Source organism: Pseudomonas taiwanensis (assembly GCF_013393345.1).
In the GTDB taxonomy this organism is placed as follows: Bacteria; Pseudomonadota; Gammaproteobacteria; order Pseudomonadales; family Pseudomonadaceae; genus Metapseudomonas; species Metapseudomonas resinovorans_C.
On record NZ_QJRF01000028.1, the window covers coordinates 56,555 to 150,244 of the forward strand.

The following is a 93,690-nucleotide window of genomic DNA, read 5'->3' on the forward strand; positions in this document are numbered from 1 at the left end:
GGCCTGGCACCCCACCGCCTGGCGCTGAGCAACACCCAGAACATGTACTGGACCGTGGCGCAGATGGTCGCCCACCACAGCGTCGGCGGGTGCAAGCTGCAAGCCGGCGACCTGTTCGGCTCCGGCACCCTCTCCGGCCCGGAGCCCGAGGCCTTCGGCAGCCTGCTGGAGAGCACCTTCGGCGGTAAGCAGGCGATCAGCCTGCCGAGCGGCGAGCAGCGCACCTTCCTGGAAGATGGGGATGAAGTGATTCTGCGTGCGCGTTGCCAGCGGGAGGGATACCCCGCCATCGGCTTCGGCGAATGTCGCGGAGTGCTGCTGGCGGCACGCTGAGATGAAGAAGGGGCAACCGATTGGTTGCCCCTTTCATTTCTAGCGATTGCTCTTGTCTAGCGATGGCTCTTGCCGTCGTTCTTGCTGGAAGACGCCTCAGCCCGATCGCGGCCGTGGGCGTTGTGATCGCCCGGCGTAGTCTCGGACACGGCACGTGCGTTGGCCAGGCCGCGGCTGTCCTTGTCCCGGGCCACCGCGGATGTGGCATAGCCATGGCCATTGTCATCGTTGCGCAGACTGCCGTAGCGGTTGCCCTTGTCCTCGCCATTGCGGGTGGCCTTGCCCGTGTGGTCGGCACTCTTGCCGTAGCCGTTACCCTTGCCGTCGTGGCTGCCGGCATGACCACCGCCAACGCCGCCACCAAAACCGCCGCCATGGCCACCACCGTGTCCACCGCCATTGCCGCCCCCATTGCCGCCGCCATTGCCACGGGCATAGGCGGAGTCGATCAGGGATGCGCCGCCGGGCAGCACGATACCCACCGCAAGGACCATCGCACAGGTCGCCGCGGCCAACAGGGTTTTCTTATTGATCAATTTGGAGCCTCCACGGGCTTTCTTTCACGGTATGCCGTGAGACTTCGAACGTGCGCGCCGGTTCAACGCCAGACGACAAGTGGAGCCGCCCATGGGGCAAAGGGTTTCTGCGCTTTGAACCGGTTCATGTTTCGGCAGCTCGCAGAAGCGGATTTTCTGCAATAGTTGCGGCACTCACCCCTGCTTTCGCAGTCCATCGTCACAGGGAAATGTCCTTCATGGAGGCCACGGAAATGACCAGAACCCGCACACTCATCGCCACGCTGACCAGCCTTGCGCTGATCACCGGCTCACCTGCCTTGCTCGCGGACCCCGGCAAAAGCAAGGGGCACGACAAGGGCCACTCGAGCTCTTCGCAAGGCAGCAATTGGTCCGGCGGCCCACAGGTGGATATCGGTGGCATCCGCATCATCCTCGATGACAACCGTGAGTACTGGGGCCCGACCCAAGCGCTGCCCCCGGGCATCCAGAAGAACCTGGCACGTGGCAAGCCGCTCCCGCCGGGCATAGCCAAGAAGCTCGACGGCCGCCTGGTCAACCGCCTGCCCCACTACGACGGCTACGACTGGGTCCGCGCTGGCGCCGACCTGATCCTGGTCGCGGTAGCTACCGGGATCATCTACGAAGTACTGCAGGACGTGATGGATTGAGAATCCACCCCTCTCCCGCAATGGGAGAGGGGAAATCCTGCCCAATCTGTGGGAGCGAATTCATTCGCGAATGCCCCCTCGTAGGTTGGTCCGAGCAGAGCGAGGCCCAACGAAGCATCGCTCGACCCCGCCCCGTTGGGCTTCGTTCCTCTGCCCAACCTACAAAAGCGCGTTGGGTTTCCGGATGGGCGTGGCCTACGCCCGCTTGTTCAACAATCGCGCCAGACGATCCCCGCCGAACTGGATCAGGGTCACCAGCACCACCAGCAGGATGATCACAGTCAGCATGATCTGCGTATCGAAGCGCTGGTAACCGTAGCGGTAGGCCAGATCGCCCAGCCCGCCGGCCCCAATGGCGCCGGCCATGGCAGACGAGTTGATCATGGTCACCAGGGTGATGGTGAAGCCGCCGACGATGCCCGGCCGCGCTTCCGGCAACAGCACGTTCCAGATGATGTGGCGCCGCTGACAGCCCATGGCCTGGGCCGCCTCCACCAGGCCGAAATCCACCTCCCGCAGGCTGACTTCGGCAATGCGCGCGAAAAACGGCGTGGCGGCGATCGTCAGCGGCACCACCGCCGCCCACACGCCATAGCTGGTGCCCACGATCAAGCGAGTGAAGGGAATCAGCGCCACCATCAGGATCAGGAACGGGATCGAACGCAGCACGTTCACCACGCTGCCCAGCGTTCGGTTCAGCGTGCGGGCTTCGAAGATGCCGCCGGGGCCGGTGGTCACCAGCACCAAGGCCAGGGGAATCCCCACCAGGAACACGATCAGCGAAGAAGCGCCGATCATCAGCAAGGTGTCGAGAATGCCCTGCAGCAGCCGGTCAAGCATGGGCGACATAGCCGAGCACCTCCGCCTTGTCCGCCAGCGGCCGCGCCCGCTCCAGCACCTCCAGCCCGCCCTGTCCCGCCAGCATCGCGCTGAGCAGCAGATGCCCCTGGGCGCGTCCCTGGATGCGGTCGATGCCGCCATGCACCAGGCTCACCCGCGTGCCGAGGGCCTGGGCGATGGCCAGCAGGTCCGGCTCGCGGCCGCTGGCGCCGGTGAAGTGCAGGTCCAGCAACAGTTCGTTGGCGCCTTCGGCCGGCTGGCTGACCAGCCGTGCCAGCAGGTCGTCCGGCAGGTCGTGGCGCAGGGTACCCAGCAGGGTCCGGGTGACCTCGTGCTGCGGATCGCCGAACACACGCCAGACCTCTCCGTACTCCACCACCTGGCCACGCTCCAGCACTACCACGCGGTCGCAGATTTCGCGGATTACCGCCATCTCGTGGGTGATCAACACGATGGTCAGCCCCAGGCGCTTGTTGATATCGCGTAGCAGGGCAAGGATGGCCTGGGTGCTTTCCGGGTCCAGCGCCGAGGTGGCTTCGTCGCAGAGCAGGATTTCCGGCTGATGCACGAGCGCACGGGCAATGCCAACGCGCTGCTTCTGCCCCCCCGAGAGCTGCGCCGGGTAGGCATCGCGCTTGTCCGCCAACCCCACCAATTGCAGCAGCTCGCTGACCTTGCGCTCGATATCGGCCTTGGGGACACCGGCGACTTTCAGCGGCAGCGCGACGTTCTGCCAGACAGTCTTGGCCGACATCAGGTTGAAGTGCTGGAAGATCATGCCGACGCGGCGGCGCAGGAGCACAAGCTGCTTCTCGTCGAACTGGCCGATGTCTTCTTCGTCGATCACCACCTGGCCGCTGGTGGGCTTTTCCAGGCGATTGAGGGTGCGGATCAGCGACGACTTGCCCGCGCCGCTGCGGCCGATGATGCCGAACACTTCACCCCGACGGACTTCCAGGTCGATGCCTTGCAGCGCCTGCACCGGCCCCTTGCTGCCCTGATAGGCCTTGCCCAGTGCCTGCAGGCGAATATGCGGCAGGTCCAGGCTGATGTTGCGGTTGAAACTGACCATGTAGGGCCTCTCTGTTCCGTATAGATGGGGAGCCGTATTGCTCTTCTGTGGGGGCGAATTCATTCGCGATGGGCTGTGCAGCAGCCCCCGGGCGAACCTGCGGTTCGCTTAGCGATTGAAATCGCCCCCACAAAGGGCGGGCTCCGCCCGCTTATTCCCAGCCCGGCTGATAGAGCTTGCCGTGAGCCTTATCCAGCGCGGCGCGCACCTGCGGCGAGTGCTGGTAGATGTCCACGAACTCGCCCAGGCGGCCGTCGTCCTGGTAATCGGCGCGGGTGACGAACTGGATGATGTATTCCTTGTTCTCGATGCCGTCGAACAGCAGGGCGCTGTTGGCATCGAGGGTGCCGGCTAGGCGGATGTAATGCGGGTAGCCCTGGGCCAGGTCGACGTCATCCAGGGCGCGCACCAGTTGCACGGCCTCCAGCTCGATGATGTCGATCTTTTTCGGGTTCTCGACGATGTCGTCCAGGGTCGCCTTGTAACCGACGCCATCCTTGAGCTTGAGCAGTCCGGCCTTCTGCAGCAGTTGCAGACCGCGACCACCGTTGATGGGGTCGTTGGCGATGGCCACTTTGGCGCCTTCCGGCAAGTCGGCGATCGCCTTGTACTTCTTCGAGTAGAGGCCGACGTTGTTGATCACGCCGGGCGCGAAGGGCTTGAGGGCAAAGCCCCCTTCCTTCTTGGCGTTCTCCAGGAAAGGCGTGTGCTGGAAATAGTTCACGTCGATGTCGCCTGCAGCCAGGGTGATATTCGGCGAGTTCCAGTCGGTGAATTCCACCAGTTCCACTTTCAGGCCTTTCTTCGCAGCCTCTTCCACCGCCACTTCAAGCGGCGGGGCGAAGGCAGCGGTGGTGCCGACCTTGAGGACCTTGGAATCGGCGGCATGGGCGATACCGGAGGCCAGGAGCAGGCCGAGGGTGAGGGATTTGAGGAGGTGTTTGGGCATGTCTTTAGTCCTTGAGTAACGGGGGAATGGGTTGGCAATTACCTTGTGGGGGCGAATTCATTCGCTGAGGAGCGCGTAGCGCTCCCTGAATTGCTGAGGGGCAAGCCTTCGGCCTGCATAGCGAATGAATTCGCCCCCACAGAAAAGGCAGCGCCCTTGTGGTCGGCCGGCAGCCGGTCGCCCGCGCCAAACAACTTCCGCCGCAAGGTGCCCTCGGCATACGCCGTCTTGTACGCGCCGCGCGCCTGAAGCTCCGGCACCACCAGGTCGATGAAGTCCGCGTAGCTTTCCGGGGTGACGATGCGGGTGAGGTTGAAACCGTCCAGACCGGTCTCGTCGATCCAGGCCAGCAGCTCGTCCGCTACTTGGGTGGGCGAGCCCACCAGCAGGATGTAGCGCCCGCCCAGGGCGTGCTGTTCCAGCAATTGGCGGCGGGTCAGGCTGTTGTCTTTGAGCTTGCTGGCGGCCGATTCGATGGCGTTGGTCTTCACATACGGAATCGGCTCATCCAGCCCGAAGCGGGAGAAGTCGATGCCCGTGGAGCTGGCGAAGTGCGCCACGCCTGCCTCGGCGCTGGCGTGGGCCAGGTACTCGGCGTGCTTGGCGCGGGCCTCGGCTTCTGTCGGCGCGACGATCACGCTGATGCCCATGAACACCTTCACCGCGTGGGGATCACGGCCGGCGGCCTGGGCCGCCGCGCGCACCTTGTCTACCTGGGCGCGGGTGGCGGCCTTGTTGTTGCCGCTGATGAACACGCACTCGGCATGCTCGCCGGCGAAACGCAGCCCGCGCGCCGAGGAACCGGCCTGGAACAGTACCGGCGTGCGTTGCGGCGAGGGTTCGCAGAGGTGGTAGCCCTCGACGTTGAAGAACTCACCCTGGTGACGGACCTTGTGCACCTTGTCCGGCCGGGCGTAGATGCGTCGCTGCCGGTCATTGACCACGGCGCCCTCCTCCCAGCTGCCCTGCCAGAGCTTGTAGAGCACCTCCAGGTACTCATCGGCCTGGTCGTAGCGGCGGTCGTGCTCCACCTGCTGCGTCAGCCCCATGGCGCGGGCGGCGCTATCCAGGTAGCCGGTGACGATGTTCCAGCCCACCCGACCATCAGTCAGGTGATCCAGCGTCGACAGGCGTCGGGCGAACAGGTACGGCGCGTCGTAGCTCAGGTTGGCGGTCAGACCGAAACCCAGGTGGCGCGTCACGCCCGCCATGGCCGAGACCAGCAACAGCGGGTCGTTGACCGGAAGCTGGATGCTTTCCTTCAAGGTCAGGTCGACGTTGCCCTGGTAGACGTCGTAGACGCCGACGATGTCCGCCAGGAACAGGCCGTCGAACAACCCCCGCTCCAGCAACTGCGCCAGCTCGGTCCAGTAGGACAGCTTGCGGTAGTCGGCCGAACGGTCGCGCGGGTGGGTCCAGAGCCCGTGGTTGATGTGCCCCACGCAGTTCATGTTGAAGGCGTTGAGGAGGATCTGCTTGCGCGCCATCAGATCGTCCCCCGGCGCGGTGGCAGTTTGTCGTTGAGGTAGAAGTTGCCCACGGCGTGGTACTTCCAGCGCACCGGGTCGTGCAGCGTGTGCACGCGGGCGTTGCGCCAGTGACGGTCGAGGTTGTGTTCGGCCAGGCTGGCGCGGGTGCCGGACAGCTCGAACAGCTTGCTGCCGGCGGTCAGCGACACCTCGGTGGTCAGGGCACGGGCCTCGGCCACGCCGATGGACGCAGCGGCCACGCTGTCGGCGTTGGGTTGGGCGGTGGCGGCATCCAGCAGGCGGCCGGCGCGGTCGAGGATGGCCTCGGCGGCATGCAGACGGATGGCCAGGCGGCCGAACTCCTGGATGGTCAGTGGATCGTCGCTGGCCTTGTCCACGCCGGAGTCGATCCACGGCCGCGAGCGGGTACGCACGAACTCCAGTGCATCTTCATAGGCGGCGCGGGCGATGCCAGCATCGATGGCGGCATGGAGAATCTGCGCGAAGGGGCCAACGGTGGTCGGACGGTCGAAGGCATCCTGGAAGGACACCAGGTCCTCGGTGCGCACCGGCACGTTCTCGAACACCACCGAGCCGCTGCCGGTGGTGCGCTGGCCGAAGCCGGACCAGTCATCGATGACCGTCAGCCCGGGGGCATTGCGCGGCACGAAGGCGAGGTACTGGTGCCCATCCTCGGCCACCACCAGGGTCGGCACCCGGTCGGCATAGAGGGCGCCGGTGCAATAGAACTTGCGGCCATTGATGCGGAAGCCCGCGCCTTCGCGGATCAGCCGGGTATTGCGGTCATTGGCGGTGCGGGTGCCGATTTCCGCCAAGGCGTTTCCAAAGCGCTGGCCGGCCAGGGCGGCGGCGAACAGGCGTCGTTGCTGGGCCTTGCTGCCATTCACCCGGAGAACTTCCAGTGCGTAGAAATGGTTCTGCGGAATCTGTCCAAGGGAGGCGTCGGCGGCGCTGATGATGGCGATGACCCGGGCCAAGGTCACCCGCGATACGCCAGCGCCCCCAAATTCGCGCGGCACGCTGATACCCCAGAGACCGGAACGGCTGAAAGCCTCGAGCTCCTCATGGGGCAAGCGCCGGTCGCGGTCACGCTCGGCGGCGCCGGGCTTGAACTCGGCGGCGATGCGGTGAGCCACCTCAATGGCTTCGGCGTCGTCGCGAATGATGGCGACGCTGAGAGCCGGTGCGGGTTGCGGCAATGTCATGGTGAACTCCTCAAATCCAGGAATGACGGGCCGGCTTGGCGCCGTTGAGGTGATAAGCGCCAACGGCCTGGACCTTCCAGCGCACCGGGTCGTGCAGGGTGTGGACGCGGGCGTTGCGCCAGTGGCGGTCGAGGTTGAACTCGGCGAGGCTGGCGCGGCTGCCGGCCAGCTCGAAGAGCTTTTCGCTGGCGAGCAGGCTGATTTCCGTCGTCAGCACCTTGGCCTCGGCCACGGCGATGGAGGCACGGGCAGCGGACTCGCCATCGATGGGCGCAGCGGCCACTTCGTCCAGCACCTGGCCGGCGCGTTCCAGCAACGCGTTGGCGGCATTCAGCTCGGTCTTCAGGCGGCCGATCTCGGCGATGGTGTAGAGCTCCTCGCTGGCGCGTTCGACGCCGGCATCCACCCAGGGCCGCGAGCGTTCGCGGATGAAGGCGATGGCGTCGTCGATGGCCGCCTCGGCGATACCGGCATCGATGGCGGCCTGGATCAGTTGCGACACCGCGCCCTGGATGCTCGGCACCTCGGCCAGCCGGCTATTGTGGAAAACCAGGTCGTCGGCGGCCGGCGCCTGGTCCAGCAGCACGGTGCCGCTGGCGGTGGTGCGCTGGCCGAAACCGGACCAGTCGTCGACGATCCGCAGCCCCGGTACACCGCGCTCAACGAGGCCAAGCACGCCGACGCCGTTGTCGTCGATGGCCTTGACCGCCACCCAGTGGGCGAACAGCGCGCCGGTGGAATAGAACTTCTCGCCGCTGACCTTCAGCCCCTCGTCGGTACGAGTGATGCGCGCCTTGATCTCCAGGGTGTGCTTCGTGTTGCGCTCGGGGCCGGCATTGGCCAGCCGGCGACCGGCGAGGATGCCGCCGAACACCTTGCGCTTCTGCGCTTCGCTGCCGACGTTCTCGACCACGTTGAGCAGGCCGAACTGGTTCTGCGGAATCTGCCCCAGTGCCGGGTCGGCGGCGCAGATGATGCGGAACACTTCAGCCAGGGTGATGTGGGAGACCTCGGCCCCGCCGTATTGGCGCGGGATGCGGATGCCGCCCAATCCCAGGCGGGTGAAGTGTTCCAGCTCGCGCCAGGGCAGCAGGCGGTCGCGGTCGCGTTGTGCGGCCTGTTCCCTGGCCAGCCTCGCCACCTCATGAGCGGCTTGCAGGGCCTGTGCATCGTTTTCGATCAGCGCCGCCGGGAGTAGTGGCGGGGCTTCATCACGAAATGCGTGGTGGGCGGTTTCGTTTGTCATGGGGTGTGGCCTTCAGCAATGGAGCAAGTCGGGCTTCCCTCACCCCAGCCCTCTCCCAGAGGGAGAGGGAGTTTTTTCCGATCGAGGGGAGGCAAGCGGAGCGAGGCTGGAGAATCAGAACGCCGGGGCGATCTGGCCCTTGTAGCGGGTGACGATGAACTGGCGGACTTCCGGCGAGTTCAGGGCCTTGGCCAGTTTTTGCAGGCCCGGGTCCTGGAGGTTGTCCGGACGGGCGACGAGGAATTCGGCGTAGAGGTCCTTGCCCTTCTCGACGATCAGCGCGCTGTTGGTGTCGATACCGGCTTCCAGCGCGTAGTTGGCGAAGACGAACGCCAGGTCCACCTGGCTCACGGAGCGGGCCAGCAGCGCACCTTCCAGTTCACGGATTTTCAGCTTCTTCGGGTTCTCGGCGATGTCGCGCTGGGTCGCCAGGGTGTTGCTCGGGTCCTTGAGCTTGATCAGCCCCGCCTCGTGCAGCAGCACCAGGGCGCGGCCGGTGTTCACCGGGTCGTTGGGGATGGCGACGGAAGCGCCGTCCTTCAGTTCGTCGAGTTTCTTGATCTTCGTGGAGTAGGCGCCGAAGGGCTCGATATGGATGCCCACCACCGGCACCAGGTTGGTGTGGCGGCTCTTGTTGAACTCATCGAGGAACGGCCGGTACTGGTAGTAGTTGGCGTCGAGGTTCTTCTCCGCCAGTTGCACGTTGGGCTGGATGAAGTCGGTGAAGACCTTGATGTCCAGGTCCACGCCTTCCTTGGCCAGGGTGGGTTTGATGAACTCAAGAATTTCCGCGTGGGGAACCGGAGTGGCGCCGACTACGAGCTTCTCGCCAGCTTGGGCGGAGAAGGCGACGACGGCGGCCAGAATGGCGAGTGCCTTTTTCATTGCAAGTGCTCCTGGGCAGTATTGGGTTGGCCGTCGTGGGGTGAACGTGAGGCCTTGGGTGGGCAGCGATAGCCGGCTGCCCTGCGGCGAGATTTCAACGGCGGCTGTAGCGGATCACGAGGCGGTCGCCGCTCATTTGCAGGGCCTGCACCAGCAGGATCAGCAGGGCCACGGTGACCACCATCACGTCAGTCTGGAAACGCTGGTAGCCGAAGCGGATGGCGAGGTCACCGAGGCCCCCGCCGCCGATCACGCCGGCCATCGCGGTGTAATCCACCAGCACGATGGCGGTGACGGTCACGGCGGCGATCAGCCCGGTGCGGGCTTCCGGCAGAAGGGTGTGCCAGATGATCTGCCAGGTACTGGCACCCATGGACTGGGTAGCCTCCACCAGTCCGCGGTCCACCTCGCGCAGCGCGGTTTCCACCAGCCGTGCGAAGAACGGGGTGCAGCCGGCCACCAGCGGCGGGATCGCCCCGGCGACGCCAAGCGACGTGCCGGTGAGCAGCGTGGTCAGCGGGATCATCACGATCAGCAGGATGATGAAAGGCAGCGAACGCAGCATGTTCACCACGGCCGAAGCGAAGCGGTAGAAACCGGGCTTCTCATGCATCTGCTTCTTGCCAGTCAGGTAGAGCAGCACACCCAGCGGCAGGCCGAGCAGGACGGTAAAGCCGAGCGCCAGGGCGAGCATGGTCAGGGTGTCGATGCAGGCCTGGCCGATTTCCACCCAGTCGAGGTTGGCAAGCAGTTCGTTCATGGCCTCACCTTCCTGCGCAACCGCGCGGCCGGGTGCGGTTCAGCAAGACGGTCGCCCTCGCCGAACAGCTTGTGGCGCAGGCTGCCGTCTTCGTACTCGCGCTTGAACAAGCCGCGCGCCTGCAACTCGGGCACCAGCAGGTCGACGATATCCACGAAGGTTTCCGGCGCGACGATGCTGGACAGGTTGAAGCCGTCCACGTCGGTCTCGTCCACCCAGGCCTGCAACTCGTCGGCCACGCTTTTCGGCGAACCGACCAGCAGCGGGCCGTCGCCACCCAGGGCGCAGTAGTCGGCGATCTCGGCGGTGGTCCAGGTACGGCTCGGGTCCGCCGCGGTGAAGGCATCCACCGCCGACTGGATCGCGTTGCTCTCGACCTGGCGCAACACCTGATCCGGCGCGTACTGACCGAAGTCGATGCCGGTCCAGCCGGACATCAGCGTCAAGGCGCCGTCATGGCTGGCGAACTCGCGGTACTCGCGCCATTTCGCCTGGGCCTCGGCATCAGTGGGCGCGACGATGACCGTAAGTTGATTGAACACCTTGATGTCGCTGCCCTTGCGCCCGGCCAACTCGGCCTGATGACGCAGGTCGGCCACCTGATTGCGCAGGATGTGGCGGGTGGGCGCGGCGACGAACACGCACTCGGCGTTGGCGGCGGCGAAGGCCTTGCCCCGGCTGGAGGCGCCGGCCTGGTAGAGCACCGGAGTGCGCTGCGGCGATGGCTCGCTGAGGTGGAAGCCGGGCACCAGGAAGTGCGCACCCTCGTGGTCGATGGGGTGCACCTTCGCCGGATCGGCATAGACGCCGCTTTCCACGTCGGCGACCACTGCGTCCTCGTCCCAGCTCGCTTCCCAGAGCTTGTAGCAGACCTCCAGGTATTCCCCGGCCAGGGCATAGCGCTGCTCATGGTTGAGCTGCTGCTTGAGGCCGATGTTGCGCGCGCCGCTCTCCAGGTAAGAGGTGACGATGTTCCAGCCGGCGCGGCCACCGGTGAGGTGGTCCAGCGTGCTCATGCGCCGGGCGAATGGGAACGGGTGTTCGAAGGACACCGAAGCGGTGACGCCGAAGCCCAGGTGCCGGGTGGCGGCGGCCATGGCCGGCACCAGCAGCAGCGGGTCGTTCACCGGCACTTGCGCGGCATTGCGCAGGGCCTGCTCCGGGCCGCCCTGATAGACGTCGTAGACGCCCAGCACGTCGGCGAGGAACAGGCCGTCGATCTTGCCGCGCTCCAGGGTTTGCGCCAGTTCGATCCAGTAGTGGATATCGGTGTAGCGCCGCGCCTGGTCGCGCGGATGGCGCCAGAGGCCGGGGGACAGGTGACCCACGGCGTTCATGGCAAAGGCGTTGAGGCGGATCTGCTTGCTCATGTCGCGCGCCTCAGGACCAGTCGTGACGCGGCGGCTTCACGCCGTTGAGCAGCCAGTTGCCAACCACGTGGTACTTCCAGCGCACCGGGTCGTGCAGGGTGTGCACGCGGGCATTGCGCCAGTGACGATCGTGGTTGTGGCGCGCCAGCGTGGAGCGGGTGCCGCCCAGTTCGAACAGCTTGTTGGAGGCTTCGATGGCAATTTCGGTGGTCAGCACCTTGGCCTTGGCCACGGCGACCGAAGCGGCGGCCACATTGTCCTCGTCCGGCGCCGGGCGGGCGGCGTCCATCACCTTGCCGGCACGCTCCAGCAGCGCTTCGGCGGCCTCCAGGCGAATGCCCAGGTTGCCCACCTGGATGATGGTCAGCGGGTCCTCGCTGGCCTTCTCCACCCCGGCATCGATCCAGGGGCGGGCGTGGTCACGGACGAAGGCGATGGTGTCGCGCAGGGCCGCACGGGCGATCCCGGCATCGATGGCAGCGGTGGTGATCTGGGCGAACGGGCCGGCCAGGGTCGGGCACTCGTAGGAGCGGTAGGTGGGGAACAGGTTCGCCGACGGCACGCGCAGATCCTCGGCCAGCACCGTGCCGCTGGAGGTGTTGCGCTGGCCAATGCTGGACCAGTCGTCGACGATCACCAGCCCTTCGCTACCGCGCGGGACGAAGGCCAGCTGGGCCTTGTCGTCCTCGTCCACGGCCAGCACCGCCAGCCAGTGGGCGTAGAGCGAGCCGGTGCAGTAGCCCTTGCGACCGTTGATGACATGGGCGTCGCCGTCGCGGCGGATGCGGGTCTGGATGTCCTGCACGTTCTTGCCGCCGGTTTCCGACAGCGCATTGGCAAAGCGGTTGCCCTTCAGCGCCAGGCCGAAGAAGAAGCGCTTCTGGTCATAGGTGCCTTGCAGGCGGATGTCTTCCAGCAGGCAGTAGTGGTTCTGCGGAATCTGTCCGAGGGAAGCGTCGGCGGCCGAGATGATGGCGATCACTTCGGCCAGGGTGGCGTAGCTCACCTCGGCGCCGCCGAACACCTTGGGCACGGTGATGCCCCAGAGGCCACTGTTGGAAAACACGTCCACCACTTCCGAGGGGACCTGGCGGGTGCGATCGCGCTCGGCATCACCCTCCAACAGGAAGGCTGCGACGCGGTGGGCCACTTCTATGGCCTGGGCATCGCTACGGATGATCTGGGCGTCGGGGATACCGATGGGGTACTGGGCGGAAATCGGGGTTTGCGACATGGGGCTCTCTGCACTGCTGTTTCGCCGCGAACAGTCGCGACCTTGCTTGCAGAGGGATAAAGCAGTACCCGTGCCAGTTTTGTTTTTCCTTATAAATCAATAACTTGATAATTTTTATCAACAGCCAGGCCTGAATTAAGCAGGCAACTTGCTGGTCAGGTGTTGCTGGAGCAACACCTGACGCAGGAAAAGACAGGCTGATCAGCCCAGCGCTTTAGTGCAATTTTCTTGCACTGTGCGAGCAATAACATTCATTAGCCTTCTATTTTTTCGCCCCTTAGCATGCCCCCATCCCCGACGCCCGGCCCGGACCGGCCTGCCCACGCAGGCTCCCGAGGAACCGTGCGCGAGAGAAAAATTTTCCATATCCAAGGATGGTGCTCCCGCCCCGGTGGGATTGAGAGGACCAGGGGCCTGTACGAAAAGCCGTCCGGTATCGGCACTTTCCGTACAGCGCCTCCGGCCTCTCCGTTTATTAACTGCCCAGTGTCATACCCATGCCCCAGAACCCTCTGCGTCTCTGGCTGCGGCGCCTGCTGCCAGACGCCAGCAACGCCCCCCCACGGGAATGGCTGCGCGCTGCCATTGGCGGCTGCATCGCCGTTTTCCTCGCCGCGCTGGTGTGCAGCCAGCTATACGGTACCGACCTGGCCTTGCGCCTGATCGCGCCGTTCTCCGCCTCCGCGTTGCTGCTGTTCGCTGTTACCTCCAGCCCAGTTGCCCAGCCCTGGCCGGTGATCGCCGGCAACGTGCTGGCGGCGGCCATCGGTTTGCTGGTCAGCCACTGGGGCCTACCCCCGTTGGCCACCGCCGCAACCGCGTTCGGCCTGGCCCTGGTGGGCATGCAAGCCCTGCGTTGCCTGCACCCGCCCAGCTGCGCCATCGCCCTGGGGGCTGCGCTCGGTGGACCGGTCTTCTCTGCGCTCGGTTGGCATCTGCTGTTGCCGGTGCTGCTGGGTTCAGTGGTACTGGTGAACACCGCACTGCTGTTCAACAACCTCAGTGGCGTCCCCTATCCGCGCAAAGTCGCACACCCTGCCAGCGGCCCGCACCTGACCGCCGATCCGCTGCCCGGTGAACGCAACGGCATCGCTGAGATTGACCTGGACCACGCACTGGCCGAGTTCGGCAGCTTCGTCGACGTGACCCGCGATGACCTCCAGCGCCTGCTCCAGCTCACCGAAAAGCATGCGCTGCGCCGCACCATGGGCGACCTGCGGGCGGCGCGGATCATGTCCCGCGACCTGCGCACCATTGCCCCGGACGCCCCGGTGAGCGAAGCCTGGCGACTGCTCGACCAGCATCATCTGAAAGCCCTTCCGGTGCTGGACGACAAGCAGCAGCTGGTGGGCATCCTGACCCTCTCCGACCTGCTCGGCCATGCGGCCAGTGCGGCGCCCCGCAGCCTCGCCGAGCGCTTCCGCGCCCGTCGCGAAGCACCGGTGTCGAGGCTGATGAGCCGCCCGGTACGTTGCGTGACTGTGGATACGCCGGTGGTGGAACTGGTGTCGCTGCTGTCCGATCAGGGCCTGCACTGCCTGCCGGTGCTGGACGACGGTGGCCGCGTGGTGGGAATCGTCAGCCAGAGCGACCTGATCGCCGCGCTCTACCGCAACTGGCTGCAGGACCTGCAGCAGCCGGAGCTGCAATTGGCGAGTTGAGCCCGGCAGGACTCCTCGCGATCGGTCGCCGAACGTGTAGGAGCGAGACCTGAACGCAGCATGATGGGTTTCGTCCCTCTACCCATCCTACGATTCGCTCTCAGATCGGGTCCCAGCGCCGGGACCAGTCGATGTCCTCGCTCACCACCTCGCGCAGCAGGTCGATGGCCTGGCGCAGGGCTGGGGAATCCTTCTCACGGGAATACACCAGGTAGGTGGGATAGGTGAATTCCGGAGCCTTCTCCACCCGTTCCAGCTCGCCGTTTTCCAGGTGGCCCTGTACCACGCGGGCTCGGAAGTAGCCGGAGCCGCCGCACTGGAGGATGTAGTGCAGCGCCAGCGGCCCCAGGTTGGTGGACAGCACAGCGCTGGCCTTTTCGGGCATCGCGGCATCGTGGCGCTGACGGAATTCCGGGCCCCAGTCGTTGTAGATGTAGGGCTCGGGATTGGTCGCCGAACGCACCTGGACCAGCTTCTCCTCCAGCAATAACTCCACCTGCAGGCCTGGCCAGTAATCCGGGCGATAGACTAGCGCGGCGTCCAGCAAACCGCGCTGCAATTGCTGCTGCAGATGACCCGCTTCGCCGACTTCCGCACGTACCGCGTGGGACGGCATGCGCTCGCGCAGGCGGATCACCCAACTGAGCACCAGCGGGCTGCACAGGCTCACTTCGCCGCCCAGGTTGAGCACGTCGCGATAGCCTTCGGGCAGCGGTAGGTCGCGTCGGGCAGCTTCCCACGTCTGCACCAACTGGTTGGCGTAGGCGACGAACACCTCGCCGTCTGCGGTCAGCCGCGCGCCCGCGCGATTGCGCACGAAGAGCCGGCAATCCAGCTGTTGTTCGAGGTTATGCACCCGCGCGGTGATGGTGGTCTGGGTGACGTGCAGGCGCTCGGCCGCCGCGACGAAGCTGCCGGTACGGACGATCTCGAGGAAGGTGCGCGCCAGGTCGATATCCATGGGCTTGCTCAGGTGCTGAAAGGTTGGCCGAGTTTACCGGCTGAAGTGGCGTGTGTAGGAGCGAGCTTGCTCGCGAACAATCCGTGCACGATCTTTTCGCGAGCAAGCTCGCTCCTACAAAAGCGTGGCCCGGTCGTCCGTGGCTGGCGCCACCAGCCTCAACAGTCGCGCCGCGCTGTTGCGGATTTCCTCCCGCAGCGCTTCCGGTTCGCGCACCTCGAAGTCGAAGGGCAGCTTCACCAACTGGCGGGCGAACCAGCTCATGCTGTCGGTGCGGGTGCGCAACAGCACGCCCTCCTCCACCGGTTCCAGCAGGCCCATGCCGCTGCTCAGTTCTTCCGCGGCACGGGCCAGGTCGCATTTGAGCAGCACTTCCACCGCCGTCGAGCGGGGCAGTTGGGCGATGCTTCCGGTGAGGAACGCGGCGGCATCGAAGTCTTGCGGGCGTTCGAAATGGGCGTCCAGGAGCAGCAGCGTCTGCATCCGGTCCAGGCGAAAGCTGCGCAGGTCCCGGCGCAAATGGCAGTAGCCACTCATGTACCAGCGACCGGCGCGGTAGACCAGGCCGTAAGGGTCAGCCTCGCGCTCGCTGCTCTCGCCATCGCCCGAGCTGTAGGTGAACCGCACCCGCTGCCGTGTCTGGGCGGCGGCCGCCAGGTCCAGCAGCCAGCGCTCGCGGGTGCTGGACCTGGCATCCGGCAAGTCCAGGGTGGCGGCTTCGCCGAGGGCGCGCAGGCGCGGTTTGAGATTGGCCGGCATCACCCGCTCCAGCTTGGCGCGGGCGCTGGCCACTGCCGGTGCGGCCTGCTCCAGGCCGAGGTTCTGTACCGCCAGCAGGCCGAGCGACAGGGCCAGGGTTTCCTCGTTGGTGAACATCATCGGCGGTAGCTTGAAGCCGGCCACCAGACGGTAACCCCCGTGGCGACCTCGCTCGGCGGTCAGCGGAATGCCGATGTCTTCCAGGGTCGCGATGTAGCGCCGCAGTGTGCGGCCATCCACCTCCAGCCGCTGGGCCAACTCACTGCCACTGAGCTGGCCGTGGGTCTGCAACAGCTCGAGTACGGCGAGCACACGGGTGGTGGGATTGGGCATGGCCGGGCTCCGCGAAAAATATTCTCAGGCGCGAAAATAATTAGGGCGGAATATAGCCTGATTGACTCCTAAGGTGCTCCCACGGCCGCTCAGCATGGCCTTTCAACCTCACTTCAAGGAGCAAGACTATGGAACCCGTTCTTTTCTATGGCGTACCGCAAGGCTGTTCGTTCGGCTCGATCGTGGCCCTCGAATGGCTCGGCCTGCCTTACCGGCTATGCCGCGTAGAGATGCTCGAACAGCCCTGGGACCCGCTGTTCGCCCGGATCAATCCACTGAACAAGACGCCCGCCCTCCTCACCGAAAGCGGCCAGCCAGTCAGCGAAAGCCTGGCCATCCTGCTCAGCCTTGCCGGCCGCAATCCCGGCGGCGAGCTGTGCCCGGTCCAGGGCAGCCCGGAATACGACCGTCTGAGCCAGATGCTGGCCTACCTGGTCACCGACTTTTTCGGCGCCTTCGCACCGCTCTGGGCGGCTTACGAGATGGCCGATGGCGATGACACCACCAAGGCCGTGTTGCGCAAGACAGGCACTGCCGACGTGCGCGTGCAATGCGCCTACCTGGATGGTCTGCTGCGGGATCGACACTGGCTGTTGGGCGAACGTCGCAGCCTGGCGGACGCTTACTTCGCGGGGGTCAGCCGTTGGGTGGAATACATGAAGCTGTTCGACCTGGGCCGGGAATTCCCTCACCTGCAGCGCTACCTGCTGAAGCTGAAGGCCGATCCAGCCATCACCTTCGCCCGCGCCATCGAAGACGGCGTGCCGGCCAACAGCCGTGGCGGTTTCAAGGGGCATGTGACGCTGGCAGAGCTGGTACCGCGACTAGCGGCCTGAGCCTTCCCCACAGGAGCGAGCTTTCGCGAGCAGAGCTCGCTCCTACAGGGGATGGCACCTGCGCTGAGTTGTCAGGGCTGCAGATCGAACAGGGCGTTGCCGCTTTCCATGTCGAAGGGCGCGGAGAAATGCTCGTGGACGATCTTCCACTGCCCGCCGCGCTTGACGTAGCACTGGGTGCCGCGCATCCAGCTGGTCTTCACCTCGCCATCCTGCTCGCCGCCGCAACGTACGAGGCAGTGCAGGAAGGCGACGTTGGTGTCGGCCTGGATAGTCGGCTCGGCGGGTTCGAAGATGCCATCGCCGGCGCACATTTCCATGCAGAAGCGCCAATGCTGGCCGTAGGCATCCAGGCCCTTGAACTGCAATTTGAGGATCGCGTCATAGGCGATCACATCGTCCGCATAGCAGGCCAGGATGGCGTCGACATTCTTGGCGCGGGCGGCCTTCAGCCACTGGTTGAAGACTTCGTGGACTTCCAGTTCTGCGGTTGCCTTGAGGGTTTCACTGCTCATGGTGTGTCTCCTGGGTTCCGGAAGGGGTTCCGTCGGCGGCATGCCGTGGGTTCACCCTTAGTCGTGGGCCGCTGTCCGGCTTCGACACCGCCTTCGCCGGGGTCGACGAACGGTGGCGTCACTCCTCCAATTCACGCAGGCGCCCCTCGATGAAGCGCCGCTCGGGTTCCTGGCGTACCAGCGCCAGTGCGCTCTGGTACGCCGCACGTGCCTCGGCCTTGCGCCCGAGACGACGGCAGAAATCGGCGCGGGTGGTATGCGCCAGGTGGTAATCGCCGAGTTCGCCGGCATCCAGCAGGGCGTCCACTTCCGCCAGTCCCGCTTCGGGGCCATCGCGCATGGCGATGGCCACGGCGCGATTGAGAGCCACCACCGGCGACTGGACCAGCCGTTGCAGCACATCGTAGAGGCCGACGATCTGCCCCCAGTCCGTCTGCTCGGCACTCGCCGCCTGGGCATGCACGGCGCTGATCGCGGCCTGCAGCACATAGACGCCGACGCGCCGGCTGGCCAGGGCCTGCGTCACCAGGGCGAGGCCTTCCGCTATCTGCGCCCGATCCCACCGGGAGCGGTCCTGCTGATCCAGCAGGATCAGGTCGCCAGCCTCGGTGGTGCGTGCGGTGCGGCGCGAGTCGTGCAGCAGCATCAGCGCCAGCAGCCCCATCACTTCCGGGTCCGGCAGCAGCTCCAGCAGCAGTCGCGCCAGGCGAATGGCTTCGGCCGATAGATCGGTACGGGTCAGGGAGTCGCCGGAGGACGCCGAATAACCCTCGTTGAATACCAGGTAGATGACCCGCAGGACGTTATCCAGCCGCTCCGGCAATTCGGCGAGCGACGGCACCTGATAAGGAATGCGCGCGTCGCGGATCTTCGCCTTGGCGCGGACGATGCGCTGGGCGATGGTGGACGGCGTACTCAGGAAGGCATGGGCGATTTCTTCGGTCTTCAGGTCGCAGACTTCGCGCAGGGTCAATGGCACCTGGGCGTCGGCGGGCAATGCTGGGTGGCAGCAGGTGAAGATCAGCCGCAGGCGGTCGTCCTCCACATCCTCGCCCTCCTCGAACTCGCTGGCGGCTTCTTCCAGTTCGGCCAGCAGATGGCGCTTGGACGCGTCGAAACGGACGCGCCGGCGCAGTCCGTCGATGGCCTTGAAGCGGCCGGCCGACACCAGCCAGGCGCGCGGATTGGCCGGGATGCCGTCCCGCGGCCACTGCTGCACGGCGGCGATGAAGGCGTCGTGCAGGGCTTCCTCAGCCAGATCGAAGTCCCCCAGCAGGCGGATCAGCGTGGCGAGGACGCGGCGCGAGTCGCTGCGATAGATCGCCTCGACCCGCTGGCGCAGTTCGGCCTCGTCCATCAGGCCCCCCGCTGCATCAGGAGACCGCACCCAGGGTCGGCCGAACCTCGGGTTCGCGCACCGGCCGCACCTCGATGCAGCCCAGGCGTGCCGGCGGGATCTTCGCGGCGATCTGCAGCGCTTCGTTGAGGTCGCGCGCCTCGATCAGGTAAAAGCCGCCGAGCTGTTCCTTGGTTTCCGCGAAGGGGCCGTCGGTCATCGACACGCGACCGCCCTGCAGGCGCAATGTGGTGGCGGTACGCACCGACTCCAGCGCGTTGGACGCCAGGTAATGGCCGCTGGCGGCGAGCTGCTCGGTGTATTCCACGCACTCGCCGGCGATGGCCTGGTAGTCGGCATCGGTCAGGGTGGCCAGCTTGGCTTCTTCGATATAGATCAGGCACAGGTATTTCATGATGGGTTCCTCGGGTGGCTGCGGGGTACTGACACCCATTGGTCGTTTGGCCGCGACGGGAATCGACAGGGCCTATGGAAAATTCCGTTCTTCGTCAGGATTGACCATGCCTTGTGGGAGCGAACTCATTCGCGAATGAATTCGCTCCCACAAGGAGAGAATCAGGATAGCGTTCCCTGCTCGCTCGACCCGCCCAGGGGCCGAGCGGTCCGTTTCAGGTTATTTCTCGGCGGCGGCCTTGAGGTTCACCAGGCCCTGGTCGAACTTGCTGCCGACCATGTCGTCCATGTCGAAAAACACCTGCATCAAGCGGTGGGTATAGGGGGACGGCCCGTACATGGCCCAGGTGACCTGGGTGCTGCCGCCATTCTGCGGCTGGAGGTTGAATTCGGCGGTGTTGTGGGCTTCGAAGGGCATCTGGAAGTCCAGCTTGATCTCCACCTTCGAGGCCGGCTCGCTCTGGGTGATCTCCATGCGTCCGGTGCCCACTTCGTTGTTGCCCTGCCAGGCATAGGCGGCGCCGACGCCTTCTTTCGGCCCGCTGTAGCTGCGCTTGAGTGCCGGATCGAGCTTTTCCCAGGGCGACCAGGCCTTCCATTGGTGCAGGTCGTTGATCAGCGGGAAGACCTTTTCCGGGGGCGCCGCGATGGTGGTCGTGCGTTCGATGCGGAAATGATCCGGGCTGATCGCGGCGTACCCCAGCACGCCGAGTATCGCAATGACGATGATGGCGATTATGGCTTTGAACATGGCGCCCTCCCGGGGCTTGCAGGCAGGTGGACTGGCACTTGGGCAGCATTGCCAGAACAAGGTTAGCCGCTCTGCGCCGCGGTGCCCGGAAGCCGGATGTGACGCCCCAATTCCTCGAACAGGGTGATCACCGAACGCAGCGCGCGGCAGTCCGGCCGGGTCAGCAGCCAGAGCGCACTGGTGCAGCCGGGCAGGTCGCCCTCGAGGATCTGTAACCCCGCTTCGCCACGCACCAGGTATTCCGGCAGCGCCGCCACACCGAGGCCGGCGCGCACCAGTTGCGCCACCGACAGCATGCTGTTGCAGCGATGCATCGGCTGCACGTCGGGATAGTGCTGGCGGCGCCAGACTAGGCTGGGATGATTGGGCAGGAAATCGTCGGGGGCGATCCAGGCCATGCGCGCCGGATCGCGCTCGGGCGTGCGCGCTAGGTAACCCTCAGCCGCGCAGAGCACGTAGGGCACTGGTCCCAGGCAGCGACCCACGAGGTGGCCGGGCGGCGTAGTGGTCAGGCGCAGGGCAATGTCGGCGTCGCGGCGGCTTAGGTTGGCGAAGTCGTTGGAGGTGGTCAGCTCCAGTTCCAGCGCCGGATAAGCCGGCATGAAGTGGACCAGGGCGGGCAACAACAGGCCATGGAGGACGGCATCGGTGCAGGTCAGCCGCAAGGTCCCGCTGACAGCCTCGCGGCCCTGCTCCAGGCCCACACGCGCCGCTTCCAGAGCCTTCTCCGCCAGCTCGGCCTGCTGTGCCAGCAGTTGCGCCGTCGTGTTCGGCAGGTAACCGGCGCGGCTTTTCTCGAACAGGACGCTACCCAGTGCCTGCTCCAGGCGCCGCAGCGAGCGGAATACCGTGGAGACATCCACCTTGAGCTGCTCGGCGGCCCGCGCCAGGGTCCCGCCACGGACCAATGCGAGGACCAGGGCCAAGTCGGCGTGGTCGATCCTGTATTGCGTCACTGCAATTCCACCTTGCCAAATCGCCAATATTGATTGCCTTTTCGCAACTATATAGTCGGCCGGTGCGGGCGCAAACCGCGCCCGGAAAAGGAGGACAGAGATGAAGCAACTGCGCATCGGCCTGATCGGTGACAGGGACGACAGCATCACCGCACACCGAGCCAATCCTCACGCCCTGGAACTCGCCGCCCGGGCCACCGGCCGCGCCGTGGAAGGCATCTGGCTGGCGACCGAGCGCCTCGGTGAACACAACCTCGATGATTTCGACGGCCTCTGGTGCGTACCCGGCAGTCCATACCGCGACACCGACGCGGTGCTGACGGCCATTGCCCACGCGCGATGCAATGCCCTGCCCTTTCTCGGCACCTGCGGCGGCTTCCAGTACGCACTACTGGAGCATGCGCGCAACGTCCTCGGCTGGGCCGACGCCGAGCATGCCGAAACCCATCCGGATGCCGCCCGCACAGTCATCAGTCCCCTGCCCTGTGCCATGCGGGAAACCCTGGAGCGGGTGGAGCTGCGTGCCGATTCGCGTCTGGCGGCGGCCTACGGCGTCCAGGAAACTTTCGAAGGCTATTTCTGCGGCTACGGCCTGAACCCCGCCTTTGGCGAGCAACTGACCCAGGGCCCCCTGAAGGTCGCGGCCACCGACGCTGCCGGCGCGGTACGAGCCATGGAGCTGGACGGCCATCCCTTCTTCATCGCCACCCTGTTCCAGCCGGAACGCGCCGCGCTGATCGGCCGCCTGCCACCGCTGGTGCACGCCTTCGTCAATGCCTGCCAGGAGAACGCCCGATGATTGCCCCGACGCCGGAACCGCCCTACTACGCGGTGATATTCACCTCGCTTCGCAGTGAGACCGAACAGGACTATGCCGCCACCGCCGAGCGCATGCTGGAGCTGGCGCGCGAGCAGCCCGGTTTCCTCGGCGTGGAGTCCGCACGCGGCGCCGACGGGCTGGGGATAACGGTGTCCTACTGGCGCAGCGAGGACGACATCCGCAACTGGCGCATCCAGGCGGAGCACCGGGAAGCCCAGCGACGCGGGCGCGAAGAGTGGTACCGCGCGTTCCGTACCCGCGTTGCCCACGTCGAACGGGCGTACGGCAAGGCCTGAGTGCCTCAGGCTGCGCGCGGCGCCTCCAGCACCAGTTCCTGAGCGGCATCGCGCTTGAGCAGCGCGTAAAGCACGCCGGTCAGCAAGCTGCCGGCGACTATTGCCAGCAGATAGAGCAGTGCGTGGTTGATGGCATTGGGGATCAGCAGCACGAACAGGCCACCGTGAGGCGCCATCAGCTTGCAGCCGAAATACATGGACAGCGCGCCGGTCAGTGCACCGCCGATGATGCTGGCCGGGATCACCCGCAGCGGGTCCTTGGCGGCGAACGGAATGGCGCCTTCGGAGATGAAGCACAGACCGAGCACCAGCGCCGCCTTGCCGGCTTCGCGTTCCCCTTGGGCGAACTTGCGGCGCATCAGCAGGGTGGCGATGCCCATACCGATGGGCGGTACCATCCCGGCGGCCATGGTGGCGGCCATTGGCGCGTAGCTCTGCGAGGCCAGCAACCCCACGGAGAACGCGTAGGCGGCTTTGTTGATTGGGCCGCCGAGGTCGACGCACATCATCCCGCCCAGCAGCAGGCCGAGGAGGATGGCGTTGGACGTGCCCATGTTGTCGAGGAAGTGAGTGAGGCTGGCGAGCATGCCCGCCACCGGCTTGCCCACCACGTAGATCATCACCAGGCCGGTGAACAGGCTGGAGAGCAGCGGGATGATCAGGATCGGCTTCAACGCTTCGACGCTCGCTGGCAGGTTCAGGTGGCGGTTGATCGCCCGTGCCGAATAGCCGGCGAGAAAGCCCGCGACTATGCCGCCGATAAAGCCGGCGCCGAGGGTACTGGCGAGCAGGCCGCCGATCATGCCCGGCGCCAGACCCGGACGGTCGGCGATGGAATAGGCGATGTAGCCGGCCAGGAGCGGCACCATCAGCTTGAAGGCCGCCTCGCCGCCAATCTGCATCAGGGCAGCGGCTAGTGTTCCCTGTTCCTTGAATGCCTCGATGCCGAAGACGAAGGACAGGGCGATCAGCAGGCCGCCCGCCACCACCATCGGCAGCATGTAGGAGACGCCGGTGAGCAAGTGCTTGTAGGCCCCCTTGGGTTCGGCCTTGGCCTTGCCCGGCTGGGCGTCTGCCTTGGTGTCCAGCAGTTGGCCTTCGCTCAGGGCGCGCTTGAGCGTGGCTTCGGATTGCTTGAGGGCAACCCCGGTGCCGCAGCGGAAGACCTTCTTGCCGGCGAAGCGCGCCGTGTCCACTTCGATATCGGTGGCCAGCAGTACCGCGTCCGCAGCCGCGATGGCCTCGGGGCTCAGCGGATCGCGAGCGCCCACCGAGCCCTGGGTTTCCACCTGGAGATCGATGCCGAGGCGCTGGGCCGCCTGCTTCAACGCCTCGGCCGCCATGAAGGTGTGGGCCACGCCGGTCGGGCAGGCGGTGACGGCGACGATGCGCGGTCGGGAAGCGACGGGGGCGACAGATGCTTCGGGTTGCTGTTCCCGGGCATCGACGGCGGCGCGCAGGAGGAAGGACTCGCTATCGCGCAGGGCCTCGGCGGGGCTGGCGATGAACACGCGCTTGCCGGCGAAGCGAGTCAGGTCCAGCGCCCCGCTCTTGACCACCAGCACCCAGTCGGCGGCTTCAAGGGTGGCGGCGGACAGCTGGCTCTCCGGGTGCTGCGGGTCCACGATCTCGACGCTGGTGCTCCAGCCCAGGCGCTGCGCGGCGGCATCCAGCAGGCGCGCACAGAGCACGCTGGTGACCATGCCATTGGGGCAGGCAGTGACTATGGCGAGTTTCATCGGGACACCTCTTGTTGTTCTGCCAGCGCCTGGATTTCTACGGCGTCTTCGAGCTGTTGCAGTTGCGCGGCATCGCTGATGCCGAAGCCCACCTGAGTCACCGCCTGGGCGGCGATGGCAGTGGCGTGGCGCAGGGTGCGAGCTGCCGGCCAGCCGCTGAGCAGGCCGTGAACCATGCCGGCCAACAGGGAATCACCGGCGCCCACAGTGCTGGCCACGCTGACCCGTGGCGGCCGGGCATGCAGGGCGATTCCGGTACCGAACCAGTTCACGCCGTCGGCCCCTTGGGAGATGACAACCTGTTCGATCCCCAATGCCTGTAGCCGGCCAGCTTCCTCGCGCTGCGCACTGACATCGGCCAGCGACCGGCCGCAGCATTCGCCCAGCTCATCGGCGTTCGGCTTGATCAGCCAGGGCACCGCGAGCAGGCCGGCGCGCAGGGCCTCGCCACTGGTGTCCAGCGCCACTTTCAAGCCATGGACCTTGAGCCGCGTGATCAGCTCGGCAAGAAAAGCCGGTGCCACGCCTCGGGGCAGGCTGCCGGCCACCACGGCCAGGTCATGTCCCGGCGCAACGGTATCCAGCCGCGACAGCAGCGCTGCCTGGGCGGTAGCGTCCACCATCGGGCCCGGTCCGTTGATGTCGGTGACGCGCCCATTGGCTTCCGCCAGCTTGATGTTGCTGCGGGTTTCCCCCGCCACGCGGATAAAGGCGTCGACGAAACCGCGTCGGGTGAATAGCGCCTCGAAGGCTTCGGCGTTGTCCCCACCGAGAAAGCCGGAAACGGTCAGGCTGTGGCCGAGGTCGGCCAGCACCTGGGCCACGTTCACCCCCTTGCCGGCGGCATGGCTGGCCTGGGCCTGGCTGCGGTTCACCTCGCCAGGTTCCAGGCGGTCGAGACGCAGGGTCAGGTCCAGCGCGGGGTTCAGGGTAATGCTGAGGATTCGGGCCATCAGAAACACTCCGCCAGTTCGCGCACAGCCGCCGCGCTTTCCAGGCCCAGTGCGCTTTCGGCCAGCTCACGGGCGGCGCTGAGGTTGAACTCGCGCACCCGCGCCTTGACCTCGGCGATGCCGCTGGTGGACAGGCTCAGCTCGTCCACACCCAGCCCCACCAGCAACGGCACCGCCAGCGGGTCACCGGCCAGCTCGCCGCACACGCCCACCCATTTTCCCTGGGCATGGGCTGCGCGCACGGTGAGGGCGATCAGTTGCAGTACGGCCGGGTGCAGGCCGTCGGCCTGGGCGGACAGCGTCGGGTGGCCCCGGTCGATGGCCAGGCAGTACTGGGTCAGGTCGTTGGTGCCGATGCTGAAGAAGTCCACCTCGCGAGCCAGCACGGGGGCGATCAGGGCCGCAGAAGGCACCTCGACCATGATCCCCAGCTGGAGGTCGGCCTGGGGAATCTCCGCGGCTACCTTGAGTGCCATGTCGCGCGCCTGGCGCCACTCTTCGACGGTGCCGACCATGGGGAACATGATGCGCAACGGCCGCCCTTCGCTGGCACGCATCAGCGCGCGCAACTGGGTTTCCATCAGCTTCGGGCGCTGCAGGGTCAGGCGCACGCCGCGCACGCCGAGGAAGGGGTTTTCCTCGTCCGGCATGGGCCAGTACGGCAAGGGCTTGTCGCCTCCGACATCCAGCGTGCGGGCCACCAGCGGGCGGTCGTCGAGTGCGTCGAACACCCGGCGATACTCCGCTTCCTGGGTGGCCAGATCCGGTGCCTGAGGGTGAGCCATGAAGATGAATTCGGTACGCAGCAGGCCGACGCCTTCCGCACCTTGCGCCACCGCCTTGGCGGCGCCCGTGCAGTCGCCCAGGTTGGCGCAGATTTCCACCCGATGGCCGTCGCGGGTCAGGGCGGGCTCCAGCTTGTCGGCATCGGCCAGTTGCAGACGGCGCTGCCGGCCTTCCTGTTCCTGGCGGGCACGTTGCAGTTGATCGGCATCAGGCGCCACCACCAGCCGTCCGCGCTGGCCATCCAGCAGTAGCGGCGTGAGCGGTTCCAGCAGCAGCACGCCCGCCCCGGCGCCCACCAGTGCGGGAATACCCAGGGCACGGGCCACGATGGCGCTGTGGGAGGTGGCGCCGCCACGGGCGGTGAGAATGCCGGCAACGCGGTCGCGGTCCAGACGCGCCACATCGGACGGCGCCATTTCGTCCATCACCAGGATGTAGGGCTCTTCCGGCTCAGGAACCTCCTCCACGCCGCAGAGCTGTGCTAGCACACGACGCCCGATATCCCGCAGGTCCGCGGCACGCTCGGCCAGCAGCGCATCGTGCAGGCTTTCCTGCTGGGCGGCGGCGCCTTCCACCACCGCCAACCAGGCAGCGGCCGCGCTTTCACCCTGTTTCAGGCGGGCGTCTACCTCGTCGCCGAGTTCCGGGTCGGTGAGCATTTCCAGGTGGGTGATGAAGATTTCGCGGACGGCTTTCGCCTCGCTGCGCAGCACCAGCGCCTCGATCTCGCCGCGCACGTGGTCGATGGCCTGCTGCAGGCGCTCACGCTCGACGCCGGGGGACTCGCCGCGCAGCGGATAGTCGAATTCCTGGTGCCGATGGATGTGCGCAGGACCCACGGCGATTCCGGGCGCAGCAGGTACCGCCTGAAGCTGGCTGCCGGGCGCGGGGGCGACGATGGGGGGTGCCGCCGGCTCGTCTTCCGGCATGGCTTGTACGTTGACCGGCAAAGGCTCGACCTCTTCGCCCAGCCCCTGTTCGATGGCGGCTTTCAGCGCCGGCAAGGCAGCGTCGGCGATAGCCGGTTCAGCGATGATTTCGATGATCTGACCACGGCGAATACCCAGGCCCAGGAGCTTGCTCAGGCTCTTGGCGGACACGGCAGCCGTGACGCTGTCGGCGAGCCGCAGGCGAATCTCGCCCTCGAAGGTCTTGGCCAGTTGCGCCAGCTCCTTGGCCGGCCGCGCGTGCAATCCGTGGGCATTGGGCAGTGGCAGGCGCACGCTGGGCCAGTCGGGCTGGACCTCTCCGCCCAGCACCTCGAGTACAGCGCGGCGTTGAGTGGCGCGGGCGAGTTCGCGGCCACGCCCCTCTATCAACAGCGCACAGAGGCGCTCCAGCAGGGCCAGGTGGGCGTCTCCCAGGCTGGCCAGGCAGAACAGGCCGTTGAGGGGCTGGTCGAGATGGCGCAGGGGCTTGTCCGGCGTCAGATAAGCCAGGCCGGGGCGTTGCACCGCCTGGTCGCTGTGCAGCCACCAGAGCCCATCGCCCAACGGCAGCGGTTCGCCCTGCAGCAAGGCGGCGGCAAAGCCACCCTCCACGCATTCGGTCCGGCGCAGGAGGCGCGCGGCTTGCAGCACCAGCTCGTCATAGTCATCCACCGCCAGGCCAAGGCCGATCAGTTGATCGTCCAAGGCCAGCTCCTGGGGAGCGCCCTGCAGCAGCTTGAGGATGTCTTCCGGAGTTTGCGCCTGACGCAGTTCGCTGCCGAGGTCGGCTTCACCCAGGGCACGCGTGAGTATCTGCAGGAGGCGCAGGTGTTCATCGGATTTGGCGGCGATGCCGATGGCGAGGTACACGATCTGTCCACCGCCCCAGTCGACGCCCTCGGGGAACTGCATCAGGCGCACGCCGGTGTTGAATACCAGCTCGCGGGTTTGCGGTGTGCCATGGGGGATGGCGATGCCCTGGCCGAGGAAAGTGGAGCCTTGGGTTTCGCGAGCCTCCAGACCGGCGAGGTATCCCGCCGCGACCAGGCCATCGCCCTCGAGCCGCTCGGCCAACATGCGCAACGCACACGCCTTGTCCGCCGCCACCAGGCCCATGGAAATCTGCCCTGCGGTCAGTTCGAGCATCGCATCACCTCTCCGGGCCTTGCGCCCTTCTTATCGTTGTCAGCCATCAGCAGCGTCACCGAACGTCGGTTGCGTCGGTTAAAGCGTAGACAGAACGCTTGCTGAATCGTTTCACTAAACTGAGCTGGCACGTTACTCGATAATCTTCGGTTCTTGAAGCCCGCCCGATGAAACACATCCGCATAACAGGAGTCGTCAACTTGAAACTCAGCGATATCGCCCGCCTGGCCGGTGTGTCGGTGACCACCGCCAGCTACGTGATCAACGGCAAGGCCGAGCAGAAGCGCATCAGCCCGGCGACCGTGGAACGCGTGCAGGCGGTGGTGGACGAGCATGGTTTCAAGCCCAACCCCCAGGCCGCCGGTCTGCGCAGCCGGCAGACGCGTACCCTGGGTTTCATCCTCCCGGACCTGGAAAACCCCAGTTACGCCCGCCTGGCCAAGCTGCTGGAACAGGGCGCGCGGGCTCGGGGTTATCAACTGCTGATCGCCAGCTCCGACGACGAGCCGGATAGCGAACGTCAGCTGCTCAAACTGTTCCGCACACGGCGCTGCGATGCACTGATTGTCGCCAGCTGCCTGCCGCCGGACGACAACAGCCTGGAGCAACTGCTGGCCGAAGGCCTGCCGGTGATCGCCGTCGACCGGGTCCGCAACCCAGGGCGTTTCTGCGCGGTAGTCAGCGACGACCGCCAGGCCAGCCTGCAACTCACCCGCAGCCTGCTGAACCCGGCCCCAGGGCGCGTCGCCCTGCTCGGCGCGCGGCCGGAGCTGCCCATCAGTGCCGAACGAAGCGCGGGTTTTCATGAGGCCTTGAAAGGACTCAAGTGCGAAGTGCTGGAACTCCAGGGCGAGGACTTCAGCCGCGAGTGCGGCCAGCGCCTGATGGCCGACCTGCTGCAACGGGGCGAGCTGCCCGATGTGCTGATCACCACCGCCTACGTCCTGCTCGCGGGGGTGCTGGATGCCCTGCGCGAACACGGCGACTGGCCAGAACGAATGCGCGTGGGCACCTTCGGTGACACCCAATTGCTGGACTTCCTGCCGCTAGCAGTGAACTCCATGTACCAGCAGCACGAGCTGATCGCCGAACAGGTGCTCGCGCTCGCGCTGGATGCGGTCGAGCGCGAGGTTTACGAACCGGGGGTGCGTGGTGTGGCGCGGAAGCTCAAGGAGCGCTAAAAGCGTTCTCACCCTGTGGGAGCGAATTCATTCGCGATTGAAATCGCTCCCGCAACGCACTTGTCCGTGATTTCAGCCTCAGACGGACGAGAAGCAGTTATCCACAAAGAGGTGAGCGCCACTGACGAAGGATGCCTCATCCGATGCCAAGAACAGCGCGGCGCGCGCCACCTCTTCCGGTTCGCAGAGGCGCCCCTGCTGCGACGAAATCGCGGCCTCGCTGGCCTCCACGCCCATGGCCTGCAATTCCTTCATTTCACGAATGCCGTGGGCCGTGCGGATGAATCCGGGCGCCACAGCGTTGCAGCGTATTCCGCGATCACGAAACTCCACGGCGATGGCCCTGGCGAACATCTGGCAGGCGCCCTTGGTGGCGTTGTAGACCACCTCGCCGGGGGTGGCGTACTCGGCGGAGATGGATGAGGTGCAGACAATGCTGCCCTTGCCCTTGGCCAGCATCTGCGGCAACACGGCCCGGGTCATCAAGTACATGCTCTTGACGTTGACCGCCATCAGCCAGTCCCACTCATCCTCCTCCACATCGAGGAAGGGTTTCACGATCAGCGTGCCGGCGTGATTGAACAGGATGTCCGCGCCTCCGAACGCTGCCTCCCCTTTCGCCACGGCCGCCTTGACCTGATCGGCCTTGGAGACATCGGCGCCCACCCCCAATGCTTCCCCACCAGCCGCCTTGATCTGCCGGGCCAGCTCGTCGGCCGCGTCACCATTGCGATCGACGATCACCACCTTGGCACCCTCGGCGGCGAACAGGCGGCTCGCGGCTTCACCACAGCCACCCGCACCACCGCTGATGATCGCAACTTTGCCGAGCAGACGCGGTCTTGCTAAGTGCATGGCGTACACCTCGTATCGATGGGGGCAGTCAGACCAGCCTAGCCCAGCTTCGCGCATCAAGACCCCGACTTGACCTTGCTCCAGACGCGGGTCCGGACACGTTCCAGCTTCTGCGCCAGCGGCTCGAGCGTGAACAGTTTGTCCATCACCTCCCGTGGCGGATAGACCATCGGGTTGTCGTGCAGCGCCTGGGTGACCAGGCTGTCCGCCGCCTTGTTGGCGTTGGGATAGCCGAGGTAGTTGGAGGTATCGGCGATCACGTCCGGCCGCATCATGTAGTTGATGAAGGCGAGGCCTTCCTGCGGGTGCTGGGCATCCTTGAGCAGGACCAGGTTCTCGAACCAGACCGGCGCGCCCTCTCGCGGAATGCTGTATTCGAGGCGTACCTGGGAGCCGGCGTTCTTCGCCGATTGCTGAGCCTCATAGACGCCGCCGGCCCAACCCACCACTACGCAGATATCGCCATTGGCCAGGTCGGTGATGAACTTCGACGAGTTGAAGTAGGCGATATGCGGCTTGAGCCTGACCAGCAGTTCTTCGGCCTTTGCGTAGTCCTCCTTGCGCGTGCTGTGGGGCGGCAGGCCGAGGTAGTTCAGAGCGATCGGAATGATCTCACCGGGTGCGTCGATCATGGCAACGCCGCACTGGCTGAGCTTTTCGAGGTTCTCTTCCTTGAGCACCAGGTCCCAGGAGTCGACCGGCGCATCGTCACCGAGGATGGCCTTCACCTTGTCCGCGTTGTAGCCAATACCGGTGGTGCCCCAGAGATAGGGCACGGCATAGCGGTTCTCCGCGTCGTTGGCCTGTAGCTTGGCGAGGATTTCCGGGTCGAGATGGGACCAGTTCGGCAAGCTGTCGCGGTCCAGTGGCTGCAGCACGCCGGCCTCGATCAGGTTGGGCAGCGTGCTGTTGGTCGCGACAACCACGTCGTAGCCGCTGCCGCCGGTCATCAGCTTGCCTTCCATCATCTCGCTGCTGTCGAACACGTCGTAGACGGTCTTGATGCCGGTCTCGCGGCTGAAGTTCTTCACCACATCCGGACCGATGTAGTCGTACCAGTTGTAGACATGGACGCGTTGCTCAGGCGTCTCGGCCTGGGCCTGGCCGAGCCCCACGGCAAGGATCGAGGCCAGGGCGAACGTCAGGGTGCGGGTTGGCGTCATCAGGGTGCTCCAGGTGGACCGGGTGCGGGTGCAGGCCGCCCCGTTGGGTAAGTGGTCGGGGCGGTTCGACTCAGGGAATCAACAGTTCGCGGCGTCCATCGGCATGCTCGATGCGTTCGCCGGGGAGGATCAGGCGGCGGTCAGCGAGGTACTGGTACTCGGCGCGGGCTTCCTGCAGCAGTCGAAAATCCAGCTCGACCACCTGCCGGCACGGCTCACGGCCGGCCTCGAAGATCAGGCGGCCGAAGGGATCGACCGCGGCGCTTCCACCCGCGAATACCAAGTCGTCATCGCCCTCTCCCACCCGGTTCACCATCAGCGCGAAGGCCTGGTTTTCCTGGGCGCGGGCCATGATCGCGGTGCGGTGCACAGGACCGTAGGGGTCCATGTTGCCGTTGGTGACCAGGATCAGCTCGGCGCCCAGCTGTGCCAGTGCCCGTGCGGTCTCGGGCAGTTCGATGTCGTAGCAGATCAGGATGCCGATGCGCACGCCCTTCCACAGGGCCGTTGCGTAGCGGTCACCGGGCGTGACGAGCCCGCGCTCGGACGGCCAGAGATGGGTCTTGCGGTAATGCAGTGCCACGCCGTCGGGCGTCACCAGTGCCGAGGTGTTGTAGACGGTGCCATCGGCCCGTTCGAGCAGTCCCACCAGCACGGCGACATCCTTCTCACGGGCGGCACGCTGCACCGCCTGGAGGCTGGGACCATCCAGGGGTTCGGCGACAGCCGCGACAGTATCGGCACTCGGAAACCCCATCAGTTGGGTTTCCGGAAACACCACCAGCTCAGTTCCAGGCGCACAGGTGGCAATGGCCTCCAGGGTGCGTTCGAGGTTGTAGGCGGTGTCGCCGTCACGACCGGCGAGTTGGACGAGTTCTACCTTCATGGATGCTCCTTCTTGTCAGCGGGCGGGCAGGCGTCACAATGCTCGCCACTCGCCCTGGCATGACCGGAGTATGGGGCTCGCCCCGGCCAGGAGTAATTACGCAAGCGTGGTAACCCATCGGGGGTAGCGAACATGAGTCTGACCTTGCAGGACATCGCCTGGCACCAGTCCGTCGGCCGGCTGATCGAACAGCTCGACCGTCCCGGATTCTGGCTGGCCCTGGTGCGCCTGCTGGAGCAATACCTGCCCTTCGACAGCTGGGTGGTGCTGCTCTTCAGCGACGGCCGACCTCAGGTATTCGCCGAGTGCCCAGGTACCGATGGCGGACCCGATTCGCTGTTCCAGGACTACCTGCGCGGTCTCTACCAGCTCGACCCGTTCTACATCGCCAGCCGCGAAAACAACGCCGCCGGCCTGTTCCGCCTGGGCGAGGTGGCGCCGGAATGCTTCGAGCAGACGGACTACTACCAGCGCTATTTCCGCCTCAATGTGGTCGCCGATGAAGTGCAGCTGAACGTGCCGCTGGAGAGTGGGCGGACGCTCTGTCTTTCGCTGGGTTCACGCCAACGCTTCAGCCCGGAGCAGATCGCCTTGCTCGGCCTGATCCAGCCCTGGGTCGCCGGGCTGATGCGCCAGCGCCTGACCTTCGAACAGGAGCTGATGGCCAGCCCGCCGCCACCCGCCCCGGCCTGGCAGGCGCAACTGGAAGCCGCCGGGCAGAAGGTGGAAAGCGCCCTCACCGCCCGCGAACTGGAAGTGGGCCGTTTGATGCTGAGCGGCTGCTCGAGCAAGGAGATCGCGCGCAAGCTGGATATCTCCGCCGAAACGGTGAAGGTCCACCGCAAGCACATCTACAGCAAGCTGGGGATCAAGTCGCAGTCGGAGTTGTTCCGGCTGTTCCTTGAGGCGCAGGAGGGGTGAAGGTTGGCTTTTCCGTGGGGGCGAATTCATTCGCTATGCCGGCGTTGGTTTTGCAACGCTGAAGGCCTTCCGAGATTACGCGCCAGCCTGACGCAACCCTCTCCCCCGCCCCTCTCCCAGAGGGCGAGGGGTGACTCGCGCCGGCGAGGGACAAACCATCCTGAAGAAGCCAGCTGCCGGAAACTTGGCAGTTCGTAGGATGGGTAGAGGAACGAAACCCATCGCGATTGAATTGATGGGTATCGCAAGCTCCACCCATCCTACAACCGATAAATCGGTTTAAAGAATTACATCCTGCCAATCAACCGTTTCCGCAACCCTGACCGAAAACGACATATTCCAGGCGATGAACTTTGCCCTGGTGATCTTCGTAGGTCATATAAGCCGGAACTACGCCGCAGACATCGGGAACTTCGCTTCGGGAAAGAACCTTGGCGATATCCAGTTCCATTCCATAGTGATACTGCTCGATTACGGGTTCCCCGGCGACCGCAGATTCCACAGGCTCTGCAGCCAAGGCGAAGGCAGGCATGCCGGCAAGCGCCAGCAAGGCAAGAGTTTTCATTGGATTGTTTCCCGAGTGCTTGGAGTTTGAAACTTCGACCAGCTCTCCACGAACTGGTCGAAGGTACAGCGCAACACCTTGCGGTGATGTTTACGGCAGCAAGTGCCTCATCGTGGGAGGCGGGATAATTTTAAGGGTCGGGAAACTTCACAAACAGCGCCGGATACAACAAGGACTTTTTACTGGCCGAACAACAATCCATCCAGCCAACCGGAAGTTTCCGGCTTGGCGCCCTTCTGCCCGATCACCACGGTGCAGGTCATCCCGGCGGCCAGCAGCATGCCTTCCGGGACCTCGTCGAGATGGATGCGCACCGGCACCCGCTGGGCCAGGCGCACCCAGTTGAAGGTGGGGTTCACGTCGGCGATCAGTTCACGGCTTTCCGGATTGTCGCGGTCGTAGATGCCCCGGGCGATGCTGTCCACACGCCCGGTGAGGCGCTCGCCGCTCATCAGCCTGAGTTCGGCAAGATCGCCGACCTTGATGTGTGGCAGGCGGGTCTCTTCGAAGTAGCCGTTCACATAGAAGGACTGCTCGTCCACCAGGGCCATGCTGGCCTCGCCGCGCTCGGCGTAGTCGCCCTTATAGACGTTGAGGTTGGTGATATGGCCAGCCACCGGCGCGCGGACTTCGGTTCGCGCCAGATTGAGTTTCGCCGCCTCCAGGGCAGAGACGGCCTCGTGGTATTCGGCCAGGGCGGCGGCGGCCAGGTGGCCGGCGTCTTCACGGCTCTCGCGGGAGACCACCAGGTCGTCCATGTCGGCGCGGCGGTCGGCGTTGACCTTGCGCATCGCCAAGGCCGCCTTGCGGGCCGCCACCAGCGCTTCGGCCTGCTGCACCGCCACCTCGTAATGGGACGGGTCGATGCGCAACAGCAGGTCGCCCGCCGCCACTTTCTGGTTGTCGCGTACCGCTACTTCCACCACCAGGCCGGCCACGTCCGGGGCGATGTTGATCACGTCGGCACGCACGCGGCCGTCGCGGGTCCAGGGCGAGTCCATGTAGTGCTGCCAGAGGGTGCGCACCAGCACGACCGCCAGCGCGAGGATGAGCAGGGTCGCGCCGACACTGATGATTCGTTTCAGGGACATGGGAGCCTCAACGGTAGATGGTCAGCGCCAGGGCGCCATACAGGCAGGTGAACAGGCCGACGCGCAGCAGCGCCGGGTGCCAGGCGTGGCGGTAGAGGCCGCACCAGGCGAACAGGCGATCCAGCGCCCAGCCGAGCAGGAAGGCCACCAGGAACAGCACCGTCAGGCTCGGCAGATAGACGCCGTGCAGGGCGATTTCACGTGGCATGGAGGGCTCCTTGCGGATGCACGGCCACTGGGTCGCCACCCAGCGGGTTCTGCGGGTCCAGCAGCGAAGTACGGATGAAATGCAGGTAACTCTGCAGGCGCCGCAGGGGCGAGGTTTCGAACTGCGGCGCGCAGGGCTCGGCTGTGCTGCGCACGCTGTCGATGGCCTGCTCCACGGCGAGCAGCGCGCGCTGCCGATTGGTTTCCGAAGGCTGGATGAACAAGCGGATCAGGGCGCGGCCCATGGCACGGATAGCGTTGCGCCAGGGCATGGATTCGGCATAGCAGGACAGCGCCGGCAGACGCGCCTGCTCCAGGCGCATTTCGATCACCGCATGCCCCACTTCCTGCACCAGGAACATCCAGCGCAGCAGCTGGCGCTGCACGTCCGGGCGTCCGGCGGAATACAGGTAGGCCTGGTTCAGCAGGTCGCGGGTGCCGCTCTCGAAACCGGACACCAGTCCCTTCATCCGTCCGCTCACGGCACGCACGACGCACATGCGCAGGTCGCGCTCCAGGCGCCGCCACAACCAAGGCCGGTTGGGCGGCAGGAGCACGGCGGCGGCCACAGTTGCCAGGGCCATGGACAGTACCGAGGCCAGGTATTCGTTGAGCACCCGGTGCGGGTCGAACAGCGCCTGGTTGGCCGGCATGGAGTTCATGCTGAACCAGATCAGCAGGCCGAGGCCGGCACCCGCCAGTTGTGGCCGAGCCAGCAGGTAGGCACCCAGCGCGACCACCGGTGCCAGGGCACAGCAGAGCAGCGCGAAACCGTCGATTGCCGGCAGGACCCGGAAGGTCATGAAAATGCCCAGGCAAGCGCCGGCGGTAGCCCCCAGGGTAAGTTGCAGCGAAAGACGCCGGGGGTTGGAGGAGGACGATGCCAGCGCCGAAACCATGCCGATGGTCATCGCGAAGGTGCCGCCACTGGGCCAGGCCGTGGCCATCCAGAAGGCGCCGAGCAGGAGGATCAGCAGGCTGCTGCGCAGGCCCGCCACGGCAGCGGCTACCGCGTTCGCACGGGGCCTGAAGCTCTCCTTCCACTGCTCGCGGGCGTGATGGTCGTCGAGTAGCGAGGCGTGGGTCTGGGCATAGCTGTGCAGATCGTCTGCAAAGCGATAGAGCAGCTCCGCAGCCGTGTCGTAATCCAGGCTCTGGGCTTCGCTGGGGTGTTGCATGGCGAGCTGCGCGCGGCCGCTGCGGATCAACTGCATCAGCTCCTGCTTGCAGGCTTCCAGGCGGACGGCGAGCTGCGCCGCATCGGCCTCGCTGCTGAGACGATCACGCAGCGGCAGCAACAGCCGTGACACTTCCACGAGACACGGTTGCAGGGCATCCAGCACCGCACCTCCGTAGGAGCCAGCTCTGCTGGCGAACGCTTCCGGCTCCGGGCTTTCGCGAGCAGAGCTCGCTCCTACATCGGGTGCCGGCGCGTTGGCCAGACGGCGCAGCAACTGATGCAGACCATGGAAACGGGTCGAGAGCACCATGAACTCGTTGTTCAGCCGCGCCAGGCGCCCGCTGCGCATGCGCATGTGCGGGTCTTCGAAGGCGGTGGCGTTGCGCATGTTCTCCAGGTTCACGGCGGCGGCCGCAAAGCGCGCGTTGCTGGCATCGAAACGCGCGGTATCGAGGCCACCGGCCAGTCCCTCGTAGGCGAAGGCGGCGAAGTCGCGGAAACGTCCGTGCAGCGTGTTGCGCAGGTCGGTGCTGGTGCTCTGCGGCAGGATCAGGCCGTTGACCAGGCCGGTGCAGAGAATGCCCAGGCTGATCTCCAGCACTCGCCATAGGGCGAGCATGAAGGCATCGTCGGGGTGGCTCGTGGCCGGCAGGCCGATCATCACCGCCGTGTAGCCGGCCAGCACGCAGGCATAGCCGCGGAAATCCCGGTAGCGCGCGGCGCCAGCCGTACAGAGGCCGATCCAGATGGCCAGGCAGAGCATGAACAGCACTCGCTCCTGATTGAACAGGGCGATCAGCACCACCATCACGGCCAGCCCCAACAGGGTGCCGATGATGCGGTAGAAGCTCTTCGCCAGGACCTGCCCGCTCTGCGGCTGCATGACGATGAACACGGTCACCAGCACCGTGCCCGGTTGCGGCAGTTCCAGGCGATAGGCCAGCCAGAGGGCGAGGAAGGCAGTGAGCAGGGCCTTGAAGATGAAGGCCCAGGTCAGGCCGTCACTGCGCGCCCACTCGACCAGCGCGCGGTTGAAGGTTCGAACCATGTCGGGTCCTCAGGGCTTGGGGAGAAAACGCAGGCGTGGTTCCTGCGGGGCCAGGCTGGCGTCGCTGGGACCGACCGGTTCGGCGAGCACGCCGCCACCGAGGGCCAGCAGCAGGTCGGCCTGGGCACCGAGCAGCGCGGCGCGTACTTCCTGTTGCTGGAGCTGGCGCTGGAACAGCGTCGGCTGGGTTTCCAGCACCGCGTCGAAGCCGGTGAGGCCGCGTTGCTGGGCCAGCAACGCGAGATCGCAGGTCTTCTGCGCGGCGGCCACCGCTTCGGCGGCGAGCATCTGCTGTTCATGCAGCGACTTGATGCGCACCAGGGCATCGGCCACCTGCTGCAGGGCGCCAATCAAGGTCTGGTTGTACTGCTCCACCGCGACGTCGTATTCGGCGGCGGCAGCCCCCAGCTGGCCACGGCGCAAGCCGCCATCGAACACCGGCAGGCTGATGGCCGGACCGAGGTTGTAGGTGAGCTTGTCGTAGCGCAGGAAATCCAGCACGCCGCCCTGGGTGGCGTTGGAGCCGATGCCACCCAGCAGGTTGACGTTGGGGTAGAAGCCCGCCTTGGCGACTTCGATGCCGCGCGCCTGTGCTGCCACTTGCCAGCGGCTGGCAACCAGGTCCGGACGTCGGCCAAGCAGCTCCAGCGGTAGCTCGGCCGGCAGCGCGGGCAGGCGTTGCAGGTCGAGTGTTGGTCGCTGCAGACGCTCGCCCTCCCCCGGTCCCTTCCCGGCCAGGGCGGCAAGCTGGTTGCGAGTCAGTGCGATGGATTCGTTCAGGGCGTCGATCTGCCGATGGGTTTCCGGCAATGGCGCCTCGGCGCGGCTGATCTCCAGTCGGGTACCGATACCGTCGCGCAGGCGCTGCTGGGCCAGGGCAAGGATTTGTTCCTGCTGTGCAAGGCTGGCCTCGGCGACGTCCCTCTCTGCGTGTTGCAGCGCCAGGCGGATGTAGCTGCGCACCAGGTTGCCTTGCAACTCCAGCACCGCCAGGCGGGCTTCGGCCACGGCCACCTGGGTCTGGTCCAGCGCCTGGTGGCTGCGGCTGCGCTCGCGCCCCCAGAGGTCAAGGTCATAGGAAAAACCCAGCAGGCTGGTGTTGTTCCAACTGGTGGTGCGGGCGAGATCGCCAGGGCCGTAGAAATTGTCTTGCGGCCAGCGCTTGCGCTGCACACTGGCGTCAAGATTGACCTGCGGCTGCTCGGCGGACTCCACCACGCCGGCCAGGGCCCGGGCCTTGCGAACACGAGCGGCGGCCATCGCCAGACTGGGGCTGCCGGCCATGGCCTGCTCCATCCAGGCGTCGAGTTGCGGGTCGCCATAGGCACGCCACCACTGGGCACTGGGCCAGGCGGCATCTCGTTCGGCACGGCGAATGGCCGAACCGGGGTCCAGTTGGGCAGCATCCAGGCGTTCGGCCTGGGGCGCTATGCCCTGACTATCGATACAAGCGGAAAGGAGCGAAACGACGGCGAACAGACTGGCGCGGGCGACGCCGGGCCAAGGATTGCGGTGCACTGCGGCATATCCTGAATGCTGGGTAACCAGGGCTGATGCCTGGAACGGCGGCGATTCTAGAACTGGGCACTCTCGGCGATAAGGCGACGGATAGATGAAGGATTGTGTACTGAATCAGCCATAATCCCGGGACATATTTCGTGACAAAATTTGCCTCCCTTCCGGGCCAGGACCCTCCATGGACATCCTCTTCAACATGCGCGCCTTCGTCTGTGTGGCGGAGACCGGCAGCTTCACCGCCGCTGCCCAGCGCATGGACCTCACCACCTCGTACATCTCCCGCGCCGTCGCCACCCTCGAAACCCATCTGCGCACGCGCCTGCTGCACCGCACCACCCGCCGCATCGCCCTGACCGAAGCAGGCCAGCGCTACCTGCTGCGCTGCGAGCAGATCCTCGGCTACATCGAGGAAGCCGAAGCAGAAGCCAGTGAGGCCCACGCACGGCCGGTGGGCAACCTGAAGGTGCATGCCATGACCGGCATCGGCCAGCACTACCTGATCAAGGCCATCGCCGGGTACAGCGAGAAATACCCGGACGTGAGCTTCGACCTGACCCTGGCCAACCGCACCACCGATATTCTCGACGAGGGTTACGACATTTCCGTCGTGATCGCCCAGGAGCTGCCGGATTCGGGGTTCATCTCCAAGCAGCTCGGCACCACCTACAGCGTGCTCTGCGCCTCCCCCGGCTACATCGAGAAACACGGGGCGCCGCGTATGCCGTCGGAGCTGTCGAAGCACCGCTGTCTGCGCCTGGTGAACAACGTGATGTCCCTGGACAAGTGGCTGTTCGAGGGCCCGGACGGCCAGGAGATGGTCAGCGTCAACCAGACGCCGTTCCAGGTGAATACGGCCGATGCGATGACCGAAGCCATCAAGGCCGGGTTGGGGGTTGGCGTGGTGCCGGTGTACTCGGCCATCAGCGGTCTGAAGGACGGCAGCCTGGTGCGCGTACTGCCCAACCACAGTCTCTTCCCCCTCGGCATCTACGCGCTCTATCCATCGCGGCAGTTCCTCGATGCGAAGATCCGTACCTGGGTCGAGTTCCTTCGGGAGTTCCTGCCGGAGCGGGTTGCGGCGGATGAGAAAGCGGTGGCGGAGTACAGCTTGAGGTTGGGGGGGCGGTAGCAGGTTGGCTTTCGCGCGAGCCTGAAGGCACCCTCTCCCCCGGCCCCTCTCCCTGAAGAGGAGAAGGGTGACGCGCGCCGGCATCACCCAGCCCTGGCATGGGCCCTGTAGGGGCGAATTCATTCGCCAAGCAGATCGAAGAGCTGCCCTTGGAAATCCATGCGCGGCACCACATCCCTCACCCCCTCCCCTCTCCCAGAGGTAGAGGGGTGACTCGCGCCGGCAAGGTACAAGTCTTCCTGAAGCCGACCTGGGCCTGAAGCCGGCTACTTGCCGTACCCCTTCACCGCCTCAAGCCAGTCCAGGTCCAGGCGGTTCTGCTCCACATCCAGCCCTTGTGCCTCCATCGCCTCGCGGTGCTGGTCGATCTCATGCACGTGGTGGCTGAGATCGGCACTGTTGCCGTCCAGCTGGTGCATCTGGGTCAGGCCCAGGTGGTAGAAGCGAAGCAGCTTCATCGCTGCTGGATCACCGGCCGCCACCCCTGCCTTGACCTTGTGCATGACATTGGTGACGCGCATCAGGTTGCGCTTGAGCCGCCAGCCGTAGACGGCGGGCGCCATCCAGGGGCGTGACCAGAACTGCAGGCGCACCATGGCGATGGTGAGAGCCAGGCCCGCGAGGACGCCGATCAGGTTCCAGCGGAAGTTGTCGCCGCCTGGCGTACCGAACAGCTGCACGCAGAAGGTGGACAGCAGCAGTGCCAGGGCGATGAACACGACCGCGATGATCAGGGTGCTGCGGCGGGTCTGGCTCCGGTAGAGCTCGGGGCTCATGGGGCGGATTTCGAAGGATTCGCTCATCAGGCTTCCACTTGGCTCCACTGCTTGTTCATGCGTTTGTCGGACACCGCCATCTTCGTACCCAGTTGCTGGGCGAACAGCGAAACGCGGTATTCCTCCAGCATCCAGCGGTAGAGCACCAGTTCCGGATCACGCTTGCCTTCCTGGGCGTGCTTAGCCAGACGGGCCAGGTATTGCTCCCAGTAACCGGCCAGTTCGCCGGACCAGACACGGTCGCGCTGCAACTGTGCGGCGATCTTGTCGAAGCGCTGCTCGATGGCCTTGAGGTAACGCGGCAGTTCCTTCATCCACTCCGCCGGGGTTTCGCGGACGAAGCCGGGATAGACGAGGTTGCCCAGCTGCGCCTTGATGTCGTTAAGCGCCACCGCCTGGGCCAGGTCGATCCGGCCCTTGAAGCGCTTCTGCAGGCCATGCCAGAGCTTGAGGATTTCCAGGGTCAGGCGCGCCAGGCGCTCGGCGTGCTCGGCCCAGGCGCCGCGCTTCTTCTCGGCGAGGGATGCCAGGGCCGCGCCATCGCGAGGCAGGCTGGCTTCGCCATCGAGGATGCAGCTGTCCAGGCTGGCCAGGAGGATGTCCTCCACCAACGCATCGACGCGGCCCATGTCGCGGTACAGCAGACCGAGGTCAGTGAGGCCCGGCAGCTTGCCACGGAGGAACTTGGCGGTTTCGCCAAGCTGTTGCAGCAGCAGGCGCTGCAAGGCGCGACGATGCTGCCACTCGGCTTCGGCCTGGGTCGGGAAGCGGCTTTCCTTGACGGCGCCACCCTCCTCCACCAGTGCCGGGTACACGGTCATGGAGAGGCCGGCGACCTTTTGCTGGGTCTTTTCCGCGACCTGGGCGAAGCCCTTGGCCTCCACCGGTTTCTGTTCCTTCTGCGCCTGCGGAATGGCCAGGGCGGCCTGGCTGGCTTCGGCAAAGCGCGCGGTGATCTCGGCCAGGTCGCGGCCTTCGCCGAGGAACTTGCCGCGGGCGTCCACCACTTCCAGGTTCATCTTCAGGTGGCCTTCCAGTTGGGTAGCCGCCTCGACCCAGGCCTCCTCCGGCACGCGGGCGCCGGTCATGCGCTGCAGCTCACGGCCGAGCGCTTCCGGCAACGAGCCCTGGGCGAACATCAGCTTGGAAAGGGCGGCTTTCACGAAGTCCGGCACCGGCACGAAGTTCTTGCGGATGGCCTTGGGCAGGTTGCGCACCAGGGCGACGCACTTGGTTTCCAGCAGGCCCGGCACCAGCCATTCAAGGCGATCCGGCGGCAGCTGCGGCAGCAGCGGCGCGGGTACGCGCAGGGTCACGCCGTCGCGGACGTGACCGGGCTCGAAGTGATAGGACAGCGGCAACTCCAGTTCGCCCAGGCGCAGCTTGTCCGGGTACTGCGCGGCGGTGACTTCGCTGGCTTCTCGGGCCAGCACGTCTTCCTCGCGCATGATCAGCAGGTTCGGGTTCTTCGCCCGCTCCCGCTCGTACCAGCTCTCGAAGCTGGCGGTTTGGTAGATGTCCGCTGGCAGGCGCGCCGCGTAGTAGGCGAAGAGGGTTTCCTCGTCAGCGAGGATGTCGCGCCGGCGTGCCTTGGCTTCCAGTTCGTCGAGCCGTTCCAGCAGTTGGCGGTTGGCCGTCAGGCACTTCGCCTTGCTGTGGATTTCGCCTCGCACCAGGCCCTCGCGGATGAACAGCTCACGGGAGACTTCCGGGTCCACCGGGCCGTAGTGCACCGCGCGGCGGCCAACGATGATCAGGCCGTAGAGGGTGATCTGCTCGAAAGCCACGACCTGCCCGCGACGTTTCTCCCAATGGGGCTCCAGGTGATTCTTCTTCACCAGGTGACCGGCCAGCGGCTCCAGCCAGTCCGGTTCGATCTTCGCCACCATGCGCGCGAACAGCTTGGTGGTTTCCACCAGTTCGGCGGCCATGATCCACTGCGGGCGCTTCTTCGCGATGGCGGTGCCGGGGTGAATCCAGAAACGCCGCTGACGGGCACCGAGGTAGTCGCCGTCTTCGGTTTTCTGGCCGATCTGGCTCAGCAATCCGCAAAGGATCGCCTTGTGCACCTTGGCGTAATCGATGCTGCGTTGTTGCTGTTCGGCCTTGGCGGCGGCATCACGTGGGGCTTCGGCAGGACTGCTTTTCGTAGGATGGCGCTGAGCGGAGCGATGCCCATCGGTTCGAGCAGCATGGGTATCGCTACGCTCCTCCCATCCTACGGGGGTCTCTGCGCGTTTGGATTTACCGGAGTCAGGGAAGAGCTTCAGCTCGCGGCAGATCAGCACCAGCTGGCGGTGGGCATCGCGCCATTCGCGCAGGCGCAGGTAGTTGAGGAAGTTCTTCCGGCACCAGTTGCGCAGCGGGTTGGAACCCAGCGCCTGGCGCTGTTCCTCGAAGCCGCGCCAGAGGTTGATCAGCGCGGCGAAGTCGGAGTCCACGTCCTTCCACTGGGCGTGGGCCTGGTCGGCCGCCTGCTGGCGCTCGACCGGACGCTCGCGCGGGTCCTGCACGGACAGCGCAGAGGTGATCACCAGCACTTCGTCCAGGCTGCCCTGGCGGGCGCCTTCCAGCACCATGCGGCCCAGGCGCGGGTCGATGGGAAGGCGCGCCAACTGCCGGCCAATGGGCGTGAGTTGGCTCTCGCGGTTAACCGCCGAGAGTTCTTGCAGCAGGGTGAAACCGTCCTTGATCGCCTTGCCATCCGGCGGCTCGATGAAGGGGAAGGCTTCGATATCGCCCAGGCGCAGGTGAAGCATCTGCAGGATCACCGCCGCGAGGTTGGTGCGCAGGATTTCCGGATCGGTGAAGGTCGGGCGGGAGAGGAAGTCCTCTTCGCTGTAGAGGCGCACGCAGATACCCGGCTCGACCCGGCCGCAACGGCCCTTGCGCTGGTTGGCGCTGGCCTGGGACACCGCTTCCACCGGCAGGCGCTGGACCTTGGCGCGATAGCTGTAGCGGCTGATGCGCGCGGTACCGCTGTCGATCACATAACGGATGCCCGGCACCGTCAGCGAGGTTTCCGCGACGTTGGTGGAGAGCACGATCTTGCGGCCCGGCATGGGGGCAAAGATTTTCTGCTGCTCGGCGGGCGTCAGGCGCGCGTAGAGCGGCAGCACCTCGGTGTGCTTGAGGTTGGCCTTGCGCAGCACGTCGGCGCAATCGCGGATTTCCCGTTCGCCGGGGAGGAACACCAGCACATCGCCTGGGCGCTTGCCCACTTCGCGCTCATGGGCGGTGATCTCGTCCAGGGCGCGGAGGATGCCCTGGTCCACGGACAGGTCGTCGAACAGCGCTTCACCGTCTTCGTCCACCTCGGCGGCCAGCGGCCGGTACCAGGTGTCCACCGGGTAGGTGCGGCCGGAGACCTCGATGATCGGCGCATCACCAAAGTGTTTGGAAAAGCGCTCCAGGTCGATGGTGGCCGAGGTGATGATCAGCTTGAGGTCGGGGCGGCGCGGCAGCAGGGTCTTGAGGTAGCCGAGGAGGAAGTCGATGTTCAGGCTGCGCTCGTGGGCCTCGTCGACGATGATCGTGTCGTAGCGCTCGAGGAAGCGGTCGTGCTGGGTTTCGGCCAGCAGGATGCCGTCGGTCATCAGTTTGATCAGGCTGCGCTCGTTGGACTGGTCCTCGAAGCGCACCTGGTAGCCCACCAGCTCGCCCAACGGGCTGCCGATCTCTTCTGCCACGCGTGTCGCCACGCTGCGTGCCGCCAGCCGGCGCGGCTGGGTATGGCCGATCAGGCCGTGGGTGCCACGGCCAATCTCCAGGCAGATCTTCGGCAACTGGGTGGTCTTGCCCGAGCCGGTTTCACCGGCAATCACCAGCACCTGGTGCTTTTCCAGCGCCGCCTTGATCTCGTCGCGCTTGGCGGCGATGGGCAGGGCGTCGTCGTAACGCATCGCTGGCACGCTGGCACGCCGCGCCTCGACGCGCGCGATGGAGGCCTGGAAGCGCTCGACCCACTGCGCCAGCTTGGCGTCGTCCGGATGCTTGCGCAGCTCGTGGAGCTGCCGGCGCAGGCGATGGCGGTCAGCGCCCATGGCCTGGTCGATGCGTTTCAGGAGTTGTTCGGCGCTGGGGGATTGCTCGCTCATCGGTTCCGCTGATTCTGCTGTCGTTTTCGGCAAGGGCGGAATTGTCGCAGATTTCCCCCTGCGCGGGCTCGGAGCGATTTCGTTCGGATTTGCCGGCGATGATCCCGGCTGGACCCTGTGTAGGAGCGAGCTTGCTCGCGAAAGGTCGGGCTCAGAAGCTTCGCGAGCAAGCTCGCTCCTACAGGTCCGGAAGATCAGTTCACTTCGGCGACGGCCTGAGGCTCACTGCGCGTATCGATGCTCGCCTCCACCGACATACCCACCCGGAGCTGGCCGAGCAGCGGCTGGCCGGCATCCAGCACGACCTTCACCGGGATGCGCTGTACCACCTTGGTGAAGTTACCGGTGGCGTTGTCCGGCGCGATGGCGGCGAAGGTCACGCCGGTGGCCGGGGCAATGCTTTCCACGCGACCGCGCAGGGATTCGCCGGGGAAGGTGTCCACCTCGATCTGCACCTCCTGCCCCGGACGCACGTGGGTGAGCTGGGTCTCCTGGAAGTTGGCCACCACATAGGCGTGCTCCAGCGGCACCACTGCCAGCAGCGCGTCACCGGGTTTGACGAAGGCACCGACGCGTACCGCGCGACGGCCGACCATGCCATCGATGGGAGCCTTGAGTTCGGTGTGGGAAAGGTCCAGTTCGGCCTGGCGCAATGCCGCCTGGGCGCTGGCCAAGGCGGCCTGCGCGGCATCGCGTTCAGCGGTGAGTATGTCGGTCTGTTTGCGCGTGGCAAGCAGCGCGGCGCTGTGTTCGGCCTGACGCGCCACGACGCTGTCGTAACGGCTGCGGGCCTGCTGCGCGGCCTGCAGGGTGCCGGCGCCACGACCGACCAGTTTCTGGTAGCGCTCCAGCTCATGCTGGGCGAAGACACGCTCGGCACGGTCCGCCTCCAGCGTGGCCTGGGCCTGTTCGATCACCGAATCCTGCCGCTCCAGGGTGGCCCCGGCATTTTCCAGCTGGGCCTGGGCACTGGCGACACGTGCGCGCGCGCCTTCCAGGGCGGCGCGGTAGTCACGATCATCGATGCGGGCGAGCAACTGTCCGGCCTTCACCATCTGGTTGTCTTCCACCAGCACCTCGCGGATGAAGCCGGGCACCTTCGGCGCCGCCAGGGTGAAGTCGGCATGGACGAAGGCGTCATTGGTGTACTGGTCGGTGCTTTCACCCAGCAGGTGCCAGGTGCCCCAGGCCAGCAGGCCGACGCCCACCAGCAATGCGGCCGGGATCACGGGTTTGAAAGTGCGGGGTTGGTTCATGGTCGACTCCGGTCAGGTCGGGGCGCGCGGCGGATAGATGCGCGTGGGCACGAAGGGGATAAGGAGGATCAGTGCAACCGCCACGGCGGACATGCAGAGGTAGAGGTCGGCGGATGTCAGCACCACAGCCTGGAGGTGCAGCCGACGGGCCAGTTCGACGCCGCCGTCCACCAGCGGGTTGTTGCCCAGGCGGTCGACCAGTTGCGTCGAATGAAGATGTAGGCGCAGGGTGGCGAGCGCTTCCAGAACACCGCCCGCCAGCACGGCGGCGAACCCCTTGATAGTGTTGAACCAGGCCGACGCGAAGGGCCCGTCGGTGGGCTTGATGCTGCCGGTGGACAGCATGAGCAGTGGCAGCACGGCCATCGGCGGACCGAATATCTGCAGTGCCTGCACCAGGTAGAAATCGTCGCGAATCCAGGCCGAGGTCAGCTGCGAACCCAGCCAGCAGGAGCAGGCGAGCATGGCCAGGCCGCAGGCGAGCACCCAGCGGCAGTCGACCCAGCGCAGGTTGCACAGGGCCGCCACCAGGGGCAGTGCCAGCAGCTGCGGCAAGGCCACCACCAGCATCACCGGCGCGGTCTGCAACGGGCGGTAGCCCTGCACCTGGGCCAGGTAGCTGGAGGGAATCACCACGGCCGCCAGCAGTACGAACAGCACGCCAGCCAAGGTGAACAGGGCGAAGCTGAGGTTGCGCAGCTTGAGCAGTTGCAGCTTGAAGAACGGCAGCGGGTGCTTCCACTCGTTGAGCAGGAACAGCACCAGCAACACGCTGCCGCCACCGAGCAGCGCGCGGATCAGCGACGACTCGAACCAGTCGAGCCGCTCACCCTGCACCAGCCCGACCACCAGCATGAACAGCGCGGGGAAGCCGAGCGCAAGCCCGAGCCAGTTGAACTGGCGGAAACGCTCCAGGCGCAACGGGTCCTGGGGCAGCCCCCAGGCCACGGCGGCCATGGCCAGTAGGCTGGTGGGAACGATCTGCCAGAAGGCCCAGCGCCAACCGACGAACTCCACCCAGTACGCGGCCAGCGGCGTACCCAGGCTGGGGCCGAAGGTCGCGGTGAGGGCGTAGCCGGCGAGGCCGTAGATCTTGATGTTGGCGGGGAGAAAGCGCAGCGCCACGGTCATCAGGATCGGCGGCAAGGCTCCACCTGCGAGCCCCTGCAGGCCACGCAGCCACAGCAGGCTCTGCAGGTTCGGCGCCAGCGGACTCAACAGCCCGAGCAGCATGAAGGCGGCGATGGCCCAGAGGGTGAAGCGGCGCAGGGACAAGGTCACCGCGAACCAGGGCGCGAAGGCCATGGCGCAGACCGAGGGCGCTGCATAGAGCGCCACCAGCCAGGTGCCTTCGTCACGACCGATGCCCATGGCGCCCCGGATATCCGCCAGCGCCACCTTGATCACGTTTTCATTGAAGCCGGATACCAGCACGGCCAGCAGGACGCCGAGCATTCCAACGACCAGCCGCAGGGTGAAGGGAGTAGCGACAGGCGCCGCCACCGGGCCGGCGACCGGCAGCGGCAAAGCCAGGGAGGCGTTCATCGAGACGCCTTTTCGCCAGCGCGGGAAGTGGAGAAAACGACCATGAGGAGTTACCGGATTGCGGGCACGAGACTGAGTCTATTTGTGCGCCTGCCATGCCGATAACTGCAATTATGCGAATGAATCAGTGCGTTATACGCACGTATCCCCGCTAGCCGCGCAAGCCCTCTTCGCAGCAGCGTTTGATCAGGCGGCGCAGCCAGCGATGGGCGGAGTCGTTGTCGAAGCGCGGATGCCAGGACTGCCGCACCCGCACCTGTTCCAGTGGCAACGGAATCGCGAACGAGCGCAGTGGCAGGCCGAGCCGCTCGCACACGGAAATCACCGGATCGGGCATGGGGAGGATCAGATCGGAATCGTGCAAGGCCAACACTGCCGAGAAGAAGCTCGGGGAAATCAGCCCCACCCGGCGTGAAAGCCCCAGATCGTCGAGCGCCTGGTCGATGGGACCGCGCACCAGCCCCCGGCGCGAAACACTGATCTGGTCAAAGGCGGCGAAGCGTTCCGGGGTGATGGGCGCCTCGAAGATCGGATGCCCCTGGCGCACCAGGCCGTTGAAACGGCATTCGAACAGGCCCTGGGACTTGATCTCCGGGGTGAGCTTGTCGGAAGCGCCGACGATCAGGTCGATGCGTCCGGCGCGCATGGCATCGTCGTCTCCATCGATTTCCGGAACGAAGCGCAGCACCGCACCCGGCGCTTCCTGGCGCATCAGCTCGAACAGCCGGCCGCCATAGCAGACCATGAAGATGTCGTTGGTGCGCACGTTGAACTGCCGCGTCAGGCTCGACAGGTCCACATCGCGGGAATGGAACAGGCCGCTGGCCTGCTCGACCAGCTCGCGCACCTGTTCACGCAGTTCCAGTGCCCGCGGCGTCGGCACCAGACCGCGCCCGGCACGCACCAGGATCGGGTCACCCACCGCATCGCGAATGCGCGCCAGCGTGCGGCTCATGGCCGGCGCACTCAGGTGCATGCGCCGCGCGGCACCCGCCACGCTGCCCTCGTCGAGCAGGACATCCAGGGCCACCAGCAGGTTGAGGTCGGGCAATGACATCGCCGGCTCCAGGGCGAAAGGGAAGATCGCCACTGTAGCGACCGGCCTGAATGCCGTCGATGGGACGCCACGAACGACAAGGCCCCGCAATTGCGGGGCCTTGTCGGGAAGCGATGGGGATCAGGCCTGGGCCTTCTCCTGCTTCGCCTTGAGCTTCTTCAGCTCTTCGTCACGCAGTTCGCGACGCAGGATCTTGCCGACGTTGGTGGTCGGCAGCGCATCGCGGAACTCGATAGCGCGCGGCACCTTGTAGCCGGTCACGTTGCTGCGCATGTGCTCCATCACCTGTTCCTTGGTGAGGCTGACGCCGGGCTTGGCCACCACGAACATCTTGATCGCCTCGCCGGATTTCTCGTCCGGTACACCGATGGCGGCGCACTGCAGCACACCCGGCAGGGTCGCCAGCACGTCTTCCAGTTCGTTCGGGTACACGTTGAAGCCGGACACCAGGATCATGTCCTTCTTGCGGTCGACGATGCGCATGAAGCCGTCGTCCTGGATCACCGCAACGTCGCCGGTCTTCAGCCAGCCTTCGGCATCGAGGATTTCGTCGGTGGCTTCCTGGCGCTGCCAGTAACCCTTCATCACCTGCGGGCCCTTCACGCACAGCTCGCCGGGCGCGCCCAGGCCAACGTCGTTACCCTCGTCGTCCACCACCTTGCACTGGGTGGAGGGCACCGGAATGCCAATGGTGCCGATCTGGATGCTCTGGAAGGGATTCACCGATACCACCGGGCTGGTCTCGGTCATGCCGTAGCCTTCGCTGATGGCGCAACCAGTGACCTGCTTCCAGCGCTCGGCAGTGGCCAGTTGCAGGGCCATACCGCCGGACAGGGTCAGCTTCAGCGCGGAGAAGTCCAGGTTGCGGAAGCCCTCGTTGTTGCACAGGGCAACGAAGAGGGTGTTCAGGCCGACGAAACCAGTGAACTTGTACTTCGACAGCTCCTTGGTCATGGCCGGCAGGTCGCGCGGGTTGGAAATGAGGATGTTGTGGTTGCCGGTCAGCATCATCGCCATGCAATGGAAGGTGAAGGCGTAGATGTGATAGAGCGGCAGCGGGGTGATGAGGATCTCGCAACCGTCGTTCAGGTTGGCGCCCATCAGTGCCTTGCACTGCAGCATGTTGGCGATCAGGTTGCGGTGGGTCAGCATCGCGCCCTTGGCCACGCCGGTGGTGCCACCGGTGTATTGCAGCACGGCGATGTCGCCACCCTGCGGGCTGGCTTCATTGACGGCACGGCCACGGCCCTTGGCCAGGGCATCGTTGAGCTTGACCGCCTTCGGCAGACTGAACGGCGGCACCATCTTCTTCACGTGCTTGATCACGGCGTTGACCAGCAGGCGCTTGAAGGTCGGCAGCAGGTCGCCGACTTCAGTGACGACGACGTGCTTCACGCCGGTCTTGGGCAGCACTTCTTCGGCCAGGTGGGCCATGTTGGCCAGGCAGATCAGGGCCTTCGCGCCGGAGTCGTTGAACTGGTGCTCCATTTCCCGCGCGGTGTACAGCGGGTTGGTGTTGACCACGATCAGGCCGGCACGCATGGCGCCGAAGACGACGACCGGGTACTGCAGGATGTTCGGCAGCTGCACGGCGATGCGGTCGCCGGGCTTGAGGTCGGTGTGATTCTGCAGGTAGGCGGCGAAGGCGCCGGAAAGTTCGTAGAGCTCACCGTAGGTGAGGGTCTTGCCCAGGTTGCTGAATGCGGGCTTGTCGGCAAAGCGTTGGCAGGACTGCTTCAATACCGCCTGGACGTTGGGGTATTGGTCGGCGTTGATCTCGGCGGGAACACCCGCTGGATATTTGTCCTTCCAGAAGTTTTCGGTCATGGAGGCCCACTCCTAAGCAACAGCTGATTTCACTGTCCTCGAGGGACAGTTGTTTGTTGTGTTCTGTGCGATTGTGCGCCCGTCCGGGCAAAAAAACGCGCCGAGATTATCAGCTTTGCCAGAGGCTCACCAGCACCAAACCAGCCCTTACCAGTCATAAAAGTGACCCAAAGCGGTGCAACTGGTCATATTTGGAGTCCGAACTCTAATTCGCCGACAAACGGCGTATTTCGGGGCTTTCACGGGTTCTCAAGGAGGGATCGGACTGTCGGACAAGCCGGCCGTGCGGAAAAGCGGAATGAAAATGGGGCGGGAGGAACGAGGGCAGGACGGAGGACCCGCCCTGCCCTTTTTCGGTCAGGCGATATCGCGCAGCTCACGACGCAGGATCTTGCCCACCGGGGTCATCGGCAGGGCCTCTTTCAGCACGATGTGCTTGGGCACCTTGTAGCCGGTGAAGTTTTCCTTGCAGTAGGCCTTGAGCTCCTCGACGCTGACGCCGCCCTCGCGCGGCACCACGAAGAGCTTCACCGCCTCGCCGGACTTGTCGTCCGGGACACCGATGGCCGCGCAGTTGGCCACCTTCGGGTGGGCCATCACCACATCCTCGATCTCGTTCGGATAGACGTTGAAGCCGGAGACGATGATCAGGTCCTTCTTGCGGTCGACGATGCGTACATAGCCGTCCGGATCGATCACTGCGATGTCGCCGGTCTTCAGCCAGCCTTCGGCATCCAGCACCTCGGCGCTGGCCTCGGGGCGCTGCCAGTAGCCTTTCATCACCTGCGGTCCCTTGATGCACAGCTCGCCGCGTTCGCCCAGTGGCAGTTCATTGCCGGCGTCGTCGATGGTCTTGAACGCAGTGCCCGGCACCGGAATGCCCACGGTTCCCAGGCGAGCCAGGCTGCCGTAGGGATTGGTGCTGGCCACGGGGGAGGTTTCGGTCAGGCCGTAACCCTCGACCACCGAACAACCGGTCATGGCCTGCCAGCGCTCGGCGGTGGCCTTGACCAGGGCGGTGCCGCCGGAGTTGGTGACCTTGAGGTTGGAGAAGTCGAGGTGTTTGAACTCGGGATGATCCATCAGCGCGACGAACAAGGTGTTCAGGCCCAGCAGCGCGGAGAAGCGCCACTTCTTCAGCTCCTTGATGAAGCCGCCGATGTCCCGCGGGTTGGTGATGAGAATGTTGTGGTTGCCGTTGACCATCATGCACATGCAGTTCGCGGTGAAGGCATAGATGTGGTACAGCGGCAGCGGCGCGATCATGATCTCCTGGCCCTGCTTCATCAGCGGCGCACCGTCCGGGCCGTGCTGCGACAGGCAGGCGTCCACTTGCTGCATGTTGGCCACCAGGTTGCCGTGGGTCAGCATCGCGCCCTTGGCCACGCCAGTGGTTCCGCCGGTGTACTGCAGCACGGCGATGTCTTCCAGACTCACCCGCACCGGCTTTAGCGCATGGCCCTGGCCCTGCTTCAGCGCGTCCTTGAAGGACACCGCCTGGGGCAGGTGATAGTCCGGGACCATCTTCTTCAGCTTCTTCACCACGGTGTTGACCAGCCAGCCCTTGAGGCTCGGCAGCAGGTCACCCATGCGGGCTTCGATCAGGAATTCGATTTCGGTGTCGGGCAGCACCTCTTCGACCAGCTTGCCGAACAGGTTGATGTAGACCAGCGCACGCACTCCGGCGTCCTTGAACTGGTGACGCATCTCGCGGGCGGTGTACAGCGGGTTGGTGTTGACCACGATGAGGCCAGCGCGCAGGGCACCGAACACGGCGATGGGATACTGCAGGACGTTGGGCATCTGCACGGCGATGCGGTCGCCGGGCTTGAGATCGGTGTTCTTCTGGAGGTAGGCGGCGAAGGCGGCGGACAGGCGATCCAGCTCCGCATAGGTCAGGGTCACGCCCAGGTTGCTGAAGGCTGGACGGTCGGCGAATTTCTTGCAGGACCGCTCGAACACCTCGATCACCGACTTGTAGGCGGCCAGATCGATTTGGTTAGGCACACCGGCCGGGCGTTTGTCGCTCCAGAAATCAGGTTGCATTGTTCTTATCCTCGAATCCCTGAAATAGTCTGGCCCGCACTGCGGGGCTGCCCGGAACTTAACAGTTCCGACGCAGCCCGCAAATATGCGACCGAGTGTCATTGACCACGTGAATCTTGCCGATAGTCCAGTTAGATTCGCCTAGCATCAGAACAAGAACATGACATTCGGATTACCTATCACCCATGCGTTTCCCCCTGGTCCTGTGTGCGCTGCTGTCCTGCCTGTTCCTCAGCTGCGGCGTCCGGGCCGACCTCCGTCTGGCCACCCTGGAATATCCGCCTTACTGCTCGCAGTCCCTGCCGCAAGGCGGCAGCATCATCGAGCTCACCACGCGCGCCTTCGCCACCCAGGGTTACAAGGTCCAGGTGGATTTCATGCCCTGGGCGCGCGTGCGCGCCGCCCTGCACAGCGGCCATTACCAGGGCGCCCTGGCCCTCTGGCCGCGTGAAGTGGTGGAGGAGAACCTGCATGCCTCGCGTCCGCTGTTCTACAGCGAGCTGGGTTTCTTCGTGCGCAAGGACACGCCGGTCGATTTCAAGGACCTGTCCGAGCTCAAGGGACGCAAAGTGGGCGTGGTCAGGGGCTACGGCTACCCGGCCAGCGTGCTGCGCTCGGGCTTCAGCGCCGAAGAGGCGGTGGACGACATCTCCAACCTGCGCAAGCTGGACGCCGGGCGTTTCGACCTGGTGCTGCTGGAGCGCGTCGTGGGCCAGTACCTGGTCGCCACGGACGATCACCTGCGCGGCAAGCTCGAATGGCAGCCGCCAGCGCTGGAACGCATTCCCCTGCTGGCGGGCTTCACCGCACCGCGCCCCGGTCAGCCGGACTGGGCGCAAATCTACGAGCGCGGCCTCAAGGACCTGTTGGCCAGCGGCGAGTACACGCGAATCCTCGAACGCCACAACGTAGCGCCCAACTGAGCAGGCTTTGCGCCACCTTCGCGCCCGTGCACAATGCGCCGAATCCCCGGCATAAGGATCGGCCATGCGCCACGACGCCTTCTGGCTCGACGCGAGCGATAGCACGCCCCTGTACGTCAATCACTGGTCCGGCGAAAGCCCGCCCAGGGCCGTGGTCATGCTGTCTCACGGCATGGCCGAACACGGCGGCCGCTATGCCCGGCTGGGTGCGGCCCTGACAGCCGTCGGCTTCGAGCTCTACGCCCTCGACCAGCGTGGCCATGGCCGCAGCGCCGAGCATGGCGTCCTCGGCCAGTACGCGGCGGACGGCGGCTGGAACAAGGTCATTGGCGACCTGGCCAGCCTCAATCACCACATCCGCCAGCAGCACCCGCAAGCGCCGATCTTCCTGCTCGGCCACAGCATGGGCAGCTACATCGGCCAGGCCTACCTGATGCACCACAGCTGCAGCCTGCAGGGCGCCGTCCTCTCCGGTTCCAACTACCAGCCCGTCGCGCTGTACAAGGTGGCTGCCCTGATCGCCCGCTTCGAGCGCTGGCGCCGGGGCAAGGAAGGCCGTAGTGCGCTGATCGAGTTCCTCTCCTTCGGCTCCTTCAACAAGGCCTTCAAGCCCAACCGCACGGCCTTCGACTGGCTCAGCCGCGACCCGGCGGAAGTGGACAAGTACGTCACGGACCCGCTCTGTGGTTTCCGTTGCACCAACCAGTTGTGGCTCGACCTGCTCGGCGGGCTTCAGAGCATCACCCCACCGAAACACCTGGCACAGATCGACCCCGATCTGCCGCTGCTGGTGATCGGTGGCGAACGCGACCCGGTCAGTGAAGGCCGGCGCCTGCAGGAACTTGCCGCGGCCTTGCGCCGGGCCGGCATCAGGGACGTGCAGCTGAACATTTACCCCGACGCCCGTCATGAGCTGCTCAACGAGAGCAACCGCGACGAAGTGACCAACGACGTGATCGACTGGCTGGAGCGCACCCTTGCCCACAGTCGGCACCACCCAACGCAAGCCAAGGAGACCGCATGAGCCAGGTAACCAACTTCACCTACGACGCCCTGGAAGTCGGCCAGAAAGCCACCTTCTCCACCACCGTGGAAGAGCGTCACGTCCAGCTGTTCGCCGCCGTCTCCGGCGACCGCAACCCGGTGCACCTGGACGCTGAGTACGCTGCTGGCACCATGTTCAAGGAGCGCATCGCCCACGGCATGTTCACTGGCGCCCTGATCAGCGCCGCCATCGCTTGCGAAATGCCTGGCCCGGGCAGCATCTACCTCGGCCAGCAACTCAAGTTCACCCGCCCGGTGAAACTGGGCGACACCCTGACCGTAGAGCTGGAAATCCTCGAGAAGCTGCCGAAGAACCGCGTACGCATCGCCACCCGCGTGTTCAACCAGAACACCGATCAAGTGGTGGACGGCGAAGCCGAAGTGCTGGCACCCAAGCAGCAGCTCTCGGTGGAACTGCCGGAATTGCCGCCGATCACCATCGGTTGATTGCGCTGGATACAAAAAAGCCCGGATGAGTCCGGGCTTTTTTGTGGGCGACTGTTTTTCCTGTGGGAGCGAGTTCATTCGCGATAAGGGTGGGCACCGAGCGGGCCTGACGCTGCCCTCACCCCAACCCTCTCCCAGAGGGAGAGGGAGCTGTCCGTGCCCGCTGAGTAATTCTTCGTTTTCCTGTGGGGGCGAATTCATTCGCCAAGCAGGACGCAGTCCTGCCGTAGGTTGGTCCGAGGAACGAGGCCCAACGATTCAGCCCTGTTTTACTCCGCCACCGTCACACTCGCCGTCATCCCAGCGCTCAGGGTCACGTCGTCCGGCACCTTGTCCAGCTTGATCCGCACCGGAATCCGCTGCGCCAGGCGTACCCAGTTGAAAGTGGGCTCGACGTTCGCCAGCAACTGAGTATCCGGAATCGCATTGCGGTCGGTGATGCCGCGGCTGATGCTTTCCACCTTGCCGGTCAGCGGCTCGCCCGCGCTCATCAGCCAGACCTTCACCGGCGCACCGACCTTGATGCGCGGCAGCTTGGTCTCCTCGAAATAGGCCTGGACGTAGAAGGAACCGTCGTCCACCAGCGCCATCACCGGCTGGCCAGCGCCGACGTAGTTGCCCTGGGCCAGGCGCAGGTTGGTCACCTGGCCATTGCGCGGCGCACGCAGTTCGCTGCGGGCGAGGTTGATCTCGGCCACCTTCACCTCCGCCTGGGCTTCACGGTATTCCGCTCGCGCCACGTCGGCGGTGATCAAGGCGTTCTCGCGCAGCTCCGCGCTGATGGCCTGCGGCCCGAGATGTACGCGGCGGGACGCCTCATGCTCATGCAGGCGCAACTGATGCTGGCGGGTTTCGGCCACCGCGCGGGCCTTTTCCAGGGCGGCCTGGTAGCGCTCACGGTCGATGCTCAGGAGCAGGTCGCCGGCCTTGACCTGCTGGTTGTCCTGCACCTTCAGCTCCATCACCCAGCCGGACACGTCGGGCGATATCACCACCACGTCTGCGCGCACCCGTGCGTCGCGGGTCCAGGGAGCGAGCATGTAGTGCTGCCAGAGACCATAGCCGGCCACGATGGCCACCACGACCAGGGCAAGGGTTACCAGTACGCGCAGCGTGGAACGCATCGTCATCTCCTTCACCAGTGCCCGGTCAACGCGACCAGCGCCGCCAGCACACACACATACAGGGCACAGTCGAACAGCGCTTCGTGCCAGATCCAGCGCGCCAGCCCGACTCGCGCCAGGCCCACGCGCAGCGCGCCGGTCACCAGCAGTGCCAGCAACGCATAAAGCAGAAAGGGGCTGAGCAGCACACCGCCAAAGGACCATTCACGCAAGCCCATGGCTCTCCTCCTGTTGTTCACACCATTGCCGCCAACTCTGCTGCAACTGCAACAGCGCCGCCTGGGCGAGGCGACGGTCGATGGTCCGGCCGGCCCCCCGCAGGGCCTTCAGCAAATCCTCGACCGGCTCGTCCAGCGCCTGGGCGCGGCCGGGCGCCGGCCCCTGCAGCACCACACGTTCCAGATGCCGCAGGAAGCGGTCCTCCGATGCGCCCAGCGGCCTGTCGGCTGCGGCCAGGCAACGCCGCAGGTGCAGCAACTCGTCGCCCACATCCAGACTGGCGATGCCATCGTCCCAGCGACTGCGGCTCTGCTCCGGCAGCACCGGGTAGAGCCGCGCCAATTGCAGCAGGCGATCCGCCATGCGCCCACCGAACCAGTTCTCTGCTCCGGCCAGGCGCACGCCGGTCAGTCGCGCCAGATCGTTCAGGCTCGCCTTGAGCAGGCGGCGGCCGTGCCACACTGGATTGCGCAGGGGAATGAGGCGGAACGCGCATACCGCGAAGCCTACGCCAAGGAGCATGGAAATCGCCTCGTTGAAGAACAGCCCGACATCGAAGCGCATGAGGTTCTGCGGCGCACAGAGCACGATGAAATGCAGGCAGAACGAAGTAGCCGTGGCGCCCAGCGCAGGCTTGGCCATGCCCAGCGCACCGAAGAACAGCGGCACGCCGAGGGCCATGCAGAGCATTGCGAAGCCGCTGAGCTGCGGCAGGAACAGCTGGCCGACAACAAAGGCCACAGGCAGCGCATAGAGGATCCCGCGCAGGAACATCATGCCGATCTGCTCGGCATTCTCGCGGCTGGCGAACAGGCCGCAGATCACGCAGGTCAGGGTCAGCGCGCCCACTGCCGCGGTCCAGGCGGTGGCCAGCCAGAAGGCCGACAGGCCGAGGAAGGCCAAGGCGCTGCGCAGGCCGTAGATGGCGGCGGTCGGCACGTCGCGATGGGCGGACAAGGGCTGTGGTGCATCCTCCGGCGCTTCGCCCCGCTCCACCGCATGCATGGCGTCGACCGCCTCCGAGGCCTGGCGCATCACCACTGCCATGCGGCCCAGGCAGTATTGCTGGACGGTGCTCAGGGACTCGTCTTCGGACGCCAACAGCAGTCGGTCGCGCAACGCATCCAGGCGTGCCACATCGGGTTCAGCCAGGGTCTGCTCCACTTCCTCCACCCAGGGCCGCAACCCTTCGGCTTCGTCTTCCCCCAACTGGCGCCACTGGCGCGCGACCCCGCGCGCCAGGCGTAACAGGCTGAGCAGGTCGCGACTGAGCACCTGCAGCGCCAGCGCACGTTGTCGTCCCAGGTTGCCCTCGAACCAGGCGTGCTCGCGCTGTGCATCCACCGCCACGATGCGCCCCAGCACGCCGAGCAGGCCCTGGCGTTCCTGCCGCTCGCCCTTCAGGGCGGAGATCGACGCCTGGATGCCGCATTGCCAGGCGTCCCGCGCCTGGCGCGCCAACTGGCGTTCCACCCGCTGCGGCCAGAGCAGTGCGCTGGTGAGCGTGGCGCAGAGGATACCGAGGCAGATCTCCGTGGAGCGCGCCACGGCCTGGTCGAACACCGCCAGCGGGTGGGCGATGGCAGGCAGGCCAATGATGGCGACCGTGTAACCGGCCAGCACGAAGGAATAGGACCAGGCACTGCGCAGCATGGTGGAGGCGGCGGTACAGATGCCCAGCCAGGTCGCCAAGGCCAGCAGGAACAGCCAGGGCGTCTGCGCGAAGAGACCGACGATAGCCACCGACATGACCGTGCCCACCAGGGTGCCGAGCAGCCGCGCCAAGCCCTTCTGCACCACCATCCCGGACAGCGGCTGGGCCACGATGAACGCGGTCATCAATGCCCACTGCGGCTGCTGGAGGTCGAAGCGGAAGGCGCACCAGAGCGCAAGCGCGCCGCCCAGCAGGGTCTTGATCGCGAACTGCAGCGCCGGAATGTCAGGCGCCAGGAAAGCACGCAGGGCGTCGCGCACGGGCGGGGTCCAAGGCTGATCCGTAGAAATTGAAGATAGCCCGCATTTCGCGTTCGTCGGCTGTTCGTTGTTAATTAATTAAATGCATATTTAAATAAGCCATCCTTACCCGTCCGGAGATGCTTACCGTGACCCGCCCCCGTTCCCCCGGCCGCCCCACAGGCGATTCCCAGCTCCAGCGCGAACGCCTGCTGGACGCCGCTACCGAAGCCTTCGCCCATATCGGCGTGCACGCCGCCAGCCTGCGCAGCATTGCCCAGCAGGCCGGCGTGACACCCGCACTGGTGAATTACTACTTCGGCAACAAGGAGCGCCTGGTGGAGGCCATGGTCGAGGAACGCCTGCTGCCTCTGTTCCAGGGCATGGGCGAACGCCTGCAACAGGTCGGTGACGATCCGCTGGAGCTGGTCGGCGCCTTCGTTCGCGGCATGAGCGCCAACCTCAGCCGGAATCCCTGGCTGCCACCGCTCTGGGTCCGTGAAGTGCTCTGCGAAGGCGGCGCGCTGCGCGAAATGCTCACATCCCGCTTCGCCCCGATGGTGCCCTTGCTGTTGGCCCAGCGCTTCGCCGCAGCGCAGGCGGGGGGACGCCTCAACCCCGATATCGACCCACGCCTGCTGGTGGTTTCCCTGGTCGGCATGGTGATGCTGCCCTACGCCGCCGGGCAGATCTGGCGCGGCATCTTCGCCACGCCGGAGCTGGGCGACGAAGCCATGGTGAAACACATCATGGCCCTGCTCGAGCGCGGCCTGGAGGTGAAGCCATGAAACGCCTGCTTCCCTGCCTGTTGGCATTCGCCCTGCTCAGTGGCTGCGAAGACCCCGCGCAACAGCCGCTGCTCGGCACCCTTGAATGGGACCGTATCGGGCTGCCCGCCGAAGCCTCGGAAACCATCCTCGCCTGGCGTGTGGCCGAAGGCGATCAGGTGCAGCAGGGCCAACTGCTGCTGGAACTCGACCCGCGCCGCCTCGATGCTCGCCTCAAGGAAGCGCAAGGTGACGTCGCCCAGGCGCAGGCGCGGCTCGATGAGCTCAGCAACGGTGCCCGCAGCGAGACCATGGACGCCGCTCGCGCCACCCTCACCCGCAATCGCGCGGAAGCGACCGATGCCGAGCGCAACTTCCAGCGCATTGCTGCCCTCTATCAGCGCCGCCAGGTCGCCATTGCCGAGCTGGACCGCGCCCGCGCCGCCCGCGACCAGGCCAACGCCGCAGTGAAGAATGCCGACGCCCAGCTGCGCGAACTCACCAACGGCACCCGCCCGGAACAGATCGAACAGGCCACCGCCCTGCTCCTGGCCGCCCAGGGTCGGCAGGCGCAGTTGCAGGTCACCCGCGAACACCTGAGCCTGCGCGCGCCCCGCGACGGCCGGGTCGACGCCCTGCCCTTCAAACCGGGCGACCAGCCGCCGCTGAGCGCCGAGCTGGTCAGCCTGCTGGTGGGCGATGCGCCTTACGCGCGGGTTTACGTGCCGGCCTCCGTGCGGCCGAACATCACCATCGGCGATTCCCTGAAGGTGAAGGTTGAAGGCGTGGCCGAACCCTTCGATGCCACCGTGCGCAGCATCGCCAGCGAGTCCAGCTTCACCCCCTACTTTGCCCTGACCGGCGACGATGCCAGTCGCCTGGTGTACCGCGCCGAACTGGTGCTGCAGGGCGAGGCAGCGCGCAAGCTGCCCGCGGGCCTGCCGGTGCAGGCGGAGCGAGTGAGCCATGAGCAGTAACGACGCGGTCATTCGCGCCAGCGGCCTGACCAAGCGCTTCGGCCAGCTCACCGCCGTCGATGGCCTGAATCTGCACGTCAACCGCGCCGAAGTATTCGGATTCCTCGGCCCCAACGGCTGCGGCAAGTCCACCACCATCCGCATGCTCTGCGGCCTGCTGCTACCCAGCGCGGGCGAGATCGAAGTGCTGGGCTGCCGCATTCCCCAGGACGCCGAGGAACTGAAACGCCGCATCGGCTACATGACCCAGAAGTTCTCCCTGTACGAAGACCTCACGGTGGGGGAGAACCTGGAATTCCTCGCCACCGTCCAGGGACTGGACCGCCGCGAAGCCCGCCAGCGCATCGACGAATTGCTGGAGCGCTATTGGCTGGCGGATCGCCGCAAGCAGCTCGCCGGCACCATGAGCGGCGGCCAGAAACAGCGCCTGGCCCTAGCCGGCGCGGTGCTGCACAAACCCGACCTGCTGCTGCTCGACGAACCCACCAGCGCCGTGGACCCACAGTCGCGCCGAGAATTTTGGGATTCGCTGTTCGAACTGGCCGAAGCCGGCACCACCCTGCTGGTCTCCACCCACTACATGGACGAAGCCGAGCGCTGTACGCGCCTCGGCATCCTCGATGCCGGCCGTCTGGTGGCCGACGGCAGCCCCGCCGAACTGATGGCCGCCCTGCCCGGCCGTCCGCTGCTGGTGGAATGCGCCCAGCCGCGTCAGGCCCAGCGCGCCCTGCAAGGCGCCGAGGAAGTCATCGCCATGGCCCAGATCGGCGCCACGCTGCGCGTGCTCAGCGCTGTCGATGATGCCCACGATCGCATCGCCCGGCGTCTGGCCGAACAAGGCGTCGAAGCCGAGGTGAAACCCACCGAGGCCAACCTCGAAGACGTCTTCGTCGCTGTCACTCACCGCCCGCTGCAGCAGGCCGGAGCCTCGTCATGAACCTGCGCCGCCTGGGGGCCATCGTCCTCAAGGAACTCCGCCAGCTGCGCCGCGACCGCCTGACCTTCGCCATGATCGTCGGCATCCCGGTCATGCAACTGGTGCTCTTCGGCTACGCCATCAACATGGATGTGCGCGGCCTGCACGCCGCCGTGCTGGACCAGGCCGATACTGCCCGTTCCCGCGAAGTGGTGGCCGAACTCGGGGCCAGCCAGGTGCTGGACTTCCGCTACCAGCTCGCCACCCCACAGGAACTGGACAAGCTGCTGCGCGAAGGCAGCATCAGCGCGGCCCTGGTAGTGCCGCCGGACTTCGAGGCGCGTCTGCAACGCAAGGACCGCCCACCATTGCAGCTGGTGGTGGATGGCTCCGACCAGGTCGTGCAGGCCTCAGCCCGGCAACTGGCGGCCTATCCCCTGCCCGGCTGGCCCAACCTGACCGGCGTGCAGGTGGTGAACTTCTACAACCCGGAACGCCTGGCGCCGCTGAACACGGTGCCGGGGCTGATCGGCGTGATCCTGACCATGACCATGGTGCTGTTCACCGCCATCGCCCTGGTGCGCGAGCGGGAGCGCGGCAACATGGAGCTGCTGATCACCACGCCGGTTTCGCCCTGGGAACTGACCCTGGGCAAGGTGCTGCCCTTCGTCGGCATCGGCCTGGTGCAGGTGACGGTGATCCTGCTGGTGGGGCTGTGGCTGTTCGAAGTGCCGGTGCGCGGCTCGCTGCTGGAGCTCTACGGCGCGTCGCTGGTTTTCATCTTCGCCAGCCTGACCTTGGGCGTGTTCATCTCCACCCTGGCGCGCAGCCAGTTCCAGGCCATGCAGATGGCCTTCTTCACCTTCCTGCCGCAGATCCTGCTCTCTGGCTTCATGTTCCCCTTCGCCGGCATGCCACAGGCGGCGCAGTGGATCGCCGAGATACTGCCGCTGACCCACTTCCTGCGCCTGACCCGCGGCATCATGCTGCGCGGCGCGGGCCTGGCCGACCTCTGGCTGGAACTGGTGGTGCTGGTGGTGTTCACCCTGGTGATGCTCACCGTTGCGGTGATGCGGGTGCATAAGCGGTTGGATTGATAAGCGCGTATGGAGCAAGCCGTTTTGTGGGAGCGAATTCATTCGCGAATAAATTCGCTCCCACAAAGCGGGTTGCCGCCGAACGAAGCGAAACCCAACGATTCACGGCCCTGCCCCATTTCGTTGGGCCTCGTTCCTCGGACCAACCTACGGTCTCTCACCTCCACCGGATCAAGCCAGCAACCCCGCCATCGTCCGCTCGCCCAAGGCCGGACCGATGCTCATGCCGACACCGCTGTGCATCAGCACCGCCGTCACGCCGGGAGCGGCCTTGAGCACCGAGAAGGGTCCCGGACCACGTGCGCCGTAGACGCCCTGCCAGCGCTCCACCACCGTCAGGCGGGTGCCCAGGGTGTGCTCGGCCAGCTCCAACATGATGTCGTCCACCGCTTCGGCGTTGAAGGGCGACGCATCGCTGCCGTAGTGGTGGGAATCGCCGACGATCAGTTCGCCGTAAGGCGTCGGGCTGACCAGCAGGTGGATGCCGTTTTCCTCCAGCTCCGGCTGCTCGTTCTGGATCTGCTCGCGAATAGCCTCGGCTTCCGGCAGGTCGGCGAAGGCGCCGTAGTGCACGCAAGAGAGGCCGGTGAGCACCGCCTGGTTCAGCCCGAAGTCGCGCTCCGGGCGCACCCGCAGCATCTGCAGGCGGCAGACCTGGGGTTGTAGCGGAGCGATCTGCTCGGCCAGCAGCGTCTGGTAGTCGTGCCCCGAGCAGATAACGATCTGCTCTGCGCGGCAGCTGCCTTTGGTGCTGTGGATAACCCCCGGTTCGACATCGCGCACAAGGGTGGAGAAATGGAATTCGACGCCATGCTCGCGGCGCAGGTATTCCACCAGCGCGGGAATGGCCTCGCGGGAATAGAGCTGCTGGTCATCCAGCCCCAGCAGCGCGGCTCGGTGGTGGCTGAACTGGCCCTGGTAGAGATCGTGCAGGCGCTCGCCACGCAGCAGTTCGACGTGATAGCCGTGCTCGGGGGCGCGCACTTCGCAGAAGGCTTCCAGCAGCTCCTCTTCGGCGCGGGTACGGGCGAACAGCAGGGAGCCGTTGCGGTGGATTTCGAAGCCGGCGGCCTCGGCCCAGCCCGCCCAGATTTCGCGGCTGGCGCGGGCCAGCGCATGCATGGGGCCCGGCGGTTGGCCGGTGACCAGGGCCTGGCCGAAGTTGCGCACCGACGCGCCCAGCGGCGTGGCGCTGCGCTCGAAGACGCTGACGCGCAGGCCGCGACGGGCGGCGGCGTAAGCGTGGGAAAGGCCGAGGATGCCGGCGCCGACGATGGCGATATCGGTGTCTTGCAGGGGCATGAGTGACTCCTTGGAAAACAGTGCCGCCCCTCTTCCCTCACCCCGGCCCCGCTCCGCGCCCCTGCCTGGCGCTTCGCGCTCAGGCGCTCATAGGCACTGGAAGCAGTGCTTCCAAAAGCGTGCCTATTCGCCCCAGAGGGAGAGGGGGGAAAGAGCGAGGGAGCGGGCTGATAGTTCGACTTACTGCGGCAGCTTCTCGGACTTGCCGTCGTAGCGCTTGCGCCATTCGGCAAGGATCTGGTCGCGGTTCTGCGAGGCCCAGGCGAAGTCGTTCTTGATCAGGCGCTGTTCGTAGTCGGCCGGCAGTTCGGTCTGCGGCTTGGCGATGCCCGGAGCGGCGAGAACGGCGAAGTTCTCCTTGTACAGCTCCATGGCGGCCGGGCTGGCGGAGAAGTCGGCGAGTTTCTTCGCCGCTTCCATCTGGTCAGTGCCCTTGACGATGCCGGTGGCTTCGATCTCCCAGCCCAGGCCTTCCTTCGGCAGGACGATGTCCAGCGGGGCGCCCTGGCGCTTCAGCTGCACGGCCGGGTACTCGAAGGAGATGCCGATGGGGAACTCGCCGGCGGCGGCCAGCTTGCACGGCTTGGAACCGGAATGGACGTACTGGCCGATGTTCTGGTGCAGGCCATCCATGTAGGCCCAGCCCTGCTTCTCGCCGAAGGTCTGCAGCCAGGCGCTGACGTCGAGGAAGCCGGTGCCGGAAGACGCCGGGTTCGGCATCACGATCTTGCCCTTGTACTCGGGCTTGGTCAGGTCTTCCCAGCTACCGGGTTTGCTCAGGCCCTGCTTCTCGGCTTCCACGGTGTTGAAGCAGATGGTGGCGGCCCAGACGTCCATGCCGACCCAGGCCGGCGGGTTGGCGGCGTCGCGGTAGTTGGCGCCGATGGTTTCCAGGTGCTTGGGCGCGTACTTCTCCAGCATGCCCTGCTGGTCCAGGATGGCCAGGCTGGAAGCGGCCAGGCCCCACACGGCGTCGGCCTGCGGGCGGTCTTTCTCGGCCAGCAGCTTGGCGGTGATGATGCCGGTGGAATCACGCACCCACTTGATCTCGATATCCGGGTTCTGCGCTTCGAAGGCCTTCTTGTAGGCCGACAGCTGTTCGGCTTCCAGGGCGGTGTACACGGTCAGCTCGGTAGCGGCCTGGGCCTGGAGGCTGAAGCCGGCCACTACGGCGGCGGCGAGGGCGAGGCGTTTGAACATGGAAAGCTCCTTGTCGGGGGTTGGCTTGCGGTTTTTGGTTGTTCAGGGGGTGGCAGGCGAGCCCTGGCGCCAGGCCTGGGACCGGCGCAGCAGGCCGCGCGAGGCCCAGGCCAGCAGCAGGGACACGGCGGCTGAGGTCAGCAGGATCAGGGTGGACATGGCGGCCGCACCGCCGACGTTGCCGGCATCATCCATGTTCAACACGGCCACGGCGGCGAGGATGCTGTCCGGGCTGTAGAGGAAGATGGCGGCGGACACGGTGGTCATGGCCGAAACGAACAGGTAGCGAATGATGTCCAGCAGCGCCGGCAGGCAGATCGGTACGGTCACTCGCAGGTAGTGGCGCCAGAGCGGCGCCTTGAGCGACAGCGCGGCGGCTTCGAACTCGCCGTCCAGCTGGCGCAGCGCGGTGGTGGCGGTCATCTGCGCGGTGGTCAGGAAGTGCGCGATGGAGCAGATCACCAGCAGGGCCATGCTGCCGTAGAGCGCATGAAGTGGATTGCCCGGCAGGTTGAAGAAGAACACGTAGCCAAGGCCGAGCACGAGGCCGGGCACCGCCATGGGCACGAAGCTGAGCAGGCGCAGCGCCTGGTTGAGCCACCGCTGGCCACGGGTCTTCTCCATCAGGTAGGCGCCGGTGAAGATCAGCGCGCTGCCGAATATGGCCGTGCAAGTAGCCAGGGTCAGGCTGTTGCGGTACGCCAGCCAGCCGCCGCCGGCGGTTTCCTCGAAGGCGTAGTGACGCAGGGACAGCGACAGGTTGTAGGGCCAGAACTTCACCAGCGACGAATACACCGCCATGCCCAGCACCAGCAGGAGAATCGCGCAGACCACCAGCACCAGCGCCAGGAAGCAGGCATCGCGGACCTTCGACGGTGCCGGATGGAAGACCTGCGCGCGGCCGCTCATGGCCTCGCCCTGGCGGCGGCGCAGCCAGGCATCGACACCAAAGCTGAGCAGCGCAGGGAGTAGCAGCACCATGCCAATCAGCGCACCCCGACCGAACTGCTGCTGGCCGACCACCGCCTTGTAGGCCTCCAGCGCCAGCACCTGGTAGTCGCCGCCGACGACCACAGGCACGCCGAAGTCGGTGATGGTCAGGGTGAACACCAGACAGAAGGCCGCGAACACAGCCTGGCGGGTGGACGGCCAGGTGATGCTGCGGAAGGCCTTCCAGGGGCCCGCTCCCATGCTGGCGGCAGCATCGAACAGGCGCGCATCCGCCATGCCCAGGGCCGAGAGCAGCACCATCAGCGCGTGGGGGAAGGTGTAGATGGCTTCACCCAGGACGATGCCCCAGAAGCCATAGATATTGTCCGGCAGCCAGTCGCGCAGCAGGCCCTGGTTGCCGAACAGGTAGATCAGCGCAATGCCCGGCAGCATCGACGGCGCCAGCAGCGGCAGCAGGGAAATCCCGCGCCACAGCCCCTTGGCCGGAATCAGCGTGCGTTGTAGCGCATAAGCGAACAGGTAGGCGGTGGGCACCACGATGGCGGCGACGCTCAGGGACACCTTCAGACTATTGCCCAGCAGCCAGTGGAAGTTGGCGCTGGCGAACAGCCCGCGGGCTGCGACGAAGCCGCCGCCCTGCCCCGCCTCACCGCTGAAACCGCGCCAGAAGATCGCCAGCAGCGGCAGCAGCACCGCGAGGATCAGCAGGCCGAGGAACAGGTATTTGCCTCCCTGCACGAAGAGGCGGTCGCCGAGGTCGCCGCGCAGGGCGCCCTTGGCCGGCGCTTTATCCAGCTTGATCACGGCATCCATCTCAGGCGAACACCTGCAGGCTGCGGGACGGCAGGGCCACCCAGATATCCGGAGTGCCGAGGCGCGGCAGGCTTTCCGGGGCCAGTTCGGCCAGCAGCGGATAACCCGGCAGTTGCTCCAGCTCGAAGCTCATGCGGCAACGGTTGCCGAGGAAAGTGATCTCCCGCACTTGGGCACGGAAGCGGTTGTCCTGCTGCTCGGAGGGGTTGATGGCGATAGCTTCAGGGCGGCAGAACAGACGGCCGCGGTCAGCACTTGCGGCGCTTTCAGGCAGGCGCAGGCGCATACTGCCGACACGGGCGTGACCGCCCTGGCGCGAGTCGAAGGGCAGCCAATTGCCCTGGCCGACGAACTCGGCGACGAAGGGCGTGGCGGGCTGGCGATAGATGTCTTGGGGCGAGCCGTATTGTTCGACGCGGCCCTGGCTCATCACTGCGATGCGGTCGGCCATCAGCATGGCCTCGTCCTGGTTGTGGGTCACCATCAGCGTGGTGATGCCCAGGCGCTTCTGCAGTTGGCGCAGCTCGGTGCACAGGTGCTCGCGGACGCGGGCGTCCAGCGCCGACATCGGCTCGTCCAGCAACAGCAGCGACGGCGCCGGAGCCAGGGCGCGGGCCAGGGCTACGCGCTGTTGCTGGCCACCGGAGAGCTGGCCGGGGAATTTCTTCTCGCTGCCGGCGAGGCCCACCAGTTCCAGCATCTCGGCGACGCGGGCACGAACCTGCTCGCGGCCGCTACCGGACAGGCCGTAAGCGATGTTCTGCTCGACGGTCAGGTTGGGGAACAGCGCATAGGACTGGAACAGGATGCCGTAGTCACGGGCCTGGGGCGGCAGACGCGAGATATCCCGCGAGCCGATGTGGAGCGTGCCGCTGTCCTGCTGTTCCAGACCTGCGATGCAGCGCAGCAGCGTGGTCTTGCCACAGCCCGACGGCCCCAGCAGGCACACCAGTTCGCCTTCGGCGATATCCAGGGACACCCCGCCCAATGCGGTGAAATGGCCGAAGCGCTTGTGGATATCTCGCACCCGCATATGGGTGGCGTGGTGATCGGCTGGGTTCATGGCGGTACCTCGTTAAGCAGTTGGCGTGCACGGGTGCACGGCTCGACGAGGGTGATGCTAGGGGGGCAATGCGAACGTCAGATGGCGGTTGGGCAAATTACGCCGATAGTGTCATTGGCGGATTTGGGATAGGGGATCGAACCGTCAGGTACCACCAACGGCGCCACGCCGGACTCCGATGGTGGATCGATGAAGCGTGATCCACCCTACGACTCCGACGTGCTTTTCGTAGGGTGGATGTCGCTCTTTACATCCACCTTCCCTACTCCGTGCTTTCCCGCGCCACGGCCAGAAAGGCCGCCGGCAAGCGCGCCTGGCGCCGCTCCTTGAGGCAATAGAGGTACTCGTCGATCTGCGGCGCGCCCTTGAGTTCGATCACCCGCAGCTCCGGGTTATCCGGCACTTCGTGGCGGGCGATGATGCTGATGCCGAGATTGCGGATCACCGCTTCGCGGATGGATTCACGGCTGCCGATTTCCAGCAGCGGGCCGATGGAGATGCCGGCGTCCTTGAGCATGTCCTCGGTGAGCTGGCGGGTGGTGGACCCGGGCTCGCGCATCAGCAGGCAGTGGCCCTTCAGGTCCTCCAGGCTCGCGGACTTGCGTCTCGCCAGGGGGTGCTTACGGTGCACGGCCAGCACCAGCGGGTCGCTGCCCAGCACCATGCGGACCAGGCGCGCGTCGTCGAGCTTCTGCGAGGAGGCGGCCAGATCGACGCGGTATTCCTCTAGCGCTTCGATCACCTGCTGGGAGTTGCCGATATCCAGCGACACGTCGATCTGCGGAAAGCGCGTACGGAAGCTGCGCACCAGGTCGAGGATGTAGTACGGCGCGGTGGCGCCAATGCGCAGGGTGCCCTGCATCTGTCCGCAGTTGCGCAGGAAGAACTCGATGTCGGCTTCCTGCTGCAGCAGCACCTTGACCATGGGCAGCAACTTCGCCCCCTCCTCGCTCACTGTCAGACGGCGACCACCACGATGGAACAGTTCGACGCCGTACTGGCTTTCCAGGTTGCGGATCTGCGTGGTTACCGTGGGCTGGCTGAGGCCGAGCTTCTTCGCCGCCAGGGTGATGCTGCCCAGGCGGGCAACCATGTAGAAGGCCTTGAGCTCAGCGCTGAGCATGGCAACGGAACCTCGGAACGGGGAATTGCAGGCATTCTGCCCGCGGCCGGGTGAACTGCACAGTGGCGGAGGAAACCTGTGGGAGCGAATTCATTCGCGATGCCGGACGCAGTCCTACTCGCCTACGCGTTCCACCCGTGCCCTTTGCTGCAGGCGGAAGGCCGCAGGTGAGATGCCGAAGCGCGTGCGAAACAACCTGGCCAGATGGCTGGTATCCGCTGCGCCGATCTCGTCGGCGATCAGTGCCAGGCTGTGATCGGAATTCAGCAGCCGCCATTTCGCATGGTTCAGGCGCATCTCGGTCCAGTAGGCCTTTACCGTCACGCCGTGCCTGGCCTGGAACAATCGATCCAGCTGACGGCGACTGACGCCCGCCACTTCCGACAGCACGTCGACACCGGTTGCGGACGCCATCCATTGCCGCATCAGCGCGATGGCGCGATCGACGTGCCGCCCGTGAACCGTCGCGGCCTCTCGTGAGCGCAGCAGGTGTTCGCTGCTTCGGCTTTCATCCACCAGCATGTCGGCCAGGCCCTTGAGCGCCTTGGTTCGGCCACAGGCGCGAGACAGCAGTTCCACCGCCAGGTCGATGGCCGCAGCACCGCCTGCACAGGAAATGCGATTGCCGTCGAGACAGTAGAGCCGCTCGCGCTGTAGCGGGATGCGCGGATAGGAGGCGCGGAACTCGGCCTCATGGCGCCAGTGCACCACCACCTTGTGCCCGGTCAGCAAGCCGCAGGCAGCGAAGAGGAAACACGCGTTATCGATGCACACCAGCTTCACGCCCTGCGCGGCGGCCTTGCGCAGGAGCGGGCGGTAAAGGGGGGCGAGGGCCTCGGTCGCGCCGGCACGGCGTCCACCGAACACGACCAGGTAGTCGTAGTCGGCCAGCGCGACCTGCTCCGGGCTGGCATCCACCTGGACGGCCGCCCCACTGCTGGACACGACATGCCCGTGTTCGAGGCCGAGAATCGTCCAGCTGCAGTAGCGTTGCCGACTGTAATCTTCGTCGTCGCCGGTGAAGCGCAGCTTGTCCAGGAAGCCGCCGAATGGCAGCAGGCTGAACTCGGGAAGCGGCAACAGCAGGAATCGAACATCGGGTGGGCTGGCATCTGCGTGCATGACGGCATGTCCAGAAACTACCAAAGGATGTCCAGAAAATACCGCATACATCGACGAGCCGTCCCTAGACTGACCACAGATTTTCACGAGGACTGACAGATGGCTCCGGATACCTGGCTGATTTACTTCATCGCCACCATCGGCCTGGCGCTCACGCCCGGCCCCAACAGCCTGCTCGCCCTGACCCACGGCGCGCTGCATGGCTCGAAGCGCACGCTGTTTACCATCACCGGCAGCGTCTCCGGTTTCAGTCTGTTGATCGCGCTGGCGATGTTCGGGCTTGGCACGCTCCTGGAGGCTTCGTCCGCCGCGCTGACGGTGCTCAAGTGGATTGGCGGCGCCTATCTGGTGTGGCTGGGCCTGCAGCTCTGGCGAGCCCCCGCCCTGCACCTGAACCCACTGACCGGCGCGGGTATACCGCCGCCGTCGAACCTGTTCCGCCAGGGGTTCCTGTCGGCTCTGGCCAATCCCAAGGTACTGCTCTTCTACGGTGCTTTCCTGCCCCAGTTCATCGACCTGCAACGTTCACTGGTCAGCCAGTTCATCGTGATGGCGGCGACCTTCGCGGCAGTGGAATTCCTGGTGGAGTATCTACTGGCTCGCCTGGCGTTCAGGATCCGGCCGTGGCTGGAGCGCGGCGGCAAGGGCTTCAACCGTGGTTGCGGCACGCTGTTCGCACTGGTCGGCGCAGCGCTGCCGCTGACGCGCTGATGCCGCAACGACGAAAAAGCCCCGCGCCAGGCGGGGCTCGTTCGCATCAGTAACCTCCACTACCGCCCATGGGCTCGCTTTGCTGCGAACCTCCGCCACCATCACCACCGCCGTTGCAGGACGAGCCACTGATCGCAATGAACAGCGCCACCATGACCAAGGGGAGCAAGCGTCTGAGCATCTGAGTTCTCCCGTAAGGTGAGCCCCCATCATTCAGTCAAGCGTGGTGCACAGGAGGTCGCAAGCGCAGGTGGCCAGCGCTCGAAACGGTAGTGAGGAAAGGATCAGGCGGGAAAAAATGGCGTCGTAGAGTGGGTTCGAACCAGCAACCTTCCCCTTATTAGGACGAGCGCGAACTGGCCAGTATTGAATAACTGCCAAACCACTCAACAGCTCAATACGTACCGGTCAATAGGTAGCCATTGCAGGCGCTAACCGCTCAGCAACCAGCGATTTGTATGCCTAGATGTACTCCTAAACCACAGAACAACCTTAACCACCTGCAATTTCTGAATGCTTAGATTCCCTTCTCGTCCTCAGATCAAGGCCCACTCATTGGGCTTTTTTCGTTTCTGGGGTTTGGTGATGTCGAAGAAGTGTCGAAATCGACCCACTTAAAGGCTCAGTGAGACAGTGCCTGGAAGACGTGCTTGGGGTCGTTGTGAATGGCCCGCAGCAACACCTTGGCCGGTCCAGTGGGTTCACGCCGACCTTGTTCCCAATTGCGCAACGTGCCGAGCTGCACATCGAGGCCGCGAACTTGGCTTGGGTCAGGTCGGTGGCCTTGCGGATTTCCTTCACCTTCAGCGCGTCCACGGCGAGCTCCCGTGAAGGCTTGCGCTCGCCACGGTGGATCTCGTCCATTTGCTGGACGCTTGCCAGCAGGTCTTCAAAGAACTTGCTCATGGCGCTTACCTCCACCGCTCAATGATTTGCTTGAGCACCTTTCGCGCGGGAGGGGGCGGATTCAGGTGGCCGCGAAAAAATAGCGTATCGCTATATTTTTGCGATGCCGGTAGTATAATTATCGCAGATCGCTATACGGACACAGCATGCACATCATCACGCAGAAGCGTATCTGGGAAGCTAAGGAAAGATGGTCGCATTCGGCCAACGCACTGGATGCTTGGTATCGCCTACTGAGCAAGCTGGACCCAAAAGACTTCGTCGAGATGAAGCAGACCTTCCCCAGCGTGGACAAAGTAGGTGACAAACATGTGTTCGATATCGGCGGTAACAAGCTGCGGCTCATAACCGTGGTGGACTACCAGTTCAAGAAGGTCTTCATTCGAGCCGTCCTCGATCACCAAGAGTACGACCGCAACCAATGGAAGTGAGGTGCACAACATGAGCGCACTCCTCAAGCAAGCCGTCGAACACTGGCGCTACGTTGCTCCGCTGCTCACGCCTCCACATACCGAGGCGGACTACGACGTACTGGTCGAAAGCCTCGACGAACTGCTCGACGAGATTGCCAGTACCGAGAATCACCCTCTCGCCGTTCTGGCCTCGCAGATGGGCGACCTGATCGCTGCCTATGATGCAAAGCACTACGTCATGCCCGATGCCCCGGGGCACGAGGTGTTGCGCTATCTGATGCACGAGCACAACCTCACCCAGAGTGACCTGCCGGAGATCGGAGCTCAGTCCGTCGTGTCCGAGATTCTCAATGGCAAGCGCCAGCTCAATGTCCGCCACATCCGTGCGCTAGCGGAACGCTTCAAGGTACCGGCGGACGTTTTTCTCTGAACGAGACGAGCAACTGCCACCACACTCCGGTACATAGTCAGGGCTTTTCGTCCCGTCGGACAATAACGCTAGCCGAGCGCCCAGGGGTTTCGCAGGCGAGTGCGCAGAAGTCCGATGGAACATGAGCGGCGTTACGCGAGCAGTATCTCTTAAGATGCGAACGACGTTGAGAGACGAAGTCGTGCCAGAAAACTCTGAAAATCCAGCAAGTAGAACGACATCCTTTCTTGATACGCACCCTCGGAATAACATCCGCTCCTCTCTGCTGGCGACATCTTATCCAGCGTTACTTGGACGGTTCTCTGCTCGAACATCTGGACGGGCGTCAGCACGCACCCGAAGACCGTCCTGCAATAGGGTATGCGGCAATACGAAGTCCTTGAACAGAGGCTGTGTGAAAGGATTATTGGTTTTCTCGGTGCTGATGCGATACCGCATACCGCCATCTGGTGCAGAGAAGCTAATGTCTACGCTGGTACTGGTACCGCCATTCAGTCGAGCCTGGCTCAACAAGCGATAAAGCGACCAAGGCCCGCGATAGACCAGTCCACTGCTGCTGCCCCCGCGTTGACAAGCGTCATGCGACTTTCATTGCTTGGTGCAAGGGTGTTGGGCCAAATGAGCGCCGTGCTGGTGGTGGGTCCATGGCTGTAGGTGATCAGTTGACCCTCCACGCTGAGCGAACTGCTGCGCTTTGTGGGTGACAACCCTAGCGGCTCAACATAGAACTGCACACCCAACATCCCACGGCTGTTGAAGAATGCATCGCGGATGCGGTCAGCCGACTCCAACTGGGTGAGCACGTCGGAACGTACCAAGTAACCCGCTAGGCGCTCGGAGTACAGGGCCTCCAGGTTCTCCTCGACGAACAGGTTCAGGTACTTTTCCCGGAACGTCTGTAGGCGGCCTTGAGGTCCAAAGAACGCCGTGAAGTCATCAAGGGATGCCTCGTCCCGACTGGCCGGATTGAAGGGATATCGGTTGGCCAAGCGTTCGCGATAGAAGCGAAAGACGTCGGCATCCCAGCGCCGCTCTAATTCACGTAAGGCCTCCACCAGGATCACCCTCGACGATTCGTCGGCCAGCTTCGCTACCTGACGGTTCATCGGTTCCGGTAGCCCTGCAGCGATGCGCTGCAAGTTGGCGATGGGGTCGGGGCCCTTCAGGGAGAAGCGTTCCAGAACCACACCGAGGGCGGCTTTGCCGCGGTCGGGACCGTCGTGCACGAGGCGCACCTGGTCCTGAACGCTTCCGATTGCCAGCATCGTCTCATCCAGGTAGGAAGCCCGCTCGCCCTTGGCGTCCAGCAGTTGGCTCAGCGGAGCAAAGGCACGGGCGATATCCATGATCGGTGGTGCAGTTTCCGCGTCGTCGCGACTCTTGCTCGTCCTCTCCACCATGGCCGCAGCCTTGTCTGCAACAGTCTCCCTGCCCTCCGTCGCAATTGTCGGCTCCGCACCGAGTTCACCGTTGTCACGCACCGTCTCGATCAAACGCCGCATCGGCGCCGCCGGGCTGGTGACGCTGCCCAGAATACTCACCGCCTGGGAGACATCCTGAAAATCCCGCACTTCCAAGAGAGCGAGGCTTGTCTGCCACGAATCCACGTAGTCACGGCTATAGATTGCTCGAATGCGTTCGGTGAGGGCCGCTTTGTCCGCTTCCGAATAGTCGACTTTATCGCGCTCACCCAGAGCCCACTGGTCGATCATCGCCAGTTCGGTGAGATCCTGGCTGTGTGGAGCGAAATAATTGCGATAGCCCTTGGCGGTCAGCAGAGCATCGATGCGACCATTCGACGGCAGGTAGCTCCCCTCCTCTCTTACTGTCGCAACAGGCTCGTAGACGATATCGAATGCTGGGCCGATTTCATTGCGCAGGTCCAGCGGCGAGCGCAGGGAGGCACCAGACTCCCTGCGCATGGTCATGTAAACGCGCTGGGGTAGCGGAATCTGCCGCAGTTGGCGCTGGACCACAGCAACCCGCGCCTGGTACTGGGGTAGGCGCGTATCGGCGTACTTCATGGCGTAGTCGAGGTGACGCATCAAACCACGCTGGACGCGGTCTTCGCCTGGGAAATCCGCCTGCCATTGTGCAGCCATCCAACCCTCCACCACAGGCGGGCGGCGGTTGGGTCGGTCTTCGATCATCCGATAGACACGAAGCGCGGCCAATTGAGCATCGCTATCCACATCAGAACCATCGAGCCGGTTTATCACACCACTCGCCAACGCCGGCAGGAAACGCTCCGAAAGTAGCGCCAGATAGGCCTCATCGACCTTTGGGCCAATGGCTCGCCCCTGGTATAGCCCGAGGTCAGAGATTAGCGGCCAGGCGTCTCGGTAGTCGCCATAGACCGCCACCGCATTGCTGATCTGATCCAGCGGTTGAAGCAGATTGCGGCCAGTCGGGTCGAGTTTGCCGTCAATAGCGCGAGCACTGAAATCGCGGCTGCGTTCCAGCACGCTCATGGCCTTTTCGCGGTTCACCGCATAGTAGTGGTACCACCCGCCGATGATCAGCAGACTCCCGACCGAGGCAATGCCAAAACGAATGGCCAAGGCATGCTTCTTCTGTACTAGAACCCTGGGGTTGTCGCCGGCCAGGCCGGACTCGGGGTAGATGATGCGCTGGAACAGTTGCTGGGCGAAGTACACCATCGCACGGCCGCTGGGTTGCACGTGATTCACAGGCTCCCGCAGGTCGTAGGTCTGCGCAGCCGAGGCCACGAATGCGTTGTTGAGCACACCCTGTTGGTAGACCGAGGAAAAGAACACACCACGCGGCAAGGCGGGAGTGGCAAACCGGTCACTGCCCATCACGTCTGCCAGGAAGCCCAACAGTATCGCCCGCAGGCCGGATAGTTGGCGCACCAACGAATAGAGGGCCTCGCGCTGCTTCGTCTCAGTGACGTCCGCCATGGCATCGAAGACTTGCTCGTTCAGTCTCCCCAAGAAAGCGTCGTAGCGCATTCCCAACTCCTCCAGCCAAGAATCGTATTCCCGCAGCGAATCCAGCGTGAAAGTGAAGCCGAAGATATCTTCCCGCACCGACTTCGGTAGACGAGCAAACAGCGTTTCGAAGCCCTCGAGCAAGTCGAATTTGCTGAGTACGACGTACAACGGAGGACGTGTGCCGAGCTCACGGCTGAGCTCTACCAGGCGGGCTCGCAGCAGTGCGGCCAAGGCCTTTCGGTCGCTCGGTTTCTGGTTCAGCAAGGTCACTAGGCTGACCATCAGCACCACGCCATTGAGCGGCCGACGACTTCGATTGCGCCCCAGCCAAGCGACGAAACTGTCCCATAACCGCGAATGGAGGTCTTCCGGCAGTCCGGCCGGGAGCCTGCGCGGCGAGACACTCTTATCGACGGCTGCGGCGTCCTGGATGGGGGCGTTCTCGGAATCGACGCTGATCCTGGGCTGGCTGATGATCTCGCCAGGCGGGTCAATGAGCACTGCCTGTTCGCCCATCCACCAGTCGATGGAGTAGATCTTGTCGGGATCCTCCTGCATACGACGGCTGCCGGCCTTCATTTCTCCAGTCAACGAGAAGCTCTGATTGGACCGGTTGACGAAGCTGGTCTTGCCCGAGTTCTCCTGTCCCAACACAAGGTACCAGGGCATCTGGTACAGGGCGTTTCGCCCCTTGAGATGCGACTGGAGTGTTGCGAGGCTTCGGTCGAGATCGCGCTCCTGGGCTTCTACATAGCGCAAGCAGGCATCGACTTGAACCGCTTCAGTATGTTTGCGGTCGGCTTCCAGATGCTGCGCTCGTTGGCGCAGGCGCAGCGCCCATACCAGCAATGGGATGACCAGCAGCACCACTGTGGCCAGCACGCGAGCGGTCAGGCTTTCCAGCGGGTGGTACTCACCCCAGGTCCATTTGGGCCCCAGCCACCAGATGGCTCCCAGGGCGAGGATCAGGAGCAGCAGTAGCACCAGGGACAGGCCTGGCTTGAACCCGCGCAGTACAGGCCGACCGAAGCGTTGGAGGTTGGACCAGATTTTCCACATGGCAATATTCCCTGTTTAATCCTTGTGTTCCACTGCGGCCGGCGCGTGCTGCGCCAGGAGATCGAAAAGAGCAGGCTCCCACTCGCGAGCCGAAGCACTACTCATGGCGCCATGCGCCCGCGCATACAGGCCATCGGCAAGCCAACGCAGCCCGCGAGCGGCGAGCAACTCGGCAGCAATGGTCATGAGGTGACAGCCATGCCTGAGATCAGTCCGCTGTTGTTGAAGTGACTCCAAGCGTCGGAGCATCGGCTCCACACCGCGGGAGTCCAGCAACGTTCGCAGTTCATCACGCAGTGCGGGGTACTCCAGTGCTGTGCCTGATCCCCCGGTGGCACCTCCTTGGCGAGCACCGCTCAGCCAAGCCTGCGTAGCACCGTCTACAAATGGCCGCCCATCGGCGAACTCCAACTTGGTCAAGGCTGGCAGTCGAGTGACGAAGCGTTCGGCAGCCTGCCGAATGGCCTCTGCCACTAATGGCATCTCCAGCCTGCGAGCGATGCCGGCTGACAAGAAACTGCCCCGAAGCCAATACGGCGAAGACGCGACGCTGCGTTCCACACGCTGTAACAGGGGCGGATCGACGGTGTTGTTCTTCAGCGCTTCGTCATAGCCTTCGGCGATATCCGCAGGAACGGCCATCAGCTCGGTGCGGTCCCCCTTGCGGGGTGAAGGCGCATTGGTCAGATGCCCCCAGAGCGCGAAGCGGCGCAGGACGTATCCAGCTGGGTCGTAGGCATCCTGCTGATTGATGATCTCCGCTGCTGAAAGCAGTGAACGTCGGTTCTCACGTTCGTTGCCTGGGCCGGCCAGGGCGGGAGAGAAGAAGGCATCCGTTACCGCATCGCCTTGCGCAGAAACCGCGGCAGGCTGCTTGACGAGCTCCGGTGCACGATTGGATTCAACATGGCGCCACAGCTTGGCTTCGAGCGAGGTCAGCGTCGGTACGTCCAACTTGGCTGACTCAGCACATACCTGAAGGGTGTCGAGTGCGTGCTGCCCGGCCTTGTAAAACTCGGCGGTAAAGCCTTTGGCGTCCAGCGTAGGCAAGGCATCGCCCAGGCGCTCAAGGTGCTGGGAAATCAGACGGCGCTTGACCATGTAGCCCGTGCCGCCGGGTTTGGGGTGTCCCGTTTCCCAGTAGCGCTCTACCATGCCAGCCAGCACGCCGGCGGCCTCTGCCCAGCCACGCCAACTGCTCGAACGCAGCCGCACCGTGATCAGGTGCCCGGCAATACGCAGGTGCTTGCACTGGTTGCTCAAGTACCGCCGCGCTCCCTCATCGATGAAAGCCCAATCGATAGTCTTTTCCTGAAGGGTGCCGAGCTTGATCATCTCGTGGTCAATACTCTGGAAGAGTTCGTCTTCCTCATCGAATACCCCGGCAGGCTGGCGTTCATCCAGCGGGGCCAGCAACGCCTTGAGGTCTAGCGGAGGAAGCGCTTTCACCAGTGACACGCCTCTCGCTGCTGCATCATCTGGCCGGCCAGCGCGCTTACATCGAAGCGCAGTCCATGAAATGGGCTGTGGTCGCTCTCAAGTTGCAATTGCTGGCCCGGTCGGGTCAGCTCGCGCAACTGCTCGATGGCCACAAGCCCCCGCCCAGCATCGGTGACCGTGCCGTCTTCCAGAACCTGCCAAGGCCGCGACGGAGATATCGGCCGGCCATCTAGCAGAAGGCGGATACTGACGCGATTCACCGGCAGGGGATCGGCAGTCAGCAGCTGTAGCCGGGAGATATTCGACAGGCAACTTATCGCCAGAAGCGGACGAGGCGCGGCGCCACTCAGCGCCGGTGAAGAAATCACCACTTTGAACTGTCCCGGCAAGTCATCCGCGCTACGCCCGAGTATCGAGGCGGTCTGATCGGGACGCCGGCCCACCTCATTCTCGCGAACGAGTACAGTGATATCCGCCGCCCTTACGGCAGGTTCGGCACTGACGGAAGGGGGTTGTGATGACGGTGGTGTCGGCGGCGTTCCGGCTGCGGCATCGAAGCAGGCAAGCCGCTCGACCGCGGATACGATCCTGGTGCAATCCGGGCCGGCCGCTACTGCGGTGCCTCCGGCGTCCCAGCCAATCAAGGCTGCAGCCGACAGCAGGGTCAGGCTAAATAGCTTCATGCGATGGAATCCTCTCCGTCCAAGTTCCACTCCAGGCATTTGCGCGCCAAGGTGCGCTTGGGGATGCCCAGGCTCAATGCAGCGTTGCGGCGCGATCCTTCGACCTTGCGCAGGCGGTCGGTCACGATAAGTCGCTCGATTGTCGAAAGTGCTTGAGGAAGGTTGTCGGTATGAACTAGGTCCTGCAGCATCCCGGCCATGGTTCTACTCGCCGGACGCAGATTGACCGTTTGGCTGTCGACCAACTCACCCAGTAGCGAGCTGCGGATACGCTTCCCGGGTGCCGTGCGCTCCGCTGCCGCCAGTACAAGGCTGCGCAACTCGCGGACATTTCCCGGAAAGGCGTAGCGCTGAAGGCGCGCCAAAGCGCTGTCCGAGATCCCGGCGACGCTGCCTTGGTGCTCCCGGTTGTGGTGGAGCAGCACATGTGAAACCAGGGCCGGGATATCCTCCGGGCGATCGCGCAATGGCAGGATATGCAAGGTCTGTTGACGTATGCGGAAGTACAGGTCCTCCCTGAAGGCACCGTCCAGCACCAACTCCGGCAGAGGCCGGTGGGTGGCGCAGATCAGGCGAAAATCAGAGGCCTGCTCGCGCGTGGCGCCCACGGGCCGGAACTTCTTTTCATTCAACAGGCGCAGCAAGGTGCCCTGCAGACCCAGCGGCATGTCGCCGATCTCATCGAGAAAGAGCGTCCCACCGTCAGCTTCGGCGACCAGCCCCTTACGTGCCTGCAAGGCACCGGTGTATGCGCCGCGCACGGTTCCGAACAGCTCCGCCTCGATCAAGTCCTTGGGGATGGCTGCGCAGTTCACCGGCACGAAGCTTCCGTGCCGAGCAGATGCCTGATGAATCAGCCAAGCGGCATGGTCCTTTCCAGAGCCGGTTTCGCCGGTGATCAGAAGCGAGAGCGAGGAGTCGGCCAGACCTAGCATCTCTGACCGCAACTTTTTGGCCGTGGCCCCGGTGCCAATGAATCCCGCAGCCAGCAGCCGCGAGGCACGCGCCAGGCTTTGTTCGACCTCGCGCCTTTGGATAGCGGCGCGCTCAAGGCGGGCGTTTGCACTCTCGCCATACTGCTCGCGCAGGAGCTTAATGATCAGCTCATGGCATTGGACCAACTCTTGCCATACTCGGTCTTTTCGCCACGCATGCAGCGCAACATCACTGCCCACGATAGCTACGACACCGAGCGCTCCCTGTGGTCGCGATCCGGCAATGGGCAAGACCAGCATCGCGTCGCCACTAGCATGACGCTCCTGCAACGAATCGAACCCTGCTCCAACATCTACCAGATGGCCCAGGCGCTCCACATGGCAGGGTTTGTTGCTCATCAGGCCATAGACCAAGGGGTTATCCAACTCGGCCAACGAAATAGCGGGAAGATCCTCTTGTGGCCCTCCATGCTTAGCGACCGGTAGCAGGCGCTCTCCAGCGAACTCCCGCCAATAGCAGTAGGCCTGGTTCACTCCCGATGAGCTGCACAAATGCAGGAGAAACCGATTGGCCGTAGCTTCGAGGTTTCCGGCCTGGAGCAGCTCCCGAATCAGAGTGACGACGTCCATGACATCCATGCCGCCCTCCTGGCTCATTCGAGTACTGCTTCGAATGAGCCATCACTCCACCGCACTACCGCGCGCTGGATCTTGTCTCCCCGCGACAGGCGTTGCAGCACCCCCAGCGACAGAGGTGGCAGCAACTCGCCATCGATGCTCGCATCGAGCATGCGCGCACCGTTCTGATGCCGCGAACAGCGCGCCCGCAGTTCACCTCGCGCCCCATCGTCAACCACCAACGTTGCGTCATAGCGTTGCGAGAACTGCTGCTGCAACCGCTGCAGGCGGCTGTTGATGATCTCGTTGAGTACGGATTCGTCCAGGTAGCGATAGGGGACGATCTGCATTCTCGCCAATAGTGCCGGCTTGAAGAAGCGCATGAGCCGTTGGCGCAGCGTATCTCCATCGAGATCGGTCAGTGAACTGTCCCCTTCGTCGAAGCCGAGATTCGAGGTCAAGAAGAACAAGATGTTCTGACAGTCAATACGGCGGCCTTCACCATCGGCCAGTTCGCCCTTGTCGAACGCCTGGTAGAAGACGTTCAGCACCTCCGGATGCGCCTTCTCCACCTCGTCCAACAGCACGACCGAATATGGCTGCTTACGGATCGCCTCGGTCAGCACGCCGCCCTCTCCATAGCCGACATAGCCGGGTGGAGCGCCAAGTAGCCGAGAAACAGTGAACTTCTCCTGGTACTCGGACATGTTGATGGTGGTCAGGAACTGCTCACCACCAAAAAGCGAGTCCGCGACCGCCAGCGCGGTCTCGGTTTTGCCCACGCCGCTCGGACCGACCAGAAGGAACGCCCCTATCGGCGTACCGGGGCGTAGCAAATCGGCCACGGCGGTAAGCAAGCGCCGGTAGACGACATCCAGGGCAGCATCTTGCCCCTTCACGCGCTTGCGAAGACTGGCTGGCAGGCTGTCCAAGCGAGCCATCTGGTCGCTGCTGATGGTCGTGGCCGGGATGCCGGTCCAGTCGGCAATTACCTGGGCGATCTGCTCGGCGCCGACATCAGCGTGCAGCAGCGCGCCATCGCGCTGCAGCTCTGCCAGCTGGCTCAACTTGATTGCGAGCGTCTGCGAAACGTCCTCCCCGAGGTCCTGCGCTCGTAGTGCCACGATCTCATCTACCAATGCCCTCTGCTGCTCCCAGGCCTGGCGCAGTGCATCAATGCGATGCTCAACGGCCTGCCGCGATACGGCCAGTGCTTCCAGGCGATCCGGTGCAACCGCTCGCCCCGCACGTCGGTCGCGCACGAGTTGTGATGACTCTGCATCGATCTGGCTGAGCTCATTCTCCAGCGCGATCAGCCGCCGCGGTGGCTCTGCCAGCGCTGACGCCACTCGAGCGCATGCGGTGTCCAGCACATCGATGGCCTTGTCTGGCAGTTGCCGGCCAGAAAGATACCGGTCCGCAAGCGCCGCTGCGGCTTGCAACGCATCGTCACCGATAAAGACCTGGTGAGACGTCTCGTAGATCGGGCGCAAGCCGCGAAGGATGTGCACCGCCTGCTCTGATGTGGGTTCCTCAAGCTTGACCAACTGGAAGCGGCGGGTCAGGGCAGGATCCTTCTCGAAGTACTTCTTGTACTCGGACCAGGTGGTGGCGGCGATGGTGCGCAGCTCGCCGCGCGCCAATGCCGGCTTGAGCAGATTGGCGGCGTCGCTGCCGCCCGCCACATTGCCAGCACCGATGAGGGTATGCGCCTCGTCGATGAAAAGAATGATCGGCCTGGCTGAACCCTTGACCTCATCGATCACCGCCTTCAAGCGCTTCTCGAATTCACCCTTCACGGAAGCCCCGGCCTGCAGGGCACCCAGGTCGAGCCCCCACAGTTCGACCATGCGCAGTGGCTCGGGCACACGGCCCTGCACGATGCGCAGGGCAAGGCCCTCGACCAACGCACTCTTTCCAACTCCTGCGTCGCCCACAACGATGGGATTGTTCTTGCGCCGGCGCGAGAGGATATCGACCATCAGGTCGATCTCCGCGTCACGGCACAGCACTGGGTCGACGCCCCCATCTCGTGCCTGCATCGTGAAATCATGGCCGAACTTGGCCAGCGCGCTGTCGCCGCTGGCCTGATCCGAATAGGAGCCGGGTACTGCCGAGGCCCCCGGGGACTCTGCCGATGCCGCCAGCAAGGTAGAGAAGCGCTTGCGCAGCGCCTCGCGACTCACGCCGTCGAAGAGCTGGATTGCAGATAACGGCAGGTAACGCGCCGGACTGAGCAAGGCGGCCAGCAGGACGGCACCACTGCGTATGTGCGGCTGCCCTAGCTCGACCGAAGAAAGGAGCCAGGCTTCTTGCAGCACCTCGACGAGTAGAGGTGAGAAGGATGGATATTGACCGTGACTGCCGTCGCGATCGGGAAAGGCAGTGGCCAAGGCATGGCGAACCTCATCGACACCCAGTCCGACTTCGGCCAATGCAATGCGCATGTCACAAGCTGGCTGCTCAAGGAAGACGGTCAGTAAATGTGCGACGGTCACCTCTGCGCCGCGTTGCCCAATGCACAAGCTTCCTGCTTCCTCAAGTGCATTCCGGCAGAAGGCGCTCAGACGTTCAAATAGCGACGCTAGATCAACCGTGATCATGTTGAAACTCACCCATTTGAGAAAAGACTTCCTTGATTCAGGACGACGTGCATATGTGAGGCGTCCCTCCACCGAAGATAGGTTTGTGTTTGAGGTAAACACCTAATCTCACATTCGTACGCGCAATACCCTTGAAGGGAAATACGAATTGAGACTTCTCGTATATGCGAATTTTCTGAAAAGAAGTGACGAACAATCTCGCGCCCTGCCCCTACAAAGCTGTAGATATTTCGCGCCAGAAATTGGGAAAACTCTTATTCCTTTAAGACTTGATCCTGTTCTAGCCTGAGTCCTTGTTGCAGCATGCACGTATTCCGTGGAGTTCCGTGGAGTTCCATGAGTTCAATTCCACATATAGCCAGCCGGAAGGGCGATATGCGGCATCTCGCCTCTTCATGAGCCCGCAAAAGCGAGCCCGCCTGGTTTGCGTCCATGCAATAGCAACTTCAATTTGACACCCGTCAAATCAATTGAACTACCGAAGGAGTGGCTCATGGCAAAGAACGGATCGATTGCGCCGAAGGAACGCGTCAATATCACGTACGTCCCGGCAACTGGCGGCGAACAAGAGGAAGTAGAGCTTCCACTTCGACTGATGGTGGCAGGTGACTTCAAGGGACACGAGGAAGATATCTCGCTCGAAGATAGGATGCCGGTGCGCATCAATAAGGACAATTTCAATAGCGTCCTTGCTGAGTCGAATCTTGGTCTGAAGATGGATGTTCGTAATGTGCTGGTCGAAGGGGCCGAAGACACTTTGCATGTCGATCTAAAGTTCCAGTCGATTGAAGACTTCAATCCCGATGCCATCGCGCGGCAGATTCCTGAGTTGAACAAGCTGCTTGAACTACGTGAGGCGCTGGTAGCGCTCAAGGGGCCGCTGGGCAACGTTCCAGCGTTTCGCAAGCAGTTGCAGGCGATGCTTGCTGATGAGGGGGCACGCAGCAAGCTCGCCAAGGAGCTTGAAGCCGTACTGGGTGAAAGCGCGAACTGACTTCGCCTTCCGATCTGTGGTGATGGATCTTCGCAGAACGCCGACCAGAATGCGGCGGCCTGTGACCTGCATTACCTCCTCACAGACATCGAACTCTCCGGGCCTCGGCACCGAATGAAGCGCCTTGGGCATAGGCGCAACTGGTTGTTTCGCCAGACAGCCTCATGAACAAATCCCTCCCTTTCAGGTTTCAAAGGACATGACCATGACAAGAGCGATATCCGCCACTGTCGAACAGCAAGATTCCCAACCACAAGGTGGCCTACTGGCCCAGATCCTTGCACAAACGCGCATGGAGCCGAGCCAGGAGGGCTATGCAGTAGCCGAACGAGGCGTAGCCGCCTTCATCGCTGAAATGCTCAAATCCCAGGATCGAGAGCAACCGGTCAACAAACAGCTGGTCGACCAGATGCTGACGCAGATCGACGCCAAGCTCAGCAAGCAAATGGACGTTGTTCTGCATAGGCCGAAGCTACAGGCGCTGGAGAGCAGTTGGCGTGCGCTCAAGCTTCTGGTCGACCGCACCGACTTCCGCGAAAACATCGTGATGGACCTGCTGCATGTCACCAAGGCGGAATTGCTGGACGACTTCGACGGAGCTAGCGATGTCACTCGGAGCGGGCTGTACAAGCACGTCTACACCTCGGGGTTCGGCCAGTTCGGCGGTCAGCCGGTGGGGTCCCTGGTCAGCAACTACACCTTTGGCCCCTCCGCCCCGGACATCAAGCTGCTTGGCTACGTTGCCTCGGTAGGTGCGATGGCACACGCGCCATTCCTGGGTGCCGCGGGTCCTGAAATGCTTAACCTGGACTCCTTCCAGGACGTCCCCAACCTCAAGGAAGTGAAGGATATTTTGGAGGGGCCTCGGTTCACCAAGTGGCGCGGCCTGCGCGACTCGGAGGACGCCCGCTACCTGGGTCTGACCATGCCGCGCTTCCTGCTGCGCCAGCCGTACGACCCGCTGGAGAATCCTGTTCGCAGCTTCGACTATCGAGAGACCATCGACGGTAATCACGACAACTACCTATGGGGCAACACGGCTTTCCTTCTGGCCAGCCGAATCACCGATAGCTTCGCCAAGTATCGCTGGTGCACCAACATCATTGGCCCGCAGTCGGGCGGAACGGTCGATGACCTCCCGGTTCACCTGTACGAGTCGCTCGGTCAGTTGCAGGCCAAGATTCCGACCGAAGTGCTCATCTCCGATCGACGGGAATTCGAGTTGTCCAGCGAAGGCTTCATTCCGCTGACCATGCGCAAGGATAGTGACAACGCTGCCTTCTTCTCCGCCAACTCGGTACAGCGCCCCAAGGTCTTCCAGAAGACCCCGGAAGGCCAGGCCGCCCAGAGCAACTACATGCTCGGCACCCAGCTGCCGTACATGATGATTCCCAACCGTATGGCTCACTATCTCAAGGTGCTTCAGCGTGAACAGATTGGCACCTGGAAGGAGCGCCCGGATCTGGAGCGCGAGCTCAATACCTGGCTTCGTCAATACGTGGCCGATCAGGAAAGCCCATCTGCAGACGTCCGCAGCCGCCGCCCGCTGCGCGCCGCGAAAGTCGTCGTGCAGGATGTCGAAGGAAATCCCGGTTGGTACGGCGTCTCCTTGGCGCTTCGCCCGCATTTCAAATACATGGGCGCCAACTTCGAGTTGTCGCTCGTAAGCAAGATGGAAAAGGAATGACGAGGAGCTGAGCCATGCCTCGGTCGCCGGGACAAGGAAGCTTGTTTGAACGGTTGGACCCAGACCTGCCGCCACGTCGCGCGCGTACGCAGCAGGACTTGGCGGCCGAGCGCGTCAGGGCCATCAAGAACCATTTGGAACTGCTGCTCAACGCCCGTCGGGGCGGCTCCCAGAGCTGCCCCGAATTGGGCCTGCCGGACATGAACGACGCGGGGGCAGGCCAGATGGATCTGAGAAACCAGATTTGCCTGGACATCAGGGAGGCAGTGGCTGCCTACGAGCCGAGAGTCCAGGTTGTCGACGTCCGTCCGCTCATCACTGGCGAACAGCCACTTGGGTTGCGATTTCGCCTCCATTGCTTGGTGCCAGTCAGAGACGCATCGGAGCAGGTGGAGTTAGACCTGCTGGTTCACCACCGGCAACAACGGATCAACGTGATGTGATGGACTTCCAAGGAGGCTAGATGTCACTAAAGGGAAAGTTCCGGGAAGAACTGGATTACATGCGCCGCCTTGGCCGGGTGTTCGCGCGCAGCAATCCGCAGTTGGCTAGATTTCTCGGCGACGAGGCCACTGATCCAGACGTTGAGCGACTGCTGGAGGGCTTTGCCTTTCTAACGGCCAAGCTGCGCCTGAAGATCGAGGACGACTTCCCGGAACTGACGCATCCGTTGCTGCAACTGCTGTGGCCCAACTACCTGCGGCCGCTACCCAGCGCCACGATCATGCAATTTCCGCCTGTGGACCGAGCTATCACCGTCCGCCAATGCATCCCCAAGGGAACCCGCATACGCTCGCGCAGGGTCGATGGAGTGGAGTGTGAGTACCGGACCTGCTCGGACGTTGTCATCTACCCATTTCAGATTGGCGAAGTGAGCGATGCGCATACGCTGGAGAAGTCGACAGTCCGGATAGACCTCTCAACCCTGAGCACGAGCCCGGCCAGCACCTACGACTGCGACAGGCTGGACTTCTACCTGAGCGGCAGCGACTACACCGCCATGACGCTCTATCTGTGGCTATCCAAGTACCTCAGCGAGGTTCGCCTGGAATGTGATGGTGTGGTCAGGCACATCCCCGCCAACCAGATCGACTTCCCGGGTTTCAGACCGGATGAGGCGTTACTGCCGTACCCGAAGAACGCCCTGGACGGATATCGAATCCTGCAGGAGTACTTTCTCTTTCCGCGAAGGTATTTTTTCTTCAGCCTGACGGGCCTACGCTCGCTTTGGCCGTCCCACAGCACGCAGCGCATCCGGCTGGAATTCAACTTCACTCGCCCGATGCCGGACGACGTGCGCGTTCAGAAGGACGACCTAGCGCTTTACTGCGCACCCGCGGTGAACCTGTTCGAGCACGAGGCCGAGCCGGTGAGGTTGACCGGAAAGACGGTCGACCATCGTCTGCGCCCAGCGGGCCAGCGGCCAGACGCATACGAGATTTTCAGCATCGATCACGTCGATGGCTGGAAGAATGAAGCTTCCGGGCAGCCCGGCACCTGGCTGCGCACCTACCAACCGTTCGAATCCCTGCGGCACCAGATTGACTTCGAGCAGGGCAAATCCGTCCTCTACTACCGCACCCGTATCGACCCGGCGTTGGTAGAGTCCGGCGTTGAGCATCGAGTGTCCTTTATACGCAGCGACGAGCAGCGCTACATCGGCCGGGACGAGACAGTCTCTTTCGCGCTCACCTGCACCAATCGAGACTTGCCGCTGGCGCTGGCCGTGGGCGACATCTGCGTCCGTACGCCAGGCATGCCGAACTTCGTTTCCTGCCAGAACCTGACCACGCCGACGCCCTCGTACCGGCCGGTATTGGACGGCGACCTGCAATGGACCCTGATATCCAACCTTTCCCCTACCTACCTGTCCCTGCTAACGGCCGATCCCCTGAAGTCGGTCATCCGCGCATACGACTTCGCAGCGCACCACGACATACAGCGTGCGCGCGCCACCCAGATGCGCCTCGATGGGTTACTTGAGGTGGAGACCGCGCCGATCGACCGAATGTTCAAGGCCTTGCCCATTCGGGGCATGCGCAGCGTGGTCAAGTTCGATCAGGACGGTTTCTCCTGCGAAGGGGATCTGTACTTGTTCGGCACGGTCCTTAGCCACTTTCTGTCGGTGTACGCGAGCATCTCTTCCTTCCACGTGCTGGAGGCCATCAACGTTAAGAATCAGGAGCACTACGCATGGCCCATGCGCAGCGGAACGCAGCCCCTGATCTAGACGCCGTTCTCCTCGACGAAGCCAAGGAGCACGACTTCTTTCTGCTGCTCGAGCGCCTTCACGGGTTGCACGACGATGACTTGGAGTCCGATGACGCATTTGCCGCCGAGCGGCAACGCATTCGCCTGAGCAATTATGCCGGCATGGGCTTTCCTGCTTCGGACGTTTCGCTGGCAAAACGTCTCGAAGACAGTCATCCGCACCAGTACCTGGTGCAGGCCACCTTCTTTGGCGTGCACGGGCCCGATTCGCCCTTGCCTGACTACTACGTCGAGCGAATTGCCTACGAGGCGGGCCAGGGCGAAGGCATCCGGCCGGCGGTCTTCGATGTTTTCAACCACCGCCTCCTGACCCTGCTGCATCAGGCCTGGCGCAAATACAGGCACTACATTCGCTTTCGGCCGGGAGCCAGCGATCGCTTGTCTCAGCGCCTGTTTGCCTTGGTGGGCCTGAAGGACGACGCCATCCGGGGCTCCACCCCCATCGCCTGGAGCCGGCTGCTGAGCTTCGCCGGCGCAGTGGTTCATCGCAGCCGGTCGCCAGCGATGGTCGCAGGCCTCATCGCGCACTGCTTCGACCTTAAGGATGTCGCCATCCGTGACTTTGAGCTGCGGTATACCGATATCGCGCCCGAAGACCGTGTAGGCCTGGGAACACTCAACGGTCAACTGGGCGAGAGCTTTCGCATTGGGGACAGCGTAAAAACCCGCCACTGCAAATTCACCATCGTCATTACCAATCTTTCCGAAGAACGTTTTCGCCAATTCCTTCCCCACGGCGAGAACTTCGAGCGGCTTCGCATGCTGGTGGCCTATCTCCTGCGGGACCAGACACCGTGCGATCTTGAACTGGGTCTACGTGAGAACGAAGTCCCCCCCTTCAATCTGGGGCAGGCCGATGGCTCCGGCACGCAACTGGGTTGGACCAGCTTCCTGGAACAGCCCGAGCTGCGTAGGCCTCCCCGTGTCCGACTCACGGTGCATACATGACTACAGCCAACTCCGAACCGCGCTTGTCGCTGGTCGTAGCAAATCCCCAGGCACTTCAGCAAGGAAGTGCCCCGCGGCATAGCTTCGGTACCGACGGTGGGTTCATCGGATCTCAGGGCGCCAATTGGACTCTGCTTGACCGACGTGGGCGGGTTCGTCCGCACCACTGCGAAATTCGCTATGAGGACGGGGGCTACCTCGTTATCGATCGGTGCGGCGAGACCAGCCTCAACGACCAGACGCGCCCACTGGGCCTCAATGCCAGCGCGAGGTTGCGCAATGCAGACAAGCTGCACGTCGGCCCGTATCACATCGCCGTCCACCTGGACGGTGAGCTTCACCATCTGCCCGATCCCGGGCGAACGCTTGCCGAGCACGATGTCGGCGAGTTTGTCCATTTATCCAACGACTACCTGGAAAGCCTGCCGGACGCGACGCCGGAAAATGTGAGTGCCAGTTTCCAGCAGCAGCCTGGGTGGTCCAAGTTCCATGCGCTGGCCGAGCCACCACCACCGCAAGACCAACTCGACCCACTGAAGGCACTCGACGCCGCACGTGACGCCACCGCGACCTTGGCGGCGACCGCCAGCCTTGACCCCCACCACTACGGACACACACCGCTGGCCGCCCAGGCAAACGTCACCACGACTCAATTCGAAGCCGTCTACGGCTCGCCGATGCACGCCCCAGGAGAACCCCGCATGCAGAACACCCAGACTCCGGCTGCGCGAGAATGGCAACGCCAACTATCCGACGGTGCGGATCCCTCCAGCATGGTCGCTCCGCTCGTGGAGGGGCTTGGCGCGTCGGTCGGCGCGGTCGATGGACAAGGCGCTTTTGAATTCCTGGGCGAGGTGGGTCGAACGTTGGGAGCCTTGATCCGCGGCCTGTCGACTTTGAACAACAGTCAGCCAGGTGCTGACCAGCGGATTTCGCTCGCCGGCCGGACGCTGCAGCCCATCGAAGACAACCCCTTCCGTCTCGACCAGAACTACCCGGATACCGTACGCGCACTTTTCTCCAGCGAGCGCAGCCTCGTGCATTTGTCGCCAGCGGCAGCAGGTGGCTGTGCACAAGGCTATCACTGCGGGGCTAGATGCGCTGCTGCAGGCTTTTTCGCCGGAGCAATTGCATGCCCGTTTTCAGCGCTACCGCAGCGCGCAGTCCGAGCAACCTCACCCTGATGACTGGGCATGGCGCATGTACGGGCACTACTACGATGAACTGACCTCCGGCCGCCAGCAGGGATTCGACAAGCTGTTCTGGGAGGTCTTCGAGCAAGCCTTCGACCAGGCCTTGCGCGCGGAGGCGTAATGAAGCACGCCATTGCGCTCCTGCTCGCTGCAACTTTGCTTGCCGGTTGCAGCACCGTGGGCAATGTCTTCAAGAAGACGGGGAAAATCCTCATGGACCCTTCCGTTCAGGTCGGTGCTGCTGAAGATCAGCCTACGCAGATTGCACTGAGCTTGTTCGCCAGTCTGGACGTCAACCCCAACCCGGTCAGCCTCCCGACCACCGCGCCTATCGAAGACAGCGTACCAATCTCCGAGGCGCTGGAGGACGATGGCCCGTTTGCGGTAAATCTGCGCAGCGGGAGCAAGCGCGAACTCATCGAGCATCTCCGTGCACTGCTCGGGAAGCTGCAAGAAGAGATGCCGAGCTCGCCCAGCGCACTCGCGGTTCGCCAGCGGGCGTCAATTCCCGGCCTGATCGTCGACGAGCAATATCCTCCGCTGACACTGGGCAAGACCTTCCCAGAAACCCTGTTCAGCAGTACTGCGACATCGCGGGGGCCGTTCCCGGCGAACTGGATGTTGCGGCACCTGGCCCAACCAGGCACCGACACTGACCCGTGGTCCCAGGCCATGCGCGTGCGGGAGCTCGGCCAGTACAACCGCACCGCGAGTATCGCCCCGGCTGCCGACGACACGGATGCAACGCCGAGCACAGCAACGCCTATAGCCTTCCGGGTATTGCAGCTCAAAGACGACTCGATGCTGGAGAACATCGATCCCGAGCTATTGCGCCAGGATGCCAAGAAGGCGCTTGGAAGCACCTTGCTAGCCTCGGACGACTACACCTTGGTGCCAGGCCAGTTCAAGTTCATCGAATACAGCGCCATTGACGAAAAGACCCGCTACATCGCCGTGGTGGCGAACTTTCATGATCCCAATGCCGAGCACTGGCATGACGTCTTCCGGGTTGAGCCACGCGGACGCAAGTACCCCTTGATGGTGATGCTGCAGAAAACCCGCGTCGGCATCACCGATGAGAGCTATCGACCGTCACAAAGCAACAGCTACGCGGCCGCCCATACGAGTACTCACCCATGACCACCCGCAATCCCGTTGTCTGGAGCGAGGGCTTGTTCGTCAAGCCACAGCACTTCCAACAGACTGCCCGTCACCTGGAGCACTTCATCAACACGCGCCAGGGCAGCAGGTACCTGTACGGCTTCTCCGAGCTGGAGCTGAACCAGGAATTCCTTGCCTTCGGCAAGATCGCCATCGTTCGCGCTCGCGGCATCATGCCCGACGGCACTCCATTCGATATCCCCCATGACCAGCCTCCACCGGAGCCGCTTGCCATCGCCGACGCCGGCGCGGCCAACCAGATGGTCTACCTGACGCTACCGCTGCGCTCAGACGGTACCGCTCAGGTGCGCTGGCCTGACACCTACGGCAACAACCGCTACGTCCTGCGAACCGAAGAAGTCCGAGACACCCACAGCCATCAAGGCAGCCATGTCCCGCTGGACCTGGCCGTGCCCAACCTGCAATTGGCTCTGGAGCGCGACGACCGCAGTGCTTTCACCGGACTGGCCTTGGGCCGGATTCTCGACCTGCGGCCTGACGGAAGCCTCCTGTTGGACGCCGGCTTCTACGTCACCGGTCTGCACCTCAATGCTATCCGCCCGCTCGCGAATTTCATGGAAGAAATTTCAACGCTGATGCAGGGACGTGCCAAGAACATCGCACAGCGCATCGGCTCGCCCGGCCAGTCCGGCGTTGCCGACGTCACCGACTTCAATCTGCTGCAGGCCCTCAACCGCTGGGTGCACCAGTTCCGCCACATGGCGCGCGACCCGGACGTGCGGCCGGTTGACGCCTACCTGGCCTGTGGCCAGGCGTGCGGCGAGCTGGTTACCTGCATCGACGAAAGCCGCCTGGCGCCGGAGTTCCCGGCTTACCAGCACGACAACCCCAAAGGTTCGTTCCAGCTCCTGGAAGAGACCCTGCGCCGGCTGCTTGGCACGGTCCTGCAACCCCGAGCCGTCTCGCTGCCGCTGGTCAGGCAGGCCCACGGCATCCTGACCGCACAGGTCAACGACACCAGCCTGATGCAGGACGCGGACTTCATCCTGGCCGTGCACGCCCGTATGCCACTGGAGCAGATGCGCCAGCTGTTCCAGCAACAGGCCAAGGTCGCTTCGCAGCAGACGCTGCTGGAACTCATTCGCCTGCAGCTGCCCGGCATCCCACTCAGCCCGCTGCCCGTGGCGCCGCGGCATCTGCCGTTCCATGCCGGCTTCACCTACTTCCAGTTCGACCGCACCTCCGATGCCTGGCGCAAGCTAATGCCGACGGGCACGAACAGCTTCGGCTTCCACATCAGTGGTGAATTCCCTGAGCTGCAGATGCAGTTCTGGGCCATACGGAGTCAATGACATGAGCACCATCATCGAAATCGGAAACGACCGCCTCGACCGCTCCCCACAGAAGCCTGATGATGCGCAGTGCCAACCACCCACGGCTCCACCGCAGGACGATTTCCTGCGCGCCGCCCCGACCGCGGGCATTCGTGACAAGGGCGACATGCTCTACGACTCAGTGTTTCGCATCGACGAGGACGACGATCTGCAATTCCAGTTGCGCGGCCACAGCCTCAACCCGCTGGTGGACGCTGCCCAGCCGCTTCTAGGGCTGGTGATACGTTTGCGCCGCCTCGATAGATGCGACGACATCCCCAAGCTCTATTCCAGCGTGCGCGACCAGATCACCGCGTTATCCGAAGAGGTTCGCCAAATGGGTTACGACGGTGCCGCGCAACTCGCCTACCGCTACGCCCTGTGCGCCTTCATCGATGAGGCCGTCATGGCGACCGAATGGGGCAGGTCTTCGCTGTGGCGGGAGCGCTCCCTGCTCAGCTACCACCACAACGAGACCTGGGGTGGAGAGAAATTCTTTACCGTGCTCGCGCGTATGCAGATGGACCCGGCCCGCTACCGCGACGTGCTGGAATTCAAATACCTGTGCCTGTGCCTTGGTTTCCAGGGCAAGCACGGCCAGCAGCACAACAACAAAGACACCCTCAACACCATCATTACCAAGCTCCACCAACTTCTTCGTGCACAGCGTGGCGATGCACCTGAACGCCTGACCGACGCGCCTGACAACGTCGCCTCCAGCCGTTACCGGCTGGCTCGCCAATGGCCCCTGTGGACGCCCTGGGCCATCGCAGGGGTCGTTCTGGCCGCTGCCTATCTCTACTTTTCGTTCCGTCTTGGCAGTACCACCGAGCAAGTGCTGCGGGCGCTGGATAACATCCTCAAGTACTGATCTTCGAGGCCACGATTGCCCGGCCGCCTGTGCCGGGCAGTTCAATCCGCCGGCCGTAAAATAAAGGACACCGTCGACCGCGCGTGATAGGGGACGGCTCCATTTCGCGCTCCAAGCAGGAGCCTCCCGCAATGAGTTTCGGACTGCTCTGCCAAGAGCCAATGGCTGGCAGGACGATAGGCCATGGCCAGCGTACTAAGCATCTCGTTGACGGGCAGAACATGAATCCGTCCGGCTCGACCAGTTGCGACTGGGACCAAAATTTCTGCGGTTGGCCCATTCATCGAAAGAGGGAGGGGGAGCCAAATTTCGCCGCTACATCAAGCGGCGTCGCATGGCCGACATGCAGGAAAATCACCTCGGCAATTACGTGAAACAAGCACTTTCCTAGCGGGAGCCGCCCAGGTCGCCGCAGTTCATCTCCATCATCGATTGAGTCGCAAGGTGAAGTGACCTGGGGCAGGCTAAGGCGCGCTGGAAACGCTGAATTTTCGGAGTCCTGCGCCACGCATCGGGCCATTAATGGCCCGGCGGGCCGAAAATGGCTCGATTTTTTCTTAATAAAAATCAAACACTTATAAATATTCGAGCCACCAATGGCCCGATAACCCCTGAAAAAAAGCGTTTTTCAGCGAATCGGCTCCGATTTGCAAACCTTCGGACAACCCAAAAACTCTTCTAACACATTGATATAAAAAGGAAAAAACCAAGCAAAAAAACGATTGGCACAGCGATTGCGATGTACCCCTTGTCATCACCGATGGCGCCACGGCCCACCGGGCCTCACACCAACGAACAAGGAAGCAATCCATGCCAACTCCCGCCTATATCAGCATCCAGGGCAAGACCCAGGGCAACATCACCCAGGGTGCCTTCACCGCCGACTCCGTGGGCAACGTCTACCAGGAAGGCCACGAAGACCAGATCCTCGTTCAGGAAATCGAGCACCTGATCGCCACGCCGACCGACCCGCAGAGCGGCCAGCCGTCCGGCCAGCGCGTGCACAAGCCGTTCATCTTCACCGCGCCGCTGAACAAGGCCACCCCGCTGCTGTATCAAGCCCTGGCCTCCGGTGAAATGCTCCCCGAAGTGGAAGTTAAGTGGTACCGCACCTCCACCGAGGGCAAGCAGGAGCACTTCTTCACCACCAAGCTCGAAGACGCCACCATCGTCAACATCAACACCCTGCTGCCGCACGCGCAGGATCCGAGCAAGGCCGAGTACACCCAACTGGTCAAGGTCGCCATGGCCTACCGCAAGATCACCTGGACCCACGCCATCGCCGGCACCGAAGCCTCGGACGACTGGCGCAAGCCCCAGGAAGCCTAA

General features: G+C 64.3%; 78 protein-coding genes and 3 pseudogenes (1 of these 81 running past the window's edge). 29 read left to right on the forward strand and 52 right to left on the reverse strand.

The window, feature by feature from the left end:
- Positions 1-333: the 3' portion of a fumarylacetoacetase gene (gene fahA, locus DM872_RS00390; RefSeq protein ID WP_179057602.1), read on the forward strand. The gene continues 972 nt to the left of window position 1, outside the view; only the last 333 of its 1,305 coding nucleotides appear in the window; its start codon lies beyond the left edge, outside the window; its stop codon occupies positions 331-333.
- Between the two features lie 56 nt (positions 334-389).
- On the opposite strand, the gene DM872_RS00395 is transcribed toward fahA, so the two are convergent.
- Complete coding sequence (locus DM872_RS00395) at positions 390-869, reverse strand: hypothetical protein (protein ID WP_256873259.1); 480 nt, start codon at positions 867-869, stop codon at positions 390-392.
- Positions 870-1,102: 233 nt separating this feature from the next.
- Between DM872_RS00395 and DM872_RS00400 the strand changes: the two genes are divergently transcribed.
- Entirely contained in the window at positions 1,103-1,519 is a 417-nt protein-coding gene (locus tag DM872_RS00400) for an anti-virulence regulator CigR family protein (RefSeq protein ID WP_179057603.1), read from the forward strand.
- A gap of 195 nt (positions 1,520-1,714) precedes the next feature.
- Here the strand turns inward: DM872_RS00400 and DM872_RS00405 are convergent, their stop codons facing one another.
- The 10 genes from DM872_RS00405 to DM872_RS00450 all read right to left on the reverse strand — a co-directional run bounded on the left by DM872_RS00405 (position 1,715) and on the right by DM872_RS00450 (position 12,570).
- A complete protein-coding gene (locus DM872_RS00405; protein WP_179057604.1) occupies positions 1,715-2,368 on the reverse strand; it encodes a methionine ABC transporter permease in 654 nt (217 codons plus the stop codon).
- Positions 2,352-3,431, reverse strand: a complete 1,080-nt coding sequence (locus tag DM872_RS00410; RefSeq protein WP_179057605.1) for a methionine ABC transporter ATP-binding protein — start codon at positions 3,429-3,431, stop codon at positions 2,352-2,354. The genes DM872_RS00405 and DM872_RS00410 overlap by 17 nt, the downstream gene beginning before the upstream one ends.
- Positions 3,432-3,582: 151 nt before the next feature.
- Positions 3,583-4,380, reverse strand: a complete 798-nt coding sequence (locus tag DM872_RS00415; protein WP_179057606.1) for a MetQ/NlpA family ABC transporter substrate-binding protein — start codon at positions 4,378-4,380, stop codon at positions 3,583-3,585.
- A 38-nt stretch (positions 4,381-4,418) separates the two neighbouring features.
- Positions 4,419-5,867 carry an LLM class flavin-dependent oxidoreductase gene (locus tag DM872_RS00420; protein WP_179057607.1) on the reverse strand — a complete coding sequence of 483 codons (1,449 nt, stop codon included), beginning with the start codon at positions 5,865-5,867 and terminating at the stop codon, positions 4,419-4,421.
- Positions 5,867-7,075, reverse strand: coding sequence for an SfnB family sulfur acquisition oxidoreductase (locus tag DM872_RS00425; RefSeq protein ID WP_179057608.1), 1,209 nt, complete (start codon positions 7,073-7,075; stop codon positions 5,867-5,869). Before DM872_RS00425 ends, DM872_RS00420 begins: the two co-directional genes overlap by 1 nt.
- Before the next feature lie 10 nt (positions 7,076-7,085).
- Positions 7,086-8,321, reverse strand: coding sequence for an SfnB family sulfur acquisition oxidoreductase (locus tag DM872_RS00430; protein ID WP_179057609.1), 1,236 nt, complete (start codon positions 8,319-8,321; stop codon positions 7,086-7,088).
- A 114-nt stretch (positions 8,322-8,435) separates the two neighbouring features.
- On the reverse strand, positions 8,436-9,206 hold the full coding sequence (locus DM872_RS00435) for a MetQ/NlpA family ABC transporter substrate-binding protein (protein WP_179057610.1): 771 nt from the start codon (positions 9,204-9,206) through the stop codon (positions 8,436-8,438).
- 94 nt (positions 9,207-9,300) lie between these two features.
- Positions 9,301-9,966, reverse strand: coding sequence for a methionine ABC transporter permease (locus tag DM872_RS00440; protein WP_179057611.1), 666 nt, complete (start codon positions 9,964-9,966; stop codon positions 9,301-9,303).
- Positions 9,963-11,336, reverse strand: coding sequence for an LLM class flavin-dependent oxidoreductase (locus DM872_RS00445; RefSeq protein WP_179057612.1), 1,374 nt, complete (start codon positions 11,334-11,336; stop codon positions 9,963-9,965). Before DM872_RS00445 ends, DM872_RS00440 begins: the two co-directional genes overlap by 4 nt.
- Before the next feature lie 10 nt (positions 11,337-11,346).
- Positions 11,347-12,570, reverse strand: a complete 1,224-nt coding sequence (locus DM872_RS00450) for an SfnB family sulfur acquisition oxidoreductase (protein WP_179057613.1) — start codon at positions 12,568-12,570, stop codon at positions 11,347-11,349.
- Between the two features lie 497 nt (positions 12,571-13,067).
- Between DM872_RS00450 and DM872_RS00455 the strand changes: the two genes are divergently transcribed.
- Entirely contained in the window at positions 13,068-14,231 is a 1,164-nt protein-coding gene (locus DM872_RS00455) for an HPP family protein (protein ID WP_179057614.1), read from the forward strand.
- Between the two features lie 100 nt (positions 14,232-14,331).
- Here the strand turns inward: DM872_RS00455 and DM872_RS00460 are convergent, their stop codons facing one another.
- The gene (locus DM872_RS00460; RefSeq protein WP_179057615.1) at positions 14,332-15,192 is read right to left on the reverse strand and encodes a LysR family transcriptional regulator; all 861 of its coding nucleotides are present in this window, start codon (positions 15,190-15,192) and stop codon (positions 14,332-14,334) included.
- Positions 15,193-15,306: 114 nt separating this feature from the next.
- Entirely contained in the window at positions 15,307-16,284 is a 978-nt protein-coding gene (locus DM872_RS00465; protein WP_179057616.1) for a helix-turn-helix transcriptional regulator, read from the reverse strand.
- A gap of 128 nt (positions 16,285-16,412) precedes the next feature.
- Here DM872_RS00465 and DM872_RS00470 point away from each other — a divergent pair, with 128 nt between their 5' ends.
- Positions 16,413-17,120: a glutathione S-transferase family protein gene (locus tag DM872_RS00470; RefSeq protein ID WP_179057617.1), complete on the forward strand. Its 708-nt coding sequence runs from the start codon at positions 16,413-16,415 to the stop codon at positions 17,118-17,120.
- A gap of 71 nt (positions 17,121-17,191) precedes the next feature.
- On the opposite strand, the gene DM872_RS00475 is transcribed toward DM872_RS00470, so the two are convergent.
- The 5 genes from DM872_RS00475 to DM872_RS00495 form a co-directional block, all read right to left on the reverse strand.
- On the reverse strand, positions 17,192-17,635 hold the full coding sequence (locus DM872_RS00475) for a YybH family protein (protein WP_179057618.1): 444 nt from the start codon (positions 17,633-17,635) through the stop codon (positions 17,192-17,194).
- 118 nt (positions 17,636-17,753) lie between these two features.
- Entirely contained in the window at positions 17,754-18,977 is a 1,224-nt protein-coding gene (locus DM872_RS00480) for an RNA polymerase sigma factor (protein ID WP_179057676.1), read from the reverse strand.
- Between the two features lie 31 nt (positions 18,978-19,008).
- Positions 19,009-19,386, reverse strand: a complete 378-nt coding sequence (locus DM872_RS00485; RefSeq protein ID WP_077525726.1) for a YciI family protein — start codon at positions 19,384-19,386, stop codon at positions 19,009-19,011.
- A 219-nt stretch (positions 19,387-19,605) separates the two neighbouring features.
- Positions 19,606-20,136 carry an SRPBCC family protein gene (locus DM872_RS00490; RefSeq protein WP_179057619.1) on the reverse strand — a complete coding sequence of 177 codons (531 nt, stop codon included), beginning with the start codon at positions 20,134-20,136 and terminating at the stop codon, positions 19,606-19,608.
- A gap of 62 nt (positions 20,137-20,198) precedes the next feature.
- Positions 20,199-21,092, reverse strand: coding sequence for a LysR family transcriptional regulator (locus DM872_RS00495; protein ID WP_373273668.1), 894 nt, complete (start codon positions 21,090-21,092; stop codon positions 20,199-20,201).
- A gap of 100 nt (positions 21,093-21,192) precedes the next feature.
- Between DM872_RS00495 and DM872_RS00500 the strand changes: the two genes are divergently transcribed.
- Both DM872_RS00500 and DM872_RS00505 read left to right on the forward strand, forming a co-directional pair.
- Entirely contained in the window at positions 21,193-21,891 is a 699-nt protein-coding gene (locus DM872_RS00500; RefSeq protein ID WP_179057621.1) for a CTP synthase C-terminal region-related (seleno)protein, read from the forward strand.
- Entirely contained in the window at positions 21,888-22,208 is a 321-nt protein-coding gene (locus DM872_RS00505; RefSeq protein WP_179057622.1) for an antibiotic biosynthesis monooxygenase family protein, read from the forward strand. The genes DM872_RS00500 and DM872_RS00505 overlap by 4 nt, the downstream gene beginning before the upstream one ends.
- 5 nt (positions 22,209-22,213) lie before the next feature.
- Here DM872_RS00505 and DM872_RS00510 read toward each other — a convergent pair whose 3' ends face one another.
- The 3 genes from DM872_RS00510 to ptsP are packed head-to-tail and all read right to left on the reverse strand — an operon-like array spanning position 22,214 to position 27,761.
- Positions 22,214-23,947: a PTS fructose-like transporter subunit IIB gene (locus DM872_RS00510; protein ID WP_179057623.1), complete on the reverse strand. Its 1,734-nt coding sequence runs from the start codon at positions 23,945-23,947 to the stop codon at positions 22,214-22,216.
- The gene (gene pfkB / locus DM872_RS00515; protein WP_179057624.1) at positions 23,944-24,900 is read right to left on the reverse strand and encodes a 1-phosphofructokinase; all 957 of its coding nucleotides are present in this window, start codon (positions 24,898-24,900) and stop codon (positions 23,944-23,946) included. The genes DM872_RS00510 and pfkB overlap by 4 nt, the downstream gene beginning before the upstream one ends.
- Positions 24,900-27,761 carry a phosphoenolpyruvate--protein phosphotransferase gene (gene ptsP, locus DM872_RS00520; RefSeq protein WP_179057625.1) on the reverse strand — a complete coding sequence of 954 codons (2,862 nt, stop codon included), beginning with the start codon at positions 27,759-27,761 and terminating at the stop codon, positions 24,900-24,902. Before ptsP ends, pfkB begins: the two co-directional genes overlap by 1 nt.
- Before the next feature lie 200 nt (positions 27,762-27,961).
- Here ptsP and cra point away from each other — a divergent pair, with 200 nt between their 5' ends.
- Complete coding sequence (cra, locus tag DM872_RS00525; protein ID WP_179057626.1) at positions 27,962-28,942, forward strand: catabolite repressor/activator; 981 nt, start codon at positions 27,962-27,964, stop codon at positions 28,940-28,942.
- A 78-nt stretch (positions 28,943-29,020) separates the two neighbouring features.
- Here cra and DM872_RS00530 read toward each other — a convergent pair whose 3' ends face one another.
- The 3 genes from DM872_RS00530 to DM872_RS00540 form a co-directional block, all read right to left on the reverse strand.
- Positions 29,021-29,797 (reverse strand): SDR family NAD(P)-dependent oxidoreductase, encoded by a 777-nt coding sequence (locus DM872_RS00530; protein ID WP_179057627.1) that lies wholly within the window; start codon positions 29,795-29,797, stop codon positions 29,021-29,023.
- 56 nt (positions 29,798-29,853) lie between these two features.
- Complete coding sequence (locus tag DM872_RS00535) at positions 29,854-30,960, reverse strand: polyamine ABC transporter substrate-binding protein (protein ID WP_179057628.1); 1,107 nt, start codon at positions 30,958-30,960, stop codon at positions 29,854-29,856.
- A 70-nt stretch (positions 30,961-31,030) separates the two neighbouring features.
- The gene (locus DM872_RS00540; protein ID WP_179057629.1) at positions 31,031-31,846 is read right to left on the reverse strand and encodes a carbon-nitrogen hydrolase family protein; all 816 of its coding nucleotides are present in this window, start codon (positions 31,844-31,846) and stop codon (positions 31,031-31,033) included.
- 132 nt (positions 31,847-31,978) lie between these two features.
- Here DM872_RS00540 and DM872_RS00545 point away from each other — a divergent pair, with 132 nt between their 5' ends.
- Positions 31,979-32,767, forward strand: a complete 789-nt coding sequence (locus DM872_RS00545) for a helix-turn-helix transcriptional regulator (protein ID WP_179057630.1) — start codon at positions 31,979-31,981, stop codon at positions 32,765-32,767.
- Between the two features lie 301 nt (positions 32,768-33,068).
- Here DM872_RS00545 and DM872_RS00550 read toward each other — a convergent pair whose 3' ends face one another.
- The 5 genes from DM872_RS00550 to DM872_RS00570 all read right to left on the reverse strand — a co-directional run bounded on the left by DM872_RS00550 (position 33,069) and on the right by DM872_RS00570 (position 38,376).
- Positions 33,069-33,332 (reverse strand): DUF2790 domain-containing protein, encoded by a 264-nt coding sequence (locus tag DM872_RS00550; protein ID WP_179057631.1) that lies wholly within the window; start codon positions 33,330-33,332, stop codon positions 33,069-33,071.
- Positions 33,333-33,511: 179 nt separating this feature from the next.
- Positions 33,512-34,423 carry an efflux RND transporter periplasmic adaptor subunit gene (locus DM872_RS00555; protein WP_179057632.1) on the reverse strand — a complete coding sequence of 304 codons (912 nt, stop codon included), beginning with the start codon at positions 34,421-34,423 and terminating at the stop codon, positions 33,512-33,514.
- 7 nt (positions 34,424-34,430) lie between these two features.
- On the reverse strand, positions 34,431-34,631 hold the full coding sequence (locus tag DM872_RS00560) for a DUF1656 domain-containing protein (protein WP_077527090.1): 201 nt from the start codon (positions 34,629-34,631) through the stop codon (positions 34,431-34,433).
- Entirely contained in the window at positions 34,621-36,858 is a 2,238-nt protein-coding gene (locus DM872_RS00565; RefSeq protein WP_179057633.1) for an FUSC family protein, read from the reverse strand. Before DM872_RS00565 ends, DM872_RS00560 begins: the two co-directional genes overlap by 11 nt.
- Before the next feature lie 9 nt (positions 36,859-36,867).
- On the reverse strand, positions 36,868-38,376 hold the full coding sequence (locus DM872_RS00570) for an efflux transporter outer membrane subunit (protein WP_179057634.1): 1,509 nt from the start codon (positions 38,374-38,376) through the stop codon (positions 36,868-36,870).
- Between the two features lie 178 nt (positions 38,377-38,554).
- Between DM872_RS00570 and DM872_RS00575 the strand changes: the two genes are divergently transcribed.
- On the forward strand, positions 38,555-39,505 hold the full coding sequence (locus DM872_RS00575) for a LysR family transcriptional regulator (RefSeq protein ID WP_179057635.1): 951 nt from the start codon (positions 38,555-38,557) through the stop codon (positions 39,503-39,505).
- A gap of 266 nt (positions 39,506-39,771) precedes the next feature.
- Here the strand turns inward: DM872_RS00575 and DM872_RS00580 are convergent, their stop codons facing one another.
- The 7 genes from DM872_RS00580 to fadD2 form a co-directional block, all read right to left on the reverse strand.
- Positions 39,772-40,308, reverse strand: coding sequence for a DUF3087 domain-containing protein (locus DM872_RS00580; protein WP_179057636.1), 537 nt, complete (start codon positions 40,306-40,308; stop codon positions 39,772-39,774).
- A complete protein-coding gene (hrpA, locus tag DM872_RS00585; RefSeq protein WP_179057637.1) occupies positions 40,308-44,378 on the reverse strand; it encodes an ATP-dependent RNA helicase HrpA in 4,071 nt (1,356 codons plus the stop codon). Before hrpA ends, DM872_RS00580 begins: the two co-directional genes overlap by 1 nt.
- A gap of 194 nt (positions 44,379-44,572) precedes the next feature.
- On the reverse strand, positions 44,573-45,634 hold the full coding sequence (locus DM872_RS00590) for an HlyD family secretion protein (protein WP_179057638.1): 1,062 nt from the start codon (positions 45,632-45,634) through the stop codon (positions 44,573-44,575).
- Positions 45,635-45,646: 12 nt separating this feature from the next.
- Positions 45,647-47,179 (reverse strand): MFS transporter, encoded by a 1,533-nt coding sequence (locus DM872_RS00595; RefSeq protein ID WP_179057639.1) that lies wholly within the window; start codon positions 47,177-47,179, stop codon positions 45,647-45,649.
- Positions 47,180-47,330: 151 nt separating this feature from the next.
- Positions 47,331-48,236, reverse strand: coding sequence for a LysR family transcriptional regulator (locus DM872_RS00600; protein ID WP_179057640.1), 906 nt, complete (start codon positions 48,234-48,236; stop codon positions 47,331-47,333).
- Between the two features lie 120 nt (positions 48,237-48,356).
- Entirely contained in the window at positions 48,357-50,063 is a 1,707-nt protein-coding gene (gene fadD1 / locus DM872_RS00605) for a long-chain-fatty-acid--CoA ligase FadD1 (protein ID WP_179057641.1), read from the reverse strand.
- A 357-nt stretch (positions 50,064-50,420) separates the two neighbouring features.
- Positions 50,421-52,109 carry a long-chain-fatty-acid--CoA ligase FadD2 gene (gene fadD2, locus DM872_RS00610; RefSeq protein ID WP_179057642.1) on the reverse strand — a complete coding sequence of 563 codons (1,689 nt, stop codon included), beginning with the start codon at positions 52,107-52,109 and terminating at the stop codon, positions 50,421-50,423.
- Between the two features lie 185 nt (positions 52,110-52,294).
- On the opposite strand from fadD2, the gene DM872_RS00615 reads away from it, so the two are divergent.
- The 3 genes from DM872_RS00615 (at position 52,295) to DM872_RS00625 (ending at position 54,523) form a co-directional block, all read left to right on the forward strand.
- Positions 52,295-53,032 (forward strand): substrate-binding periplasmic protein, encoded by a 738-nt coding sequence (locus DM872_RS00615; protein WP_179057643.1) that lies wholly within the window; start codon positions 52,295-52,297, stop codon positions 53,030-53,032.
- Positions 53,033-53,096: 64 nt separating this feature from the next.
- Positions 53,097-54,056, forward strand: coding sequence for an alpha/beta hydrolase (locus DM872_RS00620; RefSeq protein WP_179057644.1), 960 nt, complete (start codon positions 53,097-53,099; stop codon positions 54,054-54,056).
- A complete protein-coding gene (locus DM872_RS00625; protein WP_179057645.1) occupies positions 54,053-54,523 on the forward strand; it encodes a MaoC family dehydratase in 471 nt (156 codons plus the stop codon). The genes DM872_RS00620 and DM872_RS00625 overlap by 4 nt, the downstream gene beginning before the upstream one ends.
- Positions 54,524-54,792: 269 nt before the next feature.
- Here the strand turns inward: DM872_RS00625 and DM872_RS00630 are convergent, their stop codons facing one another.
- Genes DM872_RS00630 through DM872_RS00640 form a run of 3 tightly spaced genes read right to left on the reverse strand, consistent with a single transcriptional unit; the run spans position 54,793 to position 57,840 of the window.
- The gene (locus DM872_RS00630; RefSeq protein ID WP_179057646.1) at positions 54,793-55,647 is read right to left on the reverse strand and encodes an efflux RND transporter periplasmic adaptor subunit; all 855 of its coding nucleotides are present in this window, start codon (positions 55,645-55,647) and stop codon (positions 54,793-54,795) included.
- Positions 55,648-55,658: 11 nt separating this feature from the next.
- A complete protein-coding gene (locus DM872_RS00635; protein ID WP_179057647.1) occupies positions 55,659-55,865 on the reverse strand; it encodes a DUF1656 domain-containing protein in 207 nt (68 codons plus the stop codon).
- Positions 55,852-57,840: an FUSC family protein gene (locus tag DM872_RS00640; RefSeq protein WP_179057648.1), complete on the reverse strand. Its 1,989-nt coding sequence runs from the start codon at positions 57,838-57,840 to the stop codon at positions 55,852-55,854. The genes DM872_RS00635 and DM872_RS00640 overlap by 14 nt, the downstream gene beginning before the upstream one ends.
- A gap of 119 nt (positions 57,841-57,959) precedes the next feature.
- On the opposite strand from DM872_RS00640, the gene DM872_RS00645 reads away from it, so the two are divergent.
- Genes DM872_RS00645 through DM872_RS00660 form a run of 4 tightly spaced genes read left to right on the forward strand, consistent with a single transcriptional unit; the run spans position 57,960 to position 61,576 of the window.
- The gene (locus tag DM872_RS00645; RefSeq protein WP_218648956.1) at positions 57,960-58,607 is read left to right on the forward strand and encodes a TetR/AcrR family transcriptional regulator; all 648 of its coding nucleotides are present in this window, start codon (positions 57,960-57,962) and stop codon (positions 58,605-58,607) included.
- Positions 58,604-59,563 (forward strand): HlyD family secretion protein, encoded by a 960-nt coding sequence (locus DM872_RS00650; protein ID WP_179057650.1) that lies wholly within the window; start codon positions 58,604-58,606, stop codon positions 59,561-59,563. Before DM872_RS00645 ends, DM872_RS00650 begins: the two co-directional genes overlap by 4 nt.
- Complete coding sequence (locus tag DM872_RS00655; protein WP_179057651.1) at positions 59,553-60,500, forward strand: ABC transporter ATP-binding protein; 948 nt, start codon at positions 59,553-59,555, stop codon at positions 60,498-60,500. Before DM872_RS00650 ends, DM872_RS00655 begins: the two co-directional genes overlap by 11 nt.
- Complete coding sequence (locus DM872_RS00660; protein ID WP_179057652.1) at positions 60,497-61,576, forward strand: ABC transporter permease; 1,080 nt, start codon at positions 60,497-60,499, stop codon at positions 61,574-61,576. Before DM872_RS00655 ends, DM872_RS00660 begins: the two co-directional genes overlap by 4 nt.
- A 171-nt stretch (positions 61,577-61,747) precedes the next feature.
- Here DM872_RS00660 and DM872_RS00665 read toward each other — a convergent pair whose 3' ends face one another.
- The 6 genes from DM872_RS00665 to DM872_RS00690 form a co-directional block, all read right to left on the reverse strand.
- Positions 61,748-62,878, reverse strand: a complete 1,131-nt coding sequence (locus tag DM872_RS00665; RefSeq protein ID WP_179057653.1) for a TIGR03364 family FAD-dependent oxidoreductase — start codon at positions 62,876-62,878, stop codon at positions 61,748-61,750.
- 180 nt (positions 62,879-63,058) lie between these two features.
- Positions 63,059-64,078 (reverse strand): putative 2-aminoethylphosphonate ABC transporter substrate-binding protein, encoded by a 1,020-nt coding sequence (locus DM872_RS00670; RefSeq protein ID WP_179057654.1) that lies wholly within the window; start codon positions 64,076-64,078, stop codon positions 63,059-63,061.
- Positions 64,079-64,120: 42 nt separating this feature from the next.
- Positions 64,121-65,842 carry a putative 2-aminoethylphosphonate ABC transporter permease subunit gene (locus tag DM872_RS00675; RefSeq protein WP_179057655.1) on the reverse strand — a complete coding sequence of 574 codons (1,722 nt, stop codon included), beginning with the start codon at positions 65,840-65,842 and terminating at the stop codon, positions 64,121-64,123.
- A 1-nt stretch (position 65,843) separates the two neighbouring features.
- Positions 65,844-66,905, reverse strand: a complete 1,062-nt coding sequence (locus tag DM872_RS00680; RefSeq protein WP_179057656.1) for a putative 2-aminoethylphosphonate ABC transporter ATP-binding protein — start codon at positions 66,903-66,905, stop codon at positions 65,844-65,846.
- A 262-nt stretch (positions 66,906-67,167) separates the two neighbouring features.
- Complete coding sequence (locus DM872_RS00685; protein WP_179057657.1) at positions 67,168-68,028, reverse strand: LysR family transcriptional regulator; 861 nt, start codon at positions 68,026-68,028, stop codon at positions 67,168-67,170.
- A gap of 114 nt (positions 68,029-68,142) precedes the next feature.
- Complete coding sequence (locus tag DM872_RS00690; RefSeq protein WP_179057658.1) at positions 68,143-69,150, reverse strand: GlxA family transcriptional regulator; 1,008 nt, start codon at positions 69,148-69,150, stop codon at positions 68,143-68,145.
- 99 nt (positions 69,151-69,249) lie between these two features.
- Between DM872_RS00690 and DM872_RS00695 the strand changes: the two genes are divergently transcribed.
- The gene (locus DM872_RS00695; RefSeq protein WP_179057659.1) at positions 69,250-69,861 is read left to right on the forward strand and encodes a LysE family translocator; all 612 of its coding nucleotides are present in this window, start codon (positions 69,250-69,252) and stop codon (positions 69,859-69,861) included.
- A gap of 46 nt (positions 69,862-69,907) precedes the next feature.
- Here DM872_RS00695 and DM872_RS30370 read toward each other — a convergent pair whose 3' ends face one another.
- Together DM872_RS30370 and DM872_RS00700 are read right to left on the reverse strand one after the other, a co-directional pair.
- Entirely contained in the window at positions 69,908-70,042 is a 135-nt protein-coding gene (locus DM872_RS30370; RefSeq protein WP_256873260.1) for a hypothetical protein, read from the reverse strand.
- Between the two features lie 441 nt (positions 70,043-70,483).
- A pseudogene (locus DM872_RS00700) lies at positions 70,484-70,767 on the reverse strand (transcriptional regulator).
- 146 nt (positions 70,768-70,913) lie between these two features.
- Between DM872_RS00700 and DM872_RS00705 the strand changes: the two are divergent.
- A complete protein-coding gene (locus tag DM872_RS00705) occupies positions 70,914-71,198 on the forward strand; it encodes a type II toxin-antitoxin system HigB family toxin (protein ID WP_179057660.1) in 285 nt (94 codons plus the stop codon).
- Between the two features lie 10 nt (positions 71,199-71,208).
- On the forward strand, positions 71,209-71,610 hold the full coding sequence (locus tag DM872_RS00710) for a helix-turn-helix domain-containing protein (protein ID WP_179057661.1): 402 nt from the start codon (positions 71,209-71,211) through the stop codon (positions 71,608-71,610).
- Positions 71,611-71,886: 276 nt separating this feature from the next.
- On the opposite strand, the pseudogene tssM reads toward DM872_RS00710, so the two are convergent.
- The 5 genes and pseudogenes from tssM to tssH form a co-directional block, all read right to left on the reverse strand.
- Positions 71,887-75,623, reverse strand: a pseudogene (gene tssM / locus DM872_RS00715) (type VI secretion system membrane subunit TssM).
- 15 nt (positions 75,624-75,638) lie between these two features.
- Entirely contained in the window at positions 75,639-77,081 is a 1,443-nt protein-coding gene (gene tssA / locus DM872_RS00720; protein ID WP_179057662.1) for a type VI secretion system protein TssA, read from the reverse strand.
- Entirely contained in the window at positions 77,069-77,746 is a 678-nt protein-coding gene (vasI, locus tag DM872_RS00725) for a type VI secretion system-associated protein VasI (RefSeq protein ID WP_179057663.1), read from the reverse strand. The genes tssA and vasI overlap by 13 nt, the downstream gene beginning before the upstream one ends.
- Positions 77,743-79,320 carry a sigma 54-interacting transcriptional regulator gene (locus DM872_RS00730; protein ID WP_256873261.1) on the reverse strand — a complete coding sequence of 526 codons (1,578 nt, stop codon included), beginning with the start codon at positions 79,318-79,320 and terminating at the stop codon, positions 77,743-77,745. Before DM872_RS00730 ends, vasI begins: the two co-directional genes overlap by 4 nt.
- Positions 79,321-79,334: 14 nt before the next feature.
- Entirely contained in the window at positions 79,335-81,902 is a 2,568-nt protein-coding gene (tssH, locus tag DM872_RS00735) for a type VI secretion system ATPase TssH (RefSeq protein WP_179057665.1), read from the reverse strand.
- Positions 81,903-82,395: 493 nt separating this feature from the next.
- Between tssH and tssB the strand changes: the two genes are divergently transcribed.
- From tssB to DM872_RS00785, 10 genes and pseudogenes are all read left to right on the forward strand, one after another.
- Positions 82,396-82,896, forward strand: coding sequence for a type VI secretion system contractile sheath small subunit (gene tssB / locus DM872_RS00740; RefSeq protein WP_179057666.1), 501 nt, complete (start codon positions 82,396-82,398; stop codon positions 82,894-82,896).
- 205 nt (positions 82,897-83,101) lie between these two features.
- On the forward strand, positions 83,102-84,583 hold the full coding sequence (gene tssC, locus DM872_RS00745; RefSeq protein WP_179057677.1) for a type VI secretion system contractile sheath large subunit: 1,482 nt from the start codon (positions 83,102-83,104) through the stop codon (positions 84,581-84,583).
- A 14-nt stretch (positions 84,584-84,597) separates the two neighbouring features.
- On the forward strand, positions 84,598-85,026 hold the full coding sequence (gene tssE, locus DM872_RS00750; RefSeq protein WP_179057667.1) for a type VI secretion system baseplate subunit TssE: 429 nt from the start codon (positions 84,598-84,600) through the stop codon (positions 85,024-85,026).
- Between the two features lie 20 nt (positions 85,027-85,046).
- Positions 85,047-86,813: a type VI secretion system baseplate subunit TssF gene (gene tssF, locus DM872_RS00755; RefSeq protein WP_179057668.1), complete on the forward strand. Its 1,767-nt coding sequence runs from the start codon at positions 85,047-85,049 to the stop codon at positions 86,811-86,813.
- Positions 86,777-87,802, forward strand: coding sequence for a type VI secretion system baseplate subunit TssG (gene tssG / locus DM872_RS00760; protein WP_179057669.1), 1,026 nt, complete (start codon positions 86,777-86,779; stop codon positions 87,800-87,802). Before tssF ends, tssG begins: the two co-directional genes overlap by 37 nt.
- Positions 87,799-89,116, forward strand: a pseudogene (gene tagH, locus DM872_RS00765) (type VI secretion system-associated FHA domain protein TagH). Before tssG ends, tagH begins: the two are co-directional and overlap by 4 nt.
- Positions 89,116-90,135, forward strand: a complete 1,020-nt coding sequence (gene tssJ / locus DM872_RS00770; RefSeq protein ID WP_179057670.1) for a type VI secretion system lipoprotein TssJ — start codon at positions 89,116-89,118, stop codon at positions 90,133-90,135. The pseudogene tagH and the gene tssJ overlap by 1 nt, the downstream one beginning before the upstream one ends.
- Entirely contained in the window at positions 90,132-91,469 is a 1,338-nt protein-coding gene (gene tssK, locus DM872_RS00775; RefSeq protein ID WP_179057671.1) for a type VI secretion system baseplate subunit TssK, read from the forward strand. Before tssJ ends, tssK begins: the two co-directional genes overlap by 4 nt.
- A 1-nt stretch (position 91,470) precedes the next feature.
- A complete protein-coding gene (gene icmH / locus DM872_RS00780) occupies positions 91,471-92,361 on the forward strand; it encodes a type IVB secretion system protein IcmH/DotU (protein WP_179057672.1) in 891 nt (296 codons plus the stop codon).
- Between the two features lie 810 nt (positions 92,362-93,171).
- Positions 93,172-93,690 (forward strand): Hcp family type VI secretion system effector, encoded by a 519-nt coding sequence (locus DM872_RS00785; RefSeq protein WP_179057673.1) that lies wholly within the window; start codon positions 93,172-93,174, stop codon positions 93,688-93,690.

Coding starts and splice junctions, on each gene's coding strand:
- DM872_RS00410 (WP_179057605.1), bottom strand. CDS start 3,431: ATGGTCAGTTTCAACCGCAACATCAGCCTGGACCTGCCGCATATTCGC.
- DM872_RS00670 (WP_179057654.1), bottom strand. CDS start 64,078: ATGTTCAAACGCCTCGCCCTCGCCGCCGCCGTAGTGGCCGGCTTCAGC.
- DM872_RS00615 (WP_179057643.1), top strand. CDS start 52,295: ATGCGTTTCCCCCTGGTCCTGTGTGCGCTGCTGTCCTGCCTGTTCCTC.
- DM872_RS00540 (WP_179057629.1), bottom strand. CDS start 31,846: ATGAAGGTAGAACTCGTCCAACTCGCCGGTCGTGACGGCGACACCGCC.
- vasI (WP_179057663.1), bottom strand. CDS start 77,746: ATGAAGCTATTTAGCCTGACCCTGCTGTCGGCTGCAGCCTTGATTGGC.
- fadD2 (WP_179057642.1), bottom strand. CDS start 52,109: ATGCAACCTGATTTCTGGAGCGACAAACGCCCGGCCGGTGTGCCTAAC.
- tssF (WP_179057668.1), top strand. CDS start 85,047: ATGTCACTAAAGGGAAAGTTCCGGGAAGAACTGGATTACATGCGCCGC.
- DM872_RS00440 (WP_179057611.1), bottom strand. CDS start 9,966: ATGAACGAACTGCTTGCCAACCTCGACTGGGTGGAAATCGGCCAGGCC.
- tssG (WP_179057669.1), top strand. CDS start 86,777: ATGGCCCATGCGCAGCGGAACGCAGCCCCTGATCTAGACGCCGTTCTC.
- DM872_RS00535 (WP_179057628.1), bottom strand. CDS start 30,960: ATGACGCCAACCCGCACCCTGACGTTCGCCCTGGCCTCGATCCTTGCC.
- DM872_RS00405 (WP_179057604.1), bottom strand. CDS start 2,368: ATGTCGCCCATGCTTGACCGGCTGCTGCAGGGCATTCTCGACACCTTG.
- DM872_RS00400 (WP_179057603.1), top strand. CDS start 1,103: ATGACCAGAACCCGCACACTCATCGCCACGCTGACCAGCCTTGCGCTG.
- DM872_RS00660 (WP_179057652.1), top strand. CDS start 60,497: ATGAACCTGCGCCGCCTGGGGGCCATCGTCCTCAAGGAACTCCGCCAG.
- DM872_RS00530 (WP_179057627.1), bottom strand. CDS start 29,797: ATGCACTTAGCAAGACCGCGTCTGCTCGGCAAAGTTGCGATCATCAGC.
- fadD1 (WP_179057641.1), bottom strand. CDS start 50,063: ATGACCGAAAACTTCTGGAAGGACAAATATCCAGCGGGTGTTCCCGCC.
- DM872_RS00565 (WP_179057633.1), bottom strand. CDS start 36,858: ATGGTTCGAACCTTCAACCGCGCGCTGGTCGAGTGGGCGCGCAGTGAC.
- DM872_RS00600 (WP_179057640.1), bottom strand. CDS start 48,236: ATGTCATTGCCCGACCTCAACCTGCTGGTGGCCCTGGATGTCCTGCTC.
- DM872_RS00555 (WP_179057632.1), bottom strand. CDS start 34,423: ATGTCCCTGAAACGAATCATCAGTGTCGGCGCGACCCTGCTCATCCTC.
- ptsP (WP_179057625.1), bottom strand. CDS start 27,761: ATGCTCGAACTGACCGCAGGGCAGATTTCCATGGGCCTGGTGGCGGCG.
- DM872_RS00490 (WP_179057619.1), bottom strand. CDS start 20,136: ATGTTCAAAGCCATAATCGCCATCATCGTCATTGCGATACTCGGCGTG.
- icmH (WP_179057672.1), top strand. CDS start 91,471: ATGAGCACCATCATCGAAATCGGAAACGACCGCCTCGACCGCTCCCCA.
- DM872_RS00590 (WP_179057638.1), bottom strand. CDS start 45,634: ATGAACCAACCCCGCACTTTCAAACCCGTGATCCCGGCCGCATTGCTG.
- tssE (WP_179057667.1), top strand. CDS start 84,598: ATGCCTCGGTCGCCGGGACAAGGAAGCTTGTTTGAACGGTTGGACCCA.
- tssK (WP_179057671.1), top strand. CDS start 90,132: ATGACCACCCGCAATCCCGTTGTCTGGAGCGAGGGCTTGTTCGTCAAG.
- DM872_RS00425 (WP_179057608.1), bottom strand. CDS start 7,075: ATGACATTGCCGCAACCCGCACCGGCTCTCAGCGTCGCCATCATTCGC.
- DM872_RS00445 (WP_179057612.1), bottom strand. CDS start 11,336: ATGAGCAAGCAGATCCGCCTCAACGCCTTTGCCATGAACGCCGTGGGT.
- DM872_RS00420 (WP_179057607.1), bottom strand. CDS start 5,867: ATGGCGCGCAAGCAGATCCTCCTCAACGCCTTCAACATGAACTGCGTG.
- tssH (WP_179057665.1), bottom strand. CDS start 81,902: ATGATCACGGTTGATCTAGCGTCGCTATTTGAACGTCTGAGCGCCTTC.
- DM872_RS00435 (WP_179057610.1), bottom strand. CDS start 9,206: ATGAAAAAGGCACTCGCCATTCTGGCCGCCGTCGTCGCCTTCTCCGCC.
- DM872_RS00505 (WP_179057622.1), top strand. CDS start 21,888: ATGATTGCCCCGACGCCGGAACCGCCCTACTACGCGGTGATATTCACC.
- DM872_RS00460 (WP_179057615.1), bottom strand. CDS start 15,192: ATGGATATCGACCTGGCGCGCACCTTCCTCGAGATCGTCCGTACCGGC.
- DM872_RS00450 (WP_179057613.1), bottom strand. CDS start 12,570: ATGTCGCAAACCCCGATTTCCGCCCAGTACCCCATCGGTATCCCCGAC.
- DM872_RS00595 (WP_179057639.1), bottom strand. CDS start 47,179: ATGAACGCCTCCCTGGCTTTGCCGCTGCCGGTCGCCGGCCCGGTGGCG.
- hrpA (WP_179057637.1), bottom strand. CDS start 44,378: ATGAGCGAGCAATCCCCCAGCGCCGAACAACTCCTGAAACGCATCGAC.
- DM872_RS00635 (WP_179057647.1), bottom strand. CDS start 55,865: ATGGGCTTGCGTGAATGGTCCTTTGGCGGTGTGCTGCTCAGCCCCTTT.
- DM872_RS00510 (WP_179057623.1), bottom strand. CDS start 23,947: ATGAAACTCGCCATAGTCACTGCCTGCCCCAATGGCATGGTCACCAGC.
- DM872_RS00650 (WP_179057650.1), top strand. CDS start 58,604: ATGAAACGCCTGCTTCCCTGCCTGTTGGCATTCGCCCTGCTCAGTGGC.
- pfkB (WP_179057624.1), bottom strand. CDS start 24,900: ATGGCCCGAATCCTCAGCATTACCCTGAACCCCGCGCTGGACCTGACC.
- DM872_RS00630 (WP_179057646.1), bottom strand. CDS start 55,647: ATGCGTTCCACGCTGCGCGTACTGGTAACCCTTGCCCTGGTCGTGGTG.
- DM872_RS00675 (WP_179057655.1), bottom strand. CDS start 65,842: ATGGATGCCGTGATCAAGCTGGATAAAGCGCCGGCCAAGGGCGCCCTG.
- tssJ (WP_179057670.1), top strand. CDS start 89,116: ATGAAGCACGCCATTGCGCTCCTGCTCGCTGCAACTTTGCTTGCCGGT.
- DM872_RS00705 (WP_179057660.1), top strand. CDS start 70,914: ATGCACATCATCACGCAGAAGCGTATCTGGGAAGCTAAGGAAAGATGG.
- DM872_RS00685 (WP_179057657.1), bottom strand. CDS start 68,028: ATGCTCAGCGCTGAGCTCAAGGCCTTCTACATGGTTGCCCGCCTGGGC.
- tssB (WP_179057666.1), top strand. CDS start 82,396: ATGGCAAAGAACGGATCGATTGCGCCGAAGGAACGCGTCAATATCACG.
- DM872_RS00680 (WP_179057656.1), bottom strand. CDS start 66,905: ATGAACCCAGCCGATCACCACGCCACCCATATGCGGGTGCGAGATATC.
- DM872_RS00580 (WP_179057636.1), bottom strand. CDS start 40,308: ATGAGCGAATCCTTCGAAATCCGCCCCATGAGCCCCGAGCTCTACCGG.
- DM872_RS00415 (WP_179057606.1), bottom strand. CDS start 4,380: ATGCCCAAACACCTCCTCAAATCCCTCACCCTCGGCCTGCTCCTGGCC.
- DM872_RS00695 (WP_179057659.1), top strand. CDS start 69,250: ATGGCTCCGGATACCTGGCTGATTTACTTCATCGCCACCATCGGCCTG.
- DM872_RS00665 (WP_179057653.1), bottom strand. CDS start 62,878: ATGCCCCTGCAAGACACCGATATCGCCATCGTCGGCGCCGGCATCCTC.
- DM872_RS00620 (WP_179057644.1), top strand. CDS start 53,097: ATGCGCCACGACGCCTTCTGGCTCGACGCGAGCGATAGCACGCCCCTG.
- DM872_RS00485 (WP_077525726.1), bottom strand. CDS start 19,386: ATGAAATACCTGTGCCTGATCTATATCGAAGAAGCCAAGCTGGCCACC.
- DM872_RS00455 (WP_179057614.1), top strand. CDS start 13,068: ATGCCCCAGAACCCTCTGCGTCTCTGGCTGCGGCGCCTGCTGCCAGAC.
- DM872_RS00545 (WP_179057630.1), top strand. CDS start 31,979: ATGAGTCTGACCTTGCAGGACATCGCCTGGCACCAGTCCGTCGGCCGG.
- DM872_RS00465 (WP_179057616.1), bottom strand. CDS start 16,284: ATGCCCAATCCCACCACCCGTGTGCTCGCCGTACTCGAGCTGTTGCAG.
- DM872_RS00625 (WP_179057645.1), top strand. CDS start 54,053: ATGAGCCAGGTAACCAACTTCACCTACGACGCCCTGGAAGTCGGCCAG.
- DM872_RS00475 (WP_179057618.1), bottom strand. CDS start 17,635: ATGAGCAGTGAAACCCTCAAGGCAACCGCAGAACTGGAAGTCCACGAA.
- DM872_RS00550 (WP_179057631.1), bottom strand. CDS start 33,332: ATGAAAACTCTTGCCTTGCTGGCGCTTGCCGGCATGCCTGCCTTCGCC.
- DM872_RS00560 (WP_077527090.1), bottom strand. CDS start 34,631: ATGCCACGTGAAATCGCCCTGCACGGCGTCTATCTGCCGAGCCTGACG.
- DM872_RS00575 (WP_179057635.1), top strand. CDS start 38,555: ATGGACATCCTCTTCAACATGCGCGCCTTCGTCTGTGTGGCGGAGACC.
- DM872_RS00470 (WP_179057617.1), top strand. CDS start 16,413: ATGGAACCCGTTCTTTTCTATGGCGTACCGCAAGGCTGTTCGTTCGGC.
- DM872_RS30370 (WP_256873260.1), bottom strand. CDS start 70,042: ATGCTCAGACGCTTGCTCCCCTTGGTCATGGTGGCGCTGTTCATTGCG.
- DM872_RS00690 (WP_179057658.1), bottom strand. CDS start 69,150: ATGCACGCAGATGCCAGCCCACCCGATGTTCGATTCCTGCTGTTGCCG.
- tssC (WP_179057677.1), top strand. CDS start 83,102: ATGACAAGAGCGATATCCGCCACTGTCGAACAGCAAGATTCCCAACCA.
- DM872_RS00645 (WP_218648956.1), top strand. CDS start 57,960: ATGCTTACCGTGACCCGCCCCCGTTCCCCCGGCCGCCCCACAGGCGAT.
- DM872_RS00500 (WP_179057621.1), top strand. CDS start 21,193: ATGAAGCAACTGCGCATCGGCCTGATCGGTGACAGGGACGACAGCATC.
- DM872_RS00710 (WP_179057661.1), top strand. CDS start 71,209: ATGAGCGCACTCCTCAAGCAAGCCGTCGAACACTGGCGCTACGTTGCT.
- DM872_RS00430 (WP_179057609.1), bottom strand. CDS start 8,321: ATGACAAACGAAACCGCCCACCACGCATTTCGTGATGAAGCCCCGCCA.
- DM872_RS00730 (WP_256873261.1), bottom strand. CDS start 79,320: ATGGATGTCATGGACGTCGTCACTCTGATTCGGGAGCTGCTCCAGGCC.
- DM872_RS00655 (WP_179057651.1), top strand. CDS start 59,553: ATGAGCAGTAACGACGCGGTCATTCGCGCCAGCGGCCTGACCAAGCGC.
- DM872_RS00785 (WP_179057673.1), top strand. CDS start 93,172: ATGCCAACTCCCGCCTATATCAGCATCCAGGGCAAGACCCAGGGCAAC.